Here is a 115,343-nt window from a genome sequence, read left to right on the forward strand (position 1 = left end):
GAACTCGACCGTGAAGGCCGGATCCTCGACCGCCAGCTCACCGCCGCGCACCCCCTGCGCGACCAGGTCCAGCAGGCCGGCCCGGATCGGCCCGAGTTCGTCGCGCTCCTCGATGCCGGCCTCGTGGAACAGCAACCCGATCAGCGCGGCGTTCGACACCCCGAACTCCAGCATCCCGGCGACGAACCGGCGTACCCGGTCGAGGGCCGGTGCGGCCGGTCCGGCCGAGACCGCCGCGGCACCGGCGGCCAGGATCTGCTCGTTGCAGCGGTTCCGCAACGCGGTGAAGACCTGCGCCTTGGAACCGAAGTACTCGTAGACGGTCCCCTTGCCGAGGCCGGCTTCGGCGGCGATGCCGTCAATGGTCGCGTCGAGACCGTCCCGGAGCAGCACCCGGGCCGCCGCGTCCAGGATCTGTGCCGGTCGTTCGGCCGGCGCCCGGGCCGCGCGGGGCCGCCGTGCTCTCGCTCTGGTGCCGCTCATAGCGCCGGAGCCTAGCGCCGGCCCTTGACAACCGACCAGCGGTCGGTAGGTTGGGTCCACCGTTACCGACCGACGGTCGGTCAATCAACGGTCGCCGACCATGCCTCGTACAGCCCATCCATCCGGTCACCGCCGGTCCCGTTCCGGAGCGGCCAGAGAGGATCGAGATGAAAAGCCCGGCCGACCTGCTCTTCCTGTCTGGCGTCGTGGAAGAGGTGGAGCCGGTGACCCACCGGATGCGCCGGCTGCGCCTCACCGGCGACCGCCTCCGGACCGTCCCGTGGCTCCCCGGCCAGCACGTACGGGTCAACGTCACGCCGCCGCGCGACTGGCTGCGCCGCCCCGGAGACGCCCGGCGCAGCTACTCGGTCTGGGCGCTGGACCGCGACCGGGGCAGCCTCGACCTCGGCGTACTCGACCACGGCGACGGGCCGGGGGCGTCCTGGGGGCGCAACGCCCGGCCGGGGCAGCCGATCAGCCTGTCCCGTCCCGAGGGCCGGCTGACCCTGCGGGAGTCGGCGTACCACCTGTTCGTCGGCGACGAGACCGCCGCCGTCGCCTTCGGGGCCATGCTGCGGGCGCTGCCCGCCCGGACTCCGGCGTACGGCGTGCTGGTCACCGACCGCCCCGGCGGAGAGGTGCCGCTGCCCGCCGGGCGGCAACTCCACTGGGTGTACCGGGGCGACGCCGACCCGGCCGACAGCGGGACGCTGCTTTCGGCGGTGCGCGCACTCGACCTGCCCGGCGAGCCGGGCACCGCCTACCTGGCCGGCGAGGCCCGCACCTGCCAGGCCGTCCGGGACCATCTGGTCCGGGACCGGGGCTGGTCCCGGCGCCAGATCGTGGTGAAGCCGTTCTGGGCCCCGGGGCGGCGGGGCCTCGACTGAGGACCCGGGCCGGGGATTCCGCCCGACCGCCGCCCGGACCGGCCGGGTGAACCGGGGATTCCGCCCGACCGCCGCCCGGACCGATCGGGTGAAACTGTGCCGGCCAGGTGAAACTGTGCCGACCAGGTGGACCGTGCCGGTCAGTAGCCGGGGAAGACCCGGCGCAGATCGTCCAGGCCGAGCGGGCCGGTCACGGTCAGCGTGTCGGGCGTGTGCTCCGGCGACAGCCGGCCGGCGGCCAACCGCAGGAACGCCTCGGCCGGTCCGCTGATCTCGCCGGCCGGCTGCTCCGGCCGTTCCACCAGCTCGACCCGGTCGGTCAGCCGCAGCCCCAGGGACCGGTCCGGGTCGGTCAGCCGCAGCGCCAGCTCCACCGGCCGGTCGCCGACCTCGTCCGGCCGGCCGATCCAGCCGAGCAGGCCGCCGAGCCGGTCGAGCAGCAGCGGCACCGCCTCCGGCGCCACCGTCGCGTACCGGTTGAAGGCGACCTCCACGTCCCACTCGTGCAGGGCGAACTCGCTGAGCCGCATCCCGGCCGCGGTCGCCAAGTCGACCGGCTCGGGCAGGAAACCGAGGTCGATCCGCACGCTGGACCGGGTGGCCGCGTCCAGCGACTCGTACCGCTCGACGAGCCGGCGGTTGGCCTCCAGAAAGCCCTCCGCGTGCTCGATCGGGGTCATCGCGTCCCACCGGGCCCAGACCTGCTTGTTGAAGTCGGCCTCCAGCGTGGGGCGACCGCCCAGCGCCACGTCGAGGGTGGCCTCGTTGATCTCGGCACCGCTGCCGAGATGGCTGAGCACCTGCGACACCTGCCACTCGCTGGCCCCGGACGGCCGGGTCAGGTCGGACGGGCCAAGATCGCGGACCAGTGCCGCGAGTTCGTCGTGGCCCGAGCGGAGGGCGGCGATGGTCGTGTCGGCGGTAGTGGCCATGTCTTCCTGTCTCCCGGGTTGTACGTCGCCGGCTCCGGATCGGCCGGCGCGACACCCGCCCATCATGCCCGCTGGCCCCGGCCGGCCGCCGACCCACTCGGCGAACCCGCCGGGCTGGCAAGGATGATCAGTCCGCAGCCGGTGATGCGTCCGGGCCGGCGATAGCCCGGAATGGCCCGGTCCACCCTCGTCACCAGCACCGGATATTTACACCGGCACACACCTCGATTAGCATGATCACCAGTGAGTACACGTTGGGTGGCGCCCCCGACACGGGAAGTGACTAACCCTGCCGACCCGGCAGGGCCGTCACCGAAGTGACGACAGGAGATCTACCGTGGGCTCCGAGATCACCCGACCCTCACCCGACCGACCCGCTGCCGGCGAGGCGATCCCGCCGCCCGTACCCCGAACCTCCCGACGGCCAACCTCGAAGCTGGTGACCCTGCTGGCGGGCGCCGCCGTCGTGCTGGCCAGTACGCCGCTGTGGGGCACCGGCGATCCGGTCCCGCTCGACGACGCCGAACTGTCGGCGGCGCCGACGTACACGATCGGGTTGCAGCCGGCGGCGGACCCGGGACCGTTCCCCGGCAGCGTCACCCCGACCACCCCGACCATCACCGTCGCCGGGGAGCGGGACGGGGAGAGCACCTTCGCCGTCGTACGGTATCCGCAGGTGCAGCCGAAGAAGCCGGGCGAGCTGGACTTCGACCACTTCCACACCGGGATCGAGATCGAGTGGTGGCTGAAGAAGTGGGCGCACCAGCGGCCGGACATCGTCGACCTCTACATCGTCGGCGAGAGCTTCAGCGGCGAGCCGATCTACCAGCTCACCATCACCGACAAGTCGACCGGTAAGGACACCGACAAGCCGGCCGCGTTCTTCGAGGGCAACCGGCACTCCGGCGAGGTCTCCTCGGCCGAAAGCTCGCTCTGGCTGGCGCACCACCTGATCAGCCGGGCCGGCCGGGACCGCCAGGTGGACCGGATCCTCGACGAGAAGACCGTCTACATCCGGCCGGTCAACAACCCGGACGGGCACAACCTCTACCTCTACACCGCCCAGACCAACCGCTCGTCGGTCCGGCCGACCGACAACGACGCGGACGGCAAGCTCGACGAGGACCCCGGCGAGGACCTCAACGGCGACGGCTACCTCGGTCAGCTACGGCAGTACGTGGGCGCCGGCAAGGGCACCCACGTGGTCGACGACCGCGATCCGGCCAAGGTCGTGATGCGCAGCGTCGGTGCCGGCAACGGCGACTACCTGATGTTCTCCGAGGGGGTCGACAACGACGGCGACGGCCGGGACAACGAGGACGGCGTCGGCGGACTCGACCTGCACCGGAACTACCCGTACAACTGGCATGTCATGCCCGGCTACGACGAGACCGGCCGGAACCTCACCCAGGTCGGAGCCGGCGAGTACCCGCTGTCGGAGCCGGAGACCCGGCACGTCTACACCTGGCTGATGTCGCACACCAACATCGGCGCGGTGAACAGCATGGACACCCGGGTGCCGATGCACCTGCGCGGCCCGTCGACCTGCGACCCGGTCGAGTGCATGTACACCGGCGACCGCAAGCTCTACGAGCACTTCGACCGGGCCGGCGTCGGCTTCACCGGCTACCGGTACTCCGGCAGCGTCTACATCGACTACGCCACCCGCAACGGCGGCGACCCGGCAGCACTCTTCGGGCACGGCCCGGACTTCGGCTACTTCCAGTACGGCGCCGTCTGGTACGGCGACGAGATCTGGAACGGCGGCGACTTCGTCGACTACGACAAAGACCAGCGGTTCGCCGACTGGGAGCGGTCGCGGTGGTGCGCCGAGAACCGGCGGACCAACTGCTTCCTGCCCTGGACCAAGATCCAGCACCCGTTGCTCGGCGCGGTCGAGGTCGGCGGGATCAACCCGAAGTTCTGGGCGCAGAACCCCTCGCCGGACCTGATCGGGCAGTGGGCGGCGAACCAGGCCCGGTTCAACATCTACCTGACCGAGTCGCTGCCGCAGGTGGCGCTCTCGCAGGTCGGTGTGCGCAAGCTCCGGGACGGGCAGAGCGACGGTGCGACGCACGAGATCACCGCCACCGTCACCAACACCGGCCGGATCCCCACCGCGCTGGAGCAGGCGAAGGAAGTCAAGATCGTGGCTCCGGACACCGTCGAGGTGCAGGGCGCGCGGCTGGTCGGCGAGGCTCCGCAGTTCTTCCTGGACGGCGGGAAGAAGCAGCGGGTGACGCTGCGGGTGAGCAAGGGCGAGGCAGAGTCGGTCACGGTACGGGCGGTCAGCGTCCGGGGTGGACTCGACTCCGCACCGGCACGGCTGCGCTGACCGGTGCACGTCATCGGGCGTAATCCGGGACCGGTAAATGGGTTGGACAGCGGCAGCATCATGAACTCGTGACGTTGCGGCTGTCGGGCGGGGTGGTGCCCGGACCGGACCGGCGGATCTGGGCCCCCGGTCCACGGGGTCGGGCCGTCGACCCGGACGGGGAAGCCGTCCCCGGCAGTCCGGTCGTGCTCGGACCCCGCTCGGCCGGGCCGGAGGCCGCCGACCGGGCAATCGCGGAACTCACCCGGCTGCTCGCCGCCGGTGGCCCGCTGGCCGCCGGAGCCGGCGTCGACCTCGGGTACGGGTTCCGCTCGGCCCGCGCCGAGGGTGCCGCCGGAGACCGGCGGGACGCCGTACTCGCCGCCCTCATGGTGCCGGGGCTGGCCGGCGGGCTCGGCGACCGGCGGGCGGTACTCGTCGCGCTCTTCGGCCCGGACGCGACGAAGCCGCTCGGCGCCGCCGCGCAGGCCGTACTCGACGAGGGCCGGTGGCCGGTGCTGCGTTTCGCGGTCGCGGCGAGCGACGTACTCGGACCGGAACAGCTCGTCCGGGTACTGGAACTGCGGGCACCGGACGGGGTCGACCCGTTCCCGGGCGGGCTGCCGTCGGTGGTGGGTGGGCAGCTCACCCGGGTACTCCGGGAGGTGCCCCGGCCACGCCGCCTCGCCCTGCTGACCGACCTGTGGCAGCGGGTCTGCGCCGACGGTTCGACCCGGCTCCGCCGGGAGCGGCTGCGCGCCTCGCAGGGCCGGCAGGATCGCACCGCCGACCTGACCGCGCGCTACCGGCGGTACGAGGAGGAGGAGCTGACCCTGCGGCTGCGCCGGGAGTTGGGGCCCGAGCCGACGGTGCTGCGGGCCGCGCTGTGGCAGCCGTCGGCCGGATACTGGCTGACCCGAGCAACCCGGGTGCTCCGGGACGCGCTGGCGGCGACGGTGCTGGCCCGGGTCGCGGTCGCTGCGGTCGACCGCGGCCTCGACGCCGCCCTGGCCGGACACCGGCACGAGATCGAGGCGGCGGCCGCCGAACTGTCCCGGGCCGAGGCGTCGCTGTCGGCCCGGCGGAGCGCCGGCCTCACCGGCATCCCGGCCCGCCCTGGGTCGTACCTGCGGGACATCCTCGCCCGGAACCGGCTCGGCGAGCCGCTCGACTCCCGGGCGGCGAGCTACCTCGGGCAGCGGTTGGCCCGGGCCCGCGACTACGGCCGGGTGGTGCTGGACGCCGTCGACGACCTCGTCGGCTCGCTCGTCGGCGAGGACTCGGTCTCGCTCCGGGAACAGCTCGCCGGTTGGGCCGGCACGCCACTGACCGTATGGCGGGACCGGGTGGGCTACCTGTCGCCGGGCCGGGCCGAGCGCTGGGACCAGCAGCCGATCCTCGGTGCGGAGCCGCCGCTCCCAGCGCTGGCCGACCGGCTGCGCGCCGCACCGCACCGCCCGGTGGCCGAGGTCGAGACCATCGGCGACCTGTTCTGGTACGCCGAACTCGCCGACGCGCTCGCCCAGCTCAACGGCCACCCGCACGCCGTGATCTCCCCGCACCGGCTCGGCCCGACCGCCGACACCGATCCGGCACCGCCGGACGAGCCCCTGGTGCCCCGGTCGCAGTCCATCCCGCTCGCCGTGGCCGGCGCCGCACAGTTGGTGGACCTCGGTGCGAAGGTACCGCCCCGCTGCCGGAGCTGGCCGGAACTGGTCGCCGGGCTGGTCGACGACGCCACCATCGCCACCGCGCTGACCGCCGCCTTCGCCGTGCCGGCCCCGGTCGAGCACTTCGACGGTACGGTGCTGCCCGGCACCGACGCCCGGATCGAGCTGGCCCGGACGGCCCGGCAGTTGGCGGACTGGTCGCACTACATGGGCAACTGCATCGCCGGTCCGCACTACGTCGAGGACGCGACCCGGGGCCGGAGTGCGCTGATCGCCCTCCGCGCGCCGGACGGCCGCATCCTGGTCAACGCCGAGCTGCGGCCGAGCGCGCGCGGCTGGCGGCTCGAAGAGATCCGGGCCCGCTTCAACGAGGATCCCGATCCGGTGCTGCTGCGCCGGACCGCCAGCTGGCTCCGCGCCGTCGCCCCGCCCGAGCGCGCGATCCCGCAGCCGCGCCGGGCGGGCCCGCACGACGAGACCGCCTCCGACCGGCCAGCCCGGGCCGCCCGGCCCCGACCCGCCGTACGGGTGCTGCGTGACCTCGGCCACCGCCTGGACGAACTGACGGCGGCGACGGTCGCCGAGCCGGAAGCCGTACGGGCGGTCGAGACGCTGGCGGTCCTGGCAACCTGGTTGGCCGGCGCACCGGCGACACCGGCGTCCGACCCGCACGACGCGCTCACCGCGCTGCGCCGGGCCACCCCGGCCGCCGTCGCCCGGGCCTGTCGGGCCACCCTGGCCGACCCGGCCGGACCCGGTCTGGTCGCGCTGTGGCAGGCGAGCGGGCACCGCCCACTGGCCCGCGCGGTGCGGGCCCTGGCCCCGTCCCGCCCCGGCGCCCCGGCACCGCCCACACTGGACCGGCTGGCCCCGCTGCTGGTGGACGCGCCGCTGCCCGGCTCGCTCCGGCCGCTGGCCCGGGTCGGGCAGGTCGCCGTCGCCCGTACCGCCGACCTGGTCGCGCTGCGGCTGCGCGCCGCCCTGGGCACCCTGCTCCGGCAGGACGCCGCCGAGCTGGCCGACGCGGTACGTGCCCGGCCGCACCTCGGACTGCTCCGGGCAGCCGCGCTGGCGGTGACCTCCTGGGGCGGCCCGCCCGCCGGGAACCCGCACGCCCTGCCGTCCACTCCGGACGTGACCGTCGTGGTGCCGCGTCGCCGGGTGCGGGTGCCGGGCTTTCCGCAGTCGTCGCTCCGGGACGAGGGCTGGCAGTCCGGCTGGCCCGACGCGATCGAGCTGGGCGGCGTACCCGACGGGTTCTGGGACCGGATCGCCGCACACGGGCTGCTGCTGCCCTCGTCGTGGCTGACCGACGGCGGCTGGGGCCCGCTCTGGTCCCGGGCCAACGGCCCGCACCGATAGTCCGGGTCCGAGCGGTCGCCGCGCCGCCCCCGCGCCGCCGTCAGCGGCGGCGCGGGCGCCGGCGCCGTTTGCCGGCCAGGACCAGGGACGGTCCTGACCGCGTCACCTCGGCCCGGGTGGGCACCGGACGCCCGAGCCGCACCGGTACGGGTTTTCAGTCGACCAGCGTGACCCGGCCGTTGTCCAGGTCGTACCGCGCGCCGACGATCGCCAGTTCACCGGCGTGCACCTTCTCGCCGATGTTCTCGCTGGCCTCGGCGAGGTGCCGCGCCTGGGCCAGTACGTTGGCCCGGACCGACGCCTCCACCACGTCGCCCGGCCCGCCGAGCAGCGGCTCGACGACCGGACGCAGCGCCTCGACGATCGCCTGGATCGCGCCCGGGGCGGTGCCACCGCTCTCGATCGTCTGCACGGCGGCGGAGACCGCACCACACCGCTCGTGGCCGAGGACCAGCAGCACCGGCGGGGCGAAGTGCTCGACGGCGTACTCGATGCTGCCGAGCATGAGGGTGTCGACGATGTTGCCGGCGACCCGGTTGTCGAACAGGTCACCGAGGCCCTGGTCGAAGAGGACCTCCGGGGGTACCCGCGAGTCGGCGCAGCCGACGACGATCGCGAACGGGTCCTGCCCGTCGGCGAGATCGCGGATGTACCGGGGGGACTGGTGCGGATGCCGCCCCCGGCCCTGGACGAAGCGACGGTTGCCGTCCAGCAGCCGGGCGACGGCGGCCCGGGGGTTGTCGACGGGCGCGTCGCCGGAGGGCTGCGCGGCGGCCGACCCGGCGAGGGCGACGGAACCGACGGCGGTCAGTCCACCGGCGGCCAGCAGCGAACGTCGGGAAAGGGTCGACTTGCCTGGAAAGATCTTCACAAGTCGGGAACGTACGTCGCCCGGCGCCGAACCTGAATGACCGCCGGGAGTTGCCTGCGCCACTTGTCCGGCCCGCTCCACACAGGACGCAGATCTCACACATCAGAAGTCCTTGCCACGCCACCGCCGTGGCACTATCGTGCCGAACCCCCGGACCTCGCGAGAGGTGTCCCCCCGGAGCCGGCCGCACCGGCCTAGGGTCGGACGAAACCCGCGCCACTGATCTCCAACTCCTGGTCCGGCGGCGAGGTGAACCGCTGGCGCTGCTCGTCGAGGACCAGCAGCAGGCCGGTCGGGATGTCGAAGAACAGCCCCTGCACCGACACCTTCGCCGGCCCGACGCCGCGGGCGGCGAGGAACTCCCGGAGCACCGCGACCTGGCGGGCGACGTTCACCATCGCCAACTGGTCGACCTCGGCGCGACCGTCCCGGGCGGCGGCCAGCCCGACCGGATGTCCGGCCCGCCACGCCGCCCGGCTCGGCCGCCCGCACCGCAACCAGCGCCCGACGTGGCTCTCCTCCTCGTCGCGCCCGCCGAGCAGCCCCTGCATGGCCCCGCACCCGGAGTGCCCGCAGACCAGCAGCGCCGGCACGCAGAGCACCTCGACGGCGTACGAGACGGCGGCCGCCACCGAGGACTCCGCCGTGTGGTCGGCGGGGACGAGGTTGCCGATGTTGCGCACCGTGAAGAGGTCGCCGGGCCCGCTGCTGGTGATCACGTTGGGCAGGATCCGGGCGTCGGCGCAGGTCAGGAAGAGGCTGTGCGGCTTGTGCCCACCGTCCAGTTCGGTGAGGAACGGCAGCAGCCGGGCTGCCGAACGGCGGTGGTATTCGCGTACCCCGACGTGCAGCGGCCGGAGCGCGGCCAGCGCCGATCCGGGCTGGTCGGCGCGGCTCGGCTCGCCCGCCCCGTCCGGGTGCCGGGCCTGCCAACTCGACCAGGGCGAGAACCAGCGCGGCGGCACCAGGGCGTGGATCCGCCGGGACGGCCGGGGGTGGTCGCCGCGCAGGGCCGCCGGACCCACCTCGTCGAGGTGTACCCGCCCGCCGGTGCTCTCGTGCTGTCGTACCCACCAGTCGAGGTGGTCGAAGGCCGCGTGGTCGAGGAAGTCGGTGACCAGTTCCAGGTCGACGGTGCTGCCCGGCGGCACCCGCCCGAGGACCATGGCCAGCCGCGGGATGGCGAGAAAGCTGAGCGTCCCCTCGACGTGCACGGACCAGTGCTCGCGGCCCGCCGGACAGGCGCGTACCCGCTCGGCCTGCACCGTGGCCCAGACCACCCGGCGGAGGATCAGCACGACCGCCAGAACGAGTCCGATCAGGACCCCCTCCAGCAGGTTGAAGACCACCACGCCGAGGGCGGTGACGACGTAGACGGTCAGTTCGCGGTGCTGGCGTACCCGCCGGATGTCGGAGATCTTCACGAGTTGCAGGCCGACCACGACGAGGAGCCCGGCCAGCGCGGCCATCGGGATCCGCTCGACGAGTACGACCAGCAGGACCGCGAAGAGCAGGACCCACACACCGTGCAGGACCGCGGAGCCCCTGTTCCGGGCCCCCGCGTTGACGTTGGTGGAGCTGCGCACGATGACACCGGTGACGGGCAGCCCGCCGAGCAGGCCGGAGAAGCCGTTCGCCAGGCCCTGGCCGATCATCTCCCGGTCCAGGTTGGTCGGGGTGGACCGGCGGCCGTCCCGGGCGGCCCGGTCGGCGGCCAGCCGGTCGACGGCGGTCGCCGACAGCAGGCTCTCCACGCTGGCGATCACGGCGACGGTCAGTACCGCGGCGGCGACGGCCGACCAGTCCCGGTCGGGCAGCGCCGGCAGGTGTACGGCGGCCAGCAGCGACCCCGGCATCTCCACCCGGGCCAGGTCGACGTCGTTCCAGACCATGGCGGCGAGGGTGGCCAGGGTGACCGCGACGAGCGGGCCGGGTACCCGGCGGACCGGTCTCGGCAGCCGGGGCCAGAGCACCAGCAGCCCGATCACCGTGAGCCCGATCAGCGCCGCGTGGTCGTGCCGGGTCGCCAGTTGGGCCGGCAGGTCGATCAGGTTGCGCAGTGGTGTGGTGCCGGGTTCGCCACCGAGCAGCACGTGCAGTTGCCCGAGCACGATCGTGACGCCGATCCCGGCGAGCATGCCGTGCACGATCGCCGGCGAGAGGGCGAGCGCGGTCCGGGCGAGCCGGCACAACCCGAACGCGACCTGCAACAGCCCGGCCGCAGCGGTGATCGCGCAGGTGGCGGCCCAGCCGAACCGGCTCACCAACTCCGCGACGACCACGGTAAGCCCGGCGGCCGGGCCGGTGACCTGGAGCGGCGAGCCGCCGAACAGGCCGGCGACCACCCCGCCGACCACGGCCGCGATCAGGCCGGCGGCCACCGGGGCGTTGGAGGCGGCCGCGATGCCCAGCGACAGCGGCACGGCGACCAGGAAGACGACGAGCGAGGCCGGTAGGTCGTACCGTAGGTCCCGGCGGACCCAGGCGCGAAGCCGGTGCGATGTCTCGGCCAGGCCGAACGTCGTGGGCGACATGGTTCCTCCTCCGGCTCCGCCACACGAACGGCGGAGGTCGTTGCCGGTCCGGACACGACTGCGTTTCCGATAATTGGCCTAAGAGGGGAACGTCGCTGTTCGTCAGGATTCTAGCTTTAGATTCGAATGAATCCCTATAGTGACGATTAATCACTTTCCCGGTGTGAGAATCGACACGGGCACCGCCGCCGGACCGTCCCGCATCCGCAAAGCGCGAGGGGCCGACCCGGAAACCGGGGTCGGGGGACCAGTCCGTCGCTGACTCCGGCGATGATGATTCGTTGATATTCGAGTCCCTTGAACCGGTGCATCGTGCCGATGTGTACGCCGTCGACTGCGCAACGGCGTGATGCACGTCAACCCGGACCCGGTGAAGGCCGCCGACGTGCACAGGCTTCGGCATTTCCTGGACCTGATCCGCACCTTCAACAAGTGATGCGGCGCCACCCCGGTGGGGTGCTCAACCGATCGGGGCGCGTCCAGCAGCGAGCCGGGTGAGCACGTCGATGGCGTCTCGGGCCGAGTAGTTCGAGAGCCAGGTGCTCACCGTGAACGTGGCGCGGTCTGCCTCCTGCCGATCTGGTTGACGCAGCGTGGTGGGCAGGTCCTTGACCCGGACCACCAGCGTCCAGGGGCCGCCTGAGATGCCCGTACGACTCGTCTGGATCGCGAAGATGGACTCGATGTGGCTCCAGGGCGCCCGGATCGCGAAGGCATCCGTGCCGGTGCGACTCCGTGCCCGCACCCAGACCCCGCCCGGATCGGCGGCGAGCCAGATCCCGGTCACCTTCGGCATGACGCGGAGGATGCCGAAGAGCATCACGATCAGGAAGGGCAGGACCAGCACCAGCAGGGTCCACGGCACTCCGGACGGAGCGATGGCCGGAACGCACAGCGGCGAGAGGATGCCCAGCCACACGACCGGTTGCAGGGCCAATATCCATACCAGCGCCCTGCGGCGTAGGACGAACGGCTGCCCCTCGTCCGGGATGCTCGGCTGACGAGGTCGGCGAGGAGGTAGGACTCGTGCCCCACACCTCGGTAGCCGCACGCTGGAACTCGTCCGTGTCGACGAACTGCTGGAACTCCTTGAGCATCTTGATCGGGTCGTCGACGCCGACCAGGCGGGCGACCCCACTGAGGACGTGGGCCGCCTCCGGCAGTGCGAGAGTCATCGGCCGGCCGCCCCGGTCCGGCCGGCGGCGCCCCGGTCGCTGCGGTCGTACTCGTCAGCCGCCTCGCCGAGCAGGCGACCGGCTTCCCTGATGGCATCCCGGATCCGGCGCAGGCGCCACTCCGTCCCGGGCTGTGCGTCCGCATAGGTATCCCGGAACGCCCGAAGCTCCTCGGCCATCAGATGAAGCCAGCCGGTACGGCTACTGAACGCGTCGATCGGGATCGTTGCCGGCCCTCCGCCGGCAAATCTCTCCTGTAGCGGCTTGAGATCCTCTGCCACCTGATCCAGGTGGACCGCGTACTTCCGTAGGACGTCCGTATCAGTACCGAACCCATCCGGATTCAACATCTCAAGCCCCTCCGCCACCCCCGCAGCCGACGATAGCAGTCAATCTATTGATCAAGTTTGCCCTGCTCATCGACTTGCATATGGTGGCGAGGCCACACGAGTGTGGCCCCAGGAAATGACAGACATCAGACACCTGTCGGCTCTGTTGTTTCTTAGCGCACTCAATGCCGCGGTCCAGTTCGTCGAGCGGGCGGGACAGCACATGCCGCGTCCATCGCCATGCCTCTCCAGGTACCGATCGCCCTCGGGATATGAGAGGATCTCGATACCTCGCGCGGGTAGGGCACGCAGATCAGCACCGCTGGTGGGCTCCGGCGGTGCCGCCGTGACGTCCATTCCTGCCCGAAAGGTTTCCGATGCCTGTCATTCCCGTACGCCGCTGGTTCAGCGCGGTCGGCGCGCTCGCGCTCGCCGCCGTCGCGATCGTCGCCCCCGCCGGACCGGCCCAGGCCGCCGTCGGCGACTTCCCGAGGGTGATCGCCGAGCCCGCCTCGACCTCGATCCCGGAGGGCACCGGCGCCTCCTTCCGGGTACGCCTGAGCCACCCGCCGGCCGAGGCGGCCTTCCTCCAGATGACGATGCGAGGCACCGGCGGGTGGATCAGCCAGCCGGTGATGCTCCAGTTCACCCCGACGAACTGGAGCAACTGGCAGGGATTCGGGCTGGGGAGCGTGCAGGACGCGGACACGGTCGACAACGTCCTCGTCATCACACTCAGCTTCCCGAATTACCTCCCCGACACCGTCACCTTCACCCAGATCGACGACGACAAGCCGCAACACCGCTGAGGTGACGCGCTCATCGGCGGTGGTGGTCCTTCCGGGAGCGGTGACCGAGACGTGCGTCGGGTCGGTGGCGACCGGTAACAGGGGTGCGGGATCAGGTGGTGCTGCGGATCAGGTGCTGCGGATCAGTGCTGCGGCACCATGTCGTTGACGCAGCGGAGCACCGGACGGGCGGTGAGCGCCGCCGGGTCCAGCGGTGCCGCGGACCGTACGGTGAAGGTGGCCGACTCCCCCGGCAGCAGCGTGACCAGCGCCTCGTCGACCTCTGCCGCCGGATCGAGCCGATCCGGGGCGAGCACCAGGTCGCGCAGGATCGTCCGGGCGGTCACCCGCACCCGCACGCCGTCCGGCGACGGCTCGACCGTGGCCTCGTACCGGGCCGGTGGGTAGGCCAGTTCGCGGTCCTCCGCGAAGAACCAGAAGCTCCGCTCGCCGTCCCCGCCGGGATCGGCGACCAGCAGTTCGGCGCGCGGGTCGTCCGGGCTGGCGACGTCCGCCGGCAGCGGCCAGGTGTATTCCGAGTACGGCGGCACGGACAGCTCGACCGACGCCTTGCCCCTCGGCTCGCCGGCCAGGGTCAGCCGGGTCACGTCCACCCGCCCGGTCCACGGGGTACCGCCGTCGTTGACCGCGACCAGGGCCAGCCCGCCCTGCCTCGGCTGGATGGTGAGCAGCCGGTCGGCGTACGCGCGGCGCAGCGCGTACCACAGGGGTTTGCGGCGGCCGTCACCGTCGACGGCGGCCCAGGAGGTGGCCGGCCAGCAGTCGTTGAGCTGCCACACCAGGCTGCCCATGCAGACCGGCCGGTACGACCGCAGGTGTTCCACCCCGACGCTGACCGCCCGGGCCTGGTTGAGCTGGGTCAGGTAGTGCCAGTCGTCGAAGTCGCGCGGTGCCGGCAGGTGCGCGTCGAGCCCTCGGGCCAGCTTGAGCTGACCGTCCCCGGCCTTCTGCCGGTGCGCCATCGCGGGCGAGTCCTCGGCGAGTTCCCGGCCGGGGATCGCCCGGCGCAGCGTGGCGTAGCTGGCCGGGCCCTGCCAGCCGAACTCGGCGACGAACCGGGGCAGGTAGTCCCGGTAGTGGGTGTAGTCGAGCTGGTTCCAGACCGTCCAGATGTGCATGCTGCCGTGCGCCGGGTCGTTCGGGTGGATATCCGGCCGCCCCGACCACGGGCTGCCCGGCCAGTACGGCCGGCTCGGGTCCAGCTCGGCCAGCAGGCCGGGCAGCAGCTCGAAGTAGTAGCCCGCGCCCCAGGTCCGGTCGGCCAGCTCCGCCTGCCAGCCCCAGTCGTGCCAGCCCCAGATGTTCTCGTTGTTGCCGAACCAGAGGACCAGGCTCGGATGGCTGGCCAGCCGGACGATTTGCTCGGCCGCCTCGGCCCGGACCTCGGTGCGGAGCGGCTCCTCCTCCGGGTACGCGGCGCAGGAGAAGAGGAAGTCCTGCCCGACCAGCAGGCCCAGCTCGTCGGCGAGGTCGTAGAAGTCCTCGGACTCGTACCGGCCGCCGCCCCAGATCCGCAGGAAGTTGACGTTGGCGTCGCAGGCCTGGCGGAGGCGTTCCGCGTAGCGCTGCCGGGTCACCCGGTGCGGGAAGCAGTCGTCCGGAATCCAGTTCACGCCCCGGGCGAAGATCGGCAGGTCGTTGACGACGACGGTGAACGCCGAGCCGTGCTCGTCGGCGGCGGTGGAAAGGCGTACCGAGCGGAAGCCGATCTGCCGGTGCCAGCCGTCCAGCTCGCGCTCCCCGGCGTGCAGCGTGACGGCCAGCGGATAGCGCGGCTGCGCGCCGTACCCCCGGGGCCACCACAGCTCGGGGTCGGCGACGGTGACGGTCAGCTCGGCGCCGCGCTGCCCCGGCCCGAGCACCGTTTCGGCGACCTCGCCGGCCACGGTGGCCCGGACGGTGAGTGGCACGGCCGGGTCGCCGTCGTCGGCCGGGTCGACCTCGACGCGTACCTGGACCCGGCCCTCGGCACCGGCGACGGTGACCTGCGGGCGGACCTCGGCCAGCCGGGCCGTCCGCCAGGTGCGCAACCCGATCTCCTGCCAGATCCCGGCGGTGACCAGCTCGGGGCCCCAGTCCCAGCCGAAGTTGCAGGCCATCTTGCGGATGAAGTTGAACGGCGTCGCGTACGCCTTCGGCCGGGCGCCGAGCCGCCGCTGCTCCGCCTCGGCATAGCGGTACGCCGAGTCGAACCGCACCCGCAGCACGTTGTCGCCGGCCCGCAGCACCCGCCGGACGTCGAAGGAGTAGCTCCGGTGCATGTTGGCGGTGCGGCCGAGTTCGACGTCGTTGAGGGTGACCGTCGCCACTGTGTCGAGGCCGGCGCAGACCAGGTCCACCCGGTCGCCGTCGCCGCCGTCCCACCGGAAGGTGGTCTGGTAGCACCAGTCGGTACGGCCGATCCAGCCCAGCATGAGTTCGTGCTCGTCGAGGTAGGGGTCCGGGATCAGTCCGGCGGCGAGCAGGTCGGTGTGCACGCAGCCGGGCACGGTGGCCGGGACCGGGGCGGACGCGACCGCCTCCGGGACCTCCGGGTTGCCGATCGCGGTCAGCGACCAACCGTCGTGCAGGCTCTGCCAGGACGTCACGGGCACCTCAATTCCTCGGGTCGCGACCGACCATTTCTCGGATCCCGGCCGGTCGCGACCTCGGCGCGCCTTCCCTGGTGGAGGGCACCGTCGCCGGACCGGGAGGCACGGCCAAGACATCGAGAGATGCCGACTGAACCGGATAAGTAAAGTCACCGTACGGGCGCCCCTGCGCCCTGTCAACGGCCCCCGAATCGGCCGCGAATGGTCGACAATCGATGGTCGAGTGACCCAGGTAAGCCCTTACCCGCCGTCCTCCACCTCGAAATATCCGGGCGCTCTCCGGAGCCCGTGCCGGCCGACCGGCACTGTCGGCAAGATTGCCGCATCGCTATCCTTAACCGGAAAAGTTCACTCCCGTGGCTTGCACGAGCTTTACCGGCTCGCGCGGCAGCACGACGCAAGCGTGCAGGTGACCCGACCGGCCCACCCGGTACCCGGGTCGTCGCAGACGAAGGAGCGCCGGGTGAAGCGGCCGACAATCGCGGATGTGGCCCGGCGGGCCGGGGTTTCCAAGGGCGCCGTCTCCTACGCCCTGAATGGACAGCCCGGCGTCTCGGACGCCACCCGGCAACGCATTCTCGCCATCGCCCAGGAGATCGGCTTCAACCCGAACAGCGCGGCCCGGGCACTCTCCGGAGCCAACGCCAACGCGGTCGGGCTGGCGCTCTGCCGACCCGCCCGGATCCTCGGCATCGAGCCGTTCTTCATGGAGCTGATCAGCGGGGTCGAGGCGGAACTCTCCGCCCGGTCGTACGCACTGACCCTCCAGGTGGTGGCGAGCCCGGAGGCCGAGATCGCGGTCTACCGGCGCTGGTGGGGCGAGCGGCGGGTGGACGGCGTACTCGTCTGCGACCTGCGGGTCGACGACCGCCGGGTGCCGGTGCTGGAGGACCTGCGCCTGCCGGCGGTGGTGATCGGCGTGCCGAGGCACAGCGGCGGGCTCGACCACGTCTGGTCCGACGAGGCCCTCGCCCTGACCGAGGTGCTCGAATACCTGGTCGCGCTCGGCCACCGCCAGATCGCCCGGGTCGGCGGCCTGCCCGGGCTGCTGCACACCGAGATCCGCACCGAGACCTTCGGCACCGCCTGCCGCCGGCTCGGCCTCGACCGTACGGTCACCGTCTCGTCCGACTACAGCGGCGAGGAGGGCGCCCGGGCCACCCGACGCCTGCTCAGCTCCGCCGACCGGCCGACCGCGATCGTGTACGACAACGACGTGATGGCGATCGCCGGGCTGTCGGTGGCCCAGGAGATGGGGCTGGCCGTGCCGTCCGACGTCTCCATCGTGGCCTGGGACGACTCGCCGCTCTGCCGACTCGTGCACCCGCCGCTGACCGCGCTGCACCGGGACATCCCGGCACACGGGGCGCACGCCGCCGGCCGGCTCCTCGCCGCCATCGCCGGGCAGCCGCTCGGCGACTTCCAGGACGAGACCGCGCACCTCATCCCGCGCGGCAGCACCGCACCGCCCCGGCAGCCCTGAGCGCAGTCGCCGGGCGACGAAACCGTCCGCCCAGTCGCTCATGCCCCCGGCCGCGCGGGCGGCGGCTGAGGTGGCCGGCCCGGTAACCGATAGCATCGGCGGCGAGGCGGAGACCAGCCAGGAGGACGACCACCGTGCACGTACCACCGATTCCCAGCCTGACCGCCGCCGACCCGGAGTTGGCGACGCTGATCGAGTCCGAGGCGACCCGGCAGCACGACAAGCTGCGGATGATCGCCTCCGAGAACTACGTCTCGACCGCCGTCCTCGAGGCCAGCGGCACGGTGCTGACCAACAAATACTCCGAGGGCTACCCCGGCCGCCGCTACTACGAGGGCCAGCAGTTCGTCGACCCGATCGAGACGCTGGCGGTGACCCGGGCCCGGGAACTCTTCGGTGTCGCGCACGCCAACGTGCAGCCGTACTCGGGCTCCCCGGCCAACCTGGCGGTCTACCTGGCGTTCCTCTCCCCCGGCGACACGGTGCTGGGGATGGCGCTGCCGATGGGCGGCCACCTCACGCACGGCTGGTCGGTCTCGGCCACCGGAAAGTGGTTCAACCCGATCCGCTACGGCGTCTCGGCCGAAACGGGCCGGATCGACCTGGACGAGGTGCGCGACCTGGCCCGCCGGGAACGCCCCAAGCTGATCTTCTGCGGCGGCACGGCCGTGCCACGCACCATCGACTTCGCCGGCTTCGCCGAGATCGCCCGTGAGGTCGGTGCGGTGCTGGTGGCCGACATCGCGCACATCGCCGGCCTGGTCGCCGGCGGTGCCCACCCGTCGCCGGTCGGGTACGCCGACGTGATCACCACCACCACGCACAAGACCCTGCGGGGACCGCGCGGTGCCATGATCATGACGACCGCCGAGCACGCCGCCGCCGTCGACAAGGCCGTCTTCCCGGGCCTGCAGGGCGGCCCGCACAACCACACCACCGCCGGCATCGCGGTCGCGCTGCGGGAGGCCGGCACCGAGGACTTCCGCCGGTACGCCCACCAGGTCGTCGCCAATGCCAGGGCGCTGGCGGCGGCGCTGGTCGAGCGGGGCTTCACGCTCTCCTCCGGCGGCACCGACAACCACCTGATCCTCGCCGACCTGACCAGCAAGGGCATCGCCGGCAAGCCGGCCGCCCAGGCGCTGGACCGGGCCGGCATCGAGCTGAACTACAACACCGTCCCGTACGACCCGCGCAAGCCGTTCGACCCCTCCGGCATCCGGCTCGGCACCCCGGCGCTGACCACCCGGGGCCTGACCGAGGAGCAGATGCCGCAGGTCGCGGCCTGGATGGACGAGGCGGTCACCGCGGCGCTCAAGGACGACGAGGCCGCCCTCGACCGGATCGCCGGCGAGGTCCGGGACCTGCTGGCGGCGTACCCGATGCCGGGCTACGCGGCCGGCTGACCAGGCGCCCGTCGGGCCGACCGGACGGTCGGTCGTCGGTCGGTCGCGCGGTCGTCAGCGGGACGGGCTCGGGAACTCCTCCAGATACGCCTCGACCCGCTCTGCCGGAGCGGGTCGGGACAGTGCGTACCCCTGGCCGAGCTTGCAGCCCGCCTTGCGGGCCTGCTCCACCTGCCCCGGCGACTCCAGCCCCTCGGCGATGATCTCCAAGCCGAACCGCTTGCCGAGGCTGACGAGTACGTCGATGAAGGGCTTGCCGCCGCCCTCCCGGTTGCCGCCCTCGGTCACCAGGGTCCGGTCGACCTTGAGGAAGTCGACCGGCAGCCGGCGGAGCTGTGCCAGCGACGCCTGCCCGCTGCCGAAGTCGTCCAACGCGGTCCGTACGCCGAGCGCCCGCAACCCGGCGAGCTGGGTCACCACCGCCGGCACGTCGACCCCGCCCCGGGGCTCCGCGATCTCCAGCACCAGCCGGTCCGGCTCGACCCGGTGCTCGGCCAGCGAGGTGCTCACCCAGCGGACGAAGTCGGACGCGGTCAGTTCGCGGGACGAGATGTTGACCGACATCCAGAGCCGTCGGGGCCGCTGCGACCAGGCGGCGAGCTGCCGGCAGGCGGTGTCCAGCACCCAGCGGCCCAGTTCCTCCACCAGCATCAGGTCCTCGGCCACCGGCAGGAGTTCGGCCGGCAGCACGGTGCCGAGCGCCGGGCTCCGCCAGCGCAGCAACGCCTCGGTCCCCACCGGCTGCTGGTCATCGAGGTCGAGCACCGGCTGGTAGACCAGGTCCAGCTCGCCCCGCTGCACCGCACCGGGTAGCTCGCGCTCCAGGTCGAGCCGCCGGGTGAACTGCTCCTCCAGCTCGTCGTCGTACCACTCGACGCGGTTGCGACCGAGCTGCCGGGCCCGCAGCCTGGCCAGGTCGGCCCGGCGGAGTACGTCGTCGACACCGTCCCCGCCGGACAGGTCGGCGAGGCCGATGCTGGTGCCGAGGTGCAACACCGCGCCGGGCATCGGATACGGCTCGGTCAGCGCGGTCAGCAGCCGGGTGCCCATCGCGTACGCCAGCACCGGCCGGTCCACCGTCACCACCGCGAACTCGTCCCCGCCCAGCCGGGCCACCACGTCGGCGGCACCGACCCCGGTCTTCAGCCGCCGCCCCGCCTCGGCCAGTACGGCGTCGCCCATCTGCCGCCCGTGCACGTCGTTGATCCCGGACATGCCGTGCAGGTCGATCACGAGCAGCGCGCCGCTGTGCCCCGGCATCGCCCGCTGGGTGACGATGGTCCGCATCAGTTCCCGGCGGTTGGCCAGCCCGGTGAGCTCGTCGGTGAAGGCCAGCTCGTTGAGCTTGCGCTCCAGCCGTTGCCGTTCGCTGACGTCCCGGACGTGCACCACCAGGGCGGCCACCTCGGGCACCGCCCGCTGGTCGCTGACGGTGGACTCGGTGTCCCGCCAGGCGCCGTGCCCGTCCAGCAGCCGGGCGGTGACCAGTTGCGGGCGCCCGGTCGGCACGTCACGCCCGGCGAGCACGTCGGTGAGCACCTGGGTGACGTCGGCGGCGTCGTCCGGATGCATCAGGTTGGGGAACGCCCGACCCCGCACGTCGGCGTCGGAGAGCCCGAAGAGCCGGGCCGCGGTCGGCGACTGCCAGCGGATGAGCAGGTCCTCGCCGACGATCATGGTCAGGTCGTTGGCCCCGGAGACCAGCGAGCGGAAGTGCGCCTCCTGCTCCCTCAGCCGCTTGGCGTACCGCCGGATGTCCAGCATCACCAGCACCTCCCGGACCACCAGGGTCGGGATCACGGCCAGGCCGAGCAGGATCGAGGTGTGGTCGAACTCGCCGACGGTGACCAGATGCCAGAGCGCGGAGAGCGTCGCCAGGATCGCCGGAATCGTCAGCAGCGGATAGGCGGTCAGGGTGGTCTGCGGCTCGGTCGGTGCGGTGCTCGGCTGGGCCACCGGATTGGCCCGCCGGGCACCGGCGGCGATCAGCGCCGGGCCGGCGACCAGCGAGATGGCGGCCAGCGGCAGCGCCGTCGCCGGTGCGCCGTAGGTGACCAGTACCGCGATCAGCGAATGCCCGAAGACCGCCAGTCCGGCGCCGATGCCGCAGAGCGCGGCGGAGCGCCGGTACTCGTACGCCCGCAGCGTGGTGATGGTGACCACCGGCAGACCGACGACGGCGAAGAGCGCGGCGATCATGGCGAGCGGAGGCAGCGTGTCCGGCGGGATCACCCAGGCCGAGAAGGCGAGACTGATGCCGAGACTCAGCCCGTCGAAGGCCCGGCGCAGCCGTACCGACACCGTGCTCGCGGCGCCGGGCAGCATCACCATGCCGAGCAGGTAGAGGGTGAACGTCAGCGCCAGGCCGCCGAGCGCCACCGTCGACCGGGCCTCGGCCGGCGAGAGAAAGAGGGCCAGCGAGGAGAGCACGCTGGCGACCAGACCGAAGCCGAGGAAGCCGGCGCCCCGGCACGGGCCGAAGCCGGTGCCGCCCCGGTGTAGTCGGATGGCGAGCCGGACCAGCCGGGCGGCGGCCACGGCGGCGACCGCGCCGACGGTCACCGCGACCGCGGCATAGGGCGGCAGCGCGCCGAGGTGAGCGGCGATCAGGACGCCCACGGAGAGCAGAGGGGCACCGGTCTCGGTGACCCGGACGACCAGCCGGCGGGCTGAGCCGTCCGCGATGTGCGCCACGAACATGGCGGGATGCCTTCGCAGAGGGGGCACGGACGTGGTGCAGGTCAGGTCCGGTCCGGCCGAACAGCCGAAACCAGTCCTATCAACCCCCAACGATCGGCAGGGGGCGTGGTTACGTATTGAACCCTTTTCAGCCTCGCCCCGTGGCCGGTCGTGGCCGCAGGTGGCTTTCTAGGCGCGTGCGCGCCGCCGTCCAGGTTGAAAAGGTTCAACGGTAGGGGTCTTCCACTCCGGGTTGCTCGGAGAATCTTCCCCCAGCCGGTCAAGCCCGCTCTACCCGGCCCGGCCAGCGGTTCGGGCGACCCCACTCGGCCCGGCCGGTCGAGGCCCGCGCCGGGTCGGACGGGCCGGGGTGCGAAAATCGCCAGGTGGGTAAGACCGGCACACTCCGCTTCCGGCACAGCCAGGCGATCTGGGTGGCCGCCGTCATCGCGTTCCTCGGCGCCCTGCCACTGGCCACCTCCCGCTGGTATCTCCTCCCGCTGCTGCTGGTGCCGGCGGCGGTCGGTGTGTGGGCCTGGCGGGCCGGCACCGACGCCGACCGGGCCGGCGTACGGATCCGGGCGCTGCTGGGCGAGCGCAGGATCGCCTGGTCGGAGATCGTGGAGCTGGCGTCCGACCCGCGCGGCCAGGCGGTGGCACTCCTCCGGGACGGCCGTACGGCGGCACTGCCGGCGGTCCGGGCCGCGGACCTGCCCGGCCTGGTCGCCGCCAGCGGCCAGCCGCTCGGCGAGCCCCGCCCCACCCCGGACCAGCCCGGCGACTGACCCGCCCCGGTCAGTACCCGTCGACCACCTCGTTGATCAGCGGGGTTCCGGCCACGAACCGGCGCAGTTGCTCGCCGGCCAGCCGATAGCCGCGGGGCAGCAACCCGCGTACCGAGCCGGCGACGTGCGGGGTGAGCAGCACGTTGGGCAGGTCCCAGAGCGGGTGCCCGGCCGGCAGCGGCTCGGGCTCGGTGACGTCCAGCGCCGCCGCGATCCGGCCGGTCGCCAGCTCGGCGACCAGGGCGTCGGTGTCGGCCACCGGTCCACGGGCGGCGTTGACCAGCAGGGCGCCGTCCCGCATGGCGGCGAGGAACCCGGCGTCGACCAGGCCACGGGTGGCCTCGGTGAGCGGCACCAGCAGCACCACCACGTCCGCCTCGGGCAGCAGCGCCGGCAGGTCGTCGACTCCGTACACCCCTTCGGCGGGGCGGGCGGTCCGGGCGACCATGGTCAGGGCGACCTCGAACGGCGCCAGCCGGGCCCGGGTGGCCGTCCCGATCGAACCCGCGCCGACGACGAGTACCCGCTTGCCGGCCAGCTCGTCCGTGGGGTTGACCTGGTCGTACGACCACTCGTGCCGGGCCTGGGCACGCGCGAAGACCGGGAACGACCGCAGGTACGACAGGATCGCCGTGACCACCCACTCCGCGGTGGACGAGTCGTGCACCCCGCGCGCGTCGCAGAGGGTGACGTGCCCGGGCAGCCGGCCGGCCCAGATGTCCGCCCCTGCCGAGAGCAACTGCACCACCCGCAGGTCGGGCAGCTTGGCCACGATCGGCACCGCGGCGGCCTGGGCGAGGAACGGCGGCACCCAGAACCGGACTCCGGCCGGGTCCGAGGGGAGCCGGTCCGGCGCCGGGGCGATCTCCACGGTGACGCCGTCGGGGATCTGGCCGAGCAGTTCCAGCCCCTCGGGATGGGGAATCCACACCTTCACGGACCCCGACGATAGTCCTCGGCGACCGGGAACCGGCGGTCGCCCTCGGCTCCCCCGCTGCCGCTGCCGGTGCCGGAAGCCGTCCCGGCGGCGTCAGCGCACCGGCAGGCCGACCGGCCCGGCCGGCTGGTAGACGTGGTGCCCGGCGACGGTGGTCACGGTGACCGGCAGGCCGGTGTCGCCCAGGTGGGCCCGGACCGCCGCGTCCAGCGCGGACCGCTCGGCGAGCACGAACGCCGGCCGGTACGCCTCGGCGACCAGTCTCGGATAGCGGGGATGGCGGTCCCAGCCGGCCCGCAAATCGGCATCGAGCACTCCGCAGACGATCCGTTCCCGGCTGAGGAAGATGACGTTGTTGCAGGTCCAGTAGTCGGTGTAGAACCGTTGCACGCCCAGCCGGTCGAGCCCGGCGACCAGGTCGCGGCGCTGGGCGGCCTTCCGGGCCAGCTCGGGGCTTGCCGCGACCAGGGCGGCGCTGGCCAGCACCATGCTGGCCGCGAGCCCGGCGAGCGGGGTCGCCGCCGCCAGCCGGACGGCCGGCACCGCCCTGGCCAGGTGCGACCGGCCGGGACCATCCGGCCCGGTGGATGTCGCCGGCCGCGATGGCCCCGCTCCGGCCGACCGGGTCAGCACCGACCAGAGCGGCCAGAGCACGGCCGGCGTCGAGATCAGCAGTACCGAGAGATAGCGGGCGCTCTCCACCGGAGTCGTCGCGGCGGCACCGCTGCCGGCGTACGCCAGCAGGCTGAGCGCTGCGCCGGCCAGCAGCGCCAGTCGGCCGGCCTGCCGGGCCCGGTTCGTCCGATCGGTGGCCTGGCGCAGCGCCCGCCAGGCCAGCACGGCGGCGACCGCCAGCAGCACCGGATAGCCGACTCCCCACCACAACTGCCACGGCGCGCACCGGCCGGGTGGGCAGAGCCCGGTGCCCATCGGCAGTCCGAGGAGGACACCGCCGTAGAGCCGCTCCGGCCACGAACCGGCGCCGCCGCCGAGTCCGGCGTAGACGGCCAGCGAGCGGTGTTCGGGCGCGGCGGTCAGGTTGTGCGCCACGATCGGGACGAGTCCGACCGCCAGCCCGGCGCCGAGCGCCACCCCGGCCGGGCTGACCAGCGACCGCCACCCGAACCCGAGCAGCACCGCGGCGGCCGCGCCGACGTACGGCAGGATCAGCCAGTCGTCCCAGAGGGTGAGTCCGGCGACCAGCCCGAAGCCCGCGTACGCCGGGCCGGGCCGGCGTACGACGCCGAGTCCGAGGTTGACCGCCAGCAGCACCAGCAGCGCGCCGGCCGGGTTCATCTCCGGATAGCCGCCACCCGCGATGAGTTGGTTCTTCACGATCCGGTCCGAGCCGAGGGCGAGCAGGCCGACGGTGGCCGCCGCCAGCCAGGGGGTGTAGAGCCGGCGGGTGAGCTGCCACATCAGCGCCAGGAAGGCGGCGTAGAGCAGCAGGTTGGGTAACCGCAGCACGAAGGTGGACGAGCCGAGGACCGCGAACAGCGGCGCGGCGAGATAGGACTCCAGGGCGCCCATGTAGTACTGGCCGTAGAAGAAGAGCGGGAACTCCCGCCCCTGCGCGACGTGCCGGGCCACCAGCCCGGTGACCGCCTCGTCGCTGTTGCTCGGTGGTACCTCGGCGAGCAGCAGTCCCAGCCGGTAGCCGACGCCGAGCACGCCGAGCACGGCGGCGACCCGCCCGGGAGTGGGTCGCCGTCGGGTGGACCGGGATGGCGGCTCCGTCAGCTCCGATGTGGTCGCGAGCGCCATGCCGGGCAGTTTCGCACGGCCGGACCGGCGATCTGCGGGGCGACATGCCCGATTCTTCTTATCAGCACCGTTCGCTCCTTACCAGGGTTATTGATCGGGTCTGGGATGGCCCTCAGCCCGGCCGTTCCGGGAACCCGCCCCGGCCGCCGCGACTCGTCACGGTGCCGGGTCGACCGGTCCTGACGACCCGGCGAACGGCGCCGGGCCGGCACGATCACCCGACCGGTGCCCCGACCAGCGACGACTCCGGAAGATCGGTGGAATGAACCCTCTTCAACCTGGACAGCGCGACGCGTTCACCCCGACTTCCACCGGTGGACACCACGGACCGCACGGGAAGGTCGAAAAAGGCTCAATGATCGAGCGGACCGACGGCGCGCGACGGGATCGGACTACCCTGGTCCGGGTGAGCGCTCGTCCGTACCCCAGACTCAGCCGTCGGCGCGCGGCGGTCGCGCTCTGTGCGGCGGCCGTACTCCTCACCAGTGGCTGTGCCTTCGGCGAGCCGGAACCGGACCCGGCCGGTGAACCGCCGAGCTTCCCCACCCCGTCCGTCTCGCCCAGCCAGAGCGGGGCCGGGCAGCAGGTCGCGGCCACCGTACTCGCGAGCAGGCTGCAGATCCCCTGGGGCATCGCGTTCCTGCCCGACGGCGGCGCGCTGGTGACCGAACGGGACACCGCCAAGATCCTCAAAGTCGGCCCGGAGTCCGACACGAACGGGCTCAAGGTCAGCACCGTGCAGACCGTCGACGAGGTCGACGCGGCCGGCGAGGGTGGCCTGCTCGGCATCGCCGTCTCCCCGGCCTACCAGCAGGACAAGACGGTCTTCATCTACTACTCGACGTCCGAGGACAACCGGATCGCCAAGCTGACCCTGGGCGCCAGGCCGACACCGATCGTCACCGGCATCCCGCTCTCCGGCATCCACAACGGCGGACGGCTCGGCTTCGGCCCGGACGGCTTTCTCTACGCGACCACCGGGGACGCCTCGGAGCGTGGGCTCTCGCAGGATCTCAAGAGCCTCGGCGGCAAGATCCTCCGGATGACCCCGGCCGGTAAGCCGGCCCGGGGCAACCCGTTCCCGAACTCCCTGGTCTGGTCGTACGGGCACCGCAACGTGCAGGGCATCGCCTGGGACGCCAACAAGCGGCTCTACGCCACCGAGTTCGGGCAGAACCAGTGGGACGAGATCAACCTGATCACGCCGGGCAAGAACTACGGCTGGCCCGAGGTCGAGGGGCGCGGTGGAGGCGGCGCGGACGCCGAGAAGTACGTCGATCCGCTGGTCACCTGGACCACCGCCGAGGCGTCCTGTTCCGGTGCGGCGATGATCGACCGGCTCTTCGTGGCGGCCTGCCTGCGGGGCGAGCGGCTCTGGCTGGTGGAACTCACCGCCAACGGCACCGTACTGGGCCAGCCCCGCCCGCTGCTGGTCGGCGAGTACGGCCGGCTCCGTACGGCGGTCGCCGCACCGGACGGCTCGTTGTGGATCTCCACTTCCAACCACGACGGCAAGCGCGACCCCGCCCCCGAGGACGACCGGATCTTCCGGCTGGTCTTCTCCGGTGGCGCGGCGGGAAAGAGCTGACATCCCCGGCGGACGGGACGGACAGCACGCCGGCACGGTCCCGGAGATGTCCGCACCGTCCCCGGCCGGGCCGCCGCCGTCCGACACGTCCGGCCGGGTGGGAGAGCTAGCTCATACCCGCGGTGGAAATGGCGCGGGACCTGCGGCGGGTTTTGAAGATGTCGCTTTGGGCAGGTGATGATGGAGCATGGACAGGCGGAGGAATGACACCCGAGCCGCCGGGGGCACACCACCCCCGGCGGTTCGGCGTGTGCTGCTCCCGGCGGCGCTGCTGCGCTGGGGGCGTGCCGCCGTACGGGGTGGCCGCGCCGTCCTGACCTCGAAACCGAGCCGCCGGGCCGGACTCGCCCTGTCGATCATCGGCGTCACGGTGGTCGGGATCGTGGTCGGAGCCCTGCTCGGGGGGCGGATGCAGACCGACATCGGGCCGTTCCGGGCGGAGATGGCGATCACGCCCTCGGTCGACGGCGGCACCACGGTCACCATTCCGCCGCTCGGCGCGCTCGAACTCAGCAGCCATGCCGGCCCGGCGCACCTCTCGGTCCGGCTCGGCTCGCTGGACCAGCGGCGCACCGAGGCGCTGATCGACGACCCGGCCAGCATCAGCCGGGCCAGCCAGTCCGCCGTCAGCGACGTGACCAACGGGGTGATCCGGGTCGGCGTGCGCACGGTCGCGGTCTCCGTACTGGCCACCATGATCCTGGCGGCGCTGGTCTTCCGGCGTACCCGTCGGGTGGCCTGGGCCGGTGGGCTGGCGCTGGTGATCACCGGCGGCAGCCTGGGCATCGCCGCGCTGACCTTCCGGCCGGACTCGATCGAGGAGCCCCGCTACGAGGGGTTGCTGGTCAACGCCCCGGCGATCGTCGGTGACGCCCGGCGGATCGCCAACGACTACGGCCGGTACGCCGACCAGCTCCAGCGGATGGTCGGCAACGTCAGCCAGCTCTACACCACCGTCTCCACCCTGCCGGTCTTCGACCAGGAGCAGGGCACCGTACGGGTGCTGCACGTCTCGGACCTGCACCTGAATCCGACCGCCTGGCAGGTGGTCCGGACGGTGGTGGAGCAGTTCAAGATCGACATGGTGATCGACACCGGGGACATCACCGACTGGGGCAGCGAGCCGGAGGCGTCCTTCGTCGGCTCCATCGGCCTGCTGAAGGTCCCGTACGTCTTCATCCGGGGCAACCACGACTCGCCGGCCACCGCCGCCGCCGTCGGCCGGCAGCCGAACGCGATCGTGCTGGACAACTCGATCGTCAACGTCGGCGGGTTGACTATAGCCGGCATCGGAGACCCTCGGTTCACCCCGGACAAGGAGACCTCGCCGGCCGGGTCCGGCAGCCTGCCGCAGACGGTCGACCAGGTGACCGGGACCGGCGAGAAGCTCGCCTCGACGATCCGGGCCTCCGGCAAGCCGGTCGACATCGCCCTGGTGCACGATCCGGCGTCGGCCGACGCGCTCTCCGGCGTCGTACCGCTGGTGCTGGCCGGGCACACCCACCACCGCGAGGTACGCGAACTGCCGCGGGTGCCGGACGCGATGCCGACCCAGCTCCAGGTGCAGGGCTCCACCGGCGGGGCGGGGCTGCGCGGCCTGGAGGGTGACAAGCCGACCCCGCTGGCGATGTCGGTGCTCTACTTCGACCAGCAGCGGGCGCTCCAGGCGTACGACGACATCCTGCTCGGTGGCACCGGCGAGGCGCAGGTCAACCTGGAACGGCATGTGGTCGAGGAGCCGGAGCCGCCTGTCCCGGCCACCCCGACCCCTGGTACCCCCACTCCGGCCAGCCCCATCCCGCCGGCCGGTGCGCCGCCGCCGGACCCGACCCCCACGGGCTGACGCCGCCGGGCAGCACGGGGTCGGAACGATCGCCAGGCCACCGGAGCCCTTCCGGTACGGTCAGCCCTCGACGCCGAGCCGGGACAGGATCAGCGAGCGGACGGTCTTGGCGTCCGCCCCCCGGGTGCTCTTCATGACGGCCCCGACCAGGGCTCCGGCCGCGGCCACCTTGCCGTCCCGCACCTTGGCCGCGATGTCCGGGTTGCCGGCGATCGCCTCGTCCACGGCCGCGGTCAGCGCCCCGGTGTCGGAGACCACCTCCAGACCCCGCGCGGCCATGATCTCGCTCGGCGAGCCCTCGCCGGCCACCACGCCCTCCAGCACGGTACGGGCCAGCTTGTCGTTGAGCTTGCCCGCGTCGACCAACTTCTGCAGCTCGGCCACCTGGGCCGGGGTGGCGCCCACGGCGGCCAGCTCGACACCGGCCTCGTTGGCCCGCCGGGACAGTTCGCCGAGCCACCACTTCCGGGCGCCGGACGGGGTGGTGCCGGCGGCCACGGTCTGCTCGATCAGCTCGACCGCACCGGCGTTCAGCACCGACTGCATGTCGTGGTCGTTCAGCCCCCACTCCTGCTGCAACCGCCTCCGGTGCACCCGGGGCAGCTCCGGTAGCGCCGCCTTCAGCTCGGCGACCCAGGCCGGGTCCGGGGCCAGCGGCACCAGGTCCGGCTCGGGGAAGTAGCGGTAGTCGGTGGCGGTCTCCTTGGACCGGCCCGACGTGGTGTCCCCGGTGTCCTCGTGGAAGTGCCGGGTCTCCTGCACGATCCGGCCGCCGGAGTCGAGGACGGCCGCCTGGCGCAGCATCTCCGAGCGGACCGCCCGCTCGACCGAGCGCAGCGAGTTGACGTTCTTCGTCTCGGTGCGGGTGCCCCACTCCGCGGAGCCGGCCGGCGACAGCGACGTGTTCACGTCACAGCGCAGCGAGCCCTCCTCCATCCGGACGTCGGAGACGCCCAGCGAGCGGATCACGTCCCGCAGCTCGGTGACGTACGCCCGGGCCACGATCGGGGCCTTGGCGCCGGTACCGGGGATCGGCTTGGTGACGATCTCGACCAGCGGGATGCCGGCCCGGTTGTAGTCGACCAGCGACTCGGTCGCGCCGTGGATCCGCCCGGTGGCGCCACCGACGTGCAGGGTCTTGCCGGTGTCCTCCTCCAGGTGCACCCGTTCGATACCGACCCGGAACAGCTCGGGCTGGCCATCCTCGCCCACGATCTCCACATCGAGCCAGCCGTCCACGCAGAGCGGCTCGTCGTACTGGCTGATCTGGTAGTTCTTCGGCATGTCCGGATAGAAGTAGTTCTTCCGGGCAAACCGGCTCCACGGCGCGATCGAGCAGTTCAGCGCGAGACCGATCCGGATGGTCGCCTCGATCGCGGCCTTGTTGGCCACCGGCAGCGAGCCGGGCAGCCCCAGGCAGACCGGGCAGACCCGGGTGTTCGGCTCGCCGCCGAAGTCGGTCGGGCAGCCGCAGAACATCTTGGTCTTCGTGCCCAGCTCGACGTGGGTCTCCAGGCCGATCACCGGGGCGTAGCGCTCGACGACGTCGTCGTACGAGGGCAGGACGGTCGTGCTCATCAAGACTCCAGCTCTCGGGCGGCAGCCGGCCCCCCGGCGGCATCCGGACAGAACCCTGCAAGCCTAATCGTTGGCCCGACCCGGGATCGCCCGGGTTTCGCCGCCGAGCCGGCGGGCGCCCGGTTCAGCCCGGTGGCTCGGCCGGAGTGCCCGGGCGGACCAGGCCGGTCTCGTACGCCACGATCACCAACTGGACCCGGTCCCGGACGCCGAGCTTGGCGATCGCCCGGGTGATGTGGGTCTTGGCGGTCAGCGGGCTGATGAAGAGGCGCCCGGCGATCTGCTCGTTGGACAGCCCGGTGGCGACCAGCCGGAGCACCTCGCGCTCCCGTTCGGTGAGCACCGCCAGCCGCGCCCCGGTGTCGGTGGCCGCCGCCGGCCGGTGCGCGAACTGCTCGATGACCCGGCGGGTGACGCTCGGCGACAGCAGCGCCTCGCCGGCGGCGACGATCCCGACCGCCTGGCGGAGCTGGGCCGGCTCGATCTCCTTGGTGAGGAATCCGCTGGCTCCGGCCCGCAGGGCGGCGAAGACGTACTCGTCGGTCTCGAAGGTGGTCAGGATGATGACCCGGCAGCCGGACATCGCCGGGTCGGTCACGATCCGCTCGGTGGCGGCGAGGCCGTCCAGGCCCGGCATCCGGATGTCCATCAGGACGACGTCCGGGCGCAGGGTACGGGCCTGCCGGACCGCCTCGTCGCCACTGGCCGCCTCGCCGACCACCTCGATGTCCCGGCCTCGGCTCAGCAGGCTGCGGAATCCGGCCCGCACCAGGGCCTGGTCGTCGGCGAGCAGCACGCTGATCGTCACGGTCGGAAGCCTGCCACAGGAATCGTGGCGTGCACCGCGTAGCCGCCACCGTCGGCCGGCCCGGCGGTGAGGGTGCCGCCGAGCGCGGCGACCCGTTCCCGCATCCCGTTGATGCCGTGCCCCGGCACCGCCGCCGGGCCGGGGCCGCTGCCGTCGTCGACCACCTCGACCAGCACCGATTCGGGGGTGATCACCAACCGTACCGTCGCCCGCCGCGCACCCGCGTGCTTCACGGTGTTGGTCAGGGATTCCTGGATCACCCGGTAGCAGGCCAGCGCCACCGGGGCGGGGGCCGTGCCGGGGTCGCCGGTGACGTCGAGCGCGACCTCCAGGCCGCTGGCCCGGGTGCGGGCGGTGAGTTCGGCCAGGTCGCCCAGGTCGGCCTGCGGGGCCGGGACGCTGTCCGCGTCCGGCCGGTCGCCCGGGGCACGCAGCACGTCGATCAGCGACCTCAGGTCACCCACCGCCTTGGCCCGGACCTCCTGGGCGGTACGCAGCGCGGCCCGCGCCTCGTCGGTGGAGTCGTCCAGCGCCTCGTCCACCACCCGCAACTGCACGCCCACCACGGTCAGCGTGTGCGCCACCACGTCGTGCAGCTCACGGGCGATCTGCAACCGCTCCTCCGCGGCCCGGCGATCCGCCTCCAGCCGTCGCTCCTGCTCGGCGTGGGCCAGCCCGGCGGCCAGTTCGGCGCGCCAGCGCAGCCAGTTCCGGAACGCGACCGCGACCGCGATGGTCAGGGCCAGGCCGAGCGCCTCCCCACCGACCTCGCCGATCGCCCGCTGCACGTCCTGACCCTCGGTCGTCCACTGCCAGTTCACCGCGAAGGTCAGTTGGAACAGCCCGGCCCCGACCGCCCAGCGCAGCCCGTGGCGCCGGGGTGTGTCGTCGGCCGCCAGCAGGAAGAAGATCACCGACGCCGGCCAGACCCAGCCGGCCCCGGTCAGGTCGGCGACCCGGAACGCGGTGACGGCCGCCAGGCTGGCCAGCAGCGCCGCCACCGGCCAGCGGCGGCGCAGCAGCAGGAAGAGGGCGAGCCAGGTGGCCAACGGCAGGGTGCCCTCGTAGGTGATCGGCGCCCCGGCGACGGCGGTGCCGACCGGCACTCCCAGCAGGGTCAGGGCGACCAGGGAAAGGGTGTTCCAGGCGGGGCGGCGCCGGCCGGCCCGATGCCCGTCGCGCGCCGGCACGGTGTGGTCGTCCTCGACCGCCGCCCCGGCCGGGTCCGGTGATCGCGGGACCGTCGTTGTCATCCTGGCCTCCTCCTTCGGCAAGCCTGCCTCACGCTTTCGCGAGGTCGACGGCATCGACGCTAGGCAGCACGGGCCGGCGGCGCGTCAGCCTACGGCCGACACCCACGACTGCGCGGGTGGAGCAGCACATACACCGGACGGAGTACCGGACGTGCCCCGACGGGCGTTCGACGGACCGGACGGGGTCAGGAGGTGACGCCACCGTCGAGCAGGACGGCGACGACCAGCACGCAGAGCAGCGCGACCGGCAGGCCCCAGCGGACGATCCGGGTACGCCAGATCGAGCCGGGCGCCGCAGCTCCCGGGGTCGCCCCGACCGGCCGGTCGGCGAGCAGCCGGCCGGAGGCGAGCGGCCACCAGGCGGCCACCAGCAGCAGTACGCCGGCCCCGAGCAGCAGCCAGCCGGGCAGCCGGGCAGCCACCTGTGGCCAGGCCAGCACCGGTACCGTCGTCACCGCGATCGCGGCGGCCCCGACCAGGCCGAACCGCCAGTCCGGAGTCGGCCGGTACGCCGCACCCGGCCGGAACAGCAGCGCGACGACGAGGACGATTCCGGCCACCCCGGCGAGTACCGAGACGAGCTGGCCGACGGTGACCTCGGCGGTCCCGTACCCGGTCACCGCCTCCACCCCGGCGAGCAGCGCCATCACCCCGACCAGGGTGCTGACGGCGACGAACGCGCCCAGCCAGGGCGATCTCCGCCGGCCGTCCGGATCCGGTTGCGCCGCGCGGAGCCCGTCGGCGAGCGCTGCGGCATACTCGGTCGGCTCGCCGAACGCGTCGGTCGGATCCGCCTCCGGATCGGCGCAGTACGTGTCGACCTCGGCCAGCGCGGCCCGGATCTCCGCGCCGGGCACCCCGCGCCGCCGGGCCTCGGCGACGAACGCCGTACGCCAGCCGTCCAGCGGCGAACTCCGGGGCATCATCGGGCTCAACCGCCGAGCGTGTCGCGCAGTTCGCCGGCCCGCTGCCGTCCCATGCAGAGCGGGCCGGTCAGCTCCAGCCAGGAGCCGTCCCGGAAGGTCACCCGGAGCCGAGCGCCGTGCAGCCGGTGCCAGCGCCGGCGTGCCCCGGTCACCTCCGCCCGCCGCGCCGACCAGAGGGGCTTCAGCTTCGCCGCCACCACAGGCTTACGCCGCTCCCCGAACGGCCGTACCTCGGTGGAGCGGCCGATCCGGAACACCACGAGCCGCCGGTCGGTGACCACCGCCAGCAGCTTGGCGTCGGTGGGTACCGCCCGGACGTAGCCGGCGGCGACCGAATCGAGCCGGCCGCGTGCGGCGCGGCCGAAGAACAGCCGGATCAACCAGTCGGTCGGACCCCCGCCGCCGATGTTGTCGATCGCCTCGACACCGCTGAGCGCCACGTTGGCCAACCCCATCCCGGCCACCGCCGTCCCGTCGCCCGGGGCGGGGTCCGGCGGTCGGGGCGGCGGGTCCGGGGCCAGCCCGTGCGGACGCTTCACCTCGCTGAGCGCGACAATCGCCTCGCCCGGTTCGAGCTTGGTCGCGACCGCGTCGGCGTAGAGGTGGCGGTAGTCGGTGGACACGGCTCAGCCCAGCGGATAGTCGTCGGCGCCGTTGCCCAGCACCTCCCGCATGGAGTCCTGCAACCGCCGGGTCGCCTCCCGCTGCGCCCGCCGGATGGTGCCGGTGATCTCCGCGCCGAGCTGGTCCGGGCTGTACCGCATGCCCCGGGAGGTTATCTCGACCCGGTCCACCCGGCCGCCGTGGTCGACCGCCACCCGTACGGCGCCGCTCTCGCTCTCCAGCTCGACCGGCTGCGCCTGGAGCTCCTCGATCCGCCGGTTCATCTGGAACTGCAGGCCGTCCAGGCTGTTCGCGAGCTGCTCCAGCCGATCCAGTGCGGGATATTCCGCCACGTCGTCCTCCCCTACCCTCGTCCGCTTCGGTACGCGTGCGCCACCGTCCGCCGGGCGGCCGGTCAGCCCACCGAGTCGATCAGATCCTGCGCGCTCTTGGCGTACGGGCCGATGTCCTCCCGGTAGGTGCCGTCGGTCGCGTAGTTGCGATCCTTCGTCCCGTCCGAGATGTCGTGCATGCCGACGGCGGTGTCCAGCACCGCACCGCCCTTCCCGCTCAGGTTGACCGGCGAGATCTGGTTGAAGACGAACCGGGGCACGCCGACCTTGAGACTGTGCTCCGCCAGGATCGCCCGCCCCTGCGCGGTACGGCCCTGTTGCCTCCACACGGCGTACTCCTTCTTCAACTTGCGCAGTTCCATCACCCGCTGGCGGTAGCGGGTGAGCAGCGCCTTGACGTCGTCCAGCTTGCGGGCCAGCTTCACCAGGACCCGGACCAGCTTGCTGACGATCCGGGCGCCCCGGCCCAGCGTCAGCGCCAGCCGGGCCAGCCAGCGTACGACGAACGCGGCGATCGACGCGCCGAAGCTGAAGAACGCCGCGGCGGCGGCGATGATCGCCTCGATCAGGAAGGCGGTCAGGAACTCGAAGATCAGCTCGCAGAGCAGGTTGAACGCGTCGACGGCCGCGTTCGCCGCCTCGATCAGGACCTCCTTGGCCGCGTTCAGTCCCTCGGCGAGCTGCCGGATGGTCTCCTCGACGTTGGTCAGCCCGGTCTGGAACGCCTCCTGGGCGCTGCCGCCCCAGGCCGGCGGCTGGAGCTGGGCCCGGTCGGTCTGCTGCTGGGCCGCGATGCCGAGCACGTCGTTCGACGCGGCGAGGCAGCGTTCCGCGCCCCGCATCAGGTCGTCAGGATCGCCGGCCACCTGTTCGAGGAGTTGCTCGAACGGCGACAGCACGGTCCGGGTGAAACCCTGGAGCGGCTCCGGTACGGAGCCGGCGAACTGCTCGAAATAGGTTCTGCTGCGTTCGAGCGCGACGGTCGACACTGCGCCCTCCCCTTCGTGGTCTTCGGTGTGCCGCGCGGCCGTGCCTGGTCAGCCGCCGAACCGGGCCTGCGCGGCGGCGTCGCTGTTCAGGTACGAGTCCCGCTCGGCGGTGACCGCGTCCGCGATCACCTCCATCACCTCGACCCCGTCCGCCAGGGCCTGGAGGCACTCGTCGAGGCAGGACTCGTACTGGTCGTAGAGGGTGAACGAGGCGGGCATGATGCCGAAGGAGGAGCGCCCGACGGCGCCCTCCCGGAGCCGGCCACGGATCTCGTCGAAGTCGTCCGCCCGGCCGTAGCTGGTCTTGGAGAAGGTCTCCAGTGCTGTCGGGTCTACCGTGAACCCGTCACCTGAACCACCGGTCATGACAAGGCACCCTAATAGATCACTTCGGTGTCATTGGACCGCCTATGGCCGATCAGGGCAACAATTTGGGCGCCTTCCGGCCGACCGGCACCCGCTGGCGCCGGCCCGACACCGGACGTGGTCGGAGCCGGCAACTCCCCGAGGGCCGGTGACCGGTCACCTCGGCGGGTCCACTGAGCGATCGACAGACTTAACCATCCGGCCAACTGCGGCTACCGCCGAGTTGCCGGCCACGGTATGCACTGTCCCGCATGACTCACACCCATGCGGAGACCGGACACACCCCGACCGGTACCAGCCGGCGTACGCTGATCGCGGCCGCCGGCGGGCTGCTGACCCTCGCCGCCGCCCCTGGCACCGCGCACGCCGCCACCACCTCCCGGGCGGCCGGGCCGAACCAGGCGGCGGGCACCGGCGCCTCGCGGGCCTCCCTGATCACCCAGGGCACCACGCTGGTCCATGCCGACCTGCACAACCACACCCTGATGTCCGACGGCGACGGTGACCCGGCGCTGGCCTTCGCCTCGATGCGCGAGGCCGGCCTGGACGTCGCGGCGCTCACCGACCACAGCACGCTCTTCTCCATCGAGGGGCTGTCCCGGTCGGAGTGGGACCGCACGGGTCAGCTGGCCGACGCCGCCGACGACCCGGGCCAGTACACCGCGATCCGGGGCTTCGAGTGGTCGCATCCGCTGCTCGGGCACGTCAACGTCTGGTTCACCGGCAACTACACCGACCTGCTCCAGTCGTCGAGCATGAGCCGGCTCTACGACTGGATCGGCAGTTCCGGCGGGGTGGCCGGGTTCAACCACCCGGGGCGCGAGGTGGGCCGGTTCGACAACTTCCGGTACGTCGCCGGGGTCCGCGAGCCGATGATCGGGCTGGAGATGTTCAACCGGGGCGACGACTACCTCTTCGACGGCTGGGGCAGCGGTCAGACCTCTCCGCTGGTCGCCTGCCTGAACGCCGGCTGGCGGCCCGGCCTCACCGGTGTCTCCGACGAGCACGGCACCAACTGGGGCTTCCCGGAGGGCAAGGGCCGGACCGGGCTCTGGGTCACCCAGAACACCCGGCAGGAGGTGCTGGCCGCGATGCGGGCCCGCCGGTTCTTCGCCACCCGGGTCTCCGGGCTGCGGCTCGACGCGACCGCGAACGGGGTCCGGATGGGCGCGGTGCTGCGGCTGACCCGGGGCGACGTGACCTTCTCGGTGGACCTGGACCGGGGGCCGGACTGGGTGGGCAGGCCGCTGCGGATCCAGGTGCTCCGGCCAGGCAGCGACGCGCCGGTGGTGCCCGAGGTGCTGGAGATCGAGGCCGGTCGGGTCACCAGCTTCACCGTGCCGCTCGACATCGCCGACGGGCACTGGGTGGTGCTGCGGATCTCCGACCCGACCCAGCCGAACGCCAGCCCCGGGCCGGCGAACCACCCGTGCAACGACTGGGGTGTCGCGTACACCAGTCCGTGGTTCCTCCAGCCCTGACCCGGCAGCTCCGTCGGGGTCGGCCGCCGTCGGCGTGCCGGCCCCGCCGTTCCCGGACCGGATCGGGTACGTCCGCCAGCGTCGATACCCGCCCGGCTGAGGCAGGGCCGCGGGCAATATGGAGAGAAAGGGGCAGATCGGACGGGACGATCCAGGAGGAACGATGATCGGCGGAGTACACCACCGGACCGCGACGGTCGACGGCTTGGACGTCTTCTACCGCGAGGCCGGCCCGCCGGACGCCCCTCCGCTGGTCCTGCTGCACGGCTTCCGGACGTCAGCCTGGTCAGCCCGGACGGTGCCCGCGCCTTCCAGCGGGATCTGCCGGACGCCGAGATCCACCTGCTCGACACCGGCCACTTCGCGTTGGAGACCCACGTCGACGAGATCGCCGGACACATCCGGGAGTTCCTCGGCCGGAACCAGCGGCAGCCGGTGATGGCCCGATAGCGACGGCGCTGCCCGGGGGCCCGGTCCACCGGCCCACCCCGGACAGCGCCGCTCAGCCTGCGACCTGTCGAACGATCAGAGGTTCCTGGTCTGGTTGTAGAGGTTCAGCGCGGTGTTGTCGAAGAACGGCGAGATCATGATCGTCGGGTTGACGATCCGGTCGATCCGGCTGTTGACGCCGTACAGGAAGCCGAAGTTGCCGTCCCAGTTGAGCAGCCAGCCGCCGCCGCTGGAGCCCCGGGTCATGTCGCAGGGGATCCGGATCGTCTGGGTGGCGCCGGCGGACTCCGGCTGCGAGGTGCCGGAGCAGCGCATCAGGTTGCCGCCGTCGAAGGGCGCCTCCTGCGGGTAGCCGAAGGCGTTGATCGGGACGTTCAGGCCCCGGTTCACGTCCAGGCCCTGGCCGCCGAGCCGGGCGACGATGTGCTGGCCGTTGAGCGTGTTCATGACCGCCACCGCCATGTCCTCGTTGAAGTTGGAGCTGGCGGTCCAGCCCGGCGCCGGGAACAGCCGGGACGCGGTCCAGGTGCCGAACGGCCGGGGGTTGGCGAGGTCGTCGTCGAACGCGGGCACGAAGGCCCAGTTGGTGGCCAGCGCGCCCCCCGGGCCGCCGGGGTGGGTGCAGTGCCCGGCGGTCCAGACGGTGTCCTCACCCTCGGAGTTGACCACCGTGCCGGAGCAGACGAAGTTGCCGGTGGCCAGGGTGAAGAAGACCTTGCCACTGGTGCGCGCGGTCGGGTGGTTGGAGGCGAAGTTCGGGTTCAACGCCGCCGGCACCGGACCGCTGTTCGGGGTACCCAGCGCACCGGCGGTCGGCGGGACCGTCAGCCGGGCACCCCGGTCGACCGCCTGGCCGGCGGCCTGTCCACTGTCGACGTACCGCTTGACCGCCTGCTGATAGGCGGGTGACTCTTCGACCGGCTGCGCCGCCCGCATCCGCTCCGGCGTCCAGTACGCCACGATCGCCTGGTGCTCGGTGACGCCCGGCCCGTACGCGGCCCGACCGGCCGCCCACGCCTCCGCGGTCGCGCCCGGGTTCAGGCCCGGTGCGGGTGCGGCGCTCGCCGACTGGCTCAGTACCAGCGCGGGTACCGCTGCCGTCACCAGCGCGATCGCCACCGATGTTGCCCAGGTGGCCCGCTTCGCTAGGACTTTCATGGATTGGCTCCTCCTCGATAGGCGCCTGCGCCGGACCCCCGCCGGCGCGGCTACTGAGGAAGAGAGTCATCGATATCCAGCGGTGTCGCCGGGCATCCTGGACCTGGTTGGACACGACTGGACGCCGGGCCGGCCCGCCAGCTCGCGCCCTCAGGCTTCGTCCCAGGTGACGTCGAACTGACCTGACTCGACCCGCTGGACGAAGGACGCGACGTCGTCGGCCTGGGGGATCGCCTCCGGCCACCCCGCACTGCTGATGTCGACCAACAGCACCGGCGCCGGATCCTGCCGGAGATCCAGCACAAGATGCTCCCGTGAGCCGTCGCCGCCGATGATCGCGACCCCGGGATGGTTGGCGGCGGCCTCCTCGCCCCAGGCGTCGAGAAGTTCGACCGACTCGTGCGGTGGGTAGAGCCAGAGGTAGCACCCGCTGGGCAGCCAGCCACGGCGGAACCACGACTCGCTCCGCAGGTAGCCGCGCCAGGCGGCGGGGAGCACGGCCCCGAGCGACTCCGCCACGCCGAACTCCTCGGCCGGCACCGGCCCCCGGTAGTCCGCCTGCTCGACGATCGCACCCACGATGTTCGCGTTGAACTCGGCCAGTTCCTCGGCCGGAATCCAGTACTCACGAATGTCGTCGCCGCCCACCTGCCGTACCGGATAGCGGTCGAGGAACTGCCGGCGTACCTGGAACGAGGTGACGTACCCGACGCCGCCGGCAGGGACGTTCCACTCCCGGGTGATCCTGGTGGCGTACCCACGGCTGAGAACCGGATAGAAGATCGGTTGCTCGGGCAGCCGCGCCGGCCAGGCCCGCCAACCCGAGGCTGCCACCAGGTCCAGTTCGGCCTGTCCGGTCGGCCGCCACAGCGTCACGGTGTCCTGCGCCGGCCCCTCCGGCGGCGGTCCTCGGTCCGGCATGCGTTCGATTATGGCCAGCCCGACCGACATCCCCGGGCGCACGTCCGCAACGGCGGCGACGCTCGCGATACCCGGAAGGCTTGACCTCAACATTCGTTGCGGTTCTAGCGTCGACCGCATGACCGAGCCCAAACGCTCCCGCACCGTCCCCGCCCCGGAACTCTCCCTCGCCGTCATCGTCGGCAGCGTCCGCAGACCCCGGGTCGGCCGGATCGTCGCCGACTGGCTCGCCGAGACGGCCCGGCAGCGCGAGGGGCTCGCCGTCGACCTCGTCGACCTCGCCGAGGTCGCCCTGCCGCTGCACGACACCCCGCCCGGCGGCAACCCGAACAGCCCGATCTCCGGCCGGCTCGCCTCGGCCGACGGCTTCGTGGTGGTGACCCCGGAATACAACCACAGCTTTCCGGCGGCGCTGAAGAACGCGATCGACTGGCACTACCGCGAGTGGATGTTCAAGCCCGTCGCCCTGGTCTCCTACGGCGCCGGATCCGGCGGCATCCGGGCCGCCGAACAGTTGCGGCTGGTCTTCGCCGAGCTGTACGCCGCCACCACCCGCAACTGCGTCGCGCTCACCGCACCCTGGAGTCTCGTCGGCCGCGACGGTGTGCTCACCGTGGACGCACCCACCCGGCAGGCCGCCGACACGACCCTCGACGAGCTGACCTGGTGGGCGAGCACCCTGCGCGGCGGACGCCTCGACAACCCCTATCCGGGGTGAAGCTCCGGGCGGTACGCCGCGGGCACGTCGGAGCGGACGACCCAGCCGAGGGTGCGGTAGAGGGCACGTCCGTCGTCGGTGGCGACCAGGATTCCGGTACGCAGCCCGCCCGCCGCCGCCCGCGCGGCGAGGGTACGCATCAGCACACCGCCCAGCCCGCGTCGCCGGTGTGCCGCCTCGGTCTCGACCTTGTCGACGATGCCGAACTCCCCGGCCGGCGCCAGCCGCCCCCACGCGGCCCTGCCGCCGGCACCGTCCCGCACCGTCGCGACGACCACCCCGCCGCCGGGCTCGGTATCGACCTGGACGGTGTACGGCGCCGGCGGCCGGACCGGCTCCGCGCGGAACCGCACGCTCATCAGGTATCCGGCCGTGCCCATCGTCCACCCGTCGGGCAGGGCGGCCCAGAACTCGGCCGGATCCCCACTCACCTTGATCCAGGTGCCCGGGGCGGTCAGTTCCCGACCGAGCCGGCCGAGCGCGTCGGCGTCGTAGGTGTGCAGGACGTGGCGTACCCGATGGCCCGGCAGGCCGACGTCGACCCGGAAGCCGCCGGGCACCTCCACCGGCGCGGACGTCCCCCGGGAGACCGCCCAGCCGCGCCCCCAGGCCATCATCAGCGCCGGGACCGGGTAGGTCTCGGCGGTCCGGGCCGGGCCGGTGGAGCCGAGCGCCATCGATCTCCCTCCCTCGCCGAGTGGCCGGTTTTCGCTGCGCCTCTGTGTTAGAGCTCCGGCGGGGTGAGGGTGCCGATCACCGACTCCAGCGCGGCGCCGACCCGGTACATCCGGTCGTCCGCCATCGTCGGCGCCATGATCTGCAAGCCCACCGGCAGCCCCTCGGAGAGCCCGCACGGCACCGAGATGCCCGGCCCGCCGTAGAGGTTGGTCGGGATGGTGAAGAGGTCGGCCAGGTACATCTGGTACGGGTCCGAGGTGCGCGAGCCGAACGGGAACGCCACGAACGGCGTGGTCGGGGAGATCAGCACGTCGGCCTGCTCGAACGCGGCGGTGAAGTCGCGGGTGATCAGGGTACGCACCTTCTGCGCCTGTCCGTAGTAGGCGTCGTAGTAGCCGGACGAGAGCGCGTACGTGCCGAGCATGATCCGCCGCTTGACCTCGGGGCCGAAGCCGGCGTCCCGGGTCAGCGACATGACCTCCTCCAGCGAGTGCACGCCGTCGTCACCGACCCGCAGCCCGAACCGCACCCCGTCGAAGCGGGCCAGGTTGGACGAGCACTCGCTCGGCGCGATCAGGTAGTAGGCCGGCAACGCGTACTGGAAGTGCGGGCAGGAGACCTCGACGATCTCGGCGCCGAGCTTGGTCAGCGCGTCGACGGCGTCCCGGAACGCGGCCATCACGCCCGGCTCGGCACCCTCGCCGGAGAACTCCGTGACCAGCCCCAGCCGCACCCCGGTCAGGTCGCCGCCGGCACCGGCCCGGGCAGCGGCGACCACGTCCGGCACCGGCGCCGGAATCGAGGTGGAGTCGCGCCAGTCGTGCCCGCCGATCGCCTCGTGCAGCAGCGCCGCGTCCAGCACGGTACGCGCACACGGGCCGGGGGTGTCCAGCGACGACGAGAAGGCGACCAGGCCGTACCGTGAGGTGCCGCCGTAGGTCGGCTTCGCCCCGACGGTGCCGGTCACCGCCCCCGGCTGCCGGATCGAGCCACCGGTGTCCGAGCCGATCGCCAGCGGCGCCTCGTACGCGGCCAACGCGGCCGAGCTGCCCCCGCCGGAGCCGCCCGGAATCCGGCTCAGGTCCCACGGGTTGCCCGTCGGCCCGTACGCCGAGTATTCCGTCGACGAGCCCATCGCGAACTCGTCCATGTTGGTCTTGCCCAGCATCACCGTGCCGGCGGCACGCAGCCGGCGCACGATCGTCGAGTCGTACGGCGGGCGCCACCCCTGGAGGATCTTCGACCCGACCGTGGTCGGTACGCCCTTGGCGGTGAGCACGTCCTTGACCGCCACCGGCACCCCGGCCAGCGGGCCCAGCTCCTCCCCGGCGGCTCGCTTCGCGTCGACCGCGCGGGCCGCCTCCAGCGCACCGTCGACGTCGACGTGCAGGAAGGCGTGCACCCGGTCGTCGACCGCGGCGATCCGGTCCAGGTGCGCCTGGGTCACCTCGACCGCGGACGCCTCGCCGCCGGCGATGAGGGCCGCGATCTCGGTCGCGGTCATCCTGGTCACGTCAGCCATGGTGGTCACGCGTTCCCTTCCGCCGGGCCCTCACCGCGCGGGCTGGGCGGCTCGTCCTCGTCCAGGATGCGCGGCACCCGGAACCGGTCCTCCTCGCTGTCCGGTGCCCCGGAGAGCGCCTCCGCCCGGGTCAGCCCGGGCACCACCACGTCGTCGCGGAGCACGTTGGTCAGCGGCACCGAGTGCGAGGTGGGCGGGATGTCGGCGGCGGCCACCTCGCCGACCCGCGCGACGGCCTGGAGGATCACGTCGAGCTGGCCGGCGAAGGTGTCCAGCTCCTCCTCGGTGACGGCGAGCCGCGACAGTCGCGCCAGGTGCGCGACCTCCTCGCGGGAGATGGCGGACATCGGTGCCCCCTTCATGCCTTGACGTCTACGCGGCTTCCGCCGTCGACATTCCCGGCGCAGCGTGGCACGCGCGCCGTGACCTGAGCGAGTCTATTTGTCACCCCGAGCGCCGCCGCCCCCGGCTCCCCTGCGGGAGCCGGTTCACTCCACGCTCGGGTGCAGCCGGGCCGCCGCCTCAGCCTTCGCCGGTCTGCCGGGCCTCGTCACCGGCGCGGCCGGATCGACCGGCGCGGCCAGCACGTCCAGCTCGGTCGTCGGAGCGTCCACCCCGGCGGGCCGGTCCGGCTGCCCGGGCCGCTCGCCGCGCTGCCCCGCACCGTCGCCGTTCCGCGTTGCCGTCGGGTCGCCGTTCCGCGTCCCGGCCGGGTCGGCGTTCCGCGCCGCCCGGTCGCCGTCCTGTTCATCCGGGCCGCCGTTCCGCTCGGTCCGGGCACCGGAGCCGGGCCGCTCCGCGCCGACCGGGCCGGAGCCGCCGGCGCCGAGCCGGGTGGCGGGGCTGACCGGCCGGTACCGGGCGAGCCAGGTGACCAGGTCCTCGGCCGGCATCGGCCGGGCGAAGAACCAGCCCTGCGCGGCCTCGCAGCCGGCCTCGTGCAACAGCCGCCAGGTGCGCTCGTCCTCCACCCCCTCGGCGACGACCCGCAGCCCCAGGGCACCGGCCAGCTCGATCACCGACCGGACGATCGCCGCATCGTCGGCGTCGGCCACCATTCCGAGTACGAAAGACCGGTCGACCTTCACCTCGGCCAGCGGCAGCCGCCGCAGGTGCTGCATCGACGAGTAACCGGTGCCGAAGTCGTCGAGCGAGATCGCCACCCCGATCCGGTCCAGCCGGGAGATGGTGGCCAGCACCCGGCGCGGGTCGGCCATCAACGCGCCCTCGGTCATCTCCAACTGGATCCGGGACGGCGGTACCCCGTACTGGGCGAGCCGCTCCGCGATCTGGTCGGCGATCTCCCCGGTGTGCAGGTCGCGGACGCTGACGTTGACCGCCGCCCGCAGCTCCAGCCCGGCGGCGGACCACTTCGCGAGCTGCTCCACCACGTCGTCGACGACCCGGCGGGTCAGCAGCCGCATCACCGCGCTCTGCTCGGCGACCCGGATCAGCTCCTCCGGATCGACCATGCCGCGCCGGGGGTGCCGCCAGCGCAGCAGCGCCTCCACCCCGACCACCTCGCCGGTCGCGATCGCGATCTGCGGCTGGTAGTAGAGGGTGATCTCACCGGCGTCGTCGGCCCCGGTCTCCAGCACCCGGCGCAGGTCGGCCAGCAGGCTCAGCCGCTCGGCCGAGTTGTGGTCGGACTCGGCGGCGTAGACCGCCACCGGGTCGCCCCGGTGCTTGGCGTCGTACATCGCCACGTCGGCGTGCCGCATCAGGGTGGCGAAGTCCGCGCCGTGCTCGGGGTAGAGCGCGATCCCGATCGAGCCCCCGACGTCCAGCGGCAGCCCGTCCAGCGGCACCGGGTCGACCAGCTCGCCGACGACCCGGTCGGCGACCCGCCGGGCGTCCGCCACCCCGTCGAGCCGGGTGGCCAGGACCGCGAACTCGTCCCCGCCGAGCCGGGCGATCACGTCCGGTGGGCGTACCGCCGTGGTCAGCCGGGCGGCGACCTCGACCAGCAGCCGGTCCCCCACGGCGTGCCCGAGGGCGTCGTTGACGTGCTTGAACCGGTCGAGGTCGAGCAGGAGCAGTGCCAACTGCCCCCCGGGCGCCTGCTTGCCGGCCAGCTCGGCGTGCACCGCCACCTGCTCGGTCACCTCGGCGAGCAACGCCTCGCGGTTGGCCAACCCGGTCAGCGGGTCCTGCCGGGCGAGCTGTTCCCGCTCGGCGGAGAGCCGGGCCATCCGGGAGACCGCGTAGAGCGGCAGCACCATCATCGGTACCAGGGCCGGGCTGGTCCGGGCGGCGGCGACCAGCACCGGGGCGAGCAGCAGCAGCGACCCGGTGGCGAGCAGCTCGAAGCCGAGCCCCTGCCGGATCCGGGTCCACCACCGGCCGCCGAAGCGCAGCCGGACGGCGCTGGCCACCAGGCCGTGGTTGACGGTCAGCCAGGCGGCCGCCGCGCCGATCGCGACCAGCACGTCGAGCGGCCGGAGCCGGCCGGTCGACCCGAACCCGTCGCCGGGCACGAGCCGGACGACCGCGTCGGCGGCGGCGAGCGCGCAGGCGTACTGGGCGATGTTGAAGATCGTGCGCCACGGCGCGTACCGCATCCGCCAGCCGGAGACCAGCACGGCGGCGGCCTGCACCGCGATGGCCGGCCCCGGCCCCCACTCCAGGGCGATGGCGAAGGTGAAGCAGATCGACGGGAAGACGGACATGCTGCGCCGTTCGGCGTGCGGGCTGAACGGGCGGGCGTCGAAGGTGACCGCGAGGGCCGCCATCAGCCAGAACGCCAGCGGCAGCCGGGACAGCTCGCCGGGCAGGGCGAGCAGCGACACGGCGGAGACCCCGACGGCCAGGCCGACGACAGCCCAGACGAAGCCGAAGAAGGGCGCCGTCCGATCTGGAGGGACGGAGTTCCGCAGCACGGCGGCCTCCATGTGACCTCCCGAGCCTCTTGGTCTGGGCGCGGCGGCTGCCGCGCGGCGTGCCCCCCATGAAACGCCCTGACCCGGGCCGCGCGGGGGGCGACAGACGCGAATCGGGCCTAGTCGTGACTAACTTGAAATACGGCGCATCTTGCCCACATGATTCTGTTACGCAGAGCTGATTGACTCATCACTGATCGTCACTGATTACGAGCCTACCCGCCGCCTCCGCACCCTCCGAGAGCAGCGCCGCGAAGCCGGCCTCGTCGAGCATAGGCACCTTCAGCGCGGCCGCCTTCTCCGCCTTGGAGCCCGGGTTGTCGCCGACCACCACGAAGTCGGTCTTCTTCGAGACGGACCCGCTGACCTTGCCGCCCCGGATCCGCACCTCCTCGGCCGCCCGGTCCCGGGTGTAGCCCGACAGCGTCCCGGTCACCACCACGGTCAGCCCCTCCAGCGGGCGCGGACCCTGCTCGACCCGCTCCTCGGCCATCCGTACGCCCGCCTCGGCCCACTTGCGCAGCACCTCGCGGTGCCAGTCCACGTCGAACCACTCCCGCAGGCTGACCGCGATAGTCGGCCCGACACCGTCCACCGCCGACAGTTCCGGCTCGCCGGCCGCCTCGATCGCCGCGACCGAGCCGAACTCCCGGGCCAGCGCCTCTGCCGCGGTCGGGCCGACGTGCCGGATCGAGAGCGCCACCAGCACCCGGGCCAGCGGCCGGTCCTTCGCGGCGGCGAGACTCTCCAGCAGCTTCTGCGCGTTCCGGCCCAGTGTGCCGTCCTTCTTGACGAAGAACGGCACCTGGGCAAGCCGCTCCTCGTCCAGGCCGAAGAGGTCGCCCTCGTCGGTGATCACCCCCGCGTCGAGCAGCGCGCCGACCGCCTTGAGGCCGAGTACCTCGATGTCCAGTGCCTCCCGGCCGGCCAGATAGAAGATCCGCTCGCGGAGCTGGGCGGGGCAGGTCCGGGTGTTCGGGCAGCGGATGTCGACGTCGCCCTCCCGGGACGGCGCCAGTGCGGTGCCGCAGGCCGGGCAACGGGTGGGCATCTCGAACCGGCGGGCGTCCGGCGGGCGCAGCTCGACGATCGGCCCGAGCACCTCCGGGATCACGTCACCGGCCTTACGGATCACCACCGTGTCGCCGATCAGCACGCCCTTGCGCTCCACCTCGTGCGCGTTGTGCAGGGTCGCCCGAGCCACCGTCGAGCCGGCCACCTTCACCGGCCTCAGCTCGGCGAACGGGGTCACCCGGCCGGTCCGGCCAACGTTGACCTCGATGTCGAGCAGTTCGGTGGTGACCTCCTCCGGCGGGTACTTGAAGGCGATCGCCCAGCGGGGCGCCCGGCTGGTCGAGCCGAGCCGGCCCTGGATGGCGACCGGGTCGACCTTGACCACCACCCCGTCGATCTCGTGCTCGACGTCGTGCCGGTGCTGGGCGTAGTACTCGATGTAGTCCTGGATGCCGGCCAGGTCCGGTACCACCCGCCAGCGGTCGCTGGTCGGCAGCCCCCAGCCGCGCAGCGCCGCGTACGCCTCGGACTGGGCCACCGGCGCGAACCCCTGGCGCGCCCCCAGCCCGTGTACGACCAGCCGCAGCGGCCGGCTCGCCGTGATCCGGGGATCCTTCTGGCGAAGGCTGCCCGCCGCCGCGTTGCGTGGGTTGGCGAACGGCGGCTTCCCCTGCTCGACCAGCCCCGCGTTCAGGTCGGCGAAGGCGGCCACCGGGAAGTAGATCTCGCCCCGCACCTCCAGCAGCTCGGGCACCGGATCGGTGCCGTCGGCGAGCCGCTCCGGCACCTCCTTCAGGGTCCGTACGTTGGCGGTGACGTCCTCGCCGATCCGGGTGTCGCCCCGGGTGGCGGCCCGGACCAGCCGCCCCCGCTCGTAGGTGAGGTTGATGGCCAGCCCGTCGACCTTCAGCTCGCAGAGGTAGTCCACCGGGCCGCCGGCGTCCCGCTCGATCCGCTCCACCCAGCCCGTCAACTGTTCCTGGGTGAAGGCGTTGTCCAGCGACATCATCCGCTCGATGTGCGGCACCGGGGTGAAGAGCGTCGAGAAGGTGCCGCCGACCCGCTGGGTCGGTGACTCCGGGGTACGCAGTGCCGGATAGCGCTCCTCCAGCGCCTCCAGCTCGCGCAGCAGCGTGTCGAACTCGGCGTCCGAGACGATCGGCGCGTCGAGCACGTAGTACCGGTACTGGTGGTCGGTGATCTCGGTGCTCAGCTCGGCGTGCCGGTCCCGCGCCCCGGCGGTCGGCTCCTCGCCGGCCGCCGCCTCCTGCTCGGGCCCGACCTGCTGCGGGATCGCTTCCTCGGACACCTCGACCTCCTCCGACCTCCCCGCAAACGTAACCGCCGGACCCGACCCGCACACCGGACCGGTCCGAACCGCCTGCGGACCGGCAGCCCCGGCGGACGGCCCGGCCCGGGTGGACGCCGGTTCCCGGCCCTGACCAGGTGTGCACCGCCGGCCGCTCGGCGACCTACCGCGCCGGCCGGCTCCGGGGCGGCCGCCCGGCGCAGGGCGTCGAGCAGCCCGCTCAGCGCGGGCGGGACCGGGGCCGACCCGCGCACGGCGGCGCAGATTGAAGCACTGGTGCGGCGGCGGTCAGTCCCAGGCGGTGCCGAGGGTGCTGAGCTGGTCGGCGTACTCGATCCGATCGGGCCAGTCGGCGGGCCAGCCCGCCATCCCGTGGGCCGCACCGACGAACGCGCCGGCCAGGCAGGCGATGGAGTCCGAATCGCCGGAGGTGGTGGCGGCCCGGGCCAGCGCCGACACCGGGTCGTCGGCGTGCCGGATCGCGCAGAGCAGGGCGGTGGCCAGCGCCTCCTCGGCGATCCAGCCCGCACCGGTGGCCGCGCACGGATCGGTGCCGTCGTCGGGCACCGCCAACGCCGCGTCGAGTGCGTCGAGCACGCCGAGGCACTCGTCCCAGCCCCGGGCGATGAAGGTGACCGGGTCGTCGACGGCGGGCCGCTGCCACAGGTCGCCGAGCCAGTCCGCCCGGTAGACGGTGCGCTGTCGTACGGCCCGCTCCCGCAGCAGGCCGGGCAGCTCGGCCAGCGCGACGCCGTCCCGCAGCACCCGGACCGCGTACGCGGTCAGCTCGCTCGCCGCGAGCCCGGTCGGGTGCCCGTGGGTCAGTCCGGCCTGCAACTGGGCGACTCCGGCGAGAGTCTCCAGGTCGTAGCCGGGGACCAGGCCGACCGGGGTGACCCGCATGTTGGCGCCGCAGCCCTTCGAGTCGGCGACGGTCGCGGCCTGCCAGCGCAACCCCTCGGCCAACCCGCCGCAGGCGCGCAGGCAGGTCATCCCGGGGGCGCGATTGTTCTCCGGACTCTGCGCCCAGGCCACGAAGCGCTGCCGGAGCAGCGGCTCCAGCACCTCGGGGGTGACCGCCGGGCCGGCGTCGTGCAGAGCCCAGCCGACCGCCAGCCCCATCTGGGTGTCGTCGGTGACCCGGGCCGGCTGCCCGACCAGGTCGCGGGGGCCGCTCGGGCCGTACCGCCGCTGGATCTCGGCGACCGGCAGGAACTCGGTCGGCGCACCGAGCGCGTCACCGTAGGCCAGCCCGAACAGCGAACCGGAGGCGCGGGCCGCGGTCGGCGAGGCGGTCGGGGCGGCAACCGGATCATGCATGGCGGCCATCTTCCCCGAGTCCTTCCGGCGCCGCCACCCGCTCGGCCGGGCGGATCAGTCGTCCCAGCAGAGACAGAACGGGTGCCCGGCGGGATCGGCGTAGACCCGCCAGCCCCGGCCGGAACCGGGCAGCCGGGTGGCGCCCAGCGCCAGCACCTTCGCCTCGGCCGCGTCGACGTCCTCGACGGTGACGTCCAGGTGGAACTGCTGCGGGCGGTGCGGGTCGGGCCAGCGCGGCTCACGCAGGTTGACCGCCCGCTGGAAGGCGAGCCGGGGGTGCTCGCCGGGCCCGCCGCCGAGCACGACCCAGCCGTCCTCGTCGTCGGCGTGGCGGTCGTCGACAGGCAGCCCGAGCAGCTCGGAATAGAAGCCGGCCAGGGCGCGGGGATCAGGGCAGTCGATGACGACGGAACGCAGGTGACCGATCATTCCCCCATCCTGCCCATGGAATGTGACAGGAAACCTACTCCTCGGCGAGTCGGCGGCCGGCGTCCCGGCAGGCGGTGAGGACGGTTCGGGCGTACTCGCCGGTGGCGCCGGCCAGCCCGCAGGCAGGGGTCACCACCACCTGCTGGGCGAGCCGGGCGCGGGGGAAGCCGAGCCGGTCCCAGAGTTGGCGTACCCGATCGGCGACCTGGGCCGACGACGGCCCGCGCCCGCCCGGCGGCGGCAGCGTCGGTGCCGCCCCGGCGAAGAGGCCGAGCCCGGCGTCGATCGCCTCACCGACCGGGTCGAGCCGGTCCACCAGGGCCAGGTCGAGGGCGACCGCGACCGCGCCGGCGGACCGGACCAGGTCCAGCGGTACGTCCCGGGCACAGCAGTGCAGCACCACCGGCGCGTCGACCGCCGACACCACGGTGCGGAGCAGGCCGGCCGCCGTCCCCGACTCGACCGGCCGGTACGCCCCCAGCCCGCTCTCGGTCGGAATCCGCCCGGCCAGTACGGCGGGCAGCGTCGGCTCGTCCAGTTGCAGCAGCACCGTGGCCCGGGGCAGCCGGCGGCGGACCTGCGCCACGTGCCCGCGCAGCCCGTCGGCGAGCGACTCGGTCAGTTCCCGGACCGCGCCCGGATCGCGGAGCATCCAGCCGCCGACCGGCAGCTCGATGTTGGCGGCCAGGGTGAGCGGCCCGGCCGCCTGGACCTTGAAGGTGCCGGTGAACTCGCCGGCCTGCTCGGTCATCTGGTCCAGGTCACGTTCCAGCAGGTCGAGCGCCTGCCGCAGGTCCCGCCCCGGCCGGCCGGCGATCCGCCACCGGGCGGCGTACAGCTCGACCGGCAGGTCCACCAGCAGTGCGGCGCTCCGGCCCACCAGGTCGGCGCCGGGTCCCCGGGCGGGCAGCTCGGGCAGGTGCGGCACGGGCAGCTCGCCGAGGACGATCCGCTGCGCCTCGGCGATGTCGGTGTCGGGCATCGACCCGATGCCGGAGGCCGCCCCGGCCGGCCACGGCCAGGCCGGCCCGGTCGCCGCCGTCGATTCCGCGAGTTGGTCGGGCACCTGCTGTTGATCGGTCACGTCGGCAGGTTATCCCGGCACCGGCCGTCCATCCGGCACCTCCCCGTCCGGCCGCCTCCTCCCGGGTACGCCGGGGACGGGTCGGACCGGGCTCAGGCGGCGGCGCTGATGGTGGCGGAGCCGAGCACGACATCGCCGCCCGGATCGGGCCGGTACGCCACGATCGCCTGCCCGGCCGCCACCCCCCGGACCGACTCGCGCAGCTCGGCGCGGAGCCCCGCCCCGTCGAGCCGGACGGTCGCCGGCACCACCTGGCCGTGCGCCCGCAACTGCACCTCGCAGTCGAACGCGTCGGTCGGCACCGGCCCGCCGGTCCAGACGGGACGCTCGCCGGCCACCGTGGAAACCTCCAGCGCCTCGGCCGGGCCCACCGTCACGGTGTTGGTCTTCGGGGTGATCGAGAGCACGTACCGGGGCTTCCCGTCCGGGGCCGGCACGCCGAGCGACAGCCCCTTGCGCTGCCCCACCGTGTAGGCGTAGGCGCCGCTGTGTGCACCGACCACCGCGCCGGTGCGGGCGTCGACGATCTCACCGGGTGCCTCGCCCAGCTTGTCGGCGAGGAACCGCCGGGTGTCGCCGTCGGCGATGAAGCAGATGTCGTGCGAGTCGGGCTTGTCGGCGACCGCCAGGCCACGGCGGGCCGCCTCGGCGCGTACCTGCGCCTTGGTCGAGTCGCCGAGCGGGAAGATCGACCGGTCGAGCTGCTCCCGGGTCAGCACCGCCAGCACGTACGACTGGTCCTTGGCCAGGTCGACGCTGCGCCGCAGCAGCCCGTCCGGGCCGAGCCGGGCGTGGTGCCCGGTGACCACCGCGTCGAAGCCGAGCGCCACCGCCCGGTCCAGTACGGCGGCGAACTTGATCTTCTCGTTGCACCGCAGGCAGGGGTTCGGGGTACGCCCCGCCGCGTACTCGGCGACGAAGGTCTCCACCACGTCTTCGTGGAACCGGTCGGCCAGGTCCCACACGTAGAACGGGATGCCGAGCACGTCCGCCGCCCGCCGGGCGTCCCGGGAGTCCTCCAGCGTGCAGCAGCCCCGGGCACCGGTCCGGTACGTCTGCGGATTGCGCGCCAGCGCCAGGTGTACGCCGGTGACGTCGTGACCGGCCTCCACCGCCCGCGCGGCGGCGACCGCCGAGTCGACCCCGCCGGACATCGCTGCCAGTACCCTCACCGGTCCATCCCCTCCACCCGACGAGCGTAGCCGGCCCGGCCGGCGGACCGTCCTGGCCACCGGGCCGGCCGTCGCCCGGCTCACCGACCGGGATGTCGACCGAGGCGGTCAACTCCGGGCGGCCTTGACGACGCAGTCACTCCCGGCGGCCTTGACGACGCGGTCAGCTCCGGCGGCCTTGACGACGCGGTCAGCTCCGGGCGGCCTTGACGGCCCCGGCCCGGCGGGCCCGCTCGACCACTCCGGGCAGCGCGGCGACCAACGCGTCCACGTCCTCGACGGTCGAGGTGTGCCCGAGCGAGAACCGCAGCGACGACCGGGCCCGGTCGTCGTCGGCACCCATCGCCAGCAACACGTGCGAGGGCTGGGCCACCCCGGCCGAGCAGGCCGACCCGGTCGAACAGGCGATTCCCTGCGCGTCGAGGAGCATCAGCAGGGCGTCCCCCTCGCAGCCGGGGAAGGAGAAGTGTGCGTTGCCGGGCAGCCGGTCGACCGGATCGCCGTTGTAGAGCGCCTCCGGCACCGCCTGCCGGACCCGGGCCACCAGGTCGTCGCGGAGCGCGGCGACCCGGGCCGCGTAGTCCTGCTGGGCCTTGACCGCGGCCTCGACCGCGACGGCGAAGGCGACGATCCCGGCGGCGTCCAGGGTGCCGGACCGGACGTCCCGCTCCTGCCCGCCGCCGTGCAGCACCGGTGTGCAGCCGACGTCCCGGCCGAGCAGCAGCGCGCCCACCCCGACCGGCCCGCCGAGCTTGTGCCCGGTGACGGTCAGCGCGGCCACCCCACTGGCGGCGAAGTCGACCGGTACCTGGCCGACCGCCTGCACCGCGTCGGTGTGGAACGGGATGCCGTACGCGGCGGCCACCTCGGCGAGCGCGGCGATCGGCTGTACGGTGCCCACCTCGTTGTTCGCCCACATCGCGGTGACCAGGGCGACCTCGTCGGCGTGCGCGTCGAGTTCGGCCGCGAGCCGGTCCGGGTCGAGCCGGCCCGCCCGGTCGACCGGCAGCCAGCTCGCGGTCGCCCCGTCGCGGCTGGCCAGCCACTCGACGGAGTCCAGCACCGCGTGGTGCTCGACGGCGCTCGCCACCACCCGGGTCCGGCCGGGGGCGCCGGCCCGGCGCGCCCAGAAGATGCCCTTGACCGCGAGGTTGTCGCTCTCGGTACCGCCCCCGGTGAAGACCACCTCGGACGGCCGGGCGCCCAGGACGGCGGCTACCCGCTCGCGGGACTCCTCCACCTTGCGCCGGGCACACCGTCCGGCGGCGTGCAGTGACGACGGGTTGCCGACCTCGCGAGCGGTCGCAACGTACGCCTCCAACGCCTCGTCGAGCATCGGCGTGGTGGCCGCGTGATCAAGGTAAGTCATCAGGATCCAGCCTAATGCCAGAGTCCGGGCCGCCCACTCGGCCGCCCGGCCGTGCCCCACCGGCCCGGCGCCGGCGCCCGGCGGGCCGACCAACCTCTGGCCAGCGACGGAACCCGGCCGGGTGCCCTGGGGCAGCCCGGCCGGGTATCGCAGGTCACACCGCGGCGGGCGGTCACCGCCGGACCGCTCGTCGGCTACCGCCGCTTGCGGATCTCCTCGGCGGCCTGCGGTACGACCTTGAACAGGTCCCCGACCACACCGAAGTCGGCCAACTCGAAGATCGGCGCCTCCGCGTCCTTGTTCACCGCGACGATCGTCTTCGAGGTCTGCATGCCGGCCCGGTGCTGGATCGCGCCGGAGATGCCGAGCGCCACGTAGAGCTGCGGCGAGACGGTCTTGCCGGTCTGGCCCACCTGGAACTGGTGCGGGTAGAAGCCGGAGTCGACGGCCGCCCGGGACGCGCCCACCGCGCCGCCGAGCAGGTCGGCCAGCTCCTCCACCAGCTTGAAGTTGTCGGCGTTGCCGACACCGCGACCACCGGAGACCACCACCGACGCCTCGGTCAGCTCCGGCCGGGTGCCCTTCTGCTCGGCCACCCGGTCGACCACCCGGGCCAGCCTGTCGGCCTCGCCGAGCACGACGGCGAGCTGCTCGACGGTGGGCGTGGCGGCGGCCGGGCTCGGGGTGACCGAGTTCGGCCGCAGGGTCACCAGCGGCAGGCCCCGGGTCACCTTCGAGGTGACGATGGTCGAGCCGGCGAAGGCGACCTGGGTCGCGGTACCGTCGGCGGCCAGTCCGACCACATCGGTGAGTACCCCGTTGTCCAGCTTGACCGCCAGCCGGGCGGCGATCTCCTTGCCCTCCTGGCTGGAGGCGAGCAGCACGGCGGCCGGCTGTACCCGGCGGACCAGCTCGGCCAGCACCGTCGCCTTCGGCGCCACCAGGTAGCCGTCGATCTCCTCGTGCTCGGCGGCGTAGATCTTCGCCGCGCCGTACTCGCCCAGCCTGTCGCCGAGCGCGGCGGCGGCGCCGGGACCGCCGAGCACCACCGCAGCCGGCGTACCCAGCTCGCGGGCGAGGGTGAGCAGTTCGAGCGTGACCTTCTTGACGCCGAACTCGCGGGTGGCCTCGACGACGACGAGAACCTCGGTCATGACTTCTCCTCCTGATTCCCGGTCGCGCTCAGACGAACTTCTCGGTGGCGAGGAACTCGACCAGCCTCGTGCCGCCGGTGCCGTCGTCGGTGACCCGCTCGCCGCCGGCGCGCTCCGGGCGGCGGCTGTGCGCCAGTACGGTGCTGGTGGCGCCGGCGAGGCCGACCTCGTCGGCGGCGACGCCCAGGTCGGCCAGGGAGAGCGTCTGCACCGGCTTCTTCTTGGCCGCCATGATGCCCTTGAAGGAGGGGTAGCGCGGCTCGTTGATGGTGTCCCAGACCGAGACCACCGCCGGGGTCGCGGCGGCGACCACCTCGTAGCCCTCCTCGGTCTGCCGCTCCACCGTGAGGTTGCCGCCCTCCACGGTCAGCTTGCGGGCGCCGGTCAGCGCGGCGATGCCGAGCCGCTCGGCGAGCATGTGCGGCATCACCTGCACCCGGCCGTCGGTCGACTCGGCGCCGCAGAGCACCAGGTCGGCGTCGAGCTGGCCGAGGGCCGCGGCGAGCACCTTGGAGGTGGCCACGGCGCAGGACCCGTGCAGGGCGGCGTCGAGCACGTGAACGGCCTTGTCCGGGCCCATCGACAGCGCCTTGCGGATCGACTCGGCGGCCTTCTCCGGGCCCATGGTCAGCACGGTCACCTCGCCGCCGTGTGCCTCCTTGATCCGCAACGCCTCCTCGATGGCGTACTCGTCCATCTCGTTGATGACGTTGTTTGCCGACCCCCGGTCGACGGTGTTGTCGTCACTGCGCAGGTTGCGGTCCGCGCCCGAGTCGGGCACCTGCTTGACGAGTACGACGATGTTCATCGCGCTTCGACGACCCTCCTGTGAATGGCGATCCCCGCCGACCGTGGCGATCCGCCGGGGTTGCTCGGGAGCAGCCTCCCGCCTCCTTAACGATCGGTCAACCAAAGACCGACGGCTCGGCGCGCGGGAAGGTGTGGCGTTACTTACGGCCAATGTTACCCGCAAGTAGCATAGCGCCGCGGGCACCCCGGAGTGACCCGGCTCACCGTCCCACACCGGGCCCGGGGACGCCGCCCGGCTCAGCCGTCCGCGTCCAGCGCCTCCCGGACGGTGGCCATCACCGCCGCCTCGCTCGGGCTGATCCCGTCGTGCGCCCGGGCCACCTCCTCGGTGGCCCGCAACACCGCCGAGCGATAGCTGGCCACCTCGTCAGGTGCCTTCGACCGGAGGATCTCGACCGAGCGGCGCAGCGCGGGCAGCACCGTCGCCGGCACCTCGGCCGGCGACCCGCCGGGCAACCGGGGCAGGGCACCGGTGGTGAGCAGCTCCCGGACCAACCCGGTGGTGCCGGCGAAGGCGTTCGACGCGGCCAGACTCTCCTTGATCATGGAGAACGCGCCCGGTTCGGCGCTCGACACCAGGAAGACCGCGCCGAACGCGGCCCCCTTCAGGATCGCCCGCTCCTCCTCGGTCAGCGGCTGCGTCACGGCTTCGGAGTGTAGACGTACGGCGTGGTGGTGGTGACCGGGACGAAGCCGAGCCGCTGGAGAATCGGCCGACTGTCCTCCGAGGCGTCCACCTGCAACAGGCTGAAGCCCCGGGCGTCGGCCAGCCGTGCCCGGTGGGCCAGCAGCGACCGGTAGATGCCCCGGCGGCGCCAGTGCGGCAGGGTCGCCCCGCCCCACAGGGTGGCGAACCGGGTGCCGGAGACGAACCGGACCCAGGCCGCGCTGACCAGCTCGTCGTCGGTCTCGGCCACCACGATGGTCAGCGGCGGCTGGTCCAGCTCGGCACCGGCGGCGAGTTCCCGCTCCAACCCGTCGGCCAGCCAGCTCCCGTCGTCGTCGCCACCCCAGACCCGCGCCTTCAGCCGGGCGATCCGGTCCAGGTCCGCGCGCTCGGTCACCTCGCGCAGGCGTACCCCCGCAGGCGGCACCGGCAGCGTCGCCGCCAGCGACGTGACCGGGCCGACCACCACGGTCTCCCGCTCCTCCGGGACGAAGCCCGCGGCCACCAACCGGTCCGGCAGGTCGGCCGGCTGGTCGTGGCCGTGCAGCTTCCACTCGACCGGCTGGCCCAGCCCGGCGAAGTGGTCCCGCTGCCGCGTGATCAGCTCGTCCAGCGCCGCCCCGGTCAGCCCACCCAGGTCGCGGTAGGTCAGGAAGCCGCCCCGGTCCAGGCCCTCGATCCGCAGCAGCGGACCGTCCCGGTCCACCGTGACACCCGGCGGCACCGGCTCCGGCGGGCGGGCCCGCAACTGGTTGTCGTAGGCCGTCCGCAGCAGGTCGGCGTCGAGATCCGTCACCCGCCCAGGCTACGGCCGATGTCCACCCGATAATCTCCGAACGTGTACCAGGCGATCCGGCGGTGGTTCGACCCGCGCGAACTGCGGGAGGTCGGCGAGACGCCGGACTACCGCTTCTCACTCGCCAACGAGCGCACCTTCCTCGCCTGGTTGCGTACCGGCCTCGCGCTGATCGCCGGTGGGCTCGCCGTGGCGCAGTTCCTGCCGCCGATGCCGGTCCCGTACCTGCGCGAAGCCCTCGCCGTGGCACTGCTGCTGCTCGGCGGCGCGGTGGCGGTACGGGCGGTCGACCACTGGGCGCGTACCGAGCGGGCCATCCGGCTCGGCCACGAGCTTCCCGCCTCGCGGTTTCCCGCCGTACTCGCCCTGCTGGTCGGGGTCGGTGCCGTACTGCTCGTGGTGGCGGTGCTGGTGCAGGCGGCCCGGAACCCGTGAGCCCGGAACGGGTGGGTCCGGAGCAGCGGGGGCCGGGGCGGGACGTCGGGCTGGCCGCCGAGCGGACCCGGTTGGCGTGGCGGCGCACAGTGCTCGCGATCGGTGTGGTGGCGGTGCTCACCGCCCGGCTGGCCGTGTCGAACGGGATGGTCGGGGCGCTGGTCGTCCTGGCCGGGCTGGGCTGGCTCGGCGTACTGGCGGTGACCTTCCCGCGGTCGACCGGCCGGCGCGGCCACCCCGGCCGGGGGCTACCGCTGATCGCCCTGATCACCGTCGGTTTCGCCGGACTCGGCCTGCTGCTGGTGCTGGCGTCGGTGCACTGACGGGATCGGGTACGTCATCATGGCCAGATGGTCCGCCTCTACGCGCTCCTCGCCATCGGACAGCTCATCCTGGCCGTCGTCGCTCTGATCAGCTGCCTGTCGGCCGAGAACGACGAGATCCGCGCACTCCCCCGGTTCGCCTGGGTTCTGATCATCCTGTTCTTCCCGCTGGTCGGCTCGATCGCCTGGTTCGTCGCCGGCCGTCCGGTCAGCCCCGAACGGCCGGCCGCCGGTGGCCGTCCGGCCGGCGGCCCTGACCGCCGGCCACCGCTGGCCCCCGACGACGACCCGGAGTTCCTCCGTTCCCTGGACGAGGAGCGGTCGAAGCGCGACCGCGAACTGCTCGACAGCTGGGAGCGGGATCTCCGGCGCCGGGAGGAGGAACTGCGGCGCCGGGACAGCGAGCCGCCCCGGGAAGAGGACAAGCCGGACGTCTGACCGGCGGCCGCGTCCCGCTCGGGCGTACCCGGGCCACCGGGTCGACATCGCGGGCTGCCCGGTGACCGTGCCAGGCACAATCGAGCCCGTGCAGATCGCCATGCTCGGGCCGCTGGAGGTCAGGGCCGACACCGGGGTGCCGGTGCCGGTCAGCGGTGCACGGCTGCGCCGGTTGCTGATCCTGCTCGCGCTCGACGCCGACAGGGTCGTCGACACCGGCCGGCTGATCGACGGGCTGTGGGAGGACGAACCGCCGGCGGGTGCGGCGAACGCGTTGCAGGCGCTGATCTCCCGGCTCCGGCGTACCGTGCCGGACGCCCCGATCGAGTCGCATCCGACCGGCTACCGGCTGGCCGTCGAACCAGCGGCGGTGGACGTACGCCGGTTCGAACGCTTGGTCGGCACCGGCCGGGCCATGCTCAGCTCGGACCCGCCCGGTGCCGCCGAGGTACTCGCCGACGCGCTCGGCCTCTGGCGGGGCCCCGCGCTGGCCGACGTGGCGCACGCCGGATTCGCCCGGGGACCGGCGGCCCGCCTCGACGAGCTGCGGCTGACCGCCGTCGAGGAGCGGATCGACGCCCGGCTGGCCTCCGGCGAGGCTGCCGTGCTGGTACCGGAGCTGCGTGCCCTGGCCGAGGCACACCCGCTCCGCGAGCGCTTCACCGGGCAGCTCGTCCGGGCACTGGCAGCCACCGGGCGGTCCGCCGAGGCGCTGGCCGCGTACGCCCGGCTGCGGCGCACCCTGGCCGAGACCCTCGGTACCGCGCCGGCCCCCGAGCTCGCCGCGCTGCACCTCGAACTGCTCCGGGAGGCCACGCCCGTCCCGCCGGCCCCCGAATCGGGCAGCACCTCCGGCGACGCGCCGGCCGACAACCTGCCCACCCCGCTGACCACCTTCGTCGGCCGGCAGCCGGAGATCAGCCGGGTCGCCGAGCTGCTCTCCGGATCCCGGCTGGTCACCCTCACCGGTCCGGGTGGCGCCGGCAAGACCAGGCTGGCCGTCGAGGCCGCGCGTACGCTCTCCGGCCGCGCCTGTGATGCCCTGTGGCTGGTCGAACTCGCCCCGGTGACGGACGGCGCCGAGGTGCCGCAGACCCTCCTCCAGGTGCTCGGGTTGCGCGAGCAGGGCCTGCTGGCCGCCCGCAACCGCGTCCCCGGCGGGGAGGGGACGGACCCGATCGGCCGACTCGCCGGAGCCATCGGGTCCCGGCGGATGCTGCTGCTGCTCGACAACTGCGAACACGTCATCGAGGCCGCCGCCACCCTCGCCGACCGGCTGCTCGGCGCCTGCCCGGAACTGCGGGTCCTGGCCACCAGCCGGGAGCCGCTCGGCATCACCGGCGAGACGCTCTGCCCGGTCGACCCGCTGCCGCTGCCACCCCCGCACGCCGACCCGCTGACGGCGATGGCGTACCCGTCGGTCCGGCTGCTCGCCGACCGGGCCGGCGCGGTACGCCCCGACTTCACCGTGAACGACGACACCGTCGCCGCGGTGGTCCGGATCTGCCGGTCGCTGGACGGCATGCCGCTCGCCATCGAGCTGGCCGCCGCCCGGCTACGCAGCATGACCGCGGCCCAGGTCGCCGCCCGACTCGACGACCGGTTCCGGCTGCTCACCGGCGGCAGCCGCACGGCGCGGCCCCGGCACCAGACCCTGCGCGCGGTGTTCGACTGGAGCTGGGACCTGCTCGACGACGCCGAACGGGCACTCTGGCGCCGGCTGGCGGTGTTCAGCGGCGGAGCCACCCTGGACGCGATCGAACGGATCTGCGCACCGGACGGTGACGGGCCGGGGAGCGGTAACGGGCCGGCGGGCGGTGACGGGCCGGCGGGCGTACTCGACCGGGCCGGGGTGCTCGACCGGCTCTCCGCACTCGTCGACAAGTCGCTCGTGGTGGTTACCGGCAACGGCGAGCCGCGCTACCGGATGCTGGAGACCACCCGGGAGTACGGGCTGCGCCGGCTGGCCGAGGCCGGCGAGGCGGACCGGATCCGGCGGGCGCACGCCGAGGACTTCCTCGCGGTCGCCCGGGTCGCCGACGCCGAACTTCGCCGCGCGGACCAGCTTCGCTGGCTCGGCTGGCTGACCGCCGAGCACGACAACGTGCATGCCGCGCTGCGCTGGGCGATCGGTACCGGATCCGCCGCGACGGCGGTGGGACTCGTCGCGGCCCTCGGCTGGTACTGGTGGATGCGGGGCATGCGGGTCGAGGGCGTCGAACTGGCCGTCGCGGCGATGGCCCTGCCCGGGGTCGACCGGCTGCCCCCGGCGGAGGTCGCCATCGCCGAGCTGCTGACCGGGATGAACCTGCTCGCGGCCGAGGGCGAGTTCGCCAAGGGCGGGCAGTGGCTGGCCCGGGCGGCCCGGACCGCCGAGGGGCAGCAGCCGGCCCACCCGCTGCTGCGTCTGATCAAACCGATATCGGTGATGTTCGAGTCCTACCTGACCGAGCCGGCGCTCGACGTCCTGGCCACGCGGTTCGACGACCCCGACCCGTGGGTCCGGGCGACCGTCCGGATGTCCCACGCCCACGCGGAACTCAACAGCGGCGGGTCCGGCGACGCCGCCGAGGCCAACATGACCGCCGCGCTCGAGGGTTTCCGGTCGATCGGCGAACGGTGGGGCGCCGGGTACTCCCTCTCGGCCCTCGCCGAACTGGCCAGCCGACGGGGTGAGCACGGCCGGGCCGCCGGGTTGCAGAGTGAGGCGATCGAGCTGATCCGCCTGGTCGGCGCCGCCGAGGACCTCCCGGTGATGCAGGTCCGGCTGGCCCACGAGCTGTGGCAGCTCGGCGAGCACGACCGGGCACTCGCCCTCGTGATCGACGCCGACCGGCAGGCGGAGCGGATCGGCTCGGACGAGTGCCGGGCGGCGGTCGCCCACGAGTACGCCGAGATCCTGCGCGTCCGAGGCGACCTCGTCGGCGCCCGGCAGCGGCTCGACCAGGCCACCGGGCTGACCACGGATCGGCGGATGGCTCCGCAGTGGCGGGCGATGCTCGCCTCCTCGCACGGCGCGGTGACCGCCGCCCTCGGTGACCTGCCCGGCGCGCGGCAGCACCACGACCGGGCACTCGGCTTCGCGCTGGAGTTCTACGACGCCCCGGTGCTCGGCGCGGTACTGGCCGGTTTCGCCGACCTGGCGCTCCGGCTCGGCCGGCCGGCCGACGCGGCCCGGCTGCTCGGGGCGGCGGCGGGTGTCCGGGGCGGACCGGACCGCTCGCTGCTGGACGGCGCCCGGGTCGAGACGGCCGTCCGGGACGCGCTCGGCGAAGTGGCCTTCGCCGAGGCGTTCGGCCGGGGCGGGCAGGCCGCCGGCTCGCCGGCCGCACTGCCCGCACTGGTCCAGGAAACCGTCGGCTGACTCGCACCACCCGCCGTGGCCCGCTCGGCCGGCGTCGGCATCCAACTCCCGCCGCACCCCGCCGTCCCGTCGCACCCCACGGAATGCAGCACCCCACGGAATACAGCACCCCACGGAATGCAGCACCCCACGGAATACAGCACCCCACGAAATGCAGCACCCCACGGGGCGCCACCCGCCCGGGAGGTCGAAGCGGCTCACACCCGCCGCATCACCGCCCGGACGGCCAGCGGGGCGAAGACCACCGCGATGCCGAGCCCCCAGAGCAGCGAGGTCACGATCGGCCCCGACTCCGGTCCGGAGACCAGCAGTCCGCGCAGCGCGTCGGCCAGCGTGGAGACCGGGTTGACCTTCACCCAGGCCTGGAGCCAGCCGGGCATGCTCTCGGTCGGCACGAAGATGTTGCTGGTGAAGGTCAGCGGGAAGATCACCATGAAGCCGAAGATCTGCACCTTCTCCGGATCGCTCACCAGCACACCGACCAGCACGGAGATCCAGGCGGCGGCCAGCGAGAAGGCGAGCAGCAGCGCGAACGCGCCGAGTACGCCGAGCGGGCCGGTACCGATCCGGAAGCCGAGCACCACGCCGATGCCGAGCAGCAGCGCGATCGACCACGCCTGCTTGACCGTGTCGGCGAGGATCCGCCCGGCCAGTGGCGCCCAGCGGGCGATCGGCAGCGAGCGGAGCCGGTCGAAGACTCCCTTGGTCAGGTCGGTGTTCAGCCCGAACCCGGTGGTCATGGTGGCGAAGAGCGCGTTCTGCACCATGATGCCGGGCAGCATGAACCGCAGGTAGTCGGTGGGGCTGTCGGCGATCGCGCCGCCGAAGACGTACGTGAAGAGCAGCACGAACATCAGCGGCTGGATACTGAGGTCGAGCAGCTCCATCGGGTTGTGCTTGATCTGGACCAGGCTCCGCCAGGCCAGGGTCATGGTGTGCCGGAGCCCGACCAGCGGGCCGACCCGCCGGGTGGGTACCGGCGTGGGTGCGCTGATCGTCGTCATGCCGGCACCTCCGCCAGTTCGGTCCCGTCCTCGGCCCGATGACCGGTGAGGGACAGGAAGACCTCGTCCAGGCTCGCGCCCCGCAACGCGAGTTCGGCGATGGTGACCTCGGCGTCGTCGAGCCGGCGTACCACCGCGGGCAGCACCTCGCCGCCGCTGACCGGCACCGTCACGGTCTGCTGGTTCAGCTCCGGCTCGGCACCGGCCACCTCCCGCAGCACGCCGACCACCACGGCCAGGTCACCGGGGTCGGCCGGGCGGACCACCAGCGCCTGCCCGCCGACCTTCGTCTTCAGCTCCTCCGAGGTGCCCTGGGCGATCACCCGGCCGTGGTCGATCACCGCGATCTCGTCGGCGAGCTGGTCCGCCTCCTCCAAATACTGGGTGGTGAGCAGCACGGTCACCCCCGAACCGACGAGGTCCCGGACGATGCCCCAGAGTTCGGTACGGCTGCGCGGGTCCAGCCCGGTGGTCGGCTCGTCCAGGAAGAGCACCCGGGGCCGGCCGACCAGGCTCGCCGCCAGGTCCAACCGCCGCCGCATGCCTCCGGAGTACGTCTTCGCCGCCCGGTCCGCCGCGTCGGAGAGGTGGAACTCGGCGAGCAGTTGCCGGGCCCGGGAACGGGCGTCGCCCCGGGACATCCCGAGCAGCCGGCCGATCAGCAGCAGGTTCTCGGTGCCGGTCAGCGTCTCGTCGACCGAGGCGTACTGGCCGGTGAGGCCGATCACCTGCCGCACCTGGTGCGCCTGGCGGAGTACGTCGTACCCGCCGACCGTGGCGGTGCCGGCGTCCGGCCGGAGCAGGGTGGCGAGTACCCGTACCGCGGTGGTCTTCCCGGCCCCGTTCGGGCCGAGCAGGCCGAAGACGGTGCCGGCCCGTACTCCCAGATCCACGCCGGCCAGGGCGGTGGTCTCGCCGAAGCGTCTGACCAACCCCTCGGCCCGGATGGCGTAACTCATGAACTGTCTCCCGTCGGTCTTCCATCGGTGTCCCCATCCTGACCAACGGGTCTGACTCTGGGCTGACACCGGCTGCTCGGCGCTGACAACCGGCTGACGCGCACGGGCGGCCCCGGCCGGTGCGCAGTCGGCCGTTCCGGGGACTCGTGGCGGACGGCGGCCGTAGCATGGCCCAGATCGGTGCCCACCACCCCTCGCACCGCTGGTCGGCGCGGCCGCGCCCGGGGCGAAGGACGATAGGCATGGCACACGGGGTGGTGACCGGGCCGGCATGGCCGGCGGACGGGTCGGCGGAGTCCGACGACCGCCGGCCCCACCGGCCGGGATGGCTCGGGGGTTCGTCGGCGAGGCTCGGCGGGCTGACCTTCGGGCTGACCCAGGCGGTACTGCTGTTCTGGTGGGCCGCCCGCTATCCCGGACTCTTCAGCCCGGACTCGCTCGACCACGTCTGGCAGGCCACCACCGGCAACTGGAACACCCACCACCCGGTCAGCTACACCGGGCTGGTCTGGCTCTCCGTGCGGCTCACCGGCGGAATCGGCTGGCTGACCTTGCTGCAGACCACCGCCCTGGCGGCCAGCCTGGCGTACGCGGTCACCGGCCTGCGCCGGATCGGCGGACCGGCCTGGGCCTGGACCACCGCGGCGGTGGTGGTCGTGGCGCTGCCTCCGGTCGGCACCTTCACGGTCTGCGTCTGGAAGGACGTGCCGTTCGTCGTCTGCCACGTCTTCCTGCTCGGCACGGTCGCCCGGATGCTCGCGGCACGCCGGCCGGCGGTCACCGGTGCGCAGGACCGGGCCCCCGGTCCCGGTCCCGATGGTGGCTGGCCGAGCCGGGGGACCGCCGGTACGGTCGCCCGGCACGCCGCAGCGGCGCCGCGGGCGGGCGGACGTCCGGCCGGAAACACCCGGCGGATGCCCTGGGAACTGCTCGGCGCCCTCGCCGTCGAGCTGACCCTGAGCTGCCTGTTCCGGCAGAACGGCTTCGTGGTGGCGGTGATCGTCACCGTGCTGCTGGCCCTGCTGCTGCGCGGAACGGCGCTGCGGATCCTGCTCGCCGGGGTGGTGGCCGCCACGGTGGCGCTGCTGACCAACTGGACCCTGCTGCCCGCCCTCGGGGTACGGGACAGCGAGTCCATCGTGGCCTACGAGGCGTTCCTCGCCGACCTCGCGATCGGGTACGCCGAGCAGCCGGCCGACTTCCCCGCCGCCGACCTGGCCCTGCTGACCAAGGTGGCGCCCCTGTCGCACTGGCGGCAGTCGGCGGACTGCTACACCGTCGACTCGACCGTCTACCACCCCGACTTCGACCGCAAGGCCGCGGCGGCACACCACGAGGACCTGCTGTCGGCCTGGTGGCGGCTGGTACGCCGGTCGCCGGAGACGGTGCTGGCCGCCCGGATCTGCCGGAGTTCGATCGCCTGGCGGCCCACTCCGGCGGGCGGGTTGCGGGCCAACCCGACCGCCTGGGCGCTGCCGACCTACCTGGAGCGGGATCCGAGGTTCCAGCGGGCGGAGGTGCTGGCCGTCGCGTACAGCCGGCCGCTGGCCGAGCAGGTCAGCGACGTGGCGGACGTGCTCGCCAGCCGGGTGGGCCAGCCCGAGTGGCTGCTGTGGCGCGGCGCGACCTGGGCCTACCTGGCGTACCTGACGGTCGGGCTGCTGGCCTGGCGCCGGCGGGACCGGGCACTGCTGGCACTGGCCACGCTGAGCCTCGGCAACCAGCTCTCGGTACTGGCCGTCAACAACGCCCAGGCCGCCCGCTACATGGCTGCCCCGTTCGTGCTCGGGGTACTGCTGCTGCCGCTGCTCGCGGCCCGCCACCCGGACGGGGCCGGTCCGGGCACCCGGGCGGCGAACCGGGCGTGGCGGACCGGGGCGTCGGCCGGCGCGGATGGGGAGCCGCCGCCGCTACGGGTCACCGACCTGACCGTGGTCGCCGAACCTGGCATCGCCGGCCCGGCCGACCCGCTCGACCCGGATCACCGACTCGATCCTGCATCCCGGCTCGACCCGGCGGACCAGCTCGGCCCGGCGGACCAGCTCGGCCCGGCGGACCAGCTCGGCCCGGCGGACCAGCTCGGCCCGACGGACCAGCTCGAACCGGGCCCGCAGCCCGACTGGACCGACCAGGTCGACGCGGCGGACGAGCCCGGATTCCGGCCACCGCCGATCGGCCCGGCCGAGTGGTGGACCGACTCCGCCGACCGGTCCCACTGACCGCCGCGCCGACCGGTCCCACTGACCGCCGCGCCGACCGGTCCCACTGACCGCCGCGCCGATCCGGCCCGCTGACCGCCGCGCCGAGCACGGGTGGACGGATCAGGCGAGGTTGGACGAGCACGGGTGGACGGATCAGGCAAGGTTGGACGAGCGCGGGTAGGCGTCGGCCGGGTCGGTCAGCACGTTGACCAGGTACGGCACCTGGGCGTCGAACGCCCGCTCCAGCGCCGGTCCCAGGTCGGCCGCCTTCGCCACCGTCTCGCCGGCACCGCCGAGCGCGCTCACCACCTGGTCGTAGCGCAGCTCGGGCTGGAGGTCGGCGGCGACGTCGTAGCCGTACATGCCGCGCATCGGGTGCTTCTCCAGCCCCCAGATGCCGTTGTTGCCGACCACGATCACCACCGGCAGCTTCTGCCGGACCAGCGACTCGACGTCCATCAGCGAGAATCCGGCCGCGCCGTCGCCCATCAGCACGCAGATCTGCCGGTCCGGGTAGCTCACCCGGGCACCCATCGCGTAGCCCATGCCGGTGCCGAGGCAGCCGTACGGGCCCGGGTCGAGCCAGGTACCGGGCTGGGCCGGCTCCAGGTAGCGCCCGGCGTACGAGACGAAGTCGCCGCCGTCGCCGATGGTGACCGCGTCCGGGGCGAGCACCCGGCGCAGTTCGCCGTAGACCCGGGCCGGCTTGATCGGGTCGGTCTCGGCCGCCATCGCCGCCGCGTCCTTGGCCCGGGCCGCCTCCTCGGCGGTACGCAGACCGTCGAGCCACGACTCGTGGTCGGCCCGCTCACCGGAGTACTCGGCGAAGGCGGTCAGGATCAGCCGCAGGTCACCCGCCGGGCTGACGGCCGGCTCGACGTGCTGGGCCCGCTGGCTCGGCGCGTCCACCACGTGCACCACCCGGGCGTCGCCGAAGTCGCCGAAGCCGAGCCGGAAGTCGAGCGGGGTGCCGACCACCACGACCAGGTCGGCGCCGCCGAGCGCCGCCCGGCGGGCCTTGGCGAAGCTGAGCGGGTGGCCGGGCGGCAGGGCGCCGCGACCCATCCCGTTGGTGAAGACCGGTACCCGGAGCGCCTCGGCGGCGGCCCGCAGCGCCTCGACGGCGTCCCCGGCGTAGACGTCGGAGCCGGCGATGATCACCGGGCGCTCGGCGGCGGCGATCAGCCGGACGGCCTTCACCACCTCGTCCGGGTCCGGCTCGACGGGCGCGATCGCCGGTCCGGCCGGCGGCTCCACGTCACCGGTGGAGAAGATCACCTCCAGCGGCAGGTCCAGGAAGACCGGCCCCCGGTGCGGGGTCAGCGCCGTGCTGAGCGCCTCGGCAACCGCACCCGGTACGTCGTCGGTGGACCAGACCGTGCCCGCGTGCTTGGTCACCGGGGCGACCAGCGGGACGTGGTCGATCTCCTGGAGGCTGCCGGAACCCCAGCGGAAGGCCGGGGCGCGACCGCCGAGCACCAGCACCGGGGAGGCGTTGAAGAAGGCGCTGGTCAGCCCGGAGATCCCGTTGGTGACCCCGGGACCGGCGGTGAGTACGGCCAGCCCCGGCCGGCGCTGCAACTTGGCCACCGCCTCGGCGGCGAAGACGGCCGACTGCTCGTGCCGGACGTCGTAGATCGGAAAGTCGGTACGGTGCGCCGCGTCGTACAGCGGGAAGACGTGGCCGCCGGAGAGGGTGAACATCTCCCGCACGCCGTACGCCCGCAGGGCCGCCAGGGCCAGGTCGCCGCCGTGTCCTTCGATCCGTTCCGTCATCGCCGCTCCTGTCGTCCGCCGTACCTGCCGCTCGTCCGCCGTGGTTCCTGCGAGGTTACCGGCCGGTCGGAAATAACGTGAACGACACTCACCTATCCCGGGACGGCGATCACCGGCCGGTGAAGTCGGGGCGGCGCTTCTCGACGAAGGCGGCCATCCCCTCCCGGCGGTCGTCGGTGGCGAAGAGCGCGGCGAAGAGCTGGCTCTCCCAGGCCAGCCCGGAGGCGAGATCCATCTCCAGCCCGCCGTCCACGGCCAGCTTCGCCGCCCGCAGCGCCTGGGCCGGCCCGGTCAGGTAGGGCCGGACCAGCGCCACCGCCTCGGCGTACACCGACTCGGCCGGGACCACCCGGTCGGCGAGGCCGATCCGGAGCGCCTCGGCGGCGTCGACCATCCGGCCGGACATGATCAGATCCTTGGCCCGGGCCGGGCCGACCAGCCGGGCGAGCCGCTGGGTGCCGCCCGCGCCGGGGATGATGCCGAGCTTGATCTCCGGCTGACCGAGCTTCGCGTCCTCGGCGACCACCCGCCAGTCACAGGCCAGCGCCAGTTCGCAGCCGCCGCCGAGGGCGTACCCGGTGATCGCCGCGACCACCGGCTTCGGGATCCGGGCGAGCGCGCCGAGCGCGCTGGAGAGGTCGGCGGCCCGCTCGGCCATGTCGACGTACGACATGTCGGCCATCTCCTTGATGTCCGCGCCGGCCGCGAAGACCTTCTCCCCGCCGTACACGATGACCGCGCGGACGTCCGGGTCGGCGGAGACGGCGATGGCAGCGGCGCGCAACTCCTCCTGCACTCCGGTGTTCAGCGCGTTCATCGGCGGCCGGTCCAGCCGGATCGTGCCGATGCCCTCGTTGGTCTCCACCCGGACGAAGTCGCCCACAGCCCACCTCCACGTCGAAGTCGCGAGGCTCACCCTAACGGGCGTTCGACCAGCCCCGGCAGGTCGGTGGGGATTCACGGTGGCCCCTGCGGGGTACCGTTTGCGGATACGCTGAGCACGTCGGACTCGGCCGAGCGGAACGGCGATGACCACGTACTACGACGATCGCACGATACGGATCACCTCCGAGGCGATCCGGGTCGACGGTCGGGCCTACCCACTGGCCGAGGTCGCCCGGGTCTGGCACGTCCGGGGCGCCCGCTCCTGGGGCACCCTCGCCGGCCGGGGCGCACTGCTGGCCGGGCTCGCCGGCCCGCTGGTCGCCGCCGCCGTCGGCATCCTGATCGCGGTACGCCTGCACACCTCGCTCACCGCCACCATCGCGATCGTCGGCGCCTCCATACTCGTCGGGCTCGCCGCCGCACCGGTCGCCGACTATCTGCTGGAACACGTCGACCGCAGCTACGCCCGGGGCGCGCACCGGCTGGAGATCTGGGCGCAGTGGCGCGGGGTGCCGGTCCGGTTGCTCAGCACCGCTGACGCGCTGCGGTTCGGCCAGGTCTACCGGGCCCTGGAGCGGGCCGTCGAGCAGGCGGCAACCGCCACTCCCAGCCGCAACCGCTGACCGACGGAAGCGCCACGAGACCCGCGCCATCACACCCGGTGTCGTACTCCTCTCGTAACGTACCCGCCATGCCGAGTACGGAGCACGAGTCCCCGGTTGCCCTGGCCAAGCTCGATCCGAGTCTGGTGGCCTGGTTGCTGAGGCACGTGTTCGACGTGAAGGTTCCCGACTACCACCACGCCCGCCCGCACGCCACGGACGTACGGGTGCTGGTCCCACGCACCTATCACGCGGACAGCATGCTGCTCTTCTGTGACCCCACCGACCAGCCGCTGCTCGCGGTCGTACTGGAGATCCAGCGCGGCTGGGACTCCACGAAGCGACGCACCTGGAAGCTCTACGTGGCCCAACTCGAAGCCGAGTTGGATGTCGACGCCGCGTTGCTGGTCTACTGCCCCGACCTGCGGACCGCCCGCCGCTATCGCGGCCTCTTCGAGTTCGACGGGTTGAGCCTGGCACTGCGGCCGTTGATCTTCACACCCAGCGACGTCCCGCTGGTCGTGGACGTGGACCTGGCCCGGACCAACCCGGCACTGGCCGTGCTCTCGGCCATCTGCCACGGCCACGACGCCCAGGTGGAAGCCACCTTCCCGGCGCTGATGGCGGCGCTTCGCTCAGTCAATCCGAAGACCGCGATCTTGTATTATGACGTTGTACTGGCCGGGCTGCCGGCGGCGGCCCGGACTCGTTGGGAGGCTTTCATGACCACCACTGCGAGGTACGAGTACCACAGCGAGTTGTTCCGGGAACTCGCCGCCAAACACGAGGAGCAGGGCGAGGCCCGGGGCGAGGCCCGGGCGATCCTGACCGTGCTCGACGGGCGAGGCGTGGCCGTACCCGCCGAGGCCCGCGAGCAGATCCTCGCCTGCACCGACCTGGCCCAGCTCGACACCTGGCTCCGCCGCGCCGCCAACGCCACCACCATCGACGACGTCCTCGGCGCATAGGCCCTCCGCCAGCGGGCAACGACGACTCACCGGTTGTGGTCGTGGACCGCGCCCCGGTCGATCCGGCATCCATTGATCTAAGTTCTTGACCCTCTTCCGCCTACCCTCCTACTGTTGCCAGCAGGTTTCGTGCGCGGATCGGCTGCTGCACGGCGGTGTCGATCCGTCCCGCAGCGGCGCGAGGAGACACGATGGCGACTTTCCCGTCCAGCCCGTCCCCGACCTCCCACGCCGCGTCGAGTCCACTGAGCCGGCGCCGCCTGCTCGGCGGTGCCGCGTACGCGGCCGGCGCGCTGACCCTGCCGGCGGGGCTGGCGGCCTGTGAGAAGCCGACCGAGGGCGGCAGCGGCGGCGGGACGGTGACCCTCGGCTCCAACTACTCCGACGAGGTGCCGAAGAAGGCGCTCGCCGAGGTGCTCGCCGGCTCCGGGCTCGACGTGAAGATCAACACGGTCGACCACAACACCTTCCAGGAGAACATCACCCGCTATCTCCAGGCGACCCCGGACGACGTCTTCAGCTGGTTCTCCGGGTTCCGGATGCAGTATTTCGCCGCCCAGGGGCTGGCCACCGACATCTCCGACATCTGGCAGTCGATCGGCGGCGACTTCTCCGCCGCGATGAAACAGGCGTCCACCGGCACCGACGGCAAGCAGTACTTCGTGCCGTTCTACTACTACCCGTGGGCGATGTTCTATCGGAAGAGCGTGTTCCAGGAGAAGGGCTACCAGGTCCCGAAGACCTGGGACGACCTCAAGGCACTGGCCGCGAGAATGCGCTCGGACGGGCTGATCCCGATCGCGATGGCCGACAAGGACGGCTGGCCCGCGATGGGCACCTTCGACTACATCAACATGCGCACCAACGGGTACGACTTCCACGTCAACCTGATGGCCGGCAAGGAGTCCTGGGAGGACAGCCGGGTCAAGCAGGTCTTCACGCTCTGGCGGGAACTGCTGCCGTACTGCCAGCCAGGGGCGAACGGGCGGACCTGGCAGGAGGCGGCGCAGTCGCTGGGCCAGAAGCAGACCGGGATGTACCTGCTCGGCATGTTCGTCGGCCAGCAGTTCCAGGGTGAGGTCGCGGCCGACATGGACTTCTTCCCGTTCCCGCAGATCGTCGAGGCACACGGGCAGGACGCCGTCGAGGCGCCGATCGACGGCTTCATGATCTCCAGCAAGGTGAAGAACGTCGACGGGGCGAAGGAACTGCTCCGCTATCTGGCCAGTGCCAAGGCGCAGAACGCGTACCTCAAGAGCGACCCGAACAACGTCGCCACGCACAACGGCGCCGACACCAGCGGGTACAGCGCGTTGCAGCGCAAGGCGGTCGAGCTGGTCGGCGGGGCGAAGCAGATCTCCCAGTTCCTCGACCGGGACACCCGGCCCGACTTCGCCTCCACGGTGATGATCCCCTCGTTGCAGAGCTTCCTGAACAAGCCGGACGACGTCGACGGGCTGTGTAGGCGGATCGAGTCGCAGAAGAAGACCATCTTCGCCTCCTGAGGGCGGTGCCGGTGACCCCGATCCCGACGGCCCCGCCGGTCGAGGCTGGGCGGGCGGGGGACGTACCCCGGTCACCGGCCCGGCGACGACGGCGCCGGATCGGCCGGTTCACCCCGCGCGACATCGCGGTGATCGGGCTGTTGCTCGGCCTGCCGCTACTGCTCGACCTGGCGCTGATCTGGGGGCCGGCGCTCGCCTCGATCGGGCTGTCGTTCACCTCGTGGGACGGGCTGGGCGAGATCCGGCCGGTCGGGCTGGACAACTACGTCAACATCGTCAGCAACTATCCGCCGTTCTGGCCGGCGGTCCGGCACAACCTGCTCTGGCTCGCCTTCCTCGGCCTGGTCGCCACCCCGTTCGGGCTGTTCCTGGCGGTGCTGCTGGACCGGGAGATGCGGTTCACCCGCTTCTACCAGACCGCCTTCTATCTGCCGGTGGTGCTCTCGCTGGCGGTGGTCGGCTTCCTCGCCCAGCTCATCTTCTCCCGCGACTACGGGGCGGCGAACGCGCTCCTGGGCCGGACCGACAACCCGGTCGACTGGCTCGGCGACCCGTCGATCAACCTCTGGTCGGTACTGCTGCTGGTCGGCTGGCGGCACGTCGGGTACGTCATGCTGCTCTACCTGGCCGGGCTGAAGGCCGTCGACCCGGCGCTGAAGGAGGCGGCGGCGATCGACGGGGCGAACGAGGCGCAGACCTTCTTCCGGGTGGTCTTCCCGACGCTGCGCCCGGTCAACGTGATCGTGCTGGTGATCACCGTGATCGAGGCGCTGCGCGCGTTCGACGTCGTCTACGCGATCAACCGGGGGCGCAATGGTCTGGAACTGCTCTCGGTGCTGGTCACCGACAACATCGTCGGGGAGGCCAGCCGGATCGGGTACGGCTCGGCGATCGCGGTGATCCTGCTGCTCATCTCCACCGGCTTCATCGCGGCCTACCTGGTGCAGGTCTTCCGGCGGGAGGACGAGGCGTGAGCGGCGGGGTCCGTGTGCAGGAGCGGGTTGCTGCTGGGCGTCGGTCGGCGATAGCCGGCGGCCCGTGGCGGAAGCGGCCGGTGAGCCCGTGGCGGGTGGTGGTCCGGGTCTTCCTCTGGGCGATGGCGCTCGGCTGGCTGGTGCCGCTGCTGCTGCCGCTCTACGCCTCGCTCCGGCCGTACGCGGAGACCGCCGCCGAGGGGTACTTCTCGCTGCCGAAGACGCTGAACTTCGACTACTACGTGCAGGCGTGGCAGGGCGGCAACCTGCCCCGGCACTTCCTGAACACCCTGCTGGTCGCCGTACCGGCGGTGGTGTTGACGCTCTTCTTCGCCTCGTTCGTGGCGTTCCTGATCTCGCGACGCCGGCTGCCCGGTGGCAGACTGCTGTTGATCCTCTTCACCGCCGGCAACCTGCTGCCCCAGCAGGTGGTGCTGACCCCGCTCTACCTGATGTACACCAAACTCCCGCTGCCGTGGTGGATGAGCTGGCCGTCGGAGCTGGTCTACGACTCGTACTGGGGAATCATCGCGATCCACGTCGCGTTCCAGACCGGGTTCTGCGTCTTCGTACTGAGCAACTACATGGACACCATCCCGCGCGAGCTGGTCGAGGCGGCCACGGTGGACGGTGCCGGGGTGTGGCGGCAGTACTGGCAGGTGGTGCTGCCGCTGGTCCGGCCGGCGCTCGGCGCGCTCGGCACCCTCGAATTCGCCTGGATCTACAACGACTTCCTCTGGGCGGTGGTGCTGATGTCCACCGGCGACAAGCTGCCGGTGACCAGCGCGCTGAACAACCTCCGGTCGGTGTACTTCACCGACTACAACCTGCTGGCGGCCGGCTCGATCCTGGTCGCCCTGCCGACGCTTATCGTCTTCTTCGTGCTGCAACGGCAGTTCGTCGCCGGGCTGACCCTGGGCGCCAACAAGGGCTGATGCTCACGGCTGGTCTTGTCCAGCCCTCGGGCTGACCCGAATCCGACCGGGTCCGGGAGTAGCCGGGCGTCGGCGGTCGCGCTTTGCTGGAACGGTGACGCTCTATTACCGGGACGACACGGTACGGGTAACCTCCGAGACCATCCACGTCAACGGGCGCAGCGTGCCGATCGCCGAGGTGTCGTACCTCTGGCACGCCAGGGGCCGGGGTACGGCCCGGACCCGGGGGCGGCTCGCCGGGCGGGGTGTGCTCATCTTCCTGCTGTCGATCCCGCCGCTGGTGGTGATGGTCTGCGTACTGTCGCTGGCGTACTCGGCACAGGACCGGGGCGAGTGGAGGCTGGCCGCGATCGTCCTGGCGGTCTGTGTCGTCGGCGCGTTCGCGCTCTTCCCGTTCCTGGAGGTGCCGCTGTACTGGCTCGACCGGTCGTACGAGCGCGGCGCGAAGGTGCAGGAGCTGTGGGTCCAGTACGGGGGCGAGGAGGTCATGCTGCTACGCAGCTCGGACGCGCTGCGGTTCGGGCAGATCTACCGGGCGATCCAGCGCGCCATCGAACAGCACAGCGGCGACCGCTGACCCGAACCCAGGACTGAGCGCGGCTCGCGCTGGCCTCGTGCCGCAGCTTCACCTGGCGACTGGGACGTTTCCTCGAAGCCGGTCGAAAATCGACGCCGCGCTGCTGGTCCACTGCCCAACTCCATTCCAAACGACTATCAGTCAGGGGCGCCCTCGGCTGCCGGATGGCCACCTCTGATCCGCCAAGACTGCCACCTCGCGACATCGACTACAGGAGCTTGGGCCGTCTGGACTCCAACCGAAGCCGTCGCCGATCATTAGTTCGGCACCAGTACGACAGATCGTGAAGTTGCGGAACATCAATGCGTGCGAAATCAGCGATCCCTCCTCTGTCACCGCAGACCATCGCCGATCCAGGGGCATGTATTTGGGACGCGCCGGTGGCCCTTCCTCAGCCACGATCCGAGACGCCAAACAAGACTCACAGACCCACCAAATACCCCAGCCCTCATCTGACTCACCAAACTCGACACCGTCCAGCATTACCCCACCGCAGACATCGCAGCTCATCCTTACAACCAAATCCAATCGGAATTGACCTACTACGAAATCTTCAGCAGCACCAGCAGCGAAGCGACATCAGGCGCAACCTGCCGCCACCGTCCATTCTCGGCGAAAAATACCACGCCGGGGCTTGGAATCGATTCCGAGTAGTCGAGCGCGAAGGGGCGCTCCAGACCCAGATCACCGATGAGCACGGTGCGGTCTGTGGATATGACTCCAGGTCGGTCAACGCCATCGACGTCCCCCAGATACCAGGTCAAAATATCAAGGTCGAGATTGAACAGGCCTTCGGTCTGCTCCACCATAGCTTTCAAGCTGTAGAACGCTGGATAGTCCGGGTCCTCGCCAAATACCGCAGACATCAGCCGCTTGTCAGCCGGAGGGGCCCAGTGTCCATTATTGACTGCTTCGACCAGAACGGGTGGAACGGGAAGCTCGTTAACAACGATCACAGGCCCGGCTCCTTGCCCCGTACCGGCTACCGGTCGTCGCAGAGATCGCATCTCCGGCCCGTTGCCGGCGCTGATGGGGTGCGCACGAGACTCTATGGATTCATTACAGAGCATGCAAGAGCAACTACCACTGAACCTTGTTCCACCTCCCCTTGCGGTCCGTCGGAGCGCGAGGTCGGACGCGGTGTGTGAGCGCCGCGCGGTTCAGGTAAAAGGTCAACTCGTCAGGGCACCGCTCATCGAGGTGGACACAGTCGCCGGGCCTCGTGGGCACGCGGTTCGGCTCGGGAGGGGTCCCCGGGAGTCCGGGTTAGAAACGGGTGGACATCCGAGCCCAGCAGCAGGAGCCGATGATGACTGTCTCTACCGCCACCGGCGTGGCCCGCAGGATCTCGTGGCAGACCGGATGCGTGCTGCTCGCCGTACTGCTCTCGGCCGGTTGCGGCGCACGGCGTGACAGCGGCGCAGCGGAGAACCCGATCGGCACCCCGTCCAGTATTGCCGCATCCCCCGTCGCCACCGCCTCGCCAACCCCCAGCCCCGCTCCCGACGCCACCACCCCGGCTCCGATCCGGGTCCGCGCCGCCGCCGACGGCCGGCGCTACGCGGCCTGCGCGGACGGCACCTGCGAGGTGGCCGTGACCAAACCGGTCCGGATCAGGGTGGACGGCGGCACCTTCTCGGTGACCAAGGTGAAGCGGGACGTCCAGCTCGACTTCAAGCTGACAATGTCGACCGGTGCCGGCGGATCCGGCACGTTGAAGAGCTGCGGCGTGATGAAGTTCTATCTCTACGGCGGCGGAGGCATGGTCACCTGCGGCGCCGACGGCGTACCGAAGCGACCGGCGCGGGAACGCGGAGCGCTGTTGGTGCAGTTGGCCGGCTGGACCTCCGACGGTGCCGGCGTACTGCGCCTGGTGTCGGGTTAGGGCGGACGAAGGCCGTACCCAAAAAAGCGGACGGAACTTTCTGCCGCCCGATCGGGCCCGGCCGTCGCGGCCGGGCCCGGGCCCGTACCCGCCTGGCGGAGTCGGGTACGCCGGACGGGCTGCCGATGGTCGGGGCGGACTGACTACAGTCGGACGGTAGGTGGCCCGGTCGATATGACGACCTTCCGTGATCGTGTCGACGGCCGCACCGCACCGCGTCACGGCACCGGGAGGGCAGGGGTTGAAGCCGCTACTGCCGACCGACCCGGACAGTGTCGGCCCGTACCGTCTGGCGGCCCGGCTGGGCGCGGGCGGGATGGGCGTGGTCTACCTCGGACACTCGCCCGGTGGCCGAGCGGTCGCGGTCAAGGTCGTCCGGGAACGGTTCCACAGCGACTTCGAGTTCCGGGCCCGGTTCCGGCGCGAGGTGGCCGCCGCCCGCACGGTGACCGGTGCGTTCACGGCGTCGGTACTGGACGCCGACCCGGAGGCCGCCGCGCCGTGGCTGGTCACCGCCTACCTGCCGGGCCTCTCGCTCCGGGAAGCGGTCCGGGCCGAGGGACACCTGCCGCCGGCAGCGGTACGCCTGCTGGCCGCCGGCCTGGCCGAGGCGCTCGCCGACATCCACCGGGTCGGCCTGACCCACCGCGACCTGAAGCCCGGCAACGTCATGCTGACCGCCGACGGCCCACGGGTGATCGACTTCGGCATCGCCCGGCCCGAGGACGCCACCGCGATCACCCAGGTCGGCTCCATCATCGGCACCCCGGGGTTCATGTCACCGGAGCAGGTCTCCGGCGGCGTGACGGAGCCGCGGAGCGACATCTTCTCGCTCGGCGCGGTGCTGGCGTACGCGGCGACCGGTCGGGAACCGTTCGGATCCGACGCGACCCTGGCCACCCTGTACCGGGTACAGACGGCCCAGGCGGATCTGGACGGCATCCCGGATCCCTGGATGTTGGACCTGATCACGACCTGCCTGCGGGTGGTACCCGGGCAACGGCCGTCGGCGGCGCAGTTGTTGGACCGGCTCGGCGCGATGGCGAGGGCGGTGGCGGGTACCGGATGGTTGCCCGCGTCGCTCGCCGAGGAGATCGACCGGCGCACCGCCCAGGCCCGCCACCTGCCCCGGTCGCCGACGGCCGGGGCCACGGCCTCGACGCCGAGCCCGACGGCGATGCCGGCACCCCCGGGGGAAGACCCCCTCGCACCAGGCGGAAGCACCTCGGCACCGGGCGAGAGCCGACCGGACCCGGCCGGGAATCCATCGGACCTGGCCGGGAATCCATCAGGCCTGGCCGAGAAGACCCGGGACCCGACCGGGCATGCGTGGGCGCCCGACGCGAACACCAGGGCCCCGGGTGCCACCACACTGGATCCGGGCCACGGCACGCGGGAGCCGGGCAAGGCAGTTCCGGCTGCGGCGGGCCCGGTCCCGGGTGCCGAGATCGGGTGGCCGGCGGTCGGGACGGCGGAGCCGGCGAAGCACGGCACCCCTGCCGGCAACCGGCGGCTGGACCGGCGGTACCTGCTCGGTGGTGCCGTCGGCGCGCTCGCCGTCGCCACCGGCGCCGGGTTCCTGATCCGAGGGCGAAGTTCGGACCGAGCCGCCCCGACCGGTACGCCCACCCCGTCCAGCGCACCGCCGACCCCGACCGCCGCCCCACCGACGGCGGTACCCAGGTGGAGGGCGAAGGTGAGCGCCTACTACCCGGAGCTGTTCACCGCCGGTGGCGTGGTGCTGGCGAAGACCCAGGAGCAGGAGTTGTACGCGCTGAACGCGCGGACCGGCCGGACCCGCTGGAAGCATCCCGCGACGCTGACCGGCACGGTCGCCGGCGGCCTGGTGCTGGAGGCGCAGAACACCAATCCCCGGCTGACCTCCGTCGACCCGGTCTCCGGCACGACCCGGTGGAGGTACCGGGTGCGGTTTGGCGAGTTTCCGCTCTGGCCGGTGGTCACCGGATCGGTGCTGTGTTGCGGTCGCGATCCGATCAGAGGGCTGGGCGTACGGGACGGTCGGGAGCGTTGGGCGGCGCGGATCGGCGAGATCAACAACCTCGCCGCGGGGGACGGAGTCGTCGTCGCGGCGAACGACACCGAGTTGATCGCACTGGCCGCGACGACCGGGCGGACCCGGTGGCGGTGCCCGATGGACTACGCGTTCTACCTGCTGGTCGGCGAGGGGCTGGTCTTCGCCGTCGACCGCAACCGCGCCCTGCACGCGCTGCGCGCCGACACCGGGGCGACCGCCTGGCGGATTGCGACGTTCGGCGGCAGTTCACCACCCCAGCTGGGCGGCGGCACGCTCTACGCCACCGGGGGTCGCGGCGAGGTCTTCGCGCTGACCGCCGCCACCGGTGAGCCGCGCTGGTCCCGGAGCCTGGATGCCGACAGCGCGGTGCGGCTCTCCGGTGACACGCTCTACGCGGCGAGCACCGACGGGATGCTGTACGCACTGGACGCGGCCGACGGTCGGCTGCGCTGGACGTACGAGGCGAGCATCGTCCAGCCGCCGGTGCTGTCCAACGCCGGGCTGGTGGGTATGGGCGGGCTGGTGTTCGTCGGCACTCGAGAGGGGTACGTGGAAGCCCTGGCCCCGCCGACGGGAGTCGCCGGTGCGACCGCTTGAGCAGCACGATCCGCGAGTGATCGGGCAGTACCGCATCCTCGCGAGGATAGGCGCGGGCGGCATGGCGCTCGTCTACTTCGGACGCTCGATCGGCGGCCGGGCGGTGGCGGTCAAGGTGATGCACGCCGAGTTCGCCGCCGACCCGGCGTACCGGGCACGCTTCCGGGGCGAGGTCGCCGCTGCCAGGGCGGCGGGTGGACGGTACAGCCCCGGGGTCCTGGACGCGGCTCCGGACGCCCCGCGCCCCTGGATGGCGACACAGTTCCTGCCGGCGGTGTCGCTCCGGGACGCGGTACGCCAGCTCGGCCCGCTGACCCCCGACGCGGTCTGGTCGCTGGCGACCGGCATCGCGGAGGCGCTCAGCTCGATCCACGCCGCCGGCATCGTGCACCTCGACCTGAAGCCGGCGAACGTGCTGCTGACCGCCGACGGCCCACGGGTGATCGACTTCGGGATCGCCACGGCAACGGGACCCGGCTCGACGGCGCCGGACGGCACCCGGGCCGGCTCGTGGGGATTCCTCTCCCCGGAGCAACTGGCCGGTACGCCGGTCGGTCCGGCGAGCGACGTCTTCTCGTTCGGCGCGACGATCGCGTACGCCTGCACCGGCGCCCCGCCGTCCGGGAACGGGCTGGCCGGGCTCGCCGACGACGAACTGCGGACGCTGATCGCCGGCTGTCTGCGTCCCGATCCCGCCGCCCGGCCCCGCCTGCCCGAGCTGACCGGTCGACTGGCCTCGGCCATCCGGGAGCGGCCGGCCGGTGCCGCCGGGCTGCCGCCGGCCGTGACGGCCGAGATCGACCTCCGGGCCAGCGAGGCGGAGAACCCGCCGCTCCCGCTGCCCCCGGGGCCGACGGCCAGGATCGAAACCGACGAACCGCAGCCGCTCGGACGCGGACCGTCCGTCGTGGTACCGGCACATCCCGGGTCGTCGGCGACGGCAGCGCCGGGAGCCCGAGGTACGACCGATCGGCGGGGGGCGGTGCACCGGGTGGACCGACGCGCCGTACTGCTTTCCGGTGGGGTGCTCGCGGTGGCCGGCGCCGCCGCCGGGCTGCTGGCGCTGCTCCCGGACGAGCCCGAGGCGGGGGCGACGACGCCACCGCGGTCCAGCGCCCCGCCCGCGCCGCCCCCGGTCAGCACCCTCGCGGTGCGCCAGACCCGTACGCTGGAGTTCTACGTCTTCGGCAGGACCACGCTGAAATCCCTGACCATCACGGTCAACGGCGAGGCGGTGACGGTACGCAACGTACCGCTGCCGTACCGGCGGACCGTCGAGATATCGATGGCGGAGAACCAGACCACCTGGCGGATCGACTACCGCATCACGACCGGCAACCTGAGCTGCGTGGTCCTGCTGGACGGCGTCGAGCGCTACAACGGCAACGGCTCCACCACCGGCAAGGAGACCGACGGCTCCGGCCACGGCGTCGTCTGATCCGGGACCCCTCCCGAACCCGGTCGCCTACCGTGACGTCGTGGGTGTGCAGCGGAAGGAGACGAGCGGTGACGATGTCGTTCCCCAGGTCGTCCGGCAAGGTCAGCCTGCTGTCGAGGGAGACCGGCAGCCTGGCTCGCGGCCTTCCGCCGGCCCGGCCGGAGACCCTGTTCGTGCTCGGGGTCAACGGCGGGATGAGCGTCGCCCCGGACGCCGGTTTTCCACTGGTCTTCGGGCGCAACGAGCCGCAGGTGCACGTCTGCGTCGGCGCCGGTGACCCGCACGTCAGCCGGCGGCAGGGGATCATCACCCGGGAACACTCGCGCTGGGTGCTGAACAACATCGGCCGGCTGCCGATCCGGTTGCCGGGCTCATGCCTGGTGCTCGGCGGCGACCGGGCCGAGCTGCCGCTCGGCTACACGCCGCTGTTCATCGTCGGCCCGCGCCAGGATCACCTGCTGGAGGTCCGGGTCGCCGCGTCGACCTCGCGGTCGGGCGCGACGGACGGGCACGAGGCCGAGACGCGGGACCGCGAGCGATGGGAGCTGAGCCCGGTCGAGAGGCTGGTGCTGGTCTGCCTCAGCCAGCGGTACCTGCGGCACGAACCGCAGCCGCAGCCGCTGACCTGGGCTCAGGTCGCCGCCGAACTGGGCGCGTTGCAGCCGGCCGAGGAGTGGAGCTGGCGGCGGGCGGCCCACATCGTCGCCAAGGTCCGCACCCGGCTCAGCCGTACGGTCCCGGGGCTGCTGGAGAAGGAGATCCCGCCGCCGGTCGGCAACACCCTCAACCACAATCTGATCATCGAACTCCTGGTCACCACGACGATCACCAGGGCCGATCTCGGGCTGCTCGACGAGGAGGCGGTGCCGCCGGCGCCGCCCGGGTGAGCCAGCCGGCGGCGGCGAGGTCAGCTCCCGGAGAGGTACCGCTCGGCGATCTCGACGGTACGGCGGGCCGCTGCCACCATCGCCCGGTCGGCGAACCGGCCGTCCGGCAGCACCGCCGTGCCGGAGTCCCGGGTCTGCGCCTCGGCCACCGCGTCCAGCAGCTCCCGGGCCCGGGACACCTCCTCGGCCGAGGGCCGGAACGCCTCCACGATCACCGGTAGCTGCCGGGGATGGATCGCGGTCCGGCCGAGGAAGCCCATCCGGCGCCCGGCCGCGCACGACTCGGCCAGCCCGGACAGGTCGGTGACGTTGGCGTAGGCCGGCAGCAGCGGCGGGGGCAGGCCGGCGGCGCGGGCGGCGACGACGATCCGGCCGCGTACCCAGGAAAGCCCCTCCTCGGCGGTCACCCCGAGATCGGAGCGCAGGTCCGCCTCGCCGAGCCCGATCGAGGCGACCGCCGGGTCCGCGCCGGCGATCTCGTACGCCCGCTCCACCCCGACCGCCGACTCGACCAGCGGATGCAGCGGCACCGACACCCGCGCGGCGACCGCCCGGACCGCCTCCGGGGACTCCACTTTGGGCAGTCGCAGCCCGGCCAGCCCCGGCACACCGGCCAGGGCGTCGAGGTCGGCGGGCAGATCCGGCCCGGTCAGCTCGTTCACCCGGACGAAGACCGGCACCGGACGGGGGACGGCGACGAACTCGGCGGCGGCCTCCCGGGCGTACGCCTTGCGGGCCGCCACCACCGCGTCCTCCAGGTCCACGATCACCGCGTCGGCACCGGAGTCGACCGCCTTGCCGAACCGGTCCGGCCGGTCGCCCGGCACGTAGAGCAGGGTGAGCAGCATCAGATCGCTCCCGCCGCCCGCAACTGCGCGATCTCCTCGGCGGTGAGGCCGAGCGCGGCCAGCACCTCGTCGGTGTCCTGCCCGTGCGCCCGGCCGGTGTGCCGGATCCGCCCCGGCGTCGTCGACATCCGGAACGGCACGTTCTGCATCCGCACCGGCCCGAGGTCGGGATCCGGCACCGAGACCGCGGTGCCGAGCGCCGTGTACTGCGGGTCGGCCAGGATGTCGCGTACGTCGTAGATCGGCGCGACCGCCGCCTGCGCCTCCTCGAAGGCGGCCACCACCTGGTCCCGGTCCCGGGCCGCCACCCAGGCCCCGACGGCGGCGTCGAGCACGTCTGCGTGCGCGGCCCGGCCGCTGCCGGTGCCGAACCACGGCTCGTCGACCAGTTCGGGGCGGCCGACCAGCCGCAGCACCCGTTCGGCGATGCTCTGCGCACTGGTCGAGACCGCCACCCAGCGCCCGTCCGCACACCGGTACGTGTTCCGGGGGGCATTGTTGTTCGACCGGTTGCCGAGCCGGGGCTGTACGTAGCCGAGCTGGTCGTACCAGGTGATCTGCGGGCCGAGCATCGCCATGATCGGCTCGATGATCGCCAGGTCGACCACCTGCCCGGTGCCGGTGACGTCCCGGGCCCGCAGTGCCAGCATCACGGCGTAGGCGCAGGCCAGCGCGGTCACCGAGTCGGCCAGCCCGAACGGCGGCAGCGTCGGCGGGCCGTCCGGTTCACCGGTCGCGGCGGCGAATCCGCTCATCGCCTCGGCGAGGGTGCCGAACCCGGGCCGCCGGGCATACGGGCCGGACTGGCCGAAGCCGCTGATCCGGGCGATCACCAGCCGGGGGTTGACCTCGTGCAGCTCGGCCGGGCCGATCCCCCAGCGCTCCAGCGTGCCGGGGCGGAAGTTCTCCACCAGTACGTCGGCATCGGCGACCAGCCGGCGCAGCACCTCGGCACCGGCCGGGTCGGAGAGGTTCGCGGTGACGGCCCGCTTGTTGCGGCCGAGTACCTTCCACCAGAGCCCGATCCCGTCCTTCGCCGGCCCGTGTCCCCGGGACGGGTCCGGCTTGGCCGGATGCTCCACCTTGACCACCTCGGCCCCGAAGTCGCCGAGGAACGCGGTGGCGAGCGGGCCGGCGAAAAGCGTCGCCAACTCCACCACCTTCACCCCGGCCAGCGCGGCCGGAGCAGAGTCCTCCGCCGGCACAGCCGGAGCAGAGTCGCCCGCCGTCACGGCAGTCCTCCCGTCGGGTCGACCGACGCCACGAAGACGTCGCCGTTGCCGAGCGCGGCACCGCCGGCCGGAGTGCCGACGGTCAAGCCGCTGACCAGCAGTTTTCCGTCCCCGGCCCGGGTGGCGTAGACGTTCTCCTCGCCGAAGGCGTCCACCGCGTCGTCCCGGGCGGTGCCGTACTGCGCCGCCAGCACCTGCTTGCCGCGCCGGTCCAGCCGCAGGGTGAGCACGTCCGCCGCACCGGCCGGTACGCCCAGGGCACTGCCGGTGAATCCGACCACCGCGACCTCGCCGCCGGGCAGCGCCAGCACCTCGGCACCGGCGTCGTCGCCGGCCCCGCCGCTGACGGTCCGCCACCGCTGCCGGCCGGTTCCGTCGTACGCCACGGTCAGCACGTCGGTGCCGCCGGCGGTGGCCTCCCCGCCGGTGCCGCCGGTGGCGACCACGGTGCCGGTGGTGGTGACGGCGAGCCCGGTCAGCAGGTCGTCGCCGGTGCCGCCCTCGGCGGCCGTCCACTGCCGGGTACCGTCCGGGGTGAACCGGGCCAGCCAGCCGTCCGTGCCGCCCAGGTGCGGGCTGCCGGGCATCCCGGCCGAGGTGCTGCCGGCGAGGTGGACGCCGGAGGCGTCGGCCGCGACCGCGTACGCCTTGTCCTCGCCGGGACCACCGAGCTGGCGGCTCCAGCCCACCCGCCCGTCCGGGCCGAGCCGGACCAGGATCGCGTCCTTGTCACCGGCGCTGGTGCCGCCGTAGGCACCGCTGGTGTAGCCGGCGACGTACGCGCCGCCGTCCGGGGCGGGTGCGACCGCGTAGAACCGGTCGGCCTTGGTCGGGTCGCCGAGCTGGGTCAGCCAGGCCCGCTCGCCGGTGCCGGTCAGCTTGGCCACGAACCCGTCGTCGGCCGGGCTGCCCGGGTGTGCCCCGTCGAGGTCGCCCCGGGTGTAGCCGGCGGCGAGCACGGCGTTGTCGGCGAGCGCCACGACGCCGTAGAGCCGCTCGTTCGCGGGAGTGCCGAACTGCATCGTCCACTGTGGTGTACGGCGGTCCGGCCCGAGCCGGGTGACGACCGCGTCGAGCCCGCCCGCGTACGGCTGGCCGCCGACCGGGCCGGAGGCGGCGTACCCGATGGTGGCGCCGCCGTCCGGTGCCGCCGCGACGCCGCCGGCCCAGTCGGTGCCGCCGGTGCCGAGCGGCGGCCCGGGCAGGCCGGCCGGCGGGGTGACGCTGAGCGTCGGGGCGAGCTGCCGCAGACCGTCCATGAAGGACGGCCGCCAGACGTCCCAGTCGTGACCGCCGTCGACGACCCGGAACTGCGCGGCGACCGCCTCGGAGCGCCGCAGCGTGTTGTAGAGCGTGGCGGCCTCGTAGTCGAGGTCGTGCGCCGCATCCGCCGGGTCGGGGTTGGCCCACTCGTCGTCGCCGACCGCGACGAACATCCGCACCGGCAGCTCCGGGTCGAGGGTCGGCAACAGGGCGGGATAGTTCAGCCGGCGGTAGACGTCGGCGGAGAACCGTTCGTCGCCCGCACCGAAGGCGCCGTACTCCCGGGCCGACGAGTCGGCCGGCGGCAGCGGGCGGTAGACCGCCGGGCTGAGCACCAGCGCGTTGGCGAAGAGGTCCTGGTGGGCCAGGGCGTACCGCAGCGCACCGGCGCCGCCCATCGAATAGCCGCCGACCAGCCGGGCTCCCCGGTGCGCCGAGGTGCGGTAGGTAGCGTCCACATAGGAGACGAGGTCGCGGGTGAGTGCCGTCTCGACCGGCCGCCCCGGGTCGTCCGCCCCGGTGTAGCCGGAGTCGACGTACCAGCTTCCCCGGCCGCTCCACGGCGCGTCCGGGAGTACCGCGATGACCGGCGGCACCTCGCCGTCGGCGATCATCCGGTCCAGGTCGGCCTTCACCCGGGTCCACGCCGACATCGTGTCGCCGCGCCCGTGCAGCAGGTAGAGCACCGGGTACCGGACGGTGGCGTTGCGCCGGTCGGCGTAGCCGTACGGCAGGTAGACGGTGTAGTCGATCGGCGAGCCGAGCGCCGCCGACGGCGCGCTCGCCGTGCTCAGCGTGCCCGCCCGGTCCCGCCCCGCCACGGCTCCGCCGGGCACGGCGCCGACCAGGCCGACCGAGAGCAGCAGTACCCCGGCCACACCGCCGAGCCGCCATGGTCTCCTCATCCGGTCCTCTCCCTCAGGTCTGAAAAATCGGCGGTCACAGGTCGACCGCGCAACGGAAGCCGATCGACTCCGAGCGGGTCAGTCCGGCGCCCAGGGTCAGCAGCTTCACCGACACCCCCGGAGGTTGCGGGCCGCCGTCGAGATACCAGTCCGAGCCGTCGGCCCGGTACGCCGCGCCGCCCTTGAGGATCACGAACCGGGTACGCCCGTCGGTGTGCTCGCTCTCGGTCAGGTTCCACACCAGCGGCTCGGCCCGGCGCAGCAGTCCCCGCTCGGCGGCGACCTGCCACTCGTCCTCGGTCGGCAGCCGCGCCCCGGCCCAGGCCGCGTACGCCCGGGCGTCGGCCAGCTCCACGTGGGTGGCCGGCCCGTCGGCCGGTCCCGGCAGCCCGCCGTCCGCCCACGGCCAGCGCTCCGGCCGGACCGGGCGGTAGCCGGTGGCCCGGACGAACTCGGCGTACTCGGCGTTGCTCACCTCGCGCTCGCCGATCGCGAACCGTCCGAGCCGGACGGTCCGGTGCAGGGTCACCGGCTGGTGCAGCCGGGGTGGCAGCGGCTTCCACTCGTCGACGTACGGCGCCTCGCCGTACAGCCCGGTCTCGCGCTGCCGGTGCCGGACCAGCAGCTCCCGCCGCCCGCCGTCGACCGCCCGCATCCCGTCCGGTACGTCGGCTCGGCGCACCACCGGAGCCGGTACGCGGACCGCCGAGCGGGCCGGGAAGTTCGGGTCACCTTCGGCGGGGGCGTGCCGGGGCAGGGTCAGCGCCTCGACCGTGCCGAGCACGGCGGCGATCCCGCCGGCCGGCAGCGCCCCGCCGACCGCCACCCGACCGGGGCCGGCCGAGGTGGCGGTCAGCTCGGTGCCGGTGGTCAGCTCGTACCAGCGGTGGCCGGGACGCTCCTCGGTGACCAGCCACGGCCCGTCGTACGCTCCGCCCCGGTTGACGACCGTCCACAACGGAATGCCGTCGTGCAGCCAGCGGGAGGCGTAGATCTCGGTCCCGGCGACCTGGTCGGCGAGCGGGGCCCAGTCCTCGGCGCGCAGCCAGGCAGCGTGACTCCGCTGCACCCGGCGCATCGCCGCCAGCACCGCCCGGTCCCGCTCGTTCCAGCCGACCCAGACCCCGAAGACGCTCTCCCAGACCAGCACCCCGACCCCGTTGAGCCAGGCCGAATGCAGTTCGTCGAGATGGCTGCGGTGCCAGCGCCGGGTGTGGTGCAGCAGGTGCCGCCGCTCGAACCACTTGGCGCGGAGTACGCCCGGCACCGGCGAGTCGGCGAACCACTGCGCCCAGGACATCGCGTGGTCGGCGATCCGGGCCAACGGCACCCGCGACTCCCCCTCCAGCACGATGCCGGGCCGGGCCGCGTCCAGGGTCTTCCGCAGTTCGCCCGCGCCCTCCTTGAGGGTGTCCAGGAAGACCCCGTCCACACCCAGCCAGCCGACCAGCGCGGCCACCTCGTCCGGGTCGGTGCGCCGGGGCCGGCGAGTGCCGACGTCCCACGGGTTGTAGTCGACGAAGACCCGTACGCCGCGCGCCTGGAAGGCCCGGACCACCTCGGGCAGCTCCGGTACCTGCCGGTAGAAGTCGAACTGGTTGCGGTCGTCCAGCCCGATCACCGGGTACGCGTGCCAGAGCACCACCCCGTCGAAGCCGCCGAAGTCGCGTTCCGCGCCATCGAGGAAACTGTCGACGGTGAAGACGCCGCGTTCGGCGTCGTAGAGCGACTCGTCCCAGAGCCAGGCCAGGCAGACGGTGAAGCAGTCCCCGGCGATCTCGGCGTAGTGCCCGCCGTCGTAGCCGAGCCGGGCCCGCGCCTCGGTCCGCCAGCGGGTCAGCCGGTCCCGCCAGGCCGGCCAGTCCGCCGGGTCGTCCGGGGCGGCGAAGATCTTCGCCTCGTCCAGCACCGACAGGTCGGCACCGGCCGCCAGCGGCACCGCCGTGGGCAGGTCGATCGGCCTCGGCAGATAGGGGTTGAACGTCATAGCGGCTCCGGATAGCTCTGTGCGTAGAGGGCGTCGATCTCGTCCCGGGTGGGCAGCGCGGTGGAGGCGCCGGGCCGCCGCGCGCAGGCGGCGCCCGCCGCGCAGGCCCAGCGCAGCGCCGCCGTCACCGCCGCCGGCTCGACCGGCCCGCGCCGCTGTGCCCAGGCCACCGCCAGCGCCCCGGTGAACGCGTCCCCGGCGGCGGTGGTGTCCACCGCGTCGATCGTCGGCGCCTCGACCGCGAGCCGCAGGCCGAGCCGGTCGGTGTAACACGCGCCCCGGGCACCGAGAGTCAGCACCACCCGGGGGACCAGGTGCAGCAGGGCGTCCAGCAGGGCGTCGAGGCCGGTCTCGGCGGGGAGGCCGGCCACCATCGCCGCCTCGACCTGGTTGACCACCAGCACGTCCACCACGTCGAGCAGCTCCGCCGGCAACTGCCGGGCCGGTGCGGCGTTCAGCACCACCGTGGTACCGGCGGTCCGGCCCCATCCGGCGGCCTGGGTCACCGCCGGCAGCGGTACCTCCAACTGGCACAGCAGGACGTCCGCCGCCGCCACCACGGCCTGGTCGTCGGCGTCCAGGCTGGTCAGTTCGGCGTTCGCGCCCGGGGCCACCACGATCAGGTTCTCGGCGTCGGCGTCCACCGCGATCAGCGCCACCCCGGACGGACCCGGCACGGTACGCAGCCGGCGCAGGTCCACCCCCGCCCCGGCCAGGTTGGCCCGGAGCTGGTCGGCGAAGCCGTCCTGCCCGACCGCGCCGACGAAGTCGCACCTGGCCCCGGCCCTGGCCGCCGCCACCGCCTGGTTGGCCCCCTTGCCGCCGGGGATGGTCCGCAGCGCGTCGCCGAGCACCGTCTCGCCGGGCCTGGGCAGCGTCGGCGTCGACACCACCAGGTCCAGGTTGGCGCTGCCGACCACCACCACCCGGACCTCGCCGGATCCGCCCGTCATGCCGGCCCACCTTCTCGCGACTGCCGGGCTCGCGGCACCCGCTCGCACCTCGCGCTCACGATTCCTCCCCGCCCTCGCTCACGATTCCGCCCCGCCCCGGACCAGCCGCCGGGTCCGCTCGGCCAGCTCGGCGAACTCCACGCCGTCGAAGCCGGCGATGCTACTGCGCAGCCGGCCGCGCAGCGGTCCGGTCCACTCGGCCGGCAGTGCGGCGGCACCGGTCAGTGCCCCGGTCACCGAGCCGACCGTCGCCCCGGTGGAGTCGGTGTCCCAACCACCGCTGACCACCGCGCAGATCGACCGGACCAGGTCGCCCCGCCCGTACGCCAGTGCCGCCGCCACCAGGGCGGCGTTGTTGCGTACGTGCACCCAGTGCAGGTGGCCGTGCCGGGCGTAGAGGGTGTCGAGCACCGACTCCCAGTCGGTCGAGCCGGCCGCCGCCTCGGCACCGAGCGCCCGGGCCTCGCGTACCGTCGCCGCGAACCGGCTCTGCGGCGGCAACACCGACTCGCCCGCGTCGAGTACGGCGTCCACGTCGGAGGCCACCACGGCGGCCGAGGTCATCGCCGCCACCCAGAGCGCACCGTGCACCCCGCCCCGGAGGTGGCTGACGACCGCGTCCCGGTACGCCAGCTCGGCCGCCAGGTCCGGCCGGCCCGGGTGCACCCAGCCGTACACGTCGGTGCGGATCTGGGCGCCGATCCACTCCCGGAACGGGTTGTGCCGCAGCGCCGTCGCCGGTGGGGCCAGCCCGAGCAGCAGGTTCCGGTACGCCACCCGCTCGGCGGTGAAGACCCGTCCCCCGGGCAGCCAGTCCAGCCACGCCTGGGCCACGTCGGCGCTGGTGAACTCCCGGCCGTGCGTCTCCAGCACCCGCAACGCCAGCAGCGCGAAGTTGAGGTCGTCGTCCTCCGGCATCCCGTCGATGTTCTCGGCCAGGCTGGTCGGCGCGCTGCGCCGGTTCCACGGCCACCGGGCCGCCACCTCGGCCGGCAGGCCGACCCCGGTGAAGTAGCCGGCCAGCGGCCACCGTCCGGTGGCGGTCAGGATCTCCCGGATGCCCTGCCGGGAAATCTTCTCCACCGGCTTGCCGAGCAGGCAGCCGACCGCCCGGCCCAGCCAGCCGCCGTGCACCCGGTCCGGCTCCGGCGCCCCGGTCGGCAGCCCGTACTCCGTCGGCCAGCTCGCCCGGATCGCGGCCAGCTCGGTCGGCTCGGTCGCCGACCGGACCGGCGGCAGCGCGTCACACTCGTCGAGCAGTTCCGCGGCCAGCACCCGCAACTCCGGACCGGCCGGCTCTGCGGACGCCCCGCTGACCGGCGGTAGCACCGAACCGCCGGCCGCCGCCCAGCGCCGCGCGACCGCCGAGACGTCCCGCCCCTCGTCGGCGCTGGCCGCCAGCTCGTGCGGCAGCAGATCCTCCGGCTGCACCCAGGTCAATCTCACGACGACAGTCCGGCGAACCGCTCGGCGCGCCGGGTGAACCGCTCGCGGTCCCGCGCGAAGACCTCCGCCGCCACCTCGGCCAGCTCCTTGGCCGGACCGACCAGGTCGGTCCGGGACGCCTCGGCGACCGTTGCCGACCACTCGGCCGGGACCGCCGCCGCCCCGCCGAGTGCCCCGGCGATCGCCCCGGCCATCGTCGCGGTCGAGTCGGCGTCCCGGCCGTAGTTGACCGCGCCGAGCACCGCCTCGGACAGCTCCCCCCGGGCCACCACGAGCATGCCGAGGGCCACCGGCAACTCCTCGATGGAGTGCAGCCGGCTGGGCCGCCGCGCCCCCAGCCCCGGGTTGCGGTACTCCTCGCCCACCGTGTCGTACGGGGCCACCGCGGCGCGCAGCGGTGCGATGGCGTCACGCCAGTCGGCGTACCCCTCGGCCTCCTTGACCACGGCGGCGATCGCCGCGCGGGTGCCGTCCCGGGCCAGGTCGAGCACGGCGGCCAGCACGTCGTCGACGCCCGCGCCGGGGGCCATCGCCGCCGCCACCGCCGCGGCCAGCACCGCCGCCGCCTCCCGGCCGTAGCTGTGCTGGTGCGCCCCGGCGATCTCCACCGCCTCGGCGTACGCGCCGGCCGGGTCGCCCGCGTTCACGATCCCCACCGGGGCCATGTACATGGCGGCACCGCAGTTGACGATGTTGCCGACACCGCCCTCCCGGGGGTCGGCGTGCGCGTGGTGCAGGCGGGTGACCAGCCACCGTTCGGCGGCGGCGAGGCGGTGGAAGGTCACCCCCTCCCGCTCCAGGTCGGGGATGTAGACCACCCGCTCGAGCAGGTCGGGCACGAGCAGTTCCACCACGTCGTACGCGTCGAGGTGGTCGCGCTTGTTCGCGTACGCCCGCACCAGCGCGTGGGTCATCAACGTGTCGTCGGTGATGTGCCCGTCGCCCTTGTGGTACGGCGCCAGTGGCCGCGCGGTGGCCCAGTCGGCGTGGAACGGCGGTGCGACACCCCGCACCCAGTCGCCGTACCGGGCCCGGATCTGCTCGGGCAGCGCCGTTTCCGTGGCCCCGCCGAGGGCGTCGCCCACCGCGGCGCCGACCAGGCAGCCGACCGACTTGTCGAGCAAGTGTTCCATGGTTACCTCAGGACCTGCTTCCCACCGTCGACGAGCTGCGTACCGAGCTGGTCGAGCGTGATCTTGTTGGCGAAGTACTGCTGGAGGGCCGGAGTGGCGTACTTCAGCTTCCACTCCGGGTAGCCGTCGACCATCTGGAACGGCGCCACCGTGAGATCCTCGGCGCTGTCCGCCGCGACGTCCCAGCCCTGCTTGCCGCCGGTCACCTTGACCAGATCCTCGTTCGCCTGCTTACCGGTCGGCACCAGCCAGTCGCCCTTGGCCAACGCGGCCATGTTGGTCGGGTTGAGGAAGTACTCCAGGAACTGCGCCGCCTGCTTCTGGTGCGCCGAGTCGGCCGCGACCGAGAGGGTCTGCGGGTTGGCGGCCTGGTTGGCGGAGACGCCCTTCACCGGCGGGATCGTCACCCACTCGAAGCCGGCCGGCGCCTGCTCGACCATCTGCTGGCGCAGCGAGACCGAGCCGGGAATCATCGCGTACTTGCCGGCGAAGAAGCCGGGCAGGGTGTCGGCGCCGCTCATCCCCAGCGCCTCCGGCGAGGCGGTCTTGCTGGTGTAGAGCATGTCGTGGATCCGCCTCGGCACCTCCTTCTCGGCGTCCCCGATCCGCACCTCGGTCCTGCCGCCGTCGGTGTAGAAGTACTTGCCGTCGAAGTTGAGCGCCAGGTTCAGCACCCGGTTGGTCGGCGACTTCAGCGCCCAGGCGACGCCGTACCTGCCGGGGCCGGTCAGCTTCTGCGCGTTGGCCTGGAACTCGTCCCAGGTCCAGCCGCCGTCGGCGGGCGGCACCGCGACGCCGGCCGCGTCCAGCAGCTTCTTGTTGGCGATCACGACCTGCGACTCCAGCAGGAACGGCACGCCGGTGACCTTGCCGTCGAAGGTCGCGGTGTCCCAGATCCCCTTGTCGATCTGGCCCTTGAAGTCGTCGGAGAGCAGGCCGGAGAGGTCGGCCAGGTAGCCCTGCTTGCTGAACTCGCCGATCGACGCCGCCTCGTAGTGCACGATGTCCGGGGCGTCGCCGCCCTCGAAGGCGGTCAGCAACTGGTCGTGTACCGAGTTCCAGTCACCCTGGACGTACTCGACCTGGATGTCCGGGTGTTCGGCGTTCCACTTGGCGACCAGGTCCTTGTTGGCCTGGAGCGACTCCTTCTGCCAGGCCAGGCTGAGAAACCGCAGCTTGACCGGACCGGAACTCTCGTCGTCTCCGCTCCCGCCGCCGCACGCGGCGAGCGCACCCAGTCCGACGACGCCCGCCAGCGCGGCGGCGGCGAGTCGTCGGGAAACTCTGTCGAGCACGGGGGATACCTCCTGTTGCTGGTTGTGGTGGGGGTGTGTGTAGCTATCCCTTGACAGCGCCCGCGAGCGACCCGGAGGCCAGCCGGCGCTGCATGACGGCGAAGAAGACCAGGCTCGGGATGGTGGCCAGCAGCGAGCCGGCGGCCAGCGGCCCGAGCCGGGCGGTGCCCTCGATGCCGACGAACCGGGCCAGCGCGACCGGCAGGGTCGCCAGCTCCGGAGTCTTGATCAGCACCAGGGCGAAGAAGAACTCGTTCCAGGCGGAGATGAACGCGAACAGCGCGGTGGCGACCAGGCCGGGGGTGAGCAACGGGAAGATCACCCGACGCAGCGTCTGTATCCGGTTGGCGCCGTCGACCGAGGCCGCCTCCTCCAGGTCGCGCGGGATGTTGCGGACGAAGCCCTGGAGCATCCAGAGCGCGAACGGCAGCGCCCAGACCACGTAGATCAGCACCAGCCCGGCGTGCGTGTTGGCCAGCCCGGCCTGCCGGAGTACCAGGAAGATCGGGATGATCAGCAGCACGAAGGGGAAGAGCTGGGAGAGGAGTACCCAGCCCAGCGCGACCGTGCCCAGCCGGGTCCGGAAGCGCGCCAGCGCGTACGACGCCGGGGTCGCGATCAGCACGGTGAGCAGTGCCGAGGCGAGCGACACCTGGATGCTGTTCCAGGCCGCCCGGCCGAGGTCCTGCTCGGTGAACGCCTGCACGAAGTTGGCCAGCGTCGGGCTCTCCGGTATCAGCGTCGGGTGCAGTTTGACCAGCTCACGGGGCGGCTTGAACGAGGTGGAGAGCAGCCACACCAGCGGGAACGCCAGGAAGACCAGGTACGCCGAGAGGGCCAGGTACTGCAGGCCCCGGCCGACCCGCCTGCGGCGCCCGGGCCTGCGCGTCACGTCGGTCCGCGCCATCGTCAGTTCGCCTCCCGTAGCCGGCGACGCAGGTACACCGCGAGCAATGCCACGACGATCACCACCATCACGTTGCCGAGCGCCGCCGCGTAGCCGTAGTTGCCGTACCGGAACGCCTCCTCGTAGGCGAAGAGCATCGGCAGCATGGTGCGGCCGCCCGGCCCACCGGCGGTCAGCACGTAGACCAGCCCGAACGAGTTGAAGTTCCAGATGAAGTCCAGGGAGGTGATCGCCACGATCACCGGCATCAGCGAGGGGAGCGTGACGCTGCGGAACCGCTGCCACGCGCCGGCCCCGTCCATCGCGGCCGCCTCGTGCAGTTCGCGCGGCACCCCCTGCAAACCCGCCAGGAGTACGACGGTGGTCTGCGGCATGCCGGCCCAGACCCCGACGAGGATCACCGCAGGCAAGGCGGTGTTGAAGTCGCCGAGCCAGGTGGTGCGGAGCCCGTCCGCGCCGATCCGGTGCAGGAACTCGTTGAGCAGGCCGGCGTCCGGGTGGTAGACCAGCCGCCACAGGATGCCGACCACCACCGGTGGCATCGCCCAGGGCACCACGGCGAGCACCCGGGCCACGCCCCGGAACCGCAGCCGCTGGTCGAGCAGCAGTGCCAGCCCGAGGGCGAGCAGGAACTGGAGCACCGTCACCGCGAACGCCCAGAGCAGGCCGATCCGGAAGGAACTCCAGAACAGGCTGTCGCCGAGCAGTTCCCGGTAGTTCGCCAGGCCGGTGAAGCTGACCTCGACGTTCCGGCCGGCCCGGGCGTCGGTGAAGCCGAGGTAGATGCCGCGCAACAGCGGGAACACCGACAGCACCAGTACCGGCAGCAGGGACGGGAGCAGCAGTAGGTAGACGGTGGTCCGGTCGGAGCGGCGGCGCCGGGAGCGGTCCCCCCGCCCGGTCCGGTCGACGTCGGGTCGTTCGGCCAGCGTGGTCACGAGGTCACCCCCAGGGCACCGTCGGCCGGGGCCGCCGGAGGTCGGCTCGCCGGGCCGCTCGATGGCCGCCGGGTCGGTGGCGGACCGCTTCGGGTGGGCCGGCCGACGGTGCTGGAGGCGCGTACCGCCAGGCTCGGCGCGACGTGTTCGCGCCGGGGCGGCAGGTCGGGGTCGGCGATCCGCTCCAGCAGAAGTTCGGCCGCCCGCCGTCCCCGGTCGGCGGAGCCGAGCGAGACGCTGGAGAGCTGCGGAAACGCCATCTGCGCCAGCTCGGTGTCGTCCATGCCGACCAGCGCCACGTCCTCGGGTACCCGGCGCCCCTCGGTGAGCAGCGCGTGCAGGGCACCGACCGCGATCAGGTCGTTGGCGCAGAGCAGCGCGTCGGGCTCGGCCCGGGCGAACAGCCGGGCGGCGGCGTCCCGGCCGGCAGCGTACTGGAAGTCGCCGACCTCGATCAGCCGCTCGTCGACCGGGATGCCGTGGCTGGCCAGCGCGGCACGGAAGCCGGCGTCCCGGGCCACGCCCGGCACCGTGTCCAGCGGGCCGTTGACGAAGCCGATCCGCTGCCGGCCGGCCGCGACCAGGTGATCGACGGCGAGCGCCACACCGGCCCGGGAGTCGGTCCGGACGTTGTCCACCGGTGCGTCGTCGGGCAACTGTCCGACCACGACGACCGGTACCGGGCTGACCACGATCGCGTCGAGGTGGCTGTCGGTGATCCGGATCGGGGACATGATCATGCCGTCCACGTACCGGTTGGCCAGCCGGCGCAGCAGGTCGGTCTCGCTGTCGATCTCGCCGCCGGTGGCGTGCACCAGGAGTTGCCGACCGGAGGAGGCGACGACGGCCTCGATGGCCCGCATCATCGCCACGTAGACCGGGTTGCCGATGTCGGCGACGGCGAGTGCGACCAGGCCGGTGCGCTGGGCCTGGAGGGACCGGGCGATGGCGTTCGGCACGTAGCCGACCTCGGCCGCCGCCTCGCGGACCCGGCGGATCGTCTCGGCGCTGCCGCCGACGCCGTTCAGGACACGCGAGGCCGAGGCGATCGAGACGCCGGCCCGGGCGGCCACCGTGTGCACGGTCGGCCGGCCGTCGGCGGCGGGCTGTAAACGTTTACGACCCATGCACCGAACCTCCGCTCCTGACTTGTAAACGTTTCCGGGGAGTCTGCTCCGCTCCCCGCGACCCGTCAAGACTCCGTTACGAAAACGTTTCGTCCCTGCTCAGCACGATGGCGGCGGGACGCCGCCGCTCGGGACGGCCAGATTTCTCCGGCCGGCGTGTCGATCCGGCGGGCCGCCGAACGTGTAGAGGTGGAGAGGCCGCCGGTGCCGTGCCGGCGGCGGGACAGGAGGTCGCGCACCATGCAGCAGTACCTGCTCAGCATCTACCAGGGCGACGGCGAGCCGCCGGGACCGGAGATCCTGGATCCGATCATGGCGAACCTGGCGGCCCTGAACCAGGAGATGAAGGCCGCCGGAGCGTGGGTCTTCTCCGCCGGACTGCACCCGGCGAGCACCGCGACCGTGCTCCGTCCTCGCGACGGCGAGGTGCTGATGACCGACGGGCCGTACACCGAGGGCAAGGAGCACCTAGGCGGGTTCACCGTGATCCGCGCCCCCGACCTCGACGCCGCACTGGAGTGGGGCGGCAAGCTGGCCCGGGCGATCGGCCTGCTGCCGATCGAGGTACGGCCACTGGCCGACGAGGCCGAGAGTTGCGACCCGCCCCGTGGCTGAGCCGCCCGACCCGGCACCAGCACCTCACCCGGGGCGGGGCTCCGGGTCGGACCCGACGTCCGGCCCGGCGCCCCGCCCCGGACGGGAACCGGCAACCGTCACCGACGTCGAGCGGGTGTTCCGGACCGAGTACGGCCGGGCGGTCGCCGTCCTGATCCGCGTCTTCGGCGACATCGACGTCGCCGAGGACGCGGTGCAGGACGCGTTCGCCACCGCGATCCGGAGCTGGCCCGCCGACGGCACACCGCCGAGCCCGGCCGGCTGGATCATCACCACCGCCCGGAACCGGGCGATCGACCGGCTCCGCCGGGAGTCCACCCTGCCGGACCGGCATGCCCAGGCCGCCCTGCTGCACGCCACCGACGCACCGGCGTCCTACCCCGGAAGCGGATCGGACGAGGAGGGTCCCGTGCGGGACGAACGGCTACGCCTGATCTTCACCTGCTGCCATCCGGCGCTCGCCCCGGCCGCCCGGGTCGCACTGACCCTGCGACTGTTGGGCGGACTGAGCACCGCACAGATCGCGCACGCCTTCCTGGTCCCCGAACCGACCATGGCGCAGCGGCTGGTACGCGCCAAAGGCAAGATCCGGGCCGCCCGGATCCCGTACCGGGTGCCCGCCGAGGCCGACCTGCCGGACCGGCTCCAGGCCGTACTCGCCGTGCTGTACCTGGTGTTCAACGAGGGATACATCGCCAGTTCGGGCGAGCGGCTCGGCCGGACGGACCTCGCCGTCGAGGCGATCCGGCTCGCCCGGCTGCTCGCCGACCTCATGCCCGACGAACCGGAGGTGCTGGGGCTGCTCGCCCTGATGCTGCTGGTCGAGTCGCGCCGGCCGAGCCGCACCGACCCGGACGGCGGACTGGTACGCCTGGCCGAGCAGGACCGTACCCGCTGGGACCGGCAACTCGCGGCCGAGGGGCAGGCCCTGGTCCGGCGTTGCCTGCGGCGCGACCGGCCCGGGCCGTACCAGATCCAGGCGGCGATCAACGCGGTGCACAGCGACGCGCCGACCGCCGCCGAGACGGACTGGGGCCAGATCCTCCGGCTCTACGACCACCTGCTGGCGCTCGCCCCGAGCCCGGTCGTGGCGCTGAACCGCGCGGTCGCGCTCGCCGAGGTCGCCGGGCCGGCCCCGGCACTGGCCCTGGTCGACGACCTCGACCTCGGCACCTACCACGTCTTCCACGCCGTCCGGGCCGACCTGCTGCGCCGGCTGGGCCGCACCGCCGAAGCCGCGCTCGCCTACGACGCGGCCGCCGCGCTGACCCGCAACGCGGTCGAGCAGGACTTCCTGCGCCGCAGCCGCCAGACACTGGGCGGCACCGGCTGACTCGACCACCGGCCCACCTCCACCCACCGACACCCCGCCTCTGTGGGGTGTCTCGGGTCAGCTCGCCGGGGCGGGTGACGCCGCTGGACGGCGGAGGTCGTCGACCTCCACCACCTCGCGACCGAGCGGCCAGAACGCCGCCGGGACCAGCTTGAAGTTGGCGATACCGAACGGGATTCCGATGATCGTGACGCAGAGCGCGACCCCGGCGACGATGTGCGCCAGCGCCAGCCACCAGCCGGCCAACACCACCCAGAGCAGGTTGGCCAGCCCCGAGCCGAGCCCGGCACCGGGCTTCGCCACCAGGGTCCGGCCGAACGGCCAGAGCGAGTAGTACGCCAGCCGCAGCGCGGCGACTCCGAACGGGATGGTCACGACCAGCACGAAGCAGATCAGGGCCGCGATCCCGTACCCGATGGCGAGGGCGATGCCGCTACCGAAGATCAGCCAGAGCAGGTTGAGCACGAATCGCACCATGCCCCCATCGTGCGCCCTCCGATCAACCCACCGCGACGTAACCGGAGCCTCAACCCGCCGCGACGTAACCGGAGCCTCAACCCGCCGCGACGTAACCGGAGCCTCAACCCGCCGCGAGGTAACCGGAGCCTCAGACCGCCGCGAGGTAACCGGAGCCTCAGACCGCCGGCACGTAACGGGATTCTCAAACCGCCGCACGTAACCGGAGTCTCAGACCGCCGGCACGTAGAGGGCGTCGATCTCGGCCCGCAGCGGCAGCGAGACCGAGGCACCGAGCCGGCGTGCGCAGGCGGCACCGGCCGCACTCGCCCAGCGCACCGCGTCGACCGGCTCCCGGCCCTCGCCCCAGGCCACCGCGAGCGCACCGGTGAAAGCGTCACCGGCCCCCGTGGAGTCGACCAGGTCCACCTTGACCGCGGGTACGTGCACGGCGGTGCCGTCGCGGTCGCCGTACCAGGCGCCGTGCCGGCCCAGGGTCAGCACCGCGCGGGGCACCACGGCGAGCAGCGCCGCCGGATCCTCCCGGCCGCACCCGGTGATCGCCCGCGCCTCGGCCTCGTTGACCACCAGCAGGTCGACGGAGTCCAGCAGCTCGACCGGTACCGGCTGGGCGGGCGCGGCGTTCAGCACCACCCGGGTACCGGCGGACCGGGCCGCCCGAGCCGCCTGGGTCACCGTGCCGACCGGAATCTCCAACTGCGCGACCAGCACGTCCGCCTCGCGTACGGCGGTCAGCTCGCTTTCGGTGAGCCCGGTGAACGCCGAGTTGGCGGCCGGGGTGACCACGATGGTGTTCTCGCCCTCGGCGTCGACGGTGACGACCGCCACTCCGGACGCGCCGTAGACCACCCGGACCCGTTCGGTGTCCACCCCGGCGGCCGAGATCCGGGCCTTGAGCGTCACGCCGAACGAGTCCGAGCCGATCGCGCCGAGCAGTGCCCCGTCGGCACCGGCCCGGGTGGCCGCGATCGCCTGGTTGGCACCCTTACCGCCGGCCACCATCACGAAATCGGTGCCGAAGACGGTCTCACCGGGCTTCGGCAGGACACCGGTGGTGACCACCAGGTCCATGTTGGCGCTGCCCATGACTACGACCCGCGGCCGGCTCACCGGCAGCACCTCCCGTTTCGGCGACCGCCCGAGTCTAGAACCGGCCGTTACCGGCGTCGTCTGGCAGGCTGCCAGACATGGGACAGATGCCGATCGGAGTGATGTACCGCTGTGACACCGCCCCGGAGCAACTTCCGGCGTACGCCCGGCTGGTGGAGCGGCTGGGCTACGACGAGCTGTGGGTGGTCGAGGACTGCTTCTTCGGCGGGGCGGTCTCCAGCGCCGCCGTCGCCGCGGCGGTGACCGACCGACTGAGGATCGGCATCGGCATCCTGCCGGCGGCGTTCCGCAATCCGGCGCTGGCCGCCATGGAGCTGGCCAACCTCGCCCGGCTCTTCCCCGGCCGGATCCTGCCCGGATTCGGGCACGGCATGCCGGACTGGGTCCGCCAGGTCGGTGCCGACCACCCGTCGCCGCTGGCGGTACTCGGGGAGACCGTCGCGGCGGTGCGCGCCCTGCTGGCCGGGGAGCGGGTCACCGTCGCCGGCCGGCACGCCCGGCTGCGCGAGGTGGCGCTGGAGTTCCCGCCGGAGCAACCGCCCCCGATCTCGACCGGCGTACGCGCCGAGAAGTCGCTGCGGCTCTCCGGCCGGGTGGCCGACGGCACCATCCTGGCCGAGGGGGCCAGCCCGGCGTACGTGCGCTGGGCCCGGGGGTTGATCGACGAGGGGCGCCGGGAGGCCGGCCGTACCGACGACCACCGGCTCACCGTCTACGCCCACCTGGACTTCGACGAGGGCCGGGCCAGCGCCCGCCGCGAGTTCGCCGCCCAGCTCGCCGGCGGCTGGGCACTGCCACCCGCCGACGCCGACCTGGCCGACGAGATCACCGCCATGCTGGCCGGCGCGTCCGGTGCCGAGGCGCTGGCGGCGGCCCTGCCCGAGCACCACCTCGACCGGTTCACCGCGGCCGGCAGCGCCGAGCAGTGCGCGACGGCGGTGACCCGGCTCCGGGAGGCGAGCGCGGACGCGGTGGTCTTCGTCCCACCCCGCGACGCCCAGTCCGCGGTCGCCCAGATCACCCTGGCGGCCGAGACGCTGCTCCCGATGCTCCGCGCCGCCACCGCCCGCTGACACCCGCCCACCACCGATCCGCCACCCTTCACCTGGACATCAGATGCGCTACGCGTGCGCCGTAACGCCTCTACCGTCCAGGTGAAGGGCTGGCCACCCTCGACGGCGACCGCCCGGCCGACGGCCACCCGGCCCGGTGGGCAGGGCGGCCCGGTGGGCAGGGCGGGCCCGGTGGGCAGGGCGGCCCGGTGGGTGGGGCGGCCCGGTGGGCAGGGCGGCCCGGTGGGCAGGGCGGCCCGGTGGGTGGGTGGTCAGGCGGCGCGGGCGGTGAAGCGCTCGCCGGAGTACTCCACCACCAGCGGTACCCCGAAGGTCTTGGAGAGGTATTCGCCGGTGACCGTCTCGGCGAGCGGCCCCTGCGCCACGATGCCGCCCTCGCGGATCAGCAGGGCGTGGGTGAAGCCGGGAGGGATCTCCTCCACGTGGTGCGTGACCAGCACCATCGCCGGAGCGTCCGGGTCGTGGGCCAGCCCGGCGAGTCGGGCCACCAGGTCCTCCCGGCCGCCGAGGTCGAGCCCGGCCGCCGGCTCGTCGAGCAGCAGCAGCTCCGGGTCGGTCATCAGCGCGCGGGCGATCTGGGTCCGCTTCCGCTCGCCCTCGGAGAGGGTCCCGTACCGGCGGTCGGCCAGGGGCAGCACGCCGAGCTGGCCGAGCAGGGCGTTGGCCCGGGCCTCGTCCAGCTCGTCGTACTGCTCGCGCCAGCGGCCCACCACCGACCAGGCGGCGGTCAGCACCACGTCCCGGACCCGCTCGTCGGCCGGTACCCGCTCGGCCAGCGCCGCCGTGGTCAGCCCGATCCGGGTACGCAGCTCGGCCAGGTCGGTGCGCCCGATGCGCTCGCCGAGCGCGTGTACCAGGCCGGTGGTGGGGTGCAACCGCCCGGCCGCCAGGTTGAGCAGTGTCGTCTTGCCCGCGCCGTTGGGCCCGAGGACCACCCAGCGCTCGTCCGGCCACACCCGCCACGTCACGTCACGCAACAGTGGAGTGCCGGAGCGCAGTACGCCGACCCCGTGGAAGTCGATCACCACGTCCGGGGGTACCGGTGCCGGGGAGCCGGCGTCGGCGGAGATGGAAACCGGATCATCACGCACCCGACCATCCAACCACGCAGCGCCGTTCCCCCCACGAGCAGCGTCCGGGCCGTAGGGTGGGGCGCCGTGTCGTATGTCACGTTGCCGGGAGGTGGGGCGTGCCGGCGGTGATCGAGATCGACGGTCTGCGCAAGACGTTCACGAGCCTGCGCCGGGGCAGCCGGATCGCGCTGGACGGCTTCGACATGCGCGTCGAGCCGGGCCAGGTGCACGGCTTCCTCGGCCCGAACGGATCCGGCAAGACGACCACGCTGCGTACGCTGCTCGGCCTGGTCCGCGCGGACGGCGGCCGGATGGCCCTGTTCGGCGAGCCGGCGCCGCACCGGCTGCCCGCCGTGGTCGGCCGGTTCGGGGCCATCGTGGAGAGCCCGCAGTTCTTCGGCAACTTCAGTGGCCGGCGCACCCTGCGGCTGCTCGCCGTCGCGGGCGGGGTGCCGCAGACCCGGGTCGACGAGGTACTGGAGCAGGTCGGGCTGCGGGACCGGGCCGACGAGCGGGTGAAGGCGTACTCGCTGGGCATGAAGCAGCGGCTGGCGGTCGCCTCCGCCCTGCTCAAGGAGCCGGAGCTGCTGATCCTGGACGAGCCGGCCAACGGGCTGGACCCGGCGGGCATCCGCGAGATGCGGGACCTGATGCGCGGGCTCTCCGCCGCCGGGGTCACCGTGCTGGTCTCCAGCCACATCCTGGGCGAGATCCAGCAGATCTGCGACCACGTGACAATTATCTCCCGGGGCCGCCGGGTGGCCGCCGGTCCCGTCGAGGCGGTGCTGGCCGGCTTCGACCACCGCGAGTTCCGGATCCGGGTCGCCGACGGCCAGCCCCGGGCGGTCGAACTCGTCCGGGCGGCCGGGCTGCCGGTGGCGGTACACCCCGACCATCTGGTGGTGTCCGGGGTCGACGATCCGGCCCGGATCAGCCGGGTCCTCGGCGAGCAGGGCGTCTGGCTGCGCGAACTGACCCCGCTCACCCCTGACCTGGAGAGCGTCTTTCTGGAACTCACCGGCACCCGGCCCCGTCCCGGGGTGCCGCGCCAGGTCGACGAGTCGGTGCTGCCGGACGCCCCGGCGGACGCGCCGATCGAGATCACTGTCCGCACCGACGACAGGAGGGCAGAGCCGTGAACCTGGTACGCGCCGAGATCGGCCGGCTCGCCGCACGTCGCTTCGTACAGCTCATGCTGGTGCTGCTGGTCACCGCGTTCGGGGTCACCGTCGCCACCACGCTGGCCGGCTCGCACCAGCCCACCGCGGTAGAGATCAGGGTGGCCGAGGCGCGGGCCGAGCAGCAGCGGGCGGACGCGCGGCTGTGGTACGCCGAGTGCCTGCGGGCCGAACGGGCCGGCGTACCCGACCCGGAGGTGCGGTACCAGGGCGACTGCGGGGACGTCCATCCGGACCGGATCGACGCGTCCGACTTCCTGACCGGGGTCTTCGTCTTCGACCGGCAGATCCTCGACCTGACGTACTTCCTGATCGCCTTCCTCTGCCTCTTCGGCTTCCTGGTCGGCGCCTCCTACATCGGCGCGGACCTCACCTCCGGCGGGATGACCAACCTGCTGCTGTGGCGTCCACAGCGGATGGTCGTACTCGGCACCAAGCTCGGCACCCTGCTCGGCGGCGTACTGGGGCTGTCGGTGGTCGCCTCGGCGGTCTACCTCGGCGCGTTCCGGCTCATCGCGGAGGTACGCGGCCTGCCCGGCAGTCCGGGCAGTGCGTTCTGGACCGACCTGGCCGGTGCCGTCACCCGAGGGCTGTTGCTGGTGCTGATGGTCACCGCGCTGGGTTTCGCGACGGCCACGCTGGGCCGGCACACCTCGGCGGCGCTCGGCGTGGCGGCCGGGTACGGCGTGCTGTGGGAGGTGGGCGGCCGGATCGTGATGGGCATCATCGACGTCGCCCGACCGGACCGGCTGATGCTGAGCAGTTACGTGATCGCCTGGGTCGGTGGCGAGATCCGGCTCTGGGCACTGGCCGGCGACTGCGCCCCGGTGCCCGGGTCGGGCTACTGCGACCGGTCGTACTCGATTCTCTGGCCCGCCGGGCTCGTCGTGCTGCTCGGGCTGACGCTGCTGGCCCTCGGCGGCGCGTTCGCCGCCTTCCGCCGCCGCGACCTGGCCTGACCGCTCCTGGACAGCCTGACCGGTCGGGACAGCCTGATGTCCTGGACAGTCGGAACAGCCTGATCGGTCGGGAAAGCCTGACCGGTCGTGGACAGCCTGATCGGTCCGGACGGCTGGGCGGGGGCCCCGGTCGCGCCCCCTGCCCAGCCCCCTGACGTCAGACCCGGGTGACCCGGATGGCGTCCGCGATGACCAGTCCGGTGCCGCCGGTCCACCGGCTCACCGCCACCTTGTCCGCGTCACCGGCGGCCAGCGTGAAGGTGCCCAGGGTCCGCCACGCACCACCGCCGGAGCGCTGGTCGACATAGACGGTCCGGTTGCCGGTGGTGGTGGCGATGATGTACGGCGCCGCGCTGTTGTAGCCGGGGTCGGCCGGATACCAGGCGTCCACCCGGTAGCTGCCGGTCTCCGGGACGGCCACCTTGTACCAGGCCGGGTCGCTCGACTCGACCGGGTCCCCGAACCGGTAGTCCGCGCCCTGCTTCTGGGACGAGTACGCCGAGATACCCCAGTTGGCACTGGCGGTGAACCGGCCGGCGGTGGAGTTGTCCACCGTCTGCGACCAGCCGCCGGGCGGCGGGGTCGAGCCGGTGACGAGCTGCATGTAGTAGGTCCAGTTCCAGTGCGGCCCCGGGTCGGTGTGGGTGGCGCCCGGGACCTGGTTGTGCCCGATGATCCGGGACCGGTCCTTCGGGATGCCGTACCGGTCGCAGAGGTGCCGGGTCAGCGCGGCCGAGGAGCGGTACATCGCGTCGGTGAACCAGGAGGGCTGGGTGACGTAGCCCTCGTGCTCGATGCCGATCGACTGGGTGTTGTAGGTCCAGTTGCCGGCGTGCCAGGCGACGTCCTTCTCCCGCACCGACTGGGTCACCGCGCCGTCCGAGGAGCGGATCGTGTAGTGGGCGCTGACCTGCGCGGCCGGGTTCTGGAACCAGCTGATCGAGCCGGCGTACGAGCCCTGGGTCACGTGGATCACCACGTAGTTGATCGGGTACGTCGACTCGCGGTTCGAGACGGTGAAGTTGGCCGAGTGCGCCGGTGCCCAGGCCGCCGGCCCGTAGTCGGTGCTCATGATGCCCATCCCGCCGGGACTGCCGAGCGGGGCCACGTCGCGCAGGGCTCCCCGGTCCGGGGCGACCTTGCGGGCGGGCACCCGTACCGGCCCACCGGTGGTGGTGGCGTCGATGCCGGTGCCGAGCAGCTCGTAGACGGTGTCGGCGTAGAGCCGGGCGACCGCCGGGGTGCTGGCGCCGCCGTACCGGACGACCTGGCCGTACCAGCGGTTCACGTCGCGGCGCTGCGCGGTGGTGAGCCCGGCGGCGTCGGCGTACGACCGCAGCACCGCCGCCGCACCGGTGACGTTGGCGGCGGAGTCGGTGCGCAGGGTCTCCCGGCCCAGGCCGGTCAGCGCGACCGCCTCGTCCAGGGTGTGCAGCTTGGGGTTGCTGGTCAGGTGCATGACGCCGTACCCGCCGGAGGCGCTGGGTGCCCCGGCGTGCCCGTCGAGGTGCGTCTCGGCGTAACCGAGCGCCACGAGCAGGTCACGGGGCACGTCGTACCTGGTCGCCGCCGTATCGAAGGCGGCGGCCAGCGGTCCGGTCACCGTGGCCGGGGCGGGTGCGGCCGGCAGGTCGACCGGAGCGGATGGTCCGGCCAGCGCTGGCTGACCGGTGAGGCCGATGGTGAGGGACGCGATCAGGGTGGCGCCGAGCAGGTGGCTCGGACGCGACTGGGGGTTCCGTTCGGTCACCGTCACTCCTCTGCGGAGCAGAGACGTCCCGGGAATCGGGACGCCGGGTGGCCGTACCGTATAGCCTCACATCTGTCTATGTCGAGACCTTGCACCCAACCGACAGGTAATGAAAAATATCTACATGACCGCGCGACGGGTGCCCCGGGACGACACCCTCGGGTGCGGCGGATCAGCCGAGCGTGGAGCCGAACACCTCGTCGCGGACGGCGTCGAGCGCCACCCGGAGGGCACCGCGCAACACCGGCTCGTCGGTCAGCTCGGTCGGCACCACCCGGGGCGTGACCAGGGTGATCGCGGCGACCTCGTGCTGCACCCGCTCGGCCAGCGCGGTGCCACCGGCCTGGCCGACCTCGCCGGCCAGCACCACCAGCGGCGGGTCGAGCACCACGCAACTGCTGGCCACCCCGAGCGCCAGGCGCCGGGCGACCTCGTCGAGCACCGGCCCGCCCTCGGTGCCGGCCGCGATGGCGGCCCGGATCGCGTCCGCCGCCGAGCCGGCCCGGAAGCCGTGCTCGCGGGCCACCGCGCGGACCGCGTCGGAGCCGGCGAGCTGGCCGAACGCCGGCTTCGCCCGCCGGGAGGCGTCCCGGGGGATGGGCGCGCCGGGCACCGGAAGGTAGCCGATCTCGCCGGCCGCGCCGGTGCTGCCGTGGTGCAGCCGGCCGTTCAGCACGATGGCCAGGCCGACGCCGACACCCAGCCAGACCAGCACGAAGTCGTCCACCCCGCGCGCCGCACCGGACTCTGCCTCGGCGACCGCGGCCAGGTTGACGTCGTTCTCGAAGACCACCGGGGTGTCCAGGTCCTCGCGGAGCGCGGCGAGCAGGCCCCGGTGCCAGCGGGGCAGGTTGAACGCGAAGGTGATGTCGCCGGTGGCCGGGTCGACCAGGCCGGGCGTGCCGAGCACCACCCGGCGTACGGTCGACAACTGGGCTCCGGCGTCGCTCGCCGCCTGCACCACCGCGTTGTGCACCACGCCCACCGGGTCGTCGGTGTCCCGGGTGGACTGCTCGACCCGGCCGATCACCTCGCCGGTGATGTCGGCACAGGCCGCCACCACCCGGTCCGGCCCGACGTCGACGCCGACCACGTGCGCGGTGCCCGGCCGTACGGCGTAGAGCTGCGCGTTCGGGCCGCGCCCGCCGGCCTGCTCGCCGACCCGGCTGACCAGTCCGCGCTCCTCCAGGCGTTCCACGAGTTGGGACGCAGTGACCTTGGACAACCCGGTCAGCTCGCCCAACTGCGCACGGGTGAGCGGCCCGCGCGCGAGCAGCAGCTCCAGCGCCGCCCGGTCGTTGAGCGCGCGGAGCAGGCGGGGTGTACCAGGTAGCCGGGTGCTCGCCATGCAATGTCCCTCTTGTTTAAGAAGCTTTCCTAATAGCTAGGCTAACCTTCGTGGGAGTAGCCGTAGCGTAATGGTCCGGTGCGGCCGGAGTGTTAAGCCGATCCGGTAGCGCTTGGCTGCGAGATGGTCCACCCCGGTGCGACACTCGGAGCCGGGAAAAGGGCCGAAGGGGGAGGAACGTGCCGACCGATCCAGGAATCCGCCGGCTGGCGCTGGGTACGCTGCTCGCCGCCTTCCCCGGCACCAGCCCGCCCGGCTGGGCGCTCGACCTGCTCACCGAAGGGCTGGCCGGGCACACCCTGTTCGGCCGGAACATCGAGCACCCCGACCAGGTCGCCGCCACCAGCGCCGCGCTGCGGGAGGCCCGCCCGGACGTACTCATCGCGATCGACGAGGAGGGCGGCGACGTCACCCGGCTGGCGCACGCGACCGGCAGCCCGTACCCGGGCAACGCCGCGCTCGGCGCGGTGCACGACGTCGGACTGACCGAGCGGGTCTACCACGCGATCGGCAACGACCTGATGGCGGTCGGGGTCAACCTCAACCTCGCGCCGACCGTCGACGTCAACACCGCCGACGACAACCCGATCATCGGCACCCGGGCGTTCGGGGCCGACCCGGCCCAGGTCGCCATGCACGCCGCCGCCGCGGTCACCGGGCTGCAGTCCGCCGGGGTGGCCGCCTGCGCCAAGCACTTCCCCGGGCACGGCGCCACGGTCGCCGACTCCCACCTCGAACTGCCCACAGTGGACGTACCGGTGGAGTTGCTCCGGGCCCGCGACCTGCCACCCTTCGCGGCGGTGATCGACGCGGGCGCCAGGGCGATCATGACCGCGCACATCCGGGTACCCGCGCTCACCGGCGACGACCCGGCCACGTTCAGCTCCGCCGTCCTGGCCGACCTGCTCCGCGGCGAATACGGCTTCACCGGAGTGGTGCTGACCGACGCGCTGGAGATGAAGGGCGCGGCGGTGGCCGCCGGTGGCGTCGGCCCGGGCGCCGTCCGGGCGCTGGCCGCCGGTGCGGACCTGCTCTGCATCGGCGCGCAGGTCGACGCCGAGCTGGTCGAGCTGGTGGTCGCCGAGATCGTCGCCGCGCTGCGCGACGGCCGGCTCGACCTCGCCCGGGTCGAGCAGGCCGCCGAGCGGACCGCCGCGCTCGCCGCGTGGACGCGGGCCGCCGCGCCGGTCCGGGCCGCCGGAACAGACCTCGGGTACGCCGCCGCGCGGCGCGCCGTCCGGGTCGAGGGCAGCCTCGACGGGCTCACCGCACCGCTGGTGGTACAGGTCTTCAGCGCCTCCACGATCGCCGAGGGGCGGGTGCCGTGGGGGCTCGGGCCACACCTGAACGGCACCGAACAGCTCCGGGTCGTCGCCGCCGAGACCGACGCGGAGATGCTCCGGGAACGTGCTGCCGGGCGGCCGATCGTGCTGGTCGGCCGGCACCTGCACCGGCTGCCGGGCGGGCCCGAACTGGTCGAGACGCTGGCCGGCAGCCATCCGGTGACCGTGGTCGAGATGGGCTGGCCCTCCGGCTGGCGCCCCGCGGGCGTACGCGCCTTCGTCACCACGTACGGCGCCAGCCACGCCAACGGCCGCGCCGCCGCCGAAGCCCTCCACCTAACCCGCCCGCGCTAACCCCCACCCCCAGCCCCCTCGATCGGGGATTTCGTCGGGTGACCCAACGGGTTTCCCGGTGCTGCCGGAGCGGGTTGTCCACCGGGGTGTGGTTGTGGTTGTGGTTTCGGAGGGTTCCGGCGGGCGGCCGAGACGCCTAGCCATATCGAGACTGTTCTAGGCCTGTAGCAAGACCGGCGCGGTGCCGCCAGCCGGACCCCTTCACCTGGCCGTCCGGGATCGGCTCCGAGCGCATCGGGCGAGCTGCCCTTTCCCGGGGACCGGTATCCGGGCGGCCAGCAACGTTGCGATCTTCTGCCGTGGTTCCAGCCGCCGACACAGACCCACCCCTGCGCCTTATCGCGACGCCGTTCGAGCTCTCCGACAAAGACCGGGAGCCTCTGCCGGTCGCTGGGATCACGACCGGCCGCCCCGCGGTTGCCGTCGAGGGCATTCTGCGAGGCGGCCGGGCTACCTACAAGGTGACTTGTCGGCGAGTAGCCATCCTGCTGACGGTTAACGTGATCGCGAGCATTCCGACCATCGCCGCGAGAAGAAGGGTTTGGTTTTCGAGCCACCAAGCGTCCCGCTTCCAACGCACCAGTTCGTAAGCCAGAACACCAAGGATTGGCACCAGAAGAAGCACACTGGCCACAATCGATATCCGCGCATCAAATGCCGCACCCACGACGGCTGCCATGAGCCAGACGGTCACGATGACTGTCTGGTCAAACCCGCCGGCCCATCCGTTGAGCGGATTAGGCGTCATGATCGCCACAGCCACCGCTGCGCAGACGAGCCAGGTCCATGGTCGCGTGACACGTGGTTGACGCGTACCGAGCAACGGAAGCATCGTCAGCGCGGCCAACACGCATGCCCACGTCGGAAAGTCCACGGCCTGGTGGACAACCACCTGGAGAAGGGACCCGCTTACCTCGACCCCCGTCCATTGCTCCACGTACAACTGGTTGTGCACTACGGAGTACCAGAGGTCAGCGACGAAAGCGCTGATGGTCATGGCAAGTGCGAGGCGGTAGCGGGCCCACGCCGCAGCCGCCAACGCGAAAAGCCATATCGCCGGCGTGACCAGGCTCCCGGAAACCACGTCGGTGGAGGACGTGCCGGGCAGCAGCAGCCACGAGCGCCACAGGACGGGCATGGCCGTAAGGGCGATGCCACACGCGAGGAGGGACAGCGCGGTCAATCGCAGCGCGGAGTATCGCACTGCGGCCCGGGAGCGGAGCTGGTCTATGCCGGTGCGGGCCCGCAGGCCTCCCACCAGGAGCGCCAGGGACTCCCGAAGGCTCGGGTGCCTCCGATCCGTCTCGCCCACAGCCAGCAGCGTTTCCAGCATCTCGTCGGCCCGGTACTGCCGATAGGCCCGAGGGTACGCGCGCAGCAGCCACCGGTAGCGGCGCTCCGGGCCGGTCATGCCAGCGCCGTCCGCACCGTCGTAGCCCTCGACACACCGGAACGGGTTCGAACGACCCGAGCCGCAGCCGCCATCCGTGCTGCCTCCTCACGCAGTGCGGACAACCCACGCTCGGTCAGCTCATACGTGCGGCGGGCACGGCCGTTGACCACCGTCTCCTCGGCTACTCGCACCATTTCCTCGCCGCTGAGTCGGTCCAACGCCGCGTACAGGGTGCCAGTCGTCAACCGCACCCGCCCGCCAGACAACTCCTGCGCCCGCTTGACGATGGCGTAGCCATGTAACGGTTCGTCCTGCAAGGCGGCGAGGATGAAGTACGTGGGCTCACGCATCGCCGCGAAGGATTTAGTCATGCCATCAACATAAGCAGATGATCGACGTATGCGTCAAGGAGCCTGGGCCCTGGCGGGCAGCAGCGCCAACCGAGCAAACTCCGCGCCATCGTCGCCACCGGCAACTCGATCCGCACCGTCATCTGGCACCTACTCGCCGACCCCACCGCCCGCTACCACGACCTCGGCACCAACTACCACGACACCCGCTACCACCAACGCCTCCAACACAACCTCATCCACCAACTCGAACGCATCACCGGACAGCAAGTCACCCTCACCACCCGCATCGACGCCTCCGCCACCTAACCAACCAGGTCACAGCCAACCCAACCCATCGCGGCTACACCGCGATGCTGCCGCCTGCCCACCCACTCAACATTTTCGAGTCAGCCGACGAGTGGACGTTCGATCTGTTACGCGTGCTGGATCGTTGCGATGTCAGGCGCGAGACTCGCGCAGGACCTGCCACTGCCTCCAGACGAGTTCGGGCTCGAGGTCTGCGTAACCGCGGCCGCGTTCGAGGTTCTTCGCATCGGCGTGGGTCATCATCATGCAGACACCTTCGCTGGTGAGGCGCTCCACCTCTTCGCGACGGAGGCGCCGGCCAACCTTCTCCTCGGCGGCGGTGAGTAGGGCCGCCAGTGGGGGAACGAACACGGGTCGAAGTTCGCCCCGCGAATCTGCCTCGCCTCCCTCGGCGCCCAGACGCCAGGTGCCAAAGGGGTTGTGGCAAGCATGGCCCGGCGGATAACCGTCATCGGGCCAGCGCTCCAAGCGGCGGCGAGGGGTATCCAAGTCGGGTGTGAAGGTGTCGCCGCTGACCAGCACCGGGTCTTCCGCCAATTGATATACGTTGAGCGAGCCAAGGAGTTGATTGGCCTCGGACGGTGGGGCCTCGACCTGCGCATCCGGCAACCCAAACGCGTGCATGCCGCAGGATCGCGACACACCGCGGTCCTGTAGCACGATCACGGCGCAGTGGTAGAGCATCCACGGGTCGCCGCTTTCGAGACTCCGAATCCAGCGTGCGACGGGCCAGCCCAGCTTCGACTGCTCGAGTCGCACTCCCAGCGCTCCAGCGTCGCCCAGCGCGGCGATCAGCATCGCCACTTCTCCCGCCGCGGCACCGAGGTACACCGGCAGATCCAGGACCAGCGCGCTGCCCGCCCCTGCGACATCACGCTGCTCCTCCGCCGACATCGTGCCGTAACCGAACGCCTCGCCGAACGAACCGTCGTTCTCCACCCACTCCGCCAGCGCGCGAAAGCCGAGGGTCTCCGATGTGAGCAACTGGCCGTCCAGCGTCAGACCGGAACGTCCGAGCAGGCCTTGCCACTGAACCATCGTTGCTGCAGTCCCTGGGACGAAGAGCCGCGCACCGTACACAAGATCGCCAGTCATGCAGCGGAGGGTAATACTCCGCTGCGCGCTGCTGAGGTCACGTGTCAAGTTGCGGGCGCCGCCTGACAAGGCCCCATGCGCAAGCTGCACGCGAAACGCCCACGTCGGGCGGCACTTCTGCCGGGCCCTCCGGTACGGCGCTCAGGGTGGGAAGTTCGATATTGGCTCCTGCTCGGTCGCGGTTGACTCAGCGGGCTGTCGTGACTGGGGCGTCACCGCCTCGCGCAGCTCGGCGGTGGCCTCGGCGACGAGTCGGGAGAGGGTTGCCTCCGGATCGGCCAGCCAGCGGGACGTGGCGCGCCGGTGGATCGCCAGCACCACGTCGATGATGAAGCGCGCCTTGCCGGGCTCGACGCCGCGGCGCTCGATCGCCCGCGCCAGCGCGTCGGCGATGTCGGCGAGCTTGATCAGATCGCGTTCTGCCAGTGCCGGGTTGGCGGCGATCACTCTGGCGCGGCGCAGCAGGAACTCGCGCGGGCCAAAGATCTCCTCGGTGGCTCTCAGTGCGGCGAGCAGCGCCTCGATCGGCGTGAGACCCGGGTCCGCCGCCTCGACCTGCGCGACGAGGTGGGCTTCGAGCTCGTTTCCGGCGAACAGGACTTCCCGCTTGTCCGGGAAGTAGCGGTAGAAAGACCGCTCCTTCAGACCGGCGGCGCCCGCGATCTGTGCGACCGAGGTGCGCTCGAACCCCTGCCTCTCGAACAGCTCGAGCGCCGCGCGCTCGAGCCGGCCCTGTGCGTCGGACTCCCATCTCGGCATATCCACCAGAGTACGACAACAGGAGCTGTCATCACAGTGCTACGGTCTATGACAACAGATGCTGTCATTGATTGGAGAAGTGCTGTGCGGGCTCTTCAGTTCGACCGGTTCGGACCGCCAGACGTGATCGTGCTCCGCGACGTTGCGATACCGGAGCCGGAACCCGGCCAGATCCGGATCGCCGTCCAGGCGTGCGGCCTGACCCCAGCCGACTGGCACGTGGTCGATGGTCTCCTCGCCGACCATCTGCCACCGCTGCCGCGCGGGCTCGGCTTCGAGATCGCGGGCACCGTTGACGCGCTCGGCGAAGGCGTTACCGGCGTCGAAATCGGCGACCGCGTGTTCGGCCCGGCCACCTTCCACGGCCCCACGGCCGGCGCCGCCGAGCACGCGTTGATGGCAGCCTGGGCACGCATCCCCGACGGTGTCACCGCCCAGCAGGCCGCCGCGCTGCCGATGGCGGCCGAGACCGCGTGGCGCGCACTCGACGACCTCGGCGTCCAACCGGGTGAGCTGCTGCTCGTCCACGGCGCCGGCAGCACCGTGGGTGAGGCGGCGGTGCGCTTCGCTCTGCACCAGGGCATTCGGGTGATCGCCACCGCCGGGCGGACCCGGGCCGCCGCACTGAAAGAGATCGGCGCCCAGGTGACCACCTACGGCGACGGCATGGCCGAACGCGTCAGCGCAATGGCCGCAGGCCGCGTCGACCGCGCCCTGGACGCGGCCCCGACCGGCGGCCGGATCGACCGCGCTGATCAGCCCAGCCCGGCCGGCGGCTCGCTACCGACCCTGATCGAGCTGACCGGCGACCCCGACCGGGTCCTCACCGTCTCGGACTTCGCCGCCGCGGCCGAGCTCGGCGCCCGAATCACCACCGAGATCAGCTACGACCGGATGGACGAGTTCGCCCGGCTCGCAGGCGAAGGCATCCTGGTCATACCGATCGCCCGCACCTACACGCTCGACCAGATCCAGGAAGCGGCCGAGCTCAGCCAGTCCCGCCGACCCGGCGGCAAGCTCATGCTCGTCCTGTGAGCGCCCCGCCATCCCCCGGAAAGACGTACCTCCAGGAGGAACAGGGCCAGCCTCCAGGAGGAAAGGCCAGGCCACTCCTCCTCGTCCGGAGCATCAACTTCAGTGTCGGCGCATCGCGCCGGACCACAAGAACGGCTCACCCACCATTTGATTGAAGTGGCCGCACGCCGTTCAAGAGGCGCCGCTTCCGGCCGAAACTGTCCCGCCGGCAGAAGGCGGTCAACCGGACCCACACGAAAATCCGCGCTCGTGGCGAACGAGCCATCGCCACCGCTCAAGACCTAATAGGACCCGAACGGCCGCCGTCGACCTCGGGACCCTGCCGAAGCCGGGGTGGATTCCTACTCAAGACTCTGGTCCTAATAGGACCCGAACGGCCGCCGTCGACCTCGGGACCCTGCCGAAGCCGGGGTGGATTCCTACTCAAGACTCTGGTCCTGTGAGGCCTCTTTCCAGGCTTGGTACGCCCTGTCGAGTGCACGGTCGTGTGGTCGGACGGCGGCCGTTCATCCCAGCGGTTGTCTCGATTGCCGCCGCACGTTCGCAACAGGCCCATGCACGACTGGCACTGCGGGGTGGATAACTTCACGCCGGTCAGCATGGTTACTTCTTCGTGGTTCGAGCCCGCCAGCACGATGCACCCCTCACTTACCGGGAGCCGTCGAGCTCTACACCAAGACGGGAGCCGTGCTGGTCGTTGGGATCGCGAAACGGCTCATCGGAGGGTAGGCCACGAGCCTCGCTATTAGGGCGCCGCGCGTTCCCGTCAGGGCTCTGACCCGGGACGATATGAGATGTTCGAGGATACGGGAGCAGCTTTGGGCAAGATGTTCTGCGGAATCGACTGGGCCGAACGGCACCACGACATCGCGCTGGTCGACGAGCACGGCGAGTTGGTGGCCAAGAAGCGCATCCATGAGACGGTCGAAGGTTGGCAGCAACTGCTGGACATGCTGGCCGACGCCGGCGACAGCGCCGAGAACCCGATCCCTGTGGCGATCGAGACACCACGCGGGCTGCTGGTAGCGGCGTTGCGGGCCAGTAGCCGGCCCGTCTACGCGATCAACCCGATGGCTGTGTCCCGCTACCGGGACCGGCACAGCGTCTCGCGTAGCAAGTCCGACCACGCCGACGCGGTGATCTTGGCGAACATCCTGCGCACCGACGCCCACGTCCACCGCGCCTTGCCAGCTGACACCGAACTCGCTCGCGCCATCGCCGTCCTGGCCCGCGCTCAGCAGGACGCGACCTGGCGGCGCACCAAGGCCTCTAACGAGCTTCGCTCACTGCTCCGCGAGTACTACCCGGCGTTCCTCGACGCTTTCATCAACCGCAAGGACTACCTGACCAGCAGCGACGCCCGCGCGGTCCTCGCCCTCGCCCCAACGCCGGCAGCCGGGGCCAAGCTGAGCAAGGCACGCATCGCCGCGGCGCTGCGCCGCGGCGGCCGCCAACGCGGTATCGACACCCTTGCCACCGAGATTCAGCAGGCACTACGGGTGCCACACCTACGACAACCGCCGATGATCGAGGACGCGATGGGCACCACCGCACTGGCGTTACTGGCCACCCTCAACACCGAGTGCACCAACGTCGCTCAGCTCGGCGAAGCCTGCGCCCAAGCATTCACTCAACACCCCGACTACCAGATCATCACCAGCTTTCCCGGCCTGGGTGACCTCACCGGCGCCCGAGTCCTGGCCGAGCTCGGAGACGACCGCACCCGCTTCACCGACGCCCGCGCCGTCAAGGCCTACGCCGGCTCCGCACCTGTCACCCGCGCCTCCGGACGGAGCATCTCCATCACTCACCGGCGCGTCAAGAACGACCGCCTCGCTGCCGCCGGCTGGGTCTGGGCATTCGTCGCCGCCACCAACTCACCCAGCGCACGTGAGCACTACAAACGACGCCGGGAAGTCCACGCCGACCGCCACGCCGCCGCCCTACGCCACCTCTTCAACCGGCTCATCGGCTGCCTACATCAATGCCTCACAACACGCCAGCTCTACGACGAGACCAAGGCATTCCCCACCCGAACCCCAACCCCCGCTTGACCTTTACAGCGATCGGAGGTCTGGAAAATCCTGGCCAAACGGTACGCGACCCGATCCGCACCCAGTCACGATCCCGAGTGGCTCAGCTGGGCCTCCGAGGCGTAGAGCCGCCGCCCGTGCCGGCCCACCCGCTCGGCCCGGTACATGGTGTCGCCGGCCCGACGCAGCGCGTCCCGCCGGTCACCTCGACCAAGCCTGGCCGGGCTGCGGTCGTAGGTCCAGTAAACAGGTAGCCGCGATCCGGGTGATCCTGCGGACTCCGCATCCACGTTGCTGGGTCGGCACGGAGCCGCGGTGGCGGCCGGGCCAGTAGCAGCAGGTGAACCCAGAGAAATACAGGCTAGGCTCGAAATATGCGGTTCGAGTATGGCTCGGCATACGATGACGACGCCGCGAACGAGGGTCGCCCCGTACGCGAGATCGAAGCGGAACGGCGGCGCGACCTGATACATGCCCACGCACATGCCGACGGCCCGCGATCCGCGGCCCGATACGCCAGGCTTGAGTACCTCCGGTACTCGCCCGACAGCGAGAGCCGTCAGATCCTCGTAATGACCGGCAAGCGGAGCTGGGGCGAACTGGACTTCGATCTGTGCCGGCGCTGCCGGCGGGGGCACGTCTGGGCCCTGGGCCTCCTCGCCGTCATGCACGGGCAGGGGTGGGAGATCCGGATGCTGCAAATGGCTCGGACCAAGGCGCCGGACGACTACCGCTGGACCCGCAGCGGGGAAGCGTCACGGTCGAAGGAGTTTTGGGACCACCTTCCCCCTGAGCTGAGCGGTGAGCCCGAGGATCTGTGCGCGCACCTGCCCTGCGTCCCGAGCCGGCTACGGGAGGTACGGGCGTGCGTCCGGTACTGGCGACTAACCGGGTCGCTCCACTGGCCGGACTCTAAGGAACGTCGCGCATTCCGACTCAGGAAGGGTGCCGGCGACAGTCCCGCAACATAGGTCTGGACTCACGAGATCACCCGCGACGACGCCGGCACAGGGCCGGGCCCAAGAGGCGGGCAGGCGCCCGCGACGCGTCGGACGCGGCAGCACCCCGGGGGTTAACACCGGCCGTCCGAGACTGCCGCAAACCGGGTCGCGATCACCGCACTCGACAAGTACCGACCATCGGATGTCTTGATCCCTACCAGGTCGCATCCGCCAAACGGGCACTTCGGACGGGTCCGCCGCAGGCTTGTCGCGGTAGGAGTGAACACGTAGCGTTACTGACACCGCGAACGGCGTCACCACTTGGACCTCGGCCTGGGAGAGGACGCGGACCGTGGACCCCGGGCGCGGGTCCACGGTCCGCGGACAGCGCGCACGCATCACACCCGGGACCGGCGACACCGGGGCGAGGGTCGGCGCGGGGACCAAGGCGCGCCCGTCGGGCCGGCCCGAGGCATTGACCGAGGCCGGGCTTCATTGACGAACGTCGGTGGGGCGCTTATCGTGGTCGCAGGAAAGCGCTTTCCTGCCTCCGTCCGTTCCGTACCGGCCTCCCGGGCGGAGGCACCACCACCCCGAGCGCACCGCGCACTCCCCCACCCGTCTCCACCACGCCCGCGTCGCCCGGGCGGCGACGCGTACCGAGAAACCGAGATCGCAGATGACACCTCGACGCCTCGGCGGCCCGCGCCCCGGAGCCGCCTCCGCACAGACCGCCCATCGGCCCCCCACGATCCCGTCCCACCCCGCCACCCGGCGGAGTCCGGACGCCCGGCACCGGTCCAGGCT

94 protein-coding genes and 3 pseudogenes (2 of these 97 only partly in view) are annotated in these 115,343 nt (G+C 72.5%); 37 read left to right on the forward strand and 60 right to left on the reverse strand.

Annotation, left to right across the window (positions count from 1 at the left end):
• A protein-coding gene (locus tag ACQEVC_RS00910; RefSeq protein ID WP_432872372.1) for a TetR/AcrR family transcriptional regulator crosses the window boundary here: on the reverse strand, positions 1–483 show its 5' portion. Its footprint begins 126 nt before the window's first position; only the first 483 of its 609 coding nucleotides appear in the window; the start codon lies at positions 481–483; its stop codon lies beyond the left edge, outside the window.
• 167 nt (positions 484–650) lie between these two features.
• On the opposite strand from ACQEVC_RS00910, the gene ACQEVC_RS00915 reads away from it, so the two are divergent.
• Complete coding sequence (locus ACQEVC_RS00915; RefSeq protein ID WP_432872374.1) at positions 651–1,370, forward strand: siderophore-interacting protein; 720 nt, start codon at positions 651–653, stop codon at positions 1,368–1,370.
• Positions 1,371–1,510: 140 nt separating this feature from the next.
• Here the strand turns inward: ACQEVC_RS00915 and ACQEVC_RS00920 are convergent, their stop codons facing one another.
• Complete coding sequence (locus ACQEVC_RS00920) at positions 1,511–2,302, reverse strand: maleylpyruvate isomerase family mycothiol-dependent enzyme (protein ID WP_432872377.1); 792 nt, start codon at positions 2,300–2,302, stop codon at positions 1,511–1,513.
• 439 nt (positions 2,303–2,741) lie between these two features.
• Between ACQEVC_RS00920 and ACQEVC_RS00925 the strand changes: the two genes are divergently transcribed.
• Both ACQEVC_RS00925 and ACQEVC_RS00930 read left to right on the forward strand, forming a co-directional pair.
• Entirely contained in the window at positions 2,742–4,637 is a 1,896-nt protein-coding gene (locus tag ACQEVC_RS00925) for a M14 family metallopeptidase (RefSeq protein ID WP_432872379.1), read from the forward strand.
• A 68-nt stretch (positions 4,638–4,705) separates the two neighbouring features.
• A complete protein-coding gene (locus tag ACQEVC_RS00930; RefSeq protein WP_432872380.1) occupies positions 4,706–7,648 on the forward strand; it encodes a hypothetical protein in 2,943 nt (980 codons plus the stop codon).
• 154 nt (positions 7,649–7,802) lie between these two features.
• Here the strand turns inward: ACQEVC_RS00930 and ACQEVC_RS00935 are convergent, their stop codons facing one another.
• The 5 genes and pseudogenes from ACQEVC_RS00935 to ACQEVC_RS00955 all read right to left on the reverse strand — a co-directional run bounded on the left by ACQEVC_RS00935 (position 7,803) and on the right by ACQEVC_RS00955 (position 12,596).
• Complete coding sequence (locus ACQEVC_RS00935) at positions 7,803–8,519, reverse strand: carbonic anhydrase (RefSeq protein WP_432872382.1); 717 nt, start codon at positions 8,517–8,519, stop codon at positions 7,803–7,805.
• A gap of 194 nt (positions 8,520–8,713) precedes the next feature.
• Positions 8,714–11,053 carry a SulP family inorganic anion transporter gene (locus ACQEVC_RS00940; protein WP_432872384.1) on the reverse strand — a complete coding sequence of 780 codons (2,340 nt, stop codon included), beginning with the start codon at positions 11,051–11,053 and terminating at the stop codon, positions 8,714–8,716.
• A 239-nt stretch (positions 11,054–11,292) separates the two neighbouring features.
• Positions 11,293–11,385: pseudogene (locus ACQEVC_RS00945) on the reverse strand (3'-5' exonuclease); the annotation flags it as partial.
• A gap of 128 nt (positions 11,386–11,513) precedes the next feature.
• A complete protein-coding gene (locus tag ACQEVC_RS00950) occupies positions 11,514–11,990 on the reverse strand; it encodes a hypothetical protein (protein WP_432872387.1) in 477 nt (158 codons plus the stop codon).
• 234 nt (positions 11,991–12,224) lie between these two features.
• A complete protein-coding gene (locus tag ACQEVC_RS00955; protein WP_432872390.1) occupies positions 12,225–12,596 on the reverse strand; it encodes a hypothetical protein in 372 nt (123 codons plus the stop codon).
• Between the two features lie 338 nt (positions 12,597–12,934).
• On the opposite strand from ACQEVC_RS00955, the gene ACQEVC_RS00960 reads away from it, so the two are divergent.
• Complete coding sequence (locus ACQEVC_RS00960) at positions 12,935–13,366, forward strand: hypothetical protein (protein ID WP_432872392.1); 432 nt, start codon at positions 12,935–12,937, stop codon at positions 13,364–13,366.
• Positions 13,367–13,488: 122 nt separating this feature from the next.
• On the opposite strand, the gene ACQEVC_RS00965 is transcribed toward ACQEVC_RS00960, so the two are convergent.
• Entirely contained in the window at positions 13,489–15,954 is a 2,466-nt protein-coding gene (locus tag ACQEVC_RS00965; RefSeq protein WP_432890929.1) for a glycoside hydrolase family 2 protein, read from the reverse strand.
• 466 nt (positions 15,955–16,420) lie between these two features.
• Here ACQEVC_RS00965 and ACQEVC_RS00970 point away from each other — a divergent pair, with 466 nt between their 5' ends.
• Both ACQEVC_RS00970 and glyA read left to right on the forward strand, forming a co-directional pair.
• Positions 16,421–17,440 carry a LacI family DNA-binding transcriptional regulator gene (locus tag ACQEVC_RS00970; protein WP_432872394.1) on the forward strand — a complete coding sequence of 340 codons (1,020 nt, stop codon included), beginning with the start codon at positions 16,421–16,423 and terminating at the stop codon, positions 17,438–17,440.
• Between the two features lie 134 nt (positions 17,441–17,574).
• Complete coding sequence (gene glyA, locus ACQEVC_RS00975; RefSeq protein WP_432872396.1) at positions 17,575–18,843, forward strand: serine hydroxymethyltransferase; 1,269 nt, start codon at positions 17,575–17,577, stop codon at positions 18,841–18,843.
• 54 nt (positions 18,844–18,897) lie between these two features.
• Here the strand turns inward: glyA and ACQEVC_RS00980 are convergent, their stop codons facing one another.
• Positions 18,898–21,543, reverse strand: a complete 2,646-nt coding sequence (locus ACQEVC_RS00980; protein WP_432872399.1) for an EAL domain-containing protein — start codon at positions 21,541–21,543, stop codon at positions 18,898–18,900.
• Positions 21,544–21,908: 365 nt separating this feature from the next.
• Between ACQEVC_RS00980 and ACQEVC_RS00985 the strand changes: the two genes are divergently transcribed.
• A complete protein-coding gene (locus tag ACQEVC_RS00985) occupies positions 21,909–22,307 on the forward strand; it encodes a PH domain-containing protein (RefSeq protein ID WP_318400771.1) in 399 nt (132 codons plus the stop codon).
• Positions 22,308–22,317: 10 nt separating this feature from the next.
• Here ACQEVC_RS00985 and ACQEVC_RS00990 read toward each other — a convergent pair whose 3' ends face one another.
• Positions 22,318–23,244: a 2-hydroxyacid dehydrogenase gene (locus ACQEVC_RS00990; protein WP_432872402.1), complete on the reverse strand. Its 927-nt coding sequence runs from the start codon at positions 23,242–23,244 to the stop codon at positions 22,318–22,320.
• A gap of 93 nt (positions 23,245–23,337) precedes the next feature.
• The gene (locus tag ACQEVC_RS00995; protein WP_432872404.1) at positions 23,338–25,008 is read right to left on the reverse strand and encodes a hypothetical protein; all 1,671 of its coding nucleotides are present in this window, start codon (positions 25,006–25,008) and stop codon (positions 23,338–23,340) included.
• 406 nt (positions 25,009–25,414) lie between these two features.
• Here ACQEVC_RS00995 and ACQEVC_RS01000 point away from each other — a divergent pair, with 406 nt between their 5' ends.
• Together ACQEVC_RS01000 and ACQEVC_RS01005 are read left to right on the forward strand one after the other, a co-directional pair.
• Complete coding sequence (locus tag ACQEVC_RS01000; RefSeq protein ID WP_432872406.1) at positions 25,415–26,596, forward strand: PQQ-dependent sugar dehydrogenase; 1,182 nt, start codon at positions 25,415–25,417, stop codon at positions 26,594–26,596.
• A gap of 187 nt (positions 26,597–26,783) precedes the next feature.
• Positions 26,784–28,439, forward strand: a complete 1,656-nt coding sequence (locus ACQEVC_RS01005) for a metallophosphoesterase family protein (protein WP_432872409.1) — start codon at positions 26,784–26,786, stop codon at positions 28,437–28,439.
• A gap of 60 nt (positions 28,440–28,499) precedes the next feature.
• Here the strand turns inward: ACQEVC_RS01005 and gatB are convergent, their stop codons facing one another.
• The 8 genes from gatB to ACQEVC_RS01045 form a co-directional block, all read right to left on the reverse strand.
• Positions 28,500–30,017 (reverse strand): Asp-tRNA(Asn)/Glu-tRNA(Gln) amidotransferase subunit GatB, encoded by a 1,518-nt coding sequence (gene gatB / locus ACQEVC_RS01010; protein WP_432872412.1) that lies wholly within the window; start codon positions 30,015–30,017, stop codon positions 28,500–28,502.
• Positions 30,018–30,141: 124 nt separating this feature from the next.
• Entirely contained in the window at positions 30,142–30,825 is a 684-nt protein-coding gene (locus tag ACQEVC_RS01015; RefSeq protein WP_432872415.1) for a response regulator, read from the reverse strand.
• Entirely contained in the window at positions 30,822–32,078 is a 1,257-nt protein-coding gene (locus ACQEVC_RS01020) for a sensor histidine kinase (RefSeq protein WP_432872418.1), read from the reverse strand. Before ACQEVC_RS01020 ends, ACQEVC_RS01015 begins: the two co-directional genes overlap by 4 nt.
• 185 nt (positions 32,079–32,263) lie before the next feature.
• Entirely contained in the window at positions 32,264–33,013 is a 750-nt protein-coding gene (locus ACQEVC_RS01025; RefSeq protein ID WP_432872420.1) for a hypothetical protein, read from the reverse strand.
• Complete coding sequence (locus ACQEVC_RS01030) at positions 33,010–33,627, reverse strand: hypothetical protein (RefSeq protein WP_432872422.1); 618 nt, start codon at positions 33,625–33,627, stop codon at positions 33,010–33,012. Before ACQEVC_RS01030 ends, ACQEVC_RS01025 begins: the two co-directional genes overlap by 4 nt.
• Before the next feature lie 3 nt (positions 33,628–33,630).
• Complete coding sequence (locus ACQEVC_RS01035) at positions 33,631–33,960, reverse strand: YbaB/EbfC family nucleoid-associated protein (RefSeq protein WP_432872424.1); 330 nt, start codon at positions 33,958–33,960, stop codon at positions 33,631–33,633.
• Between the two features lie 62 nt (positions 33,961–34,022).
• Complete coding sequence (locus ACQEVC_RS01040) at positions 34,023–34,949, reverse strand: WXG100 family type VII secretion target (RefSeq protein WP_432872427.1); 927 nt, start codon at positions 34,947–34,949, stop codon at positions 34,023–34,025.
• A 48-nt stretch (positions 34,950–34,997) separates the two neighbouring features.
• The gene (locus ACQEVC_RS01045; RefSeq protein ID WP_346256170.1) at positions 34,998–35,315 is read right to left on the reverse strand and encodes a hypothetical protein; all 318 of its coding nucleotides are present in this window, start codon (positions 35,313–35,315) and stop codon (positions 34,998–35,000) included.
• A gap of 251 nt (positions 35,316–35,566) precedes the next feature.
• On the opposite strand from ACQEVC_RS01045, the gene ACQEVC_RS01050 reads away from it, so the two are divergent.
• Entirely contained in the window at positions 35,567–36,796 is a 1,230-nt protein-coding gene (locus ACQEVC_RS01050; protein WP_432872430.1) for a CehA/McbA family metallohydrolase, read from the forward strand.
• 525 nt (positions 36,797–37,321) lie between these two features.
• On the opposite strand, the gene ACQEVC_RS01055 is transcribed toward ACQEVC_RS01050, so the two are convergent.
• Together ACQEVC_RS01055 and ACQEVC_RS01060 are read right to left on the reverse strand one after the other, a co-directional pair.
• Positions 37,322–38,404 (reverse strand): trypsin-like serine peptidase, encoded by a 1,083-nt coding sequence (locus ACQEVC_RS01055; protein ID WP_432872433.1) that lies wholly within the window; start codon positions 38,402–38,404, stop codon positions 37,322–37,324.
• Positions 38,405–38,554: 150 nt separating this feature from the next.
• Positions 38,555–39,325, reverse strand: coding sequence for a hypothetical protein (locus ACQEVC_RS01060; RefSeq protein WP_432872436.1), 771 nt, complete (start codon positions 39,323–39,325; stop codon positions 38,555–38,557).
• A gap of 118 nt (positions 39,326–39,443) precedes the next feature.
• On the opposite strand from ACQEVC_RS01060, the gene ACQEVC_RS01065 reads away from it, so the two are divergent.
• On the forward strand, positions 39,444–40,043 hold the full coding sequence (locus tag ACQEVC_RS01065; RefSeq protein ID WP_432872438.1) for an NADPH-dependent FMN reductase: 600 nt from the start codon (positions 39,444–39,446) through the stop codon (positions 40,041–40,043).
• Here the strand turns inward: ACQEVC_RS01065 and ACQEVC_RS01070 are convergent.
• From ACQEVC_RS01070 to ACQEVC_RS01135, 14 genes are all read right to left on the reverse strand, one after another.
• Entirely contained in the window at positions 40,031–40,720 is a 690-nt protein-coding gene (locus ACQEVC_RS01070; protein WP_432872441.1) for a GNAT family N-acetyltransferase, read from the reverse strand. The two genes, ACQEVC_RS01065 and ACQEVC_RS01070, sit on opposite strands and share 13 nt — an antisense overlap.
• Before the next feature lie 47 nt (positions 40,721–40,767).
• Complete coding sequence (gene gatA / locus ACQEVC_RS01075) at positions 40,768–42,243, reverse strand: Asp-tRNA(Asn)/Glu-tRNA(Gln) amidotransferase subunit GatA (protein ID WP_432890932.1); 1,476 nt, start codon at positions 42,241–42,243, stop codon at positions 40,768–40,770.
• A gap of 5 nt (positions 42,244–42,248) precedes the next feature.
• A complete protein-coding gene (gene gatC / locus ACQEVC_RS01080) occupies positions 42,249–42,590 on the reverse strand; it encodes an Asp-tRNA(Asn)/Glu-tRNA(Gln) amidotransferase subunit GatC (RefSeq protein WP_101371937.1) in 342 nt (113 codons plus the stop codon).
• A gap of 141 nt (positions 42,591–42,731) precedes the next feature.
• The gene (locus ACQEVC_RS01085; RefSeq protein ID WP_432872444.1) at positions 42,732–45,134 is read right to left on the reverse strand and encodes an EAL domain-containing protein; all 2,403 of its coding nucleotides are present in this window, start codon (positions 45,132–45,134) and stop codon (positions 42,732–42,734) included.
• 178 nt (positions 45,135–45,312) lie between these two features.
• Complete coding sequence (ligA, locus tag ACQEVC_RS01090; RefSeq protein ID WP_432872447.1) at positions 45,313–47,445, reverse strand: NAD-dependent DNA ligase LigA; 2,133 nt, start codon at positions 47,443–47,445, stop codon at positions 45,313–45,315.
• Between the two features lie 288 nt (positions 47,446–47,733).
• Positions 47,734–48,774, reverse strand: coding sequence for an ADP-ribosylglycohydrolase family protein (locus ACQEVC_RS01095; protein ID WP_432872450.1), 1,041 nt, complete (start codon positions 48,772–48,774; stop codon positions 47,734–47,736).
• A 45-nt stretch (positions 48,775–48,819) separates the two neighbouring features.
• Complete coding sequence (locus ACQEVC_RS01100) at positions 48,820–49,194, reverse strand: VOC family protein (protein ID WP_432872453.1); 375 nt, start codon at positions 49,192–49,194, stop codon at positions 48,820–48,822.
• A gap of 34 nt (positions 49,195–49,228) precedes the next feature.
• A complete protein-coding gene (locus ACQEVC_RS01105; protein WP_432890935.1) occupies positions 49,229–50,176 on the reverse strand; it encodes a methionine synthase in 948 nt (315 codons plus the stop codon).
• Positions 50,177–50,370: 194 nt separating this feature from the next.
• Positions 50,371–51,450 (reverse strand): tRNA 2-thiouridine(34) synthase MnmA, encoded by a 1,080-nt coding sequence (mnmA, locus tag ACQEVC_RS01110; protein WP_432872456.1) that lies wholly within the window; start codon positions 51,448–51,450, stop codon positions 50,371–50,373.
• A gap of 190 nt (positions 51,451–51,640) precedes the next feature.
• The gene (locus tag ACQEVC_RS01115; RefSeq protein ID WP_432872459.1) at positions 51,641–52,819 is read right to left on the reverse strand and encodes a cysteine desulfurase family protein; all 1,179 of its coding nucleotides are present in this window, start codon (positions 52,817–52,819) and stop codon (positions 51,641–51,643) included.
• 194 nt (positions 52,820–53,013) lie between these two features.
• A complete protein-coding gene (locus ACQEVC_RS01120; protein ID WP_432872462.1) occupies positions 53,014–53,973 on the reverse strand; it encodes an electron transfer flavoprotein subunit alpha/FixB family protein in 960 nt (319 codons plus the stop codon).
• A gap of 28 nt (positions 53,974–54,001) precedes the next feature.
• The gene (locus tag ACQEVC_RS01125) at positions 54,002–54,781 is read right to left on the reverse strand and encodes an electron transfer flavoprotein subunit beta/FixA family protein (protein ID WP_318400728.1); all 780 of its coding nucleotides are present in this window, start codon (positions 54,779–54,781) and stop codon (positions 54,002–54,004) included.
• Positions 54,782–55,020: 239 nt separating this feature from the next.
• A complete protein-coding gene (locus ACQEVC_RS01130; protein WP_432872465.1) occupies positions 55,021–55,428 on the reverse strand; it encodes a hypothetical protein in 408 nt (135 codons plus the stop codon).
• Positions 55,425–56,246, reverse strand: coding sequence for a GNAT family N-acetyltransferase (locus ACQEVC_RS01135; RefSeq protein WP_432872468.1), 822 nt, complete (start codon positions 56,244–56,246; stop codon positions 55,425–55,427). The genes ACQEVC_RS01130 and ACQEVC_RS01135 overlap by 4 nt, the downstream gene beginning before the upstream one ends.
• 42 nt (positions 56,247–56,288) lie before the next feature.
• Between ACQEVC_RS01135 and ACQEVC_RS01140 the strand changes: the two genes are divergently transcribed.
• From ACQEVC_RS01140 to ACQEVC_RS01155, 4 genes are all read left to right on the forward strand, one after another.
• Complete coding sequence (locus tag ACQEVC_RS01140; protein WP_318400723.1) at positions 56,289–56,681, forward strand: YidH family protein; 393 nt, start codon at positions 56,289–56,291, stop codon at positions 56,679–56,681.
• The gene (locus ACQEVC_RS01145) at positions 56,678–57,004 is read left to right on the forward strand and encodes a DUF202 domain-containing protein (protein WP_432872470.1); all 327 of its coding nucleotides are present in this window, start codon (positions 56,678–56,680) and stop codon (positions 57,002–57,004) included. The genes ACQEVC_RS01140 and ACQEVC_RS01145 overlap by 4 nt, the downstream gene beginning before the upstream one ends.
• A gap of 27 nt (positions 57,005–57,031) precedes the next feature.
• Positions 57,032–57,442, forward strand: a complete 411-nt coding sequence (locus tag ACQEVC_RS01150) for a PLD nuclease N-terminal domain-containing protein (RefSeq protein WP_432872473.1) — start codon at positions 57,032–57,034, stop codon at positions 57,440–57,442.
• 88 nt (positions 57,443–57,530) lie between these two features.
• Entirely contained in the window at positions 57,531–60,806 is a 3,276-nt protein-coding gene (locus ACQEVC_RS01155; protein WP_432872476.1) for an AfsR/SARP family transcriptional regulator, read from the forward strand.
• A gap of 197 nt (positions 60,807–61,003) precedes the next feature.
• Here the strand turns inward: ACQEVC_RS01155 and ACQEVC_RS01160 are convergent, their stop codons facing one another.
• Positions 61,004–61,810, reverse strand: a complete 807-nt coding sequence (locus ACQEVC_RS01160; RefSeq protein WP_432872483.1) for an ABC transporter permease — start codon at positions 61,808–61,810, stop codon at positions 61,004–61,006.
• The gene (locus ACQEVC_RS01165) at positions 61,807–62,769 is read right to left on the reverse strand and encodes an ATP-binding cassette domain-containing protein (RefSeq protein ID WP_432872486.1); all 963 of its coding nucleotides are present in this window, start codon (positions 62,767–62,769) and stop codon (positions 61,807–61,809) included. Before ACQEVC_RS01165 ends, ACQEVC_RS01160 begins: the two co-directional genes overlap by 4 nt.
• Positions 62,770–63,011: 242 nt before the next feature.
• Here ACQEVC_RS01165 and ACQEVC_RS01170 point away from each other — a divergent pair, with 242 nt between their 5' ends.
• Positions 63,012–64,988 (forward strand): hypothetical protein, encoded by a 1,977-nt coding sequence (locus ACQEVC_RS01170; RefSeq protein ID WP_432872488.1) that lies wholly within the window; start codon positions 63,012–63,014, stop codon positions 64,986–64,988.
• 135 nt (positions 64,989–65,123) lie between these two features.
• On the opposite strand, the gene ACQEVC_RS01175 is transcribed toward ACQEVC_RS01170, so the two are convergent.
• Complete coding sequence (locus tag ACQEVC_RS01175) at positions 65,124–66,746, reverse strand: acetolactate synthase (RefSeq protein WP_432872491.1); 1,623 nt, start codon at positions 66,744–66,746, stop codon at positions 65,124–65,126.
• A 109-nt stretch (positions 66,747–66,855) separates the two neighbouring features.
• Positions 66,856–67,629 carry an enoyl-CoA hydratase-related protein gene (locus ACQEVC_RS01180; protein WP_432872493.1) on the reverse strand — a complete coding sequence of 258 codons (774 nt, stop codon included), beginning with the start codon at positions 67,627–67,629 and terminating at the stop codon, positions 66,856–66,858.
• A 145-nt stretch (positions 67,630–67,774) separates the two neighbouring features.
• Here ACQEVC_RS01180 and ACQEVC_RS01185 point away from each other — a divergent pair, with 145 nt between their 5' ends.
• From ACQEVC_RS01185 to ACQEVC_RS01210, 6 genes are all read left to right on the forward strand, one after another.
• Positions 67,775–68,254 carry a DUF6232 family protein gene (locus ACQEVC_RS01185; protein ID WP_432872495.1) on the forward strand — a complete coding sequence of 160 codons (480 nt, stop codon included), beginning with the start codon at positions 67,775–67,777 and terminating at the stop codon, positions 68,252–68,254.
• A gap of 68 nt (positions 68,255–68,322) precedes the next feature.
• Positions 68,323–69,201, forward strand: a complete 879-nt coding sequence (locus ACQEVC_RS01190; protein WP_432872497.1) for a hypothetical protein — start codon at positions 68,323–68,325, stop codon at positions 69,199–69,201.
• A 191-nt stretch (positions 69,202–69,392) separates the two neighbouring features.
• The gene (locus ACQEVC_RS01195; protein WP_432872499.1) at positions 69,393–70,706 is read left to right on the forward strand and encodes an ABC transporter substrate-binding protein; all 1,314 of its coding nucleotides are present in this window, start codon (positions 69,393–69,395) and stop codon (positions 70,704–70,706) included.
• Between the two features lie 11 nt (positions 70,707–70,717).
• On the forward strand, positions 70,718–71,680 hold the full coding sequence (locus ACQEVC_RS01200) for a carbohydrate ABC transporter permease (RefSeq protein ID WP_432872502.1): 963 nt from the start codon (positions 70,718–70,720) through the stop codon (positions 71,678–71,680).
• A gap of 80 nt (positions 71,681–71,760) precedes the next feature.
• Positions 71,761–72,615 carry a carbohydrate ABC transporter permease gene (locus ACQEVC_RS01205; protein ID WP_432872504.1) on the forward strand — a complete coding sequence of 285 codons (855 nt, stop codon included), beginning with the start codon at positions 71,761–71,763 and terminating at the stop codon, positions 72,613–72,615.
• 94 nt (positions 72,616–72,709) lie between these two features.
• Positions 72,710–73,192 carry a DUF6232 family protein gene (locus tag ACQEVC_RS01210; protein WP_432872506.1) on the forward strand — a complete coding sequence of 161 codons (483 nt, stop codon included), beginning with the start codon at positions 72,710–72,712 and terminating at the stop codon, positions 73,190–73,192.
• Between the two features lie 542 nt (positions 73,193–73,734).
• Here the strand turns inward: ACQEVC_RS01210 and ACQEVC_RS01215 are convergent.
• Positions 73,735–74,148, reverse strand: coding sequence for an SMI1/KNR4 family protein (locus ACQEVC_RS01215; RefSeq protein WP_432872508.1), 414 nt, complete (start codon positions 74,146–74,148; stop codon positions 73,735–73,737).
• Positions 74,149–74,501: 353 nt separating this feature from the next.
• On the opposite strand from ACQEVC_RS01215, the gene ACQEVC_RS01220 reads away from it, so the two are divergent.
• The 4 genes from ACQEVC_RS01220 to ACQEVC_RS01235 all read left to right on the forward strand — a co-directional run bounded on the left by ACQEVC_RS01220 (position 74,502) and on the right by ACQEVC_RS01235 (position 80,034).
• The gene (locus tag ACQEVC_RS01220) at positions 74,502–75,077 is read left to right on the forward strand and encodes a hypothetical protein (RefSeq protein WP_432872510.1); all 576 of its coding nucleotides are present in this window, start codon (positions 74,502–74,504) and stop codon (positions 75,075–75,077) included.
• 241 nt (positions 75,078–75,318) lie between these two features.
• Positions 75,319–77,709 carry a protein kinase domain-containing protein gene (locus ACQEVC_RS01225; RefSeq protein ID WP_432872512.1) on the forward strand — a complete coding sequence of 797 codons (2,391 nt, stop codon included), beginning with the start codon at positions 75,319–75,321 and terminating at the stop codon, positions 77,707–77,709.
• On the forward strand, positions 77,696–79,147 hold the full coding sequence (locus tag ACQEVC_RS01230; protein ID WP_432872514.1) for a protein kinase domain-containing protein: 1,452 nt from the start codon (positions 77,696–77,698) through the stop codon (positions 79,145–79,147). The genes ACQEVC_RS01225 and ACQEVC_RS01230 overlap by 14 nt, the downstream gene beginning before the upstream one ends.
• A 68-nt stretch (positions 79,148–79,215) precedes the next feature.
• Complete coding sequence (locus ACQEVC_RS01235) at positions 79,216–80,034, forward strand: hypothetical protein (protein WP_432872516.1); 819 nt, start codon at positions 79,216–79,218, stop codon at positions 80,032–80,034.
• 20 nt (positions 80,035–80,054) lie between these two features.
• Here the strand turns inward: ACQEVC_RS01235 and ACQEVC_RS01240 are convergent, their stop codons facing one another.
• The 11 genes from ACQEVC_RS01240 to ACQEVC_RS01290 form a co-directional block, all read right to left on the reverse strand.
• The gene (locus ACQEVC_RS01240) at positions 80,055–80,882 is read right to left on the reverse strand and encodes an HpcH/HpaI aldolase/citrate lyase family protein (RefSeq protein ID WP_432872518.1); all 828 of its coding nucleotides are present in this window, start codon (positions 80,880–80,882) and stop codon (positions 80,055–80,057) included.
• Complete coding sequence (locus ACQEVC_RS01245) at positions 80,882–82,087, reverse strand: CaiB/BaiF CoA transferase family protein (RefSeq protein WP_432872520.1); 1,206 nt, start codon at positions 82,085–82,087, stop codon at positions 80,882–80,884. Before ACQEVC_RS01245 ends, ACQEVC_RS01240 begins: the two co-directional genes overlap by 1 nt.
• Before the next feature lie 23 nt (positions 82,088–82,110).
• Positions 82,111–84,282, reverse strand: coding sequence for an alpha/beta hydrolase-fold protein (locus tag ACQEVC_RS01250; RefSeq protein WP_432872522.1), 2,172 nt, complete (start codon positions 84,280–84,282; stop codon positions 82,111–82,113).
• Between the two features lie 34 nt (positions 84,283–84,316).
• A complete protein-coding gene (locus ACQEVC_RS01255; RefSeq protein ID WP_432872524.1) occupies positions 84,317–86,269 on the reverse strand; it encodes an SUMF1/EgtB/PvdO family nonheme iron enzyme in 1,953 nt (650 codons plus the stop codon).
• On the reverse strand, positions 86,266–87,222 hold the full coding sequence (locus ACQEVC_RS01260; RefSeq protein ID WP_432872526.1) for a ribokinase: 957 nt from the start codon (positions 87,220–87,222) through the stop codon (positions 86,266–86,268). The genes ACQEVC_RS01255 and ACQEVC_RS01260 overlap by 4 nt, the downstream gene beginning before the upstream one ends.
• Before the next feature lie 78 nt (positions 87,223–87,300).
• Positions 87,301–88,668, reverse strand: coding sequence for an ADP-ribosylglycohydrolase family protein (locus ACQEVC_RS01265; protein WP_432872528.1), 1,368 nt, complete (start codon positions 88,666–88,668; stop codon positions 87,301–87,303).
• The gene (locus ACQEVC_RS01270; RefSeq protein ID WP_432872530.1) at positions 88,665–89,801 is read right to left on the reverse strand and encodes an ADP-ribosylglycohydrolase family protein; all 1,137 of its coding nucleotides are present in this window, start codon (positions 89,799–89,801) and stop codon (positions 88,665–88,667) included. The genes ACQEVC_RS01265 and ACQEVC_RS01270 overlap by 4 nt, the downstream gene beginning before the upstream one ends.
• 2 nt (positions 89,802–89,803) lie before the next feature.
• Entirely contained in the window at positions 89,804–91,096 is a 1,293-nt protein-coding gene (locus ACQEVC_RS01275) for an ABC transporter substrate-binding protein (RefSeq protein WP_432872532.1), read from the reverse strand.
• 43 nt (positions 91,097–91,139) lie between these two features.
• Positions 91,140–92,003 (reverse strand): carbohydrate ABC transporter permease, encoded by an 864-nt coding sequence (locus ACQEVC_RS01280; protein WP_432872534.1) that lies wholly within the window; start codon positions 92,001–92,003, stop codon positions 91,140–91,142.
• Between the two features lie 2 nt (positions 92,004–92,005).
• The gene (locus ACQEVC_RS01285; protein ID WP_432872535.1) at positions 92,006–92,941 is read right to left on the reverse strand and encodes a carbohydrate ABC transporter permease; all 936 of its coding nucleotides are present in this window, start codon (positions 92,939–92,941) and stop codon (positions 92,006–92,008) included.
• On the reverse strand, positions 92,938–94,068 hold the full coding sequence (locus ACQEVC_RS01290) for a LacI family DNA-binding transcriptional regulator (RefSeq protein WP_432872537.1): 1,131 nt from the start codon (positions 94,066–94,068) through the stop codon (positions 92,938–92,940). Before ACQEVC_RS01290 ends, ACQEVC_RS01285 begins: the two co-directional genes overlap by 4 nt.
• 240 nt (positions 94,069–94,308) lie before the next feature.
• Between ACQEVC_RS01290 and ACQEVC_RS01295 the strand changes: the two genes are divergently transcribed.
• Together ACQEVC_RS01295 and ACQEVC_RS01300 are read left to right on the forward strand one after the other, a co-directional pair.
• Positions 94,309–94,683, forward strand: coding sequence for a YciI family protein (locus tag ACQEVC_RS01295; protein ID WP_432872539.1), 375 nt, complete (start codon positions 94,309–94,311; stop codon positions 94,681–94,683).
• A gap of 115 nt (positions 94,684–94,798) precedes the next feature.
• Complete coding sequence (locus tag ACQEVC_RS01300; protein ID WP_432872540.1) at positions 94,799–96,016, forward strand: RNA polymerase sigma factor; 1,218 nt, start codon at positions 94,799–94,801, stop codon at positions 96,014–96,016.
• Positions 96,017–96,073: 57 nt separating this feature from the next.
• Here ACQEVC_RS01300 and ACQEVC_RS01305 read toward each other — a convergent pair whose 3' ends face one another.
• Both ACQEVC_RS01305 and ACQEVC_RS01310 read right to left on the reverse strand, forming a co-directional pair.
• Positions 96,074–96,493 carry a YccF domain-containing protein gene (locus ACQEVC_RS01305; RefSeq protein WP_432872543.1) on the reverse strand — a complete coding sequence of 140 codons (420 nt, stop codon included), beginning with the start codon at positions 96,491–96,493 and terminating at the stop codon, positions 96,074–96,076.
• A 210-nt stretch (positions 96,494–96,703) separates the two neighbouring features.
• Positions 96,704–97,603: a ribokinase gene (locus tag ACQEVC_RS01310; RefSeq protein ID WP_432872545.1), complete on the reverse strand. Its 900-nt coding sequence runs from the start codon at positions 97,601–97,603 to the stop codon at positions 96,704–96,706.
• Between the two features lie 77 nt (positions 97,604–97,680).
• Between ACQEVC_RS01310 and ACQEVC_RS01315 the strand changes: the two genes are divergently transcribed.
• On the forward strand, positions 97,681–98,676 hold the full coding sequence (locus ACQEVC_RS01315) for an LLM class flavin-dependent oxidoreductase (protein ID WP_432872548.1): 996 nt from the start codon (positions 97,681–97,683) through the stop codon (positions 98,674–98,676).
• A 251-nt stretch (positions 98,677–98,927) separates the two neighbouring features.
• On the opposite strand, the gene ACQEVC_RS01320 is transcribed toward ACQEVC_RS01315, so the two are convergent.
• Positions 98,928–99,767, reverse strand: a complete 840-nt coding sequence (locus tag ACQEVC_RS01320; protein ID WP_432872550.1) for an ABC transporter ATP-binding protein — start codon at positions 99,765–99,767, stop codon at positions 98,928–98,930.
• A gap of 98 nt (positions 99,768–99,865) precedes the next feature.
• On the opposite strand from ACQEVC_RS01320, the gene ACQEVC_RS01325 reads away from it, so the two are divergent.
• On the forward strand, positions 99,866–100,888 hold the full coding sequence (locus ACQEVC_RS01325; protein ID WP_432872553.1) for an ATP-binding cassette domain-containing protein: 1,023 nt from the start codon (positions 99,866–99,868) through the stop codon (positions 100,886–100,888).
• Positions 100,885–101,886, forward strand: a complete 1,002-nt coding sequence (locus ACQEVC_RS01330) for an ABC transporter permease subunit (protein WP_432872555.1) — start codon at positions 100,885–100,887, stop codon at positions 101,884–101,886. Before ACQEVC_RS01325 ends, ACQEVC_RS01330 begins: the two co-directional genes overlap by 4 nt.
• Before the next feature lie 157 nt (positions 101,887–102,043).
• Here ACQEVC_RS01330 and ACQEVC_RS01335 read toward each other — a convergent pair whose 3' ends face one another.
• Together ACQEVC_RS01335 and ACQEVC_RS01340 are read right to left on the reverse strand one after the other, a co-directional pair.
• The gene (locus tag ACQEVC_RS01335) at positions 102,044–102,967 is read right to left on the reverse strand and encodes an N-acetylmuramoyl-L-alanine amidase (RefSeq protein WP_432890938.1); all 924 of its coding nucleotides are present in this window, start codon (positions 102,965–102,967) and stop codon (positions 102,044–102,046) included.
• 841 nt (positions 102,968–103,808) lie between these two features.
• Positions 103,809–104,984: an ROK family transcriptional regulator gene (locus ACQEVC_RS01340; RefSeq protein ID WP_331207298.1), complete on the reverse strand. Its 1,176-nt coding sequence runs from the start codon at positions 104,982–104,984 to the stop codon at positions 103,809–103,811.
• 179 nt (positions 104,985–105,163) lie between these two features.
• Here ACQEVC_RS01340 and ACQEVC_RS01345 point away from each other — a divergent pair, with 179 nt between their 5' ends.
• Positions 105,164–106,621 carry a glycoside hydrolase family 3 protein gene (locus tag ACQEVC_RS01345; protein WP_432872558.1) on the forward strand — a complete coding sequence of 486 codons (1,458 nt, stop codon included), beginning with the start codon at positions 105,164–105,166 and terminating at the stop codon, positions 106,619–106,621.
• Positions 106,622–107,075: 454 nt separating this feature from the next.
• Here ACQEVC_RS01345 and ACQEVC_RS01350 read toward each other — a convergent pair whose 3' ends face one another.
• The 4 genes from ACQEVC_RS01350 to ACQEVC_RS01365 form a co-directional block, all read right to left on the reverse strand.
• A complete protein-coding gene (locus ACQEVC_RS01350) occupies positions 107,076–108,032 on the reverse strand; it encodes a hypothetical protein (protein WP_432872561.1) in 957 nt (318 codons plus the stop codon).
• Positions 108,029–108,385: a PadR family transcriptional regulator gene (locus tag ACQEVC_RS01355; protein ID WP_432872564.1), complete on the reverse strand. Its 357-nt coding sequence runs from the start codon at positions 108,383–108,385 to the stop codon at positions 108,029–108,031. Before ACQEVC_RS01355 ends, ACQEVC_RS01350 begins: the two co-directional genes overlap by 4 nt.
• 420 nt (positions 108,386–108,805) lie before the next feature.
• Entirely contained in the window at positions 108,806–109,768 is a 963-nt protein-coding gene (locus ACQEVC_RS01360) for a hypothetical protein (RefSeq protein ID WP_432872567.1), read from the reverse strand.
• Positions 109,769–109,909: 141 nt separating this feature from the next.
• Entirely contained in the window at positions 109,910–110,527 is a 618-nt protein-coding gene (locus ACQEVC_RS01365) for a TetR/AcrR family transcriptional regulator (RefSeq protein WP_432872568.1), read from the reverse strand.
• 48 nt (positions 110,528–110,575) lie between these two features.
• Between ACQEVC_RS01365 and ACQEVC_RS01370 the strand changes: the two are divergent.
• The 5 genes and pseudogenes from ACQEVC_RS01370 to ACQEVC_RS01390 all read left to right on the forward strand — a co-directional run.
• Positions 110,576–110,830 (forward strand): annotated as a pseudogene (locus tag ACQEVC_RS01370) (alcohol dehydrogenase catalytic domain-containing protein); the annotation flags it as partial.
• A gap of 93 nt (positions 110,831–110,923) precedes the next feature.
• Positions 110,924–111,562 carry a zinc-binding dehydrogenase gene (locus ACQEVC_RS01375; RefSeq protein ID WP_432890941.1) on the forward strand — a complete coding sequence of 213 codons (639 nt, stop codon included), beginning with the start codon at positions 110,924–110,926 and terminating at the stop codon, positions 111,560–111,562.
• Between the two features lie 155 nt (positions 111,563–111,717).
• Positions 111,718–111,834, forward strand: a pseudogene (locus ACQEVC_RS01380) (IS5/IS1182 family transposase); the annotation flags it as partial.
• Positions 111,835–112,356: 522 nt separating this feature from the next.
• On the forward strand, positions 112,357–113,616 hold the full coding sequence (locus tag ACQEVC_RS01385) for an IS110 family transposase (RefSeq protein ID WP_432872571.1): 1,260 nt from the start codon (positions 112,357–112,359) through the stop codon (positions 113,614–113,616).
• A 1,599-nt stretch (positions 113,617–115,215) separates the two neighbouring features.
• Positions 115,216–115,343 carry the 5' portion of a pectate lyase family protein gene (locus ACQEVC_RS01390; RefSeq protein WP_432872574.1) on the forward strand. Its footprint extends 1,000 nt past the window's final position, so 128 of the gene's 1,128 nt are visible here — the first part of the coding sequence; its start codon is at positions 115,216–115,218; the stop codon falls past the right edge of the window.

This window comes from Plantactinospora sp. CA-294935, from assembly GCF_050936445.1.
In the GTDB taxonomy this organism is placed as follows: Bacteria; Actinomycetota; Actinomycetes; order Mycobacteriales; family Micromonosporaceae; genus Plantactinospora.

Coding starts and splice junctions, on each gene's coding strand:
- ACQEVC_RS00915 (WP_432872374.1), top strand. CDS start 651: ATGAAAAGCCCGGCCGACCTGCTCTTCCTGTCTGGCGTCGTGGAAGAG.
- ACQEVC_RS00920 (WP_432872377.1), bottom strand. CDS start 2,302: ATGGCCACTACCGCCGACACGACCATCGCCGCCCTCCGCTCGGGCCAC.
- ACQEVC_RS00940 (WP_432872384.1), bottom strand. CDS start 11,053: ATGTCGCCCACGACGTTCGGCCTGGCCGAGACATCGCACCGGCTTCGC.
- ACQEVC_RS00960 (WP_432872392.1), top strand. CDS start 12,935: ATGCCTGTCATTCCCGTACGCCGCTGGTTCAGCGCGGTCGGCGCGCTC.
- ACQEVC_RS00980 (WP_432872399.1), bottom strand. CDS start 21,543: ATGTTCGTGGCGCACATCGCGGACGGCTCAGCCCGCCGGCTGGTCGTC.
- ACQEVC_RS00995 (WP_432872404.1), bottom strand. CDS start 25,008: ATGGCGCTCGCGACCACATCGGAGCTGACGGAGCCGCCATCCCGGTCC.
- ACQEVC_RS01005 (WP_432872409.1), top strand. CDS start 26,784: ATGGACAGGCGGAGGAATGACACCCGAGCCGCCGGGGGCACACCACCC.
- gatB (WP_432872412.1), bottom strand. CDS start 30,017: ATGAGCACGACCGTCCTGCCCTCGTACGACGACGTCGTCGAGCGCTAC.
- ACQEVC_RS01020 (WP_432872418.1), bottom strand. CDS start 32,078: ATGACAACGACGGTCCCGCGATCACCGGACCCGGCCGGGGCGGCGGTC.
- ACQEVC_RS01045 (WP_346256170.1), bottom strand. CDS start 35,315: ATGACCGGTGGTTCAGGTGACGGGTTCACGGTAGACCCGACAGCACTG.
- ACQEVC_RS01050 (WP_432872430.1), top strand. CDS start 35,567: ATGACTCACACCCATGCGGAGACCGGACACACCCCGACCGGTACCAGC.
- ACQEVC_RS01055 (WP_432872433.1), bottom strand. CDS start 38,404: ATGAAAGTCCTAGCGAAGCGGGCCACCTGGGCAACATCGGTGGCGATC.
- ACQEVC_RS01060 (WP_432872436.1), bottom strand. CDS start 39,325: ATGCCGGACCGAGGACCGCCGCCGGAGGGGCCGGCGCAGGACACCGTG.
- ACQEVC_RS01065 (WP_432872438.1), top strand. CDS start 39,444: ATGACCGAGCCCAAACGCTCCCGCACCGTCCCCGCCCCGGAACTCTCC.
- ACQEVC_RS01070 (WP_432872441.1), bottom strand. CDS start 40,720: ATGGCGCTCGGCTCCACCGGCCCGGCCCGGACCGCCGAGACCTACCCG.
- gatA (WP_432890932.1), bottom strand. CDS start 42,243: ATGGCTGACGTGACCAGGATGACCGCGACCGAGATCGCGGCCCTCATC.
- gatC (WP_101371937.1), bottom strand. CDS start 42,590: ATGTCCGCCATCTCCCGCGAGGAGGTCGCGCACCTGGCGCGACTGTCG.
- ACQEVC_RS01085 (WP_432872444.1), bottom strand. CDS start 45,134: ATGGAGGCCGCCGTGCTGCGGAACTCCGTCCCTCCAGATCGGACGGCG.
- ACQEVC_RS01095 (WP_432872450.1), bottom strand. CDS start 48,774: ATGGCCGCCATGCATGATCCGGTTGCCGCCCCGACCGCCTCGCCGACC.
- ACQEVC_RS01100 (WP_432872453.1), bottom strand. CDS start 49,194: ATGATCGGTCACCTGCGTTCCGTCGTCATCGACTGCCCTGATCCCCGC.
- ACQEVC_RS01105 (WP_432890935.1), bottom strand. CDS start 50,176: ATGCCCGACACCGACATCGCCGAGGCGCAGCGGATCGTCCTCGGCGAG.
- ACQEVC_RS01115 (WP_432872459.1), bottom strand. CDS start 52,819: ATGACTTACCTTGATCACGCGGCCACCACGCCGATGCTCGACGAGGCG.
- ACQEVC_RS01120 (WP_432872462.1), bottom strand. CDS start 53,973: ATGACCGAGGTTCTCGTCGTCGTCGAGGCCACCCGCGAGTTCGGCGTC.
- ACQEVC_RS01125 (WP_318400728.1), bottom strand. CDS start 54,781: ATGAACATCGTCGTACTCGTCAAGCAGGTGCCCGACTCGGGCGCGGAC.
- ACQEVC_RS01150 (WP_432872473.1), top strand. CDS start 57,032: ATGGTCCGCCTCTACGCGCTCCTCGCCATCGGACAGCTCATCCTGGCC.
- ACQEVC_RS01160 (WP_432872483.1), bottom strand. CDS start 61,810: ATGACGACGATCAGCGCACCCACGCCGGTACCCACCCGGCGGGTCGGC.
- ACQEVC_RS01165 (WP_432872486.1), bottom strand. CDS start 62,769: ATGAGTTACGCCATCCGGGCCGAGGGGTTGGTCAGACGCTTCGGCGAG.
- ACQEVC_RS01170 (WP_432872488.1), top strand. CDS start 63,012: ATGGCACACGGGGTGGTGACCGGGCCGGCATGGCCGGCGGACGGGTCG.
- ACQEVC_RS01175 (WP_432872491.1), bottom strand. CDS start 66,746: ATGACGGAACGGATCGAAGGACACGGCGGCGACCTGGCCCTGGCGGCC.
- ACQEVC_RS01185 (WP_432872495.1), top strand. CDS start 67,775: ATGACCACGTACTACGACGATCGCACGATACGGATCACCTCCGAGGCG.
- ACQEVC_RS01190 (WP_432872497.1), top strand. CDS start 68,323: ATGCCGAGTACGGAGCACGAGTCCCCGGTTGCCCTGGCCAAGCTCGAT.
- ACQEVC_RS01195 (WP_432872499.1), top strand. CDS start 69,393: ATGGCGACTTTCCCGTCCAGCCCGTCCCCGACCTCCCACGCCGCGTCG.
- ACQEVC_RS01220 (WP_432872510.1), top strand. CDS start 74,502: ATGACTGTCTCTACCGCCACCGGCGTGGCCCGCAGGATCTCGTGGCAG.
- ACQEVC_RS01240 (WP_432872518.1), bottom strand. CDS start 80,882: ATGCTGCTCACCCTGCTCTACGTGCCGGGCGACCGGCCGGACCGGTTC.
- ACQEVC_RS01250 (WP_432872522.1), bottom strand. CDS start 84,282: ATGAGGAGACCATGGCGGCTCGGCGGTGTGGCCGGGGTACTGCTGCTC.
- ACQEVC_RS01255 (WP_432872524.1), bottom strand. CDS start 86,269: ATGACGTTCAACCCCTATCTGCCGAGGCCGATCGACCTGCCCACGGCG.
- ACQEVC_RS01260 (WP_432872526.1), bottom strand. CDS start 87,222: ATGACGGGCGGATCCGGCGAGGTCCGGGTGGTGGTGGTCGGCAGCGCC.
- ACQEVC_RS01270 (WP_432872530.1), bottom strand. CDS start 89,801: ATGGAACACTTGCTCGACAAGTCGGTCGGCTGCCTGGTCGGCGCCGCG.
- ACQEVC_RS01280 (WP_432872534.1), bottom strand. CDS start 92,003: ATGGCGCGGACCGACGTGACGCGCAGGCCCGGGCGCCGCAGGCGGGTC.
- ACQEVC_RS01290 (WP_432872537.1), bottom strand. CDS start 94,068: ATGGGTCGTAAACGTTTACAGCCCGCCGCCGACGGCCGGCCGACCGTG.
- ACQEVC_RS01295 (WP_432872539.1), top strand. CDS start 94,309: ATGCAGCAGTACCTGCTCAGCATCTACCAGGGCGACGGCGAGCCGCCG.
- ACQEVC_RS01305 (WP_432872543.1), bottom strand. CDS start 96,493: ATGGTGCGATTCGTGCTCAACCTGCTCTGGCTGATCTTCGGTAGCGGC.
- ACQEVC_RS01315 (WP_432872548.1), top strand. CDS start 97,681: ATGGGACAGATGCCGATCGGAGTGATGTACCGCTGTGACACCGCCCCG.
- ACQEVC_RS01335 (WP_432890938.1), bottom strand. CDS start 102,967: ATGGGCATCATGAGCACCGACTACGGGCCGGCGGCCTGGGCACCGGCG.
- ACQEVC_RS01340 (WP_331207298.1), bottom strand. CDS start 104,984: ATGGCGAGCACCCGGCTACCTGGTACACCCCGCCTGCTCCGCGCGCTC.
- ACQEVC_RS01350 (WP_432872561.1), bottom strand. CDS start 108,032: ATGACCGGCCCGGAGCGCCGCTACCGGTGGCTGCTGCGCGCGTACCCT.
- ACQEVC_RS01355 (WP_432872564.1), bottom strand. CDS start 108,385: ATGACTAAATCCTTCGCGGCGATGCGTGAGCCCACGTACTTCATCCTC.
- ACQEVC_RS01360 (WP_432872567.1), bottom strand. CDS start 109,768: ATGACTGGCGATCTTGTGTACGGTGCGCGGCTCTTCGTCCCAGGGACT.
- ACQEVC_RS01365 (WP_432872568.1), bottom strand. CDS start 110,527: ATGCCGAGATGGGAGTCCGACGCACAGGGCCGGCTCGAGCGCGCGGCG.
- ACQEVC_RS01375 (WP_432890941.1), top strand. CDS start 110,924: ATGGCAGCCTGGGCACGCATCCCCGACGGTGTCACCGCCCAGCAGGCC.
- ACQEVC_RS01385 (WP_432872571.1), top strand. CDS start 112,357: ATGTTCGAGGATACGGGAGCAGCTTTGGGCAAGATGTTCTGCGGAATC.